This is a genomic window from Marinimicrobium alkaliphilum (genome assembly GCF_003259155.1).
Taxonomy (GTDB): Bacteria; Pseudomonadota; Gammaproteobacteria; order Pseudomonadales; family Cellvibrionaceae; genus Marinimicrobium_A; species Marinimicrobium_A alkaliphilum.
This window is the reverse complement of record NZ_QGMQ01000005.1, coordinates 57,672-173,014: the sequence shown is the minus strand read 5'-3', so window position 1 is coordinate 173,014 and position 115,343 is coordinate 57,672. Positions and strand designations below refer to the sequence as shown.

Sequence of the window (115,343 nt, the reverse complement as noted above, 5' to 3'; positions counted from 1 at the left end):
GCAACTGGGAAGTCATTCCAGGCCTGCTCGCGCGCTACGGTACGTTTACGGCCATGTACCAACCCCCCAAAATTCCCGGTATGGACAAGCTCATTCTAAAAGGGCGGAGCAAGGCGGGTATTCAAATGGCGCCCACCAACAGGCGCGGTGTATCACAATTGTTAAAAGCCCTGAAAAAGGGTGAACTGGTCGGCATTTTGCCGGACCAAATACCAGAGTCAGATTCCGGTGCCGAAGTTGCGCCCTTCTTCGGCCAGCCAGCTTTGACCATGACCCTGGTACACAATCTGGTCGCCCGCGCGGGCGCGGTACCTCTGATGGTGTTCGCCGAGCGTATACCCAAGGGCTTCAAACTGGTCATTCGTCCCTGTCAGCCCGGGGTGGGTGGCGACGACGTTCAGGCTTCGGTGGCGGCGCTTAACGCCAGCGTTGAGGCCTGCGTGCGCACGATTCCGGCGCAATATCAGTGGGAATACAAGCGTTTCCATCGGCTGCCGGAAGGTTACCCGCGGTTTTATGACCGTTGATGCGTTCTTACGTCGAAAAATGCCTACGCGATGAATCAATAACAGGACAACCTGATGAAGTATCTTCCCAGATCCCTCGTGCTGCTCGCCGCCGCCGCTACGCTGGCGGCCTGCTCCAGTACCGACCGGGTGTTGGTCAAAAAAGCCGATTTTGAGGCCGCCGAGCAGTGCTTGATGGCGCAGGCTCAATACCAACCGATACTCGAGGCTCAACAACAGCAACTGGGCGAGAGCCTCAAGCTGCTGCGGGACAGTTTTGAACTGCACAAGGAATACACCAGCCTGCGAGAGTTTCTCACGCTGGCGGAGGAGCGACGGGAACAGATTGAGTGCCCGCAGCCGGCAGAGCCTCACTATCAGCAGCAGCTGACTGATCGTCAGCTGGATATGCAGATCGTGGGGGAAATTGAGAATGTTCTGTTCACCAACGAAGACATCATCATGAGGGCGCGCATCGATACCGGTGCCACCACCTCGTCACTCGATGCCCGGGACATTCAGACTTTTGAGCGCAACGGCGACAACTGGGTCCGGTTCACCGTCAGAAATCCGGAAACGGGTGAGGATCAGCAATTTGAGCGTCAGCGGGCCAGGGGCGTGCGCATTATTCAGGCCAGCGCCGAAGAGGCCGAGCGCCGCCCGGTGGTGGAGATGCGGATTACCCTGGGACGCATTACCCAAGTGGCGGAGTTCACCTTGTCGGATCGTTCCAATCTGGAGTTTCCGGTGCTGATTGGCCGCAATATCCTACGCGACGTGATGATGGTGGATGTGAGCAAGCAGAACTTTGCACCCCTTGTCCCGCCGGAGACTTCTGACAGGAACGGGCGGGGCAGTGAATGAACCAGATGCGCCTGCCGTTCTACCTGATTATTGCCGCACTGGTTCTCGGGGGACTGGGCACCGCCTGGGCGCGACACCAGGCCATGCAGATTCCCTTTTTCCCCAACGAGACCCAGTCAGTCTGGCTGGTTGAAGCGCGCATCGACTTTTTTGCCCTGGGTGATTCGGTACAGGTCAGTTTCGATTTGCCAGCCGGTCCGCCGGGATTTGATATTTTTACCGAGCAGGCGGCGTCTCCCGGCTATGGTTTCTCCATCGTTGAACACAACGGTGAGCGCCGCGGAGAGTGGACCCGGCGCGAAGCCAGTGGTCCACAAACCCTCTACTACAAAGCCCAGTTTGTGGCCGAACCAGATACCCGGGATGCGCGTGCGCGCGATGACCAAGCACCTCGTGCGCGCGATGTGTACTGGGAGGAGCCGGAAGCGACCGCGGCTAACCAGCTCCTTGAGCAAGCCCTGCAAACCTCCAGTACGCCCGAGAGCCTGGCGCGTGAACTGAGCAAGCGTTTGACCAGCAGCGATCTGGATCAGAACGCTGAACTGCTGCTATCCAGTCGCAGTGTTGCGAGTAGCCTCGAGCGCTTAATGAATCAGGCTGGCGTGCCTGCGCGCCTGTCCATGGGCCTCTATGTCGAGGATGCCCGGCGGCGTCAGGCGCTGACACCCTTGGTGGAAATCTACAGCGACGATCGTTGGCAAGCGTTCAACCCGGTGACTGGTCAGCAGGGCATCCCCGAGAACCTGGTGCTCTGGCACCAGGGCAGCCAGGCCTATCTCGACGTTATCGGTGGGCGTCAGTCGACCGTGAGCTTTTCCATGATTCGGCAGACCGTGCCGGCCTTGGAATTGGCCAAGGCCCAGCACAGCGACAGTCCCTTTGCTCTGCTCGGGGTTTACCGCCTGTCGATCGAAGAGCAAAGCATGTTCAAGCTGTTATTCCTGTTGCCTCTCGGCGCTCTGGTGGTCGTGTTTATGCGGGTGCTGGTGGGGATCAAGACCTCGGGCACCTTTATGCCGATCCTGATTGCCCTCGCGTTTCTTCAGACCTCCCTGGCTCCGGGCCTGATCAGCTTTGTGTCGATTGTCGGCCTGGGCCTCCTGCTGCGCAGCTATCTGTCTCATCTGAACCTGTTGCTGGTGCCCCGTATCGCGACACTGGTCGTGCTGGTGATCTTTCTGATTTCGATCCTCAGCCTGGTGGGCTATCAGTTGGGTTTCAACACCGGGATGACCATCACCTTTTTCCCGATGATCATCATCGCCTGGACGATCGAGCGGATGTCGATCCTGTGGGAAGAAGAAGGGCCCCAGGAGGTCGTGACCCAGGGCGGTGGCAGCTTGATTGTTGCCGTGTTGGCCTATCTTTTGATGCAGTTGCCCCTGTCCAATCATCTGACGTTCAACTTCCCGGAACTGAATCTGGTGATCCTCGCGTTGATCATGGTGATGGGCCAGTACACCGGCTATAAGCTGACTGAGCTGCGCCGCTTTCACGATATGGTGGACGATGCACCTGATGTACCCGAGGAGAAGCGCCCGTGAAGTGGGTAAGCCCCTGGCGCCTCAAGCGTATGGGCATTCTGGGGATGAACTGCCGCAACCGGGAGTTTATCGGGCGCTACAACGAGCGTGAACGCTACCCCCTGGTGGACGACAAGCTCAAAACCAAGCTATTGGCCGAGGACTACGGCCTGGCCATGCCCGCGCTGCGTTTTGTGGTCAGCCAACAGCACGAAATCGGTCATATTGAGCGCAAGCTTTACGATTTCGATGGTTTTGTCCTCAAGCCCGCCAAGGGCTCGGGCGGCAAGGGTATTCTGGTGATTACCGGGCGTCATGGCGACAAATTCGTCAAGGCCTCCGGTGCCGAGATTGGCATCGAGGATATCCGCCGGCATATGACCAACACCCTTGCGGGTTTGTACTCCCTGAGTGGCCAGCCGGATGTGGTGATTGTCGAGGATCTGATTGAGTTCGATGACAGCTTTGAAGGCTATTCCCACGAAGGGGTGCCCGATATCCGCATCGTCGTGTTTCAAGGGTATCCGGTAATGGCGATGTTGCGCTTGGCCACCCACGCTTCGGATGGCAAGGCCAATTTGCACCAGGGGGCGGTGGGCGTGGGTCTGGATATCGGCTCTGGCCGCTGCCTGCATGCGGTACAGTTCGCCCAGAAGATCAAACGCCACCCGGATACCGATAAACCCCTCAATGAAATCCGTATTGGTGACTGGCGCCAACTGATGATTCTGGCGGCGCGCTGCTATGACATGACCGGCCTTGGCTATATCGGTACCGATATCGTGCTCGACAAAAGTCGCGGGCCGCAGCTGTTGGAGCTCAATGCACGCCCGGGCCTGTCTATCCAGGTGGCCAACGGCGAGGGCCTGTTACCGCGTCTGCGCCATATCGAAGCCATGATTCGCACCCATTGGAAGATACTGCCGGGTTATCACAAGCCGTTGAGCAATCGGCCGCCGCATGCTGACGCCGAGGATCGGGTGGACTATGTCATAAGGACGTTTGGGCGCCACCAATAACAGTGGCAATAATTGCGATCAATATTATTTCTGTATTTAAAGGGTTATAGGTGGTGCGCACGCACCAGTTGCTGATACCCGCGATAGCCCGCCCAGGTGCATCCCAGAATGTAGGGCACCGCAGCCGCCACCCACATGATCAACCCCGCCAATTGCTGGTCTTGCAGACTGCGTGCTTCGCCGTACAGGGGACTGTTGGCAAAGGTCAGTATCGCCCCTAAAAAGCCGGTATGCATCAACGTAAAAAGCAGCGCCACCAACACCCAGGGCGTGCGCGCACTACTCGCCCGCAAGACTGCCCACCAAAAGATACCGGCTGTGATCAGAAAGCAGGCGTGTTCAAAGGCGTGCCACCAGACATTCTCCACCGCCAGCATATAAAAATAGGGCAGGTGCCAGAACCAGATCATAAAACCGTGCACATACGCGGCAAGCATCGGTTTGCCCGCCAGCTGCAAGCCCGGTCGCCAAAGCCGGGTCAGGAAGCGCCCACTCACCGCCGTTAATTGGGGCAGAGGGCGGCACAGCACCCAGAGCGGCGCAATCACCACCATCAACAGCATATGTTGGGTCATATGGGCGGCGGTACTGGTTTTGGCCCAGTCGTCGAGGGGGCCGAGGAGCGCGGCAAACGCGAGCACGGCGGTAACATGAAAGGTGACTTGGCGCGCGGGCGACGGCCGTGTGCGCCAACTGCCCCAGGTGTAGAGCCCCCAATAGCCCAGCAGCAGAATGCCCGTGAGGGCTGCCGCCAGTTGATCTTCGCCGGTACTGGTGAAGGGGTTGTGGGCCAGAACAGCAGGGCTCCAGAGCAGAAGTGCTGGCGCAACTAGACGCATGGCGGTAAGACCACCACGGGCAGACCGATCCACAGGGTGGCCAGGGCGGAGACGCCGTGAGCTCCCGCGCCGAGCCGTGCCATAAAGCGCTCACTGCTGCCTGGGGCTTGGGCCTTGCCCGCCCGCCAGCAGCGCCAGGTCATGATCGCGAGCAGGGCGAGAACGGTGGCGGTGAGCAGCAAGAGCCCGCCGTTAAGCCCGGTCAAGGCACCCGACGCTGCGGCGGGAGGCGCCACGGCACACACAATCGACAGGCCCCCGTAGAGGACGACAAACCACAGCGCCCAGAGCAACAGCCCGAGGGTTGTGTGAACGGGGTGGGTAGGCTGCCAGAGCCGCCGAATCACGGTGAGCCTCCCCACGCCAGCGGCAGAAGCAGAAAGGCGGTGTAGCTTATCCAGAAAATGGCCAACGTATAGATCCAGAAAGGCTTGAGCACGATGGCTTCATAGGGTAAGTGAGCACTTACGTAGCCCAGTTTGATGCGCGCACTTTGCAGCAGGCTGGCCAGCGTCGCTACCAGGCTGTGGAACAGCAAGTAATAGAGCATGACCGAGAGTACGGCGTCGTGGGCTAACGCGCCAGGTTCGAGCCCGGCGCTGGCGATCACCCAGATCAGGCTGCCCAGGTGCAGGAGTGCAAGCACGCTGGTTTGCACACTCGCGGGCCACAAGCCGCTGTCCTGACCCGCACGAAGACGTTCGGTCAGTCGGCGGTAGCGGAACACTGTCAGGGTCAAGAGTACACCTGTTGCCATCAGTCCGCTGGTACTCAGGCGTGTCTCCTCCGGCAGGCGCCAGTCGGGGGATACTGTCCACAGATAAAACCAGCCGAAAAGCAGTGACAGGTATAAGGTCGCGTCTGCCATCAGGGTCACGATCATGCCCCAGCGCCCCGGGCCATCGGTGGTGCGCGAGTGCAGCGGTGGGTCTGTGCGTTCATTGACTCCCAGCGGCGCAGCTTTGGGGTGGGCGCCATTCTCCCAGCTCCACCGGAACAGGAAGATACCGGCAATGACCAGACCGAACAGTGCGAGCGGATAGACCCGCACCAGCAGGCTGATGCACACCAGTGCCAGCCCCAGCGCGGCGCACAGAGGCCACCAGGAATTTGTGGGTATGTGCATGACCTCCCGCACGCGCGCACCGATGGCATCGGTCCCCAGCAGCTCGCGCCGTCCGTGGTCGATTTCCGGGATGTGGTGATCTCCGGCGGCGATACTGTCAGGCAGGCCCGGATCGTCCCAGAGCGGGTGGCGGGAATCGATGTCGGGGATGCTGCCAAAGTTGTAGGCGCTGGGTGGCGTATTGGTGGCCCACTCCAGGGTATCCGCGTTCCACGGGTTGCGCGACGCGGGTTTGCCGAAGCGGAAATGCAGCAACAGATCCATCAGAATTAACGCGATACCGGCGGACATGATAAAACCACCTACCGAGGACAGCAGGTTGAGCCAATCCCAACCCAGTCCGGCCTCATAGGTATACACGCGCCGGGGCATGCCCAACAAGCCGGTCAGGTGCATCAGCAGGAAGGTGGCGTTAAAGCCGATAAAGGTCAGCCAGAAACCCCAGTACCCGAGGCGTTCCGAGGGCATGCGCCCGGAAATGTGGGGCAGCCAATAGTAGAGCCCGGCCATGAGCGGGAAAAACATTCCGCCCACCAGCACGTAGTGCAGATGCGCCACCACAAAGTGGGTGTCGTGGACCTGCCAATTGAAGGGCACCAGTGCCAGCATCACCCCGGTCAGGCCGCCGCAGACAAAGATGATCAGAAAGCCGAAGATCCAGAGCATGGGCAAGCTGAACGCCACCCGTCCGGTCCACAGGGTCGCCAGCCAGGCGAATACCTGAATCGCCGTGGGCACCGCCACCAGCATGCTCGCCACGGAGAAAAAGGCCTGGGCCAGCTGCGGAATTCCGACGGTAAACATGTGGTGCACCCAGAGCCCGAAGCTGATAAAACCGATCAGCAGAATCGAGAGCACAATCCAGCGATAGCCCACCAGGGGACGGCGGGCAAATACCGGAATCAGGGTTGAGACAATACCGGCGGCGGGCAAAAACAGGATGTAGACCTCCGGGTGCCCAAAGAGCCAGAACAGGTGTTGCCAGAGCAGGGGGTCGCCGCCACCGGCGACCTCAAAAAAGGGCCAGCCCGCCGCCCGCTCCAGTTCCAGCAGAATGCTGCCGAGGATCAGGGGTGGAAAGCCGAAGATGATCATCAACGCCATGGCCAGTATGTACCAGCAGAAAATCGGCATCCTGGTCAGGGTCATGCCCGGTGCCCGGCTGCGCAGAATCGAGACGGTCAGTTCAATCCCCGCCGCCATCGCGGAAATCTCCACGAAGGTGATCCCCAGCAGCCAGAAATCCGAGCCGGGCCCGGGGGCGTATTCCGCGCTGCTCAGGGGGGTGTACATAAACCAGCCGGAATCGGGCGCAATGCCGAGAAACAGGCTGGATAGGATGATCAGTCCGCCGAACAGATAGCAGTAGTAACCCAGGGAGCTGATCCGGGGGAATACCAGGTCCCGGGCGCCGATCATCTTGGGGATCATGTACAGCGCCAGGCCTTCCAGTACCGGAATGGCGAACAGAAACATCATCACCGTGCCGTGCATGGTGAAGAACTGGTTATAGGCCTCGGGCCCGATAATCTCCTGTTCCGGCAGCGCCAACTGGGTGCGCACCAGCATCGCCAGAAGCCCACCCACCAGGAAGAACAGCATCCCGGTGACCATAAAGCGCAGCCCGATGGAGGTGTGGTTTACTGCCGCGAGGGTACCGAAACCAGGCAGATTGCCCCAGACCTTTTCGAACGCCTGATGGCGCGCACGGGGATCAGTCATCGCGGTCTCCCTGCGTACGTGCGTCCGGGTTGTTCAGCCACTGTTGGTAGTCTTCAGCACTTTTTGCGGTGACCACAAAGGGCATATGAGCATGGCCCGCACCACAAAACTCAGCGCACTGGCCGTGAAAGTCGCCGGTGCGATCCGCCTCCAGGCGCAACACATTGGTGCGCCCGGGAATGGTGTCCAATTTGCCACCCAGGCGCGGCACCCAAAACGAGTGGATCACATCGGCGGTGGTCAGGTGGATGTCGACAGGCGTATTGGCGGGGATCACGAGCGCGTTAATCAGCTCGATATCACGTTCCGGATAGCGCACTTGCCAGAACCACTGGTGCGCCTTCACCTCAATCACCAGCGCTTCACCTTCTGCAGGCGGGAGCGGCAACATTCGGTGCCCGGCGGGAATACCGAAGGCGAGCAGCAGGGTAATGCTCCCAATGGGCAGGGCCAGCCCGCCCCAGATCACCCACCGGTTTTGATGGCGTTGAGCCTGTTGGTCGGAGATCTCGCCCGGGTCGCGGCGCATGGCGTACCACCAAAGACCGTAGAGCGCGGCCATGACCACGACCGAAAAGCCGAACATGCCCCACCAAAGCCAGGCTGCCGAGCGCGCCGAGGGCCCCGCAGGATCCAGGGAGGAGAGCGGCCCGTCGCACCCCGAGAGCAGCAAGAGTGTGCCAAACAGTAGCGGGCCTGCTAGGCTTCTAAGCGACCATCTATTTTCATTACTCTGACGAGGCGTCCCATGCCCGCACAACCTATTGGCAGCCGCATGGCGGTGTTCGGCCACCCGATTCATCCGGTGTTGATTCACTTTCCGGTCGCCGCCCTGATCGGGCTGGTGGGCAGCGATATCGGTTACTGGCTGACCGGTGATTTCTTCTGGGCGCGGTTGGGCTTGTGGCTTGCGGGCGTGGGCGCCGTAGGCGGCTGGATCTCCGGGACTGTCGGCCTGATTGATCTGGTGACGGTTGGGCGGATTCGCCGCCTGGTGACCGCGTGGTGTCATGGGATGCTCGCGATAATGGTGCTGTCGCTCGCCTCGCTCAACTGGTTGCTGCGCTATGGCGACCCCGCCGCGCATATCTTCCCTTGGGGCTTGTACCTGTCGTTGCTGACGGCCGCACTGATCGGCGCAGCTGGTTACCTTGGCGGTCAGCTGGTGTACGAGCATGGCGTGGGTGTCGACATCGAAGAAGCCATGGGGCGGGATGTGAAGCCCTGACGTTCTCACAGGGTCACCTCCCAGTCGGGCTTGGCCAGCACCAACGTAAAAATACTGACGATCAGTGTGATGATCACCACCAGCGCGATGGTGCACCAAGGTTGTACCGGGCCGCGGGGCTCGAAGGAGGCGTTTTGGAGAACCTCCAGGCGCATCACCAGGAACGCCAGCAAGGCATGTATGATCACCAACAACACCACCAGCGTAAGCTTCGCGATCAGCCAGGGGCTGGTGGTGCCGTTGAGCAGAAATACAGCGGTGCCGGCAATGATCGATGTGATAGCGGCGGGCCCGGCAATATGGGTAAAGACGAAGCGGGCCAACGATGCATGATGGCGAGGGGATTCCGTCAGCGCCAGGGTTTTACGTTGCGCGCCGGCGATCAGCACAGGTAGGTACACCAATGCCGCAACCCAAAACAACATGGCGGCAATATGCAACGCCAAAAACCACAGCATTGGGTGTTTGGCCTCCTTAATTGGCTCGTGGGGAATTTGCTCAGCAATCTAAAGCGTAGGTCAAGTCCGGCAAAATACCAACCGCAAGCCAAAAATCCCTGTGCTAACCTGAAAGCACTTGGTGATGAGAGAGATTGTTATGGTACGCCCGGACAGCTATCGCGACCCACAGGCCTGTGTAGACCAAGTGATCGAGCAGGTCGGAAAGACCATCGTCCTGGGGTTGCCACTCGGTTTAGGTAAGCCTCGTCACTTCGTCAATGCCCTTTATGCGCGCGCCCAGGCGGATCCCTCCTTGCAATTGCATATTGTCACGGCGCTCTCGCTTTTAGCGCCGGAACCGGGGGAATCCCTTGAGCGGCGTTTTCTGGCGCCGTTTGTCGAGCGTCTTTACGGGCAGATACCGGAGCTCGCCTACGCGCGGGATGCGATGGACGACCAGCTTCCCAGCAATGTCACGCTGTCGGAGTTTTTTTTTCAGGCGGGCAACTTAAAGAACAACCGCAATCAACAGCGCCACTACATCTGCACCAATTACACCCATGCGTTGCGGGATATTCTCGATCAGGGTGTCAATGTCATCGCGCAATTGGTGGCACCGGATGAACAGGGCGAGCAGGTCAGCCTCAGTTGCAATCCCGATTTGACCCTGGACCTCCTGCCACGTCTGCGGGCCCAGCCCTATCCGACAATCGCCATTGCCGAGTTCAGCCGATACTTGCCGTACATGGGCAACAGTGCCGCGCGCCCGCGCACGGACTTTGACCTTTTTCTGGACGATCCGGACAGTGAGTATCCGCTTTTTCCGGTTCCGCAAACACCGATTACGCCGCAGGATCATTTGATCGGTTTCTATGCCAGCACCCTACTCCAGGATGCGGGCACCTTGCAGATCGGTATCGGCTCGCTCGGTGCCGCACTGGTCCACAGTACCCTCATGCGCCACCGGGACAACCCCCGCTGGCAGGCCGTATATCGAGATCTCGCGGTGGCCCAGCGCTTCCCTGTGGTTGAACACTGTGGCGGCACCGGCAGCTTCGATGCCGGGCTTTACGGCTGCAGTGAAATGATGGTGGACGGGTTTATTCACTTGCTCAACGCCGGAATCCTCAAGCGTCGTGTCTACCCCGATGTCGCGCTGCAGGAGGCGATCAACCGGGGCGAGTCGGTCGCACAGGATGATCGCCAGGGCGGTGTGGTGATGCACGGAGGCTTCTTTGTAGGGCCGGAGGATTTCTACCGCCAACTGCATCGACTGAGTGATGAGCAGCACCGCTTGATCGATATGACCAGCATCAATTACATCAATGATCTGTTTGATCACCCATTGGGCACCCAGCGACTGAAGGTTGCGCAGCGTCAACAATCACGGTTTATCAACTCGGCCATGCTCTGCACGCTTGACGGCGCAGCGGTATCCGATGGTCTCGAGGATGGTCGTGTCATCAGCGGTGTCGGTGGCCAGTACAATTTTGTCGCCATGGCTCACGAGTTGCCCGGCGCGCGTTCGATACTGACATTGCGCAGTACCCGCAACGCGGGAGGACGGACGGTCTCGACGATCCTGTTCAGCTATGGCCACTGCACCATTCCCCGGCATCTGCGGGATATCGTGGTGACCGAGTACGGTATCGCTGATCTGCGTGGTCGCTCCGATGAGGCCGTCTATCTGGCCCTGATCCAGGTTGCCGACGCGCGCTTTCAGCAGGCGCTGCTCGAACAGGCCCAGGCCGCGGGCAAAGTGGCGAAAGATTTTCGAATTCCCGACGCCTGGCGTCGCAATACCCCGGAGACGATTGCGGCCCAGTTCAAACAGGCCGGGGGTGAGCACCAGTTCCCACGTTTTCCCTTTGGCACCGAGCTGACTGACGCCGAGCAACAACTGGGTAAAACCCTGAAGGCACTGAAGGGTAAAAGTGCCACAAAAGCCGGTAAACTCGCGTTACTCTGGGGCGGCTTGACCGCCGGTGGCCCCGCGCCGGAGCATGAACCCCTGCTAGAGCGTATGGCGCTGACCCGCCCTCGGGGGCTGGCTGAACAGATTGAACGACGACTGCTGATTTATGGACTGAAACATTTATGATGCGAACCGCCCTTTCCCTGTCCTCCCTGTTTGCCAGCCTGATTCTTCTGGTGAGTGGCAACGCCTTCCTGATGACCCTGCTCGGTTTGCGCTTGAGTATGGAGGCTTTCGCGCCCTCGGTGATCGGCTGGATTCTGGTGTGCTACTCCTTTGGCTTTGTATTCGGCACCCTCTATGCGGGCAATGTGATTCAGCGGGTCGGTCACATTCGTTCCTTTGCGGTCTTTGCCGCTTTGCTGTCTGTGGCTATTCTTGTCCACGCCCTGGCGGTCGACCCTTGGTTGTGGGGCTTCCTGCGCGCCATTGCCGGCTTTATGATGGCGGGCCTGATGATCGTCGTGGAGAGTTGGTTCAGCAGTCGGGCCGATAACAAAAATCGGGCCAGCCTGTTTGCGTTCTATCAGGTCGTGTTCTATCTCTCTACCGCTGGCGGCCAGGTGCTGATTCGCGCGAGCGAGCCTACGCTGTTTGTGCCTTTCAGTCTGGCCGCGATGCTCGTGATTCTGGCACTGGTGCCCCTGTCCATGACCCGGCGTCAGTCACCGGACATTGAACAGAGTGAGCGTCTGTCGCTCTGGCGCCTGTATCGGGAGTCGCCGGTGGGCGCATTGGGTGCCATGGTTGCGGGCTTTTTGATTAGCAGTTTCTACGCCATGGGACCGGTGTTCGCCGATCGTATCGGGTTTGCCCTGAATGAAATTTCCAATTTCATGGCCATTGCCATTCTTGCCGCCATGCTTCTGGCCTGGCCGGTGGGGCGTCTGTGCGACCGCTTTGATCGTTACCGGGTGATGCTTGTTGCCAGCGTCATCGCGGCGGTCGCAAGCGCGATTACGGCCGTATTGGCTGGCTTCAGTCCGATACTTTCGATGGTGTTTGTGGGCCTCTATATGGGCATTGCCGCGACCCTCTATCCGATCGGCGTAGCCATGACCAACGACGTTATGGACAGCCACCGGATCACCGCCGCAAGCACGGCACTCCTGCTCAGCTACGGCGTCGGTAGCTGCATTGGCCCGCTCGCGAGCGCACTGTTTATGGAGTGGCTGGGCGCCCGCGGTCTGTTTGTCGCGAGCCTCTTGGTCCTGGGGCTTTTCTCAGCCTTTATTGCCCTGCAACCGCGCCACAGACACCCCAGCGTCGAGGAGCAGGAAGACTTTTTCCTGGCCACGCCGGAAGCGGGCCTGGGTCTTCAGGATATCGACCCGAGGAACCCGGACTTCGAACCGGGGATGGCTGTCGAACCGCCCTCTGATTCAGCGCTTGTGAGTGACGCCAACGCGGCCAAGTGATCCGGAAAGTTGAGTACCGAGCCCCGGAGTACGTTGGCCACATTGGTGTCCCTGTATCTGTCTCCGCGGGGAGGAGGGCCTTTGGTGACGGCGGGAAAAGTGCCGTAACCCGCCAACAGACAGTGCCAACTCTGGGCGTCAAACTGAGAGACACCCCTGCGCTCACGCAGTACGCTGGTAATGCTTTTGTAGTTGAACCAGCCTTCGATCACCTCAAGAAAGGCATCGGACAGCTTGTCGTTATTGCGGTTGGCCCGCCAGTAGTCGCTATCCTCCCGGGTGTTAAGTTTGTAGTGACCCACGATGTAGTCACGTACCCGCTCAAAGTGCTCGTTGATAGAGCGGTTGAATTCATCCCGGTATTGCGCGCTGAACTGGCCCTGCTCAAAACGCCGGATAAAGCCTTCGATGGCTACTTGCACCAGATGCAGCGCTGTGGCCTCCAGGGGTTCGATAAATCCCTGGGATAATCCCAGACTCAAACAGTTGTGGACCCAGTGCTGTTCGAGTTGCCCGACCCGCATTTTCAGGTGGCGACAGTTGTCGGCGCTATCGGGCAGCCCCAGGTGCGCACGGAATTCCCGTTCGGCCTCGTCTTCGCTGATGAAATCCGAGCTGTACACATAGCCGTTGCCGAAGCGATTGGTGAGCGGGATCTTCCAGCACCAGCCGGCGCTCAGGGCCGTTGCCCGGGTTTCGACTGGAACCGCGCCCGCCATCGGGGTCCGCATCACCACCGCGCGATCGTTAAACAGATTCTCCTTGAAGGATTTGAACGGCACCTGGAGTGTCTGCTGCATCAGCAAGGACGCAAAACCGGTGCAGTCGACAAACAGATCGCCGCTGATCACCTGGCCGCTTTCAAGATGCAAGGCGCCAATATCGCCCGAATCGTTGCGCTGAACCTGAACAATCCTGTCACTCACATGAACCACGCCGCGACTGACAGCTACGTCCGCCAGATACTGACCGAGCAGATGGGAATCAAAGTGATAGCCGTAGGACATGTCGAACGGAAAGTGCTCGGGTGCGATGGGAGCCTTGCCCGCCTGTGCGAGAGCAGTGCCGAGAAAAAAGTCATCCGGGTGCGTGTGGACGGAGTGACCCAGACGACGGCTCATGCAGTTGTTGAAGAAGGCGGCCTGATTGAGGGCGTCGACCTGGTTGAAAAAAGGGTGGCTGTAGTGATCATGGCCGGAAGCGGGGCTCCAGTCGATAAACCGGATGTTGCACTTGTAGGTCGCATTGCAGCGGGGCATCCACTCTTTTTCGGTCAGATCGATGGCTTCGAAAAAGCGTCGCAGGTGGGGCGTTGATCCCTCGCCGACACCGATAATGCCGATGTCGGGTGATTCAACCAGCGAAATCTGCGCCGCGCCCCATTGTTTGATGAACAGATTGGCGGCCATCCAGCCGGCCGTGCCGCCTCCGGCGATAACAATATGCAAAGGCTTACTCATAAAAACTCCAAAAACGGTGCGCACGTTTTGAACGTCAGTGCCAAATGCCACTGAATATTCATTCGCCTTTGCCAGGAGTTTTCTGGAGTCTACGCTCCGCTTTTGATGTGAAATATCTTCGATATTGTTGTTTTGGTCAAGGAAAATCCGCCTATAAAGGGTGACCGACAGTTGCTATACTGCTGAGCCTTTTTTCATTCCCCTTGTCCTGGTCAAGCTCATGAAAACCGAAGTCGGTGCCCTACGCGTCTCCGTGGTCATGTCCCTGGTGGTGGGTGGCGTTGCGGTTACTGCCGCGACTTTCACCAACTCCCAGGCCATTCTGCTCGACGGCTTGTTCAACCTGGTGTACTTCGCCATCGCGCTGGCAACACTCAGGGTCAGTCAGCTTGCCAGCGGGCCGGACAGTGACCAGTTTCCTTTCGGTTACAGCTACTTTGAATCCCTCGTCAATGTGGGCAAAGGGCTGTTGATTTTGGGGGTGTCCGGATTTGCGCTCTTTGATGCGGTCAATGCGCTGCTGACGGGCGGTCGGGAAATTGTTGCCGGGTTGGCCATTGCCTACGCGGCCTTCGCGGCTCTGGTGTGCAGTGTCTGTGCCTGGCTGATGCAGCGCACCCTCAGGCATGTAGACAGCCCTCTGGTGCGCATCGATCGTGACAACTGGGTGATCAACGCAGTCTTTACCGGCGTCGTGCTGCTGACCTTCTGTCTGATTCCCGTGTTGCAGGCCTTTGGCTTTGATACCGCCACCCGCTACATCGATTCGGTACTGGTTATTGTGGTGGTGCTTTTTTTTCTGGGCGTGCCGGTACGTATGGCCAATCAGGCGCTGCAGGAACTTCTCAACCGCACGCCGCCTGAACCGGTTGCCGCTCCGGTGCGCGCCGCCATCGAAGCGGCACTCGTCGACCTGCCCGAGCACACGCTTTATGTGCGGATGGTCAAGCCCGGGCGGTTACTCTATGTGATTGTGCACGTGGTCTTGCCTGCCGACTACCGGCCCGACTCGCTGGCGTCGCTGGACCGCGTGCGTGAGCAGATCGACAAACAGGTGCGCGCCTTCTACGCGCCCCTGGTCACCGATGTGATTTTTACCACGGAAGAGCGCTGGGCGGCGCCGTCGAGCGGGTTGCTGAGCACGAATTCCAGCGTTTAGCGGCAAGCACTGACAACGACGGTCAATGATTTCTTTCGGCTTCCCGTTTGATGATGGTTTCCAGTAGGTAGGGCTTGTCCTTCTCGTAGAAGGAGGGATCAATATTGGTATTGGGCAGATAAAAAATCTTGCGCTGTTCGACATTGAGCAATGCCAGGGCCTCACTGAAATATTGCTCGAACAGGCTATCGATGGCGCCGCTGGCATGTGCCTTTTTTAACCCGTACTCCAAACGCTCGGCAAGGCCTTCGTGCTTCTCGGACACGAAGAAGTACATCGGCAGGTAGGTGTAGATGGCCAGGCCGTCGACAATGGCAAGTTCCGGCATAATGTCTTTGTAAAATGCATACTCGGGGCCTATTTCATAGGCGCCCCGCATTAACAACTGAAAGCGATCGGCACCTAACATTGGAAACAGGGCTTTGTAGTTCCCGCCATAAACAACGCGAAAACCATTGTCCTCAAGCAGTTTGGCGGTTGACCAGCCTCGCCCTTGACCAATTTTCAAGGCTTTCAGACTCTCCACGCGCTCAATCATATTGAACAGTGTCAGATTTTCTTCGTGCGCAAAAAACAAGCGGTAGCTCGCCAGACCTTTCATGATGGGGAACTGTACCATCCGGGTACCTTCCAGCCACTCAGGCATGGGCATGGAAACAGCAACCGATAGATTTGTACCGTCGATAAGCTGCTGCAGCTGTCGTCGAATGACGGTTTGCTCACCTTGCTGAACGATTTCGTAAGGGCCGTATGTATCCCTGGATGATTCCAGTGCAAGTTCCAGGAGGGCGTCGGCATAATCGCGATGAAGCCCGGCTCTTTCCATATAGGGAATATTGACCAGGGTCACGCCCTGCGCCGAATCCAGAGCCTGCGCCGAAAAACTGATGATCACGCAGATCAGCATTAGGAGATGTTTCACCATAATCTCCGCCCACCGTATTTCAGGTTTTCCCATGTCCAGATATATCATACTCGCATTTAATCATCAGTGGCGGGATTAGCGCGCAGTAAAGTTTCGGATTTTCAAAAACCAAGTATCAAAGCAATGCCCGGTGTCCGCCCCTGTTCTCCTGAAATAGGGCGATAACCGGTTCCAGGACCGAGATTGTGCTGATGAACACTCGTTCTGTTTTTACGGCGAGTGCTTTGGGGGATTATCAACTGCGCAAAATACTGATGACGATTGTCGCCACCAGGGCGAATGAAAATGTCAGGCTATAGAGCGCGCCGATAGCGCTGAATTTTACCAGCGTTATCCCCCAGCTTTGGCGGTAGAACGCTTTTTGGCTCAGCAGTAAGTAGATCGGGGCACTCCACAGGTACAGGTTGAACAGCCATCCTAGTGCGACGGCGATCGCAGGCCAGGGCTGGACCAGAGCAATGAGTTTGGCAAACCCTATGGCCAGCATTGCCCATTGGAGCAAAAAACTGTGACTGTGGAGCGCGAGGATAAGATGCTCGATGTAATAGTGTCGGCGCGACAGGTAGATGACTTTGAGTAGCAGTGCGAGCATAGGCAAGAGTAAAAACATCACCTGTGGGGCCAATGAAAAAAAGCGGCTGATGCCCAGTTCAGGATTCTCGATAAGGCGCGCAAGTTTGGTATTCACCGAGGCATTCAGGTCTTCGCTCAGTATGGGCAGGTGCACGCTGGGCGCGCCAAACGCCGGCGCGGCACCGGTCTCAATGCCGGTGGGTGGCTCGTAGGGAATGGCCAGCGCGAACACCAGAAAGGCAACAATTGACGTGAAAATATACAGTCTTAGCGGCGGCACATAGGGTGCGCGGTGACCGTCGACGTAGCGCCGGCTCAGGTATCCAGGGCGTATCCACAGCGGTGCAAGGGTGCGCCAGAGTCGATTGTCCCAGTTGCTCAGCTCTCCGAAAAACTCGGGAATCAGCCTGAGCAGACTGCGGGTGTACTGCTTGTCGTCCTGTCCGCACTGATGGCAGAAGGGCCCTTGCAGGTCTTCACCGCAGTTGCTGCACGACGACGCCGAAGTGGACGAAACCATCAGAAACCTCTCATGGGCTAGACGGTGAAAAAGCGGTTACCCCCGCCAGAACATCGGGCTGAACAATACCAGGAGGGTAAACACCTCCAGGCGCCCGAGCAGCATGGAGAAGGTCAGGACCCACTTGGCGCCGTTGCTGATGTCGCCGTAGTGGCCGGCGACGTCGCCCATGCCGGGGCCGAGGTTGGTGATGGTGGCGCCCACCGCGGAGAAGGCCGTTATCAGGTCCAGACCGGTCAGCAGCATAATCAGAAACATGGCGATGTACATCACCACGTACATGGCGAAGAAGCCCCACACGGCTTCGACCACCCGGTCGGGCACGTTGATCTTGCCAACCTTGACCGGGATTACCGCATTCGGATGAATCAGACGGTGAATCTCGCGCACGCCCTGTTTGTAGAGCAGCAGTACGCGGATCATTTTCATGCCGCCGCCGGTGGAGCTGGCGCAGCCGCCCAGGAAGGCGAGCAGAAATAGGGCATAGGGCAGAAATGACGGAAAGCCGTTGAAGTCGGAGGAGAACCCGGCGGTGGTGAGGGTGGAGGCGAGGGTGAAGAAGCCCATGACCAGGCTGTCCCCGGTGCTGTAGGTGTTGTGCATCATCAACACCCCGATGGTGACCACGGTACCCACCAATAACCAGCCGAAGTAGAACCGGAATTCGGCGTCGGCGAAGTAATGAAGCAGACTTTTTTCCCGCCAGGCGAAAAAGTGTAGGGCAAAGTTGGCCCCGGCGATGATCATAAAGACCGAGCAGATCAGCAGAATGGCGTTGCTTTCAAAGTAGTGCATGCTCTGGTCGTGGGTGGAAAAGCCACCGTTGGCGACGGTGGAAAAGCCGTGGCCGACGGCGTCGAACCAACCCATACCGGCGAGTTTGTAGGCGATGATGCAGGCCAGGGTAAACATCAGGTAGATGGTGAACAGTACCTTGGCGGTGCCGGTAATGCGCGGCGTGAGCTTGTTGTCCTTGACCGGGCCGGGCGCTTCGGCCCGGTACAGCTGCATGCCCCCGACGCCGAGCATGGGCAGGATCGCCACCGCGATCACAATGATCCCGATGCCGCCCAGCCACTGCAGCTGCTGGCGGTAGAAGAGGATCGAGCGCGGCAGTTCGTCCAGCCCGGTAATGACGGTGGCCCCGGTGGTGGTCAGGCCCGACATGGCCTCAAACAGGGCGTCGGTGACCGACAGGTTCAGGCCCAAAGAAAAGTACAGGGGCAGGGCGCCGAAGGAACCCAGAACAAACCAGAACAGTGCCGTGATCAGGAAGCCGTCCCGGGTGCGCAGTTCACCCCGCGAGGCGTGCACCGGAAACCAGATGGCCATCCCCACAATAAAAGCGATGCCAAAGCTCAGCAGAAAGGTCATGTAATTGTCGTCGCCGTAGATCAGCGACACGACGATAGGGGTCAGCTGGGTCAGGCTGAAGAGCATCAGCAGAACGCCAAGCACCCGGGCAATAATGGCAAATTGCATGGCGGTGGCAGCCCCCTAGAAAAAGGTAAATCCGACCTGGAAAAGCTTTTCCACGTCGCGAATGTGTTTTTTGTGCAGCAGGAAGATAATCACGTGGTCGCCGGACTCGACCACCACATCGTCGTGCGCAATCAGTACGTCGCTATTGCCATCGCCTTTTTCCCGCACAATGGCACCGATGTTGGCGCCTTCGGGCAGATCGATATCTTCCAGTGCCCGGCCCACCACTTTTGAGGAGTTGCTGTCGCCGTGGGCGATGATTTCGATGGCCTCGGCGGCGCCCCGGCGGAGCGAGTGCACGGCCACCATATCGCCCCGGCGGACATGGGTGAGCAGGCTGCCGATAGTGGCGCTCTGGGGCGAAATGGCGATATCGATTTCGCCGCCCTGGACCAGATCCACGTAGGCCGGATTATTGATCAGGGTCATCACCTTGCGTGCGCCCAGGCGCTTGGCCAGAAGCGATGACATGATATTGGCCTCGTCGTCGTTGGTCAGCGCCAGGAAGACATCGGTATCCTCGATATTTTCGTCCAGCAACAGGTCCTGATCCGAGGCGCTGCCCTCGAGCACGATGGTGCGCTCCAGGTGCTCGGCCAGATGCGCACAGCGCTCGGCGTTGTGTTCGATCACCCGCACCCGAAACCGGCCTTCGAGTTTTTTCGCCAGACGATAGCCGATATTGCCGCCCCCGGCGATGACGATGCGCTTGTAGGCGGTTTCCAGTCGGCGCAGCTCGCTCATCACCGCGCGAATATCGTTCTTGTCGGCGATAAAGAAGACTTCGTCATCCGCTTCGATCACCGTCGAACCGGTGGGCATGATCGCCCGGTTGCGCCGGTAGATGGCGGCTACCCGGGTGTCGACATTGGGCATGTGCTCGCGCAAGAAGCGCAGCTCGTGACCCACCAGGGGGCCGCCGTGGTAGGCCTTGACCGCCACCAGCTGTGCCTGGCCATTGGCGAAGTCCAGTACCTGGAGCGCGCCCGGCTGCTCGAGCAGTTTGAAGATATAGTCAGACACCAGCTGTTCCGGGCTGATCAGGACGTCGATGGGCACGGCACTGTCGTCAAACAGGCGGCTGTGGGTCAGGTAGGCAGTGGCTCTGACTCGGGCGATCTTTGAGGGGGTGCGATACAGGCTGAAGGCGATCTGGCAGGCGATCATGTTGGTTTCGTCGTTGCTGGTCACGGCCACCAGCATATCGGCGTCCTCGATGCCGGCCTGAACCAGGACATCGGGGTAGGAACCGACGCCGTGGATTACGCTGATATCCAGGCGGTCGCGCAGTTCCCGCAGCCGGGTGTTATCGGTGTCGATCACCGTGATGTCGTTGGCCTCGTTGGCCAGATGCTCTGCAAGGCTGCCGCCGACCTGTCCGGCGCCGAGGATGATAATTTTCATTGCGTGTCAATGGACCCCAAGTTAGCCGGCTTCGGCATCGCCAAAGCCTAGCTTATTTTGTCTGTTTTTGCAGTCGGGCATAGTAAAAACCGTCGTGGCCGTCGGTGTGTGCCAAAAGTTGCCGCCCGCAGGGCTGGGCCAGCCCCCAGTGCGCGTCAATGGGCAACTCCCGGGCGTCCTGGCGGCGGGCCAGGAAGGCCTCGACGACGCGGGTGTTCTCCGCCGGCAGGGCCGAGCAGGTGGCGTACACCAGCAGGCCGCCGGGGGCCAGCGTGTCCCACAGGGCATCCAGCAGTTGGCCCTGCAGTTGGCTCAGGCGCTCGATATCCTCGGGTTGGCGCAGCAGCTTGATGTCCGGTTGACGGCGAATAATGCCGGTGGCCGAGCAGGGCGCATCGAGCAACAGTCTATCGAAAGCGCGCCCGTCCCACCAATCCTGGGGGCGGGTGCCGTCGCCGCAAGCCACCTCGGCGCTCAGGCCCAGGCGCGCCAGATTGTCTTCGACCCGGGTGAGGCGCCGGGCTTCACTGTCCAGGGCGACAACCTCGAGGTCGTCGGTATGCTCAAGGATATGGCCGGTTTTTCCGCCGGGCGCGGCGCAGGCATCCAGCACCCGCTGGCCGGGGGCGAGGTCAAGCAGATCCGCCGCCAACTGCGCGGCTTCGTCCTGCACGCTCACCCAGCCCTGATCGAAACCGGGTAGACCGGTCGGATCCTGGGCTCGGTCCAGGGTGACGCCCCAAGGGCTGTATTCGGTGCCCCGGGCGGCAATGCCGAGGGCGTGTAGTTGGCTCAGGTAGTCATCGCGGCGGGCGTGGCGGCGATTGACCCTCAGGGTCAGGGGCGGGTGGCTGTTGTTGGCGGCAACAAGGCTGTCGATCTGGGTCGGCCAGGCTTTGCGCAGTTTGCCGTACAGCCATTGAGGGTGAGCACTTACATACTCCGCAGAGTCTGACATCTGGGCGTCCATCTGGTCAGCATCGCGCTGATACTGACGCAGAACACCATTCACCAGATTGCTCGCCCAGGGTTTTTTCAGTGCCTTGCAGGCGGCCACGGTCTCGCCGATGGCGGCGTGATCGGGGATGCGGGTGTAACCCAACTGGTACAGCCCGAGTAGCAGCAGGGCCTGAATATCGCTGTCCTTGGCGCGCAGGGGCTTGTCCATCAACTGGGCGACGACGGTCTGCAGGCGCGGTTGCCAGCGCAGACAGCCGTAGCAGAGTTCCTGAAACAGCGCCTGGTCCTTGGGGGCAACTTTGGCCTGAGCCGCCGGGAGCAAGCTCGCGAGGGACCCCTGGTGGCGCAGCAGTTGGCCGATGGTGCGCGCGGCCTGGGCGCGCAGGTTCACGCCGGTAGCTCCAGCACAGTGCCCGGAGACAGCAACTGCGGATGGCCGCGCAGTAAGTCGGCCACAGGCAGGGCTTTTTTCCCGGGCAGTTGGATCCGGGTCAGACGCAGGCAACCCTCGCCGCAGGCGACGTCGATACCCTCGGCGCCGGTGGCGACCACGGTGCCGGGCGCGGCGTCCGCGGTTTGGGGCAGCGCATGGGCCTGCCAGAGACGGATGCGGTCCGCGCTGCCCGACTCCCGGGTGGTGGCCACCGGGAAGGGGTTGAACGCGCGCACTTTCAAGGCCAGGCGCTCGGCACTCTGGTGCCAGTCGAGCGCCGCTTCATTCTTGCTGAACTTGGCCGCGTAGTTGGCTTCGCTATCGTCCTGAGACTCGGGCCGGGCGCGGCCTTCAGCCAGTTGCGCCAGGGCGTCGAGCAGTGCCGGGCCGCCGACTTCGAGCAGCTTGTCGTGCAGGCTGCCGCCGGTGTCCTCGGGGTCGATGGTGCACTCGGCTTTGACCAGCATGGCGCCGGTGTCCAGGCCCGCATCCATCTGCATGATGGTGACGCCCGATACCTGGTCGCCGGCTTCGATGGCGCGCTGGATGGGGGCCGCACCGCGCCAGCGGGGCAAGAGCGAGGCGTGCACGTTGATGCAGCCCAGGCGGGGGGTGTCGAGGATACTCTGGGGCAACAGCAGGCCGTAGGCCACCACCACCATCAGGTCAGCCTCGAGTGCCGCCAACTCGGCCCGCGCGGCGTCGCCTTTGAGGCGCTCGGGTTGGTAAACGGGCAGGTCGTGGCTTTCGGCCAATACTTTGACCGGGCTGGGGCGCAGTTTCTTTCCGCGCCCGGCCGGGCGATCCGGTTGGGTGTAGACGCCCACCACGCGGTGGTGACTGTCGAGCAGGGCTTGCAAGTGGTGGGCGGCAAAATCCGGTGTACCGGCAAAGACAATGCGCAGGCCGGCGTCACGTTCGGCTGAGGTCATGGATAGCGGGTCCTGGGCCCGGTGGGCCTGAGCGGGCGGGCTCAGGCCTGCAGGCGGTGTTGTTTTTCCAGTTTTTTGCGAATGCGCTGGCGTTTGACGGGCGAAATATAGTCGACGAAGAGCTTGCCGTTGAGGTGATCCAGTTCGTGCTGGATGCACACCGCAAGCAGGCCCTGGGGCTCGAGCACAAAGGGTTCACCGTTGCGATCCAGCGCCTTGACGCGCACGTGGCGGGGGCGCTCGACGGTTTCATAGAAGCCGGGCACCGACAGGCAGCCCTCGTCGTAACCGCCCAGCTCCTGGTCCAGTACCTCGACCTCCGGGTTGATGAACACCTGGGGCTCGCTCTGGGTATCGGACACGTCGATCACCACAATCTGCTTGTGGACATTGACCTGGGTTGCCGCCAGGCCGATGCCCGGGGCGGCGTACATGGTCTCGAACATGTCGTCGATCAGTTGCCGGATACGATCATCCACCTGCTCGACTGGCTTGGCCACATTTCGCAGCCTGGGGTCAGGAAATTCCAGAATTTCGAGTTTGGCCATAGTCTTTGTGACGAACTTCTAGTAAAAAGATAATAACCACTGCTAACATTATGACCGAGCAAGGTTTTGGTCGGCGATAACGCAGGCAGTGGACCTCTATTGCGTATTATAACGCCTATAAGCCCCAAGACCGAATAAAACGGGATCGGATTCTATGAAAAAGCTAATTTTTGCGGTTTTGGCGGCATCCATGCTTTCAGTGCTGGCGTGGGCCGACCGGGACACGGCGTTCCGGTCGGATCATCCGGAGGAATACGTGGTCGAGCGGGGTGATACCCTCTGGGACATCTCCAATAAATTCCTCAACACGCCCTGGCTGTGGCCGGAGATCTGGCACGTCAATCCCCAGATTGAAAACCCGCACCTGATTTTCCCCGGCGATCTGATCCGCCTGGTCTACATTGACGGCCAGCCGCGCCTGACGGTTGAGCGCACCGTACGCATGGCGCCCGGCGATACCCGCCTGCAACCGAGCATTCGGGTACTGTCCGAGGAAGACGCGATCCCGGCCATCCCCCTGGATCGGATTGACAGCTACCTGTCCCGCAGCCGGATTCTCACCGAGGGCGAGCTGGACAACGCTCCTTATATGCTCGCCGGTCCCGAGCGCCGCCTGATTGTGGGTATGGGCGATCGGGCCTATGCCCGGGGCGATCTGTCCGAAGACGTGGACACCTACGGCGTGTTCCGCAAAGGTGAGGTTTACCACGACCCGCAAACACGCGAGCGCCTGGGTGAGCATGCTCAGGCCATCGGCACGGTGCGGGTACGTACCCGCACTGACGACGTGGCCACCGTCACCGTGAGTCGGTCCTACGAAGAGATTCGCATGGGCGATCGCCTGCTCCCGAGCGAGCAGCGGCCGGTGGAGTCCGTGTTTTACCCCAGCGCGCCGGATGACGACATCGTTGGCCAGATCCTGGCGGTCGAGGGTGGGGTCTCCCAAATCGGCAAGTTCGATGTGGTCATGATCAACCGCGGCGAGCGCGAGGGTCTGCAAGTCGGTAATGTGCTGGCCACCTACAAGCGCGGTGAACAGGTGCGCGACCGGGTCACCAACGAGCGGGTCAATCTGCCCGACGAGCGCGCAGGTCTGGTGATGATCTTCCGCACCTTTGAGAAAATGAGCTTCGGCCTGGTGCTCGAAGCTGACCGCCCGCTGGCGGTGGAAGACCGGGTGCGCAACCCCTGATGAGGGCGTGACCCTCCCCGGCGGCCTCCGGGTCGCCGGGCTTGCAACTCCCAACCCCAATGATTCAAGGATGAACCATGTACGCATCACTGCAAGCCGTTCTGCTCCTTCAACGCCTGCCCGGTCTGGGCGCGTCGGCGTTTGCCAAGTTTCTGGAACAATTCCCGCACCCCGAGCACTGCCTGGAGCGTCCGTTGGCGGAGCTCAGTGGGCATTTGAGTCCGGAAGCCCTGTCGGCCTTGGGTGCCTACCGGGATAACCCCAAAACGAGCCCGCTGGGGCAACGATTGGAAGAGGACCTCGCCTGGCTCGACCGTCACCCTCGGGTTTCCGTGGTGGTCAAAGGCGATCCGGACTATCCGCCGCTGTTGGCGGAGATTCGCCGGGCGCCGCCGGTGCTTTTCGTGCTTGGTAATATCAATGCGCTGAGTTTGCCCCAACTGGCGCTGGTGGGGAGCCGGAATCCCACGGCTGGGGGGCGTGAGAACGCCTGGCAGTTTGCGCACTATCTCGCCGGTTGCGGGTTCGCCATCACCAGCGGCCTGGCGTTGGGGGTAGACGGCGTGGCCCATCAGGGTGCCCTCGATGCGGGCGGCAAAACCCTGGCTATTATGGGCACCGGGATCGATCAGGTATATCCCAGTCGGCACAAGTCCCTGGCGGCCGATATCGTTGAGCAGGGCGGGGCGCTGGTGTCAGAATTTCCCATCGGCACGCGCTCGCAGCCTGCCAACTTCCCCCAGCGCAACCGCCTGATCAGTGGCTTGAGTCTCGGCACCTTGGTGGTTGAGGCGGCGGTCAAAAGCGGCTCACTGATCACCGCGCGCTATGCGCTGCAGCAAAACCGGGAAGTCTTCGCCATCCCCGGCTCGATTCACAATCCGCTTGCCAGGGGCTGCCACCAGTTGCTGCGCGATGGCGCCACCCTGATAGAGACCGGACAGGACGTCGTCGATCAGCTCGCCGGCTTACTCGCGTACCAGACCGAACTCTTCGCCGCGACGCCCGAGCCCGCGCCCGGCAACGCGCCGGTGTTGGACCAGGAAGAACAGCAACTCCTCACCCACCTGGGCTATGACCCGGTGGATATCGACACCCTGGTGGTGCGCACAGCCCTGGATCCAGGGACGTTGCTGGCCCAGCTGATGGGCCTTGAGCTCAAAGGGGCCATCAGTGAGCGTGGCGGTTGTTACGTGCGTGTCGCTTGAGCTAACCCCTGTGCTAGGGTAGATTGCTGCGCAGTCTCTGATTAGCACAGGATTTTCCACCATGACCCTTTGGGATCGACACCCCCGCATTCATTGCGCGGCGCGCCTGCTGCACCGCGGTGCCGTGGTCGGCTATCCGACCGAAGCCGTCTGGGGCCTGGGTTGCAACCCCTGGAACCGCTTGGCGGTTGAGCAGGTCCTACGCCTCAAGGCGCGGCCCGAGCACAAGGGCCTGATACTGCTGGCCAGCGATATACACCAATTGACCCCACTGTTGCAGAGTCTCAATGGAGAACAGCGCGAGCGCCTGGCGGGGAGCTGGCCCGGGCCCGTGACCTGGCTGATTCCCAACCACGGTTGGGCGCCGCCCTGGGTGACCGGGCGGTTCAGCGCGGTCGCGGTGCGCGTGACCGATCACCCGGTTGCGGCAGCACTCAGTCGCGCCTTTGGCGGTCCGATTGTCTCTACTTCTGCGAATCCGCAAGCCTTGCCTCCGGCGCGTACCGCCGTGGGTGTGCGCCGCTATTTTGGTCGCGGCCTGGACGCGGTGCTCCCGGGGACGGTGGGTACGCGCACCAAGCCCTCGGAAATTCGCGACTTGATCACCGGTGAGCGGGTGCGCGCCGGTTAAACCCTACGATGAGGATGCCATGACCACCGAAATACCGGATAAAGACGCGGTAAAAGCCTACCTGTTAGACCTGCAAGCGCGTATCAGCGCCGAGCTGGCAGAAGAGGATGGGTCGGGGGCGTTCGTCGAAGACGCCTGGGTGCGTGAGGAGGGCGGGGGCGGTCGCTCCCGGGTCCTCGCCGATGGCGAGGTGATCGAAAAGGGCGGGGTCAATTTCTCTCACGTCTTTGGCGAGCAGATGCCCGCTTCGGCCACGGCCCATCGCCCGGAGCTGGCGGGGCGCTCGTTCGAGGCCATGGGGGTGTCTCTGGTGATTCATCCGCGCAACCCTTATGCGCCCACCAGCCATGCCAATGTGCGCTTCTTTATTGCTGAAAAGCCCGGGGCCGACCCGGTTTGGTGGTTCGGCGGCGGTTACGACCTGACACCCTATTACGGTTTTGAAGAGGATTGCCGCCACTGGCACCGCACGGCCAGCGAAGCCTGTGCGCCCTTTGGCGATAACTTTTACCCCTTTTTCAAAAAGTGGTGTGACGACTACTTCTATCTCAAACATCGCCAGGAGCCCCGGGGCGTCGGTGGCTTGTTCTTCGACGACTTTAACGAGTTGGGTTTTGAGCGCAGCTTTGCCTTTATGCGTGCGGTGGGTGACAGCTACCTGCCCGCTTACCGGCCGATTCTGGCCCGGCGCAAGGCACTGCCTTACGGTGAACACCAGCGTCAGTTTCAGCTTTACCGGCGCGGGCGTTATGTCGAATTCAATTTAGTGTATGATCGCGGCACTTTGTTCGGGCTGCAAACCGGTGGGCGCACCGAGTCGATTTTAATGTCTCTGCCGCCGCTGGTGCGCTGGGAGTACGACTGGCAGCCAGCACCGGGCAGCCCGGAGGCGGATTTAACCGATAACTATTTGACGCCTCGCGACTGGGTGTAATACCCGGTTGCTACATTTCGCATACAGTCACAACCGGAAGTTGCATGAATGCCATGACCGATACCTACGCCGTTTTCGGCAACCCCATTGCCCAGAGCAAATCGCCCCAGATCCACAAGCAGTTTGCTGAGCAGACCAGCCAGGACATGGTTTATACCCGGCAGCAGCCTGAGACAGAGGCCTTTGAGCAGGCCGCAGATGCCTTCTTTGGCGATGGCGGCAAAGGTTTGAATATCACCGCACCGTTCAAACTCGATGCCTACAGTTACGCGGCTCGCCTGACTCCACGCGCTCGCCGGGCTGGCGCGGTGAACACGCTGGTGCTGCAAAATGATGGCACCTTGCTGGGTGATACCACCGACGGGATTGGCATGGTCAACGACATGCACAACCTGGGTTGGGAGTTGAAGGGCAAGCGGGTTCTGATTCTGGGGGCGGGAGGTGCCGTACGCGGTGTTTTGCAGCCGTTGCTGGAACAAAATCCCAAATCGGTGACCATCGCCAACCGCACCCTGCACAAGGCTGAGCAACTGGCGTTGGGCTTTCAGGATCTGGGAAAGGTGCAGGCTTTGGGGTTTGATGGCCTGCCCGGGAAACAGTTTGATCTGGTCATTAATGGCACCTCGGCGGGTTTTTCCGGAGAGCTGCCGCCTTTGCCGGACGACCTGTTGGCTGAAGGCGCTTGCTGTTACGACATGATGTACGCCGCCGAGCCCACCCTGTTTGTGGCCTGGGCCCAAGCGCACGGGGCGGCTCAGGTGGCGGACGGTTTGGGGATGCTGGTTGGCCAGGCGGCTGAGTCCTTTTATCTGTGGCGTCAGATCCGGCCGGAAGTCATGCCGGTGATCGTGGCTCTGCGCCGCCAAATGCAGGAAAAAGCCGAAAAATAATCCCGCCAGCGGACATTGTTGGGAGGTTTAGGCTATGATAAGGCTATTATCGTAACTATCATATATATAGGCAGCACATGGATACTTTCGACACCAGCCGCAATCTGACCCACCAGGTGGTTCACCGCTTGGGTGGTGCTATCGTGCAGGGTAGCTACGGTGTCGGCGAGGCGTTTCCGACCGAAGCGGAACTCTGTAACAGCTACAATATGAGCCGCAGTGTGATTCGCGAGGCGGTAAAGATGCTCGCGGCCAAGGGTCTTATCTCGTCCCGCCCGCGTCAGGGTATCCGTGTTCAGCCCAATAACCAGTGGAATATGTTCGACGCCGACGTGCTCCAGTGGACGCTGTCGGCGCGCCCTTCTTTACAACTGCTGCGTGAGTTTACCGAGTTGCGTATCGGTATCGAGCCGGAAGCGGCCATTCTTGCATCGCGCAAACAGAACCCTGACAACATTCGCGCTATCGAAGCGGGTCTCAAGCGGATGCGCGAAGCCGAGCGCGGCAACGACGACCCCCTTGAAGCCGATATCGCCTTTCACACCGCGATTCTGGTGGCGAGTGAAAATCGCTTTTTCATCCAGTTGCGCAACTTTATTCAGACCGCCCTGCGGGTCAGTATCGCGAGTACCAACCAGATCAAGGGTGTGACCATGGCGAGCTACCGCGACCACGAAAAGGTCTATGACGCCATTGCGGCCGGCCAGCCGGAAGCCGCCCACGACGCCATGTCCGGTCTGCTGATCGAAGCGCTGGAGCTGATCGACCAGTCAATGGCCGAGCGCGCCGCCGCCCACTGACACCACCGTCTGTCGGTCATCCTCTTGACGGCCGTGGTGTGCTTGGGCATTATAAATATGATAAATATGTCTTATAACGTCACCTTGTCTATTTCTGCGTAAGAGGAGCTCCGCCATGCCGGAGGCCTGTGCCAAGTATCCCAGCCTCAATGGCAAGACGGTTTTTGTGACCGGTGGTGCCACCGGTATCGGTGCTGCGCTTGTGCGGGCGTTCGTTGCCCAAGGCTGCGCGGTCGGCTTTCTCGATTGTGATCAGGCGGCGGGCGAGGCACTGGTCAGTGAGTTGGTGGCCCAAGGCGCCCTGGTGCGCTTCGAGCACGTGGACGTTACCCAGGTCGCCTCCCTGCGCGCGGCCATTCGGCAATGCGCCGATACCCTGGGCGACATCACGGTGCTGGTCAATAACGTGGGCAACGATCAACGCTTTGATCCGCGCCAGATAACGCCGGATCAGTGGCGCGCCAGCATGGCTGTCAATCTGGACCCCGCGTTCTTTGCGGCCCAGACGGTATACCCCATGATGGCCAAGCGCGGCGGCGGGTCAATCGTCAACCTCAGTTCCATCAATGCCCTGTTTGGCCCACCTCAAATGCCCAGCTACAACACGGCCAAAGCCGCCCTTCTGGGGCTGACCAAGTCGTTGGCTCAGGATTTCGGTCGGGACCGTATTCGGGTCAACGCGGTGCTGCCCGGCTGGGTCATTACCGAGCGCCAATTGGACCAATGGCTGACCCCTGAGATTGAGGCCCAGTGGATGCGGCAGGTGATGCTGCCGGAGCGGTTACTGCCCGACGATGTTGCCCGTATGGTGCTGTTTCTGGCCGCCGAAGACTCGCGTCTGATCACCTCCCAGAACTTCATTATTGATGGGGGCAGGCTCTGATGTCTGCGATGATTGCGGTGGACTGGGGCTCGAGCAGCTTTCGTGCGGCGCTGCTGGATGCGTCGGGTCAGGTGCAGAGCCAGGTGATTACCGACCGCGGGGGCAATGTCCTCCAGGCGACGGACTTCGAGCCTTACTTGCATGCGCAGCTTGAACCCTGGCGGCGGGCGGAGGGCGAGCTGCCTGTGGTGCTGTGTGGCATGGTCGGGTCGAGCATCGGCTGGCAGGAAGTCCCCTATCTCCGCGCTCCGCTGGCGATTTCCCGGTTGCCTGAGCACCTGGTGCCGGTCACCAGCGGCGCGCTCAAAGCGTGGATTGTCCCCGGTGTCATGGGCCGGTCGTTGTTGGGTGAACCCGATGTCATGCGCGGTGAAGAAACCCAGCTGTTGGGGTGGCTGTCCCGGCACCAGAGCCCAAACCGGGCTGAAACAATTGTCTGCCTTCCGGGCACGCATACCAAATGGGCGCACCTGAACGGTGGCGAGTTACAGCATTTTTCGACCGCTTATACGGGCGAACTCTATGCATTGCTGACGTCGCAGGGGGTTCTGGTGCGCGGCCCACAGCGTTATGACGAGCATGCGTTCTACCAGGGGCTGGGGCGCAGCGCCCAGGGTGAGGCGCTCAACCACACCCTGTTTGCGGCGCGCAGCCGGGTTCTGGCCGGGGTACTGGCGCCGGAGCTGGCGAGCGCCTACCTGTCGGGACTTATCGTGGGCGCTGATGTGGTGGGCTACCGGTCGCACCTGCCGCCCGGCGCCCGGGTGCAGATTATTGGTGGCCCGCAGGTCGGTGCGGCCTACAAGGCTGCGATGGACTATCACCAAGTACCTTGCGACCTGCACGATGGCACCGCCCTGGCGTTTGCTGGCCTGTTCCGCGCGGCACAAAAACTCAACCCCCGGCTTTGCCATGCAAACGGTTGAATGGCAAAACCACTGGCAGCGACTGCCGCTGGTGGCGATCTTGCGGGGAATCGCCCCGGATGAGGTGCCCGCGGTCGCTCAGGTCCTCCATGAAGCGGGTATCTCTCTGATCGAAGTGCCGATCACCTCGCCCCGGGCGCTGGAGAGTGTGGCGCAGCTGCACCGGCTGTTGGGCGAGCGCATAGTCGCCGGTGCCGGCACCGTGACCGAGCCTGAGCAGCTGGCGGGCATCGCCCGTGCGGGGGGGCGGTTGACGGTCTCCCCCCATTGCGACCCGGCGCTCATCGGCGCCGGCCTGAGGGCGGGACTGCAGGTGGTGCCCGGCGTGGCGACACCGACCGAGGCCTTTGCTGCCTATCGGGCAGGGGCCCGATTTCTGAAACTCTTCCCGGCGTCCAGCTATGGCATTGATCATGTTCGGCAGTTGCGGACGGTGTTACCTGACGACGTAAAACTGCTCGCGGTGGGCGGTGTTTCTGTGGACAATATGCCGGCGTATTGGCACGCAGGGTGCGCCGGGTTTGGCATGGGGAGTGAGCTTTACCGCCCGGGTGATACCGCACAGCAGGTGGCGGATAAGGCGCAGGCGATGGTGACGGCGTTGCGCGCATTGATGGCCTGATCACCCTGACCCCTGTTCGACGCGCCGGATAACAATAAATTGCAGGAGCATCAACAATGGCTTTATCGACTCTGGATATTGTGACTTTCAGCCTCTATTGCGTCGGCTTGGTGGCGCTCGCACTCTGGGTGTCACGTGAAAAGAAAGGGCACCAGAAAAATACCCAGGATTATTTTCTCGCCGGCAAATCCCTTCCCTGGTGGGCCATTGGGGCATCATTAATTGCAGCCAATATATCTGCAGAGCAAATAATTGGCATGTCAGGATCGGGCTTTGCCATCGGTTTGGCGATCGCTTCGTACGAGTGGATGGCGGCCGTGACCCTACTGATCATCGGCAAGTACTTTCTGCCGATTTTTCTGCAAAAGGGCATCACCACCATGCCCCAATTTTTGGAGCAGCGTTACGATCACCGGGTGCGGATCGTGATGGCGGTGTTCTGGCTGGCGCTTTACACCCTGGTCAATTTGACCTCGATTCTCTGGTTGGGCGCCCTGGCGATCAACGCCATTACCGGTATTGAGCTGGTGTACGGTCTGGTGTTTCTGGCGGTATTTTCGGTGGGCTATTCCATCTACGGTGGCCTCAAGGCGGTGGCGCTGACCGATATCATCCAGGTGGTGCTGCTGATCTTCGGGGGCCTGCTGGTGTCCTACCTGGCGCTGAATCAAATTGCCGATGGCGCGGGGGCCTTTCAGGGCTTCTCGATCATGCTCGCGGAGGTACCGGAAAAATTCAATATGATCCTCGAGCCCGATCACCCGCACTATATCGATTTGCCCGGTTTGACGGTGTTGGTGGGGGGCTTATGGATCATGAACCTCTCTTATTGGGGGTTCAATCAGTACATCACCCAGCGCGCACTCGCCGCCAAAAGCCTGAAGGAAGCGCAAAAGGGTATCGCCTTTGCGGCTTACCTGAAGTTGCTGATGCCCATTATCGTGGTGCTGCCGGGGATGGCGGCGGCCATGCTGACGCCGGAGCTGGCGCGCCCGGATCAGGCCTACCCGGAGATGATGAAGCTGGTTCCGCAGGGGCTGTTAGGGATCACCTTCGCGGCACTGGTGGCGGCCATCGCCTCCTCCCTGGGGTCGATGGTCAACAGCATCGCAACCATCTTCACCATCGACATCTATGGTCGCCTGATAGCTCCCGATGCCAGTGAGCGGCGCAAGGTTATGATCGGGCGTCTGGTCGCTTGCGGTGCAATGGTGATCGCGGTGATCATTGCCCGCCCACTGCTGGGCAATTTCCCCCAGGCATTTCAGTTTATTCAGGAGTTTACCGGTTTCTTCACCCCGGGCATCGTGTGCATCTTTCTTCTGGGTTTTTTCTGGAAAAAAGCCTCAGCCACATCGGCGCTGGTCGCCGCCATCGCCTCGGTGGTTTTGTCGGCACTGCTGTGGAAGTTCTGGCCCGGCCTGCCGTTCCTCGATCGGGTGGGGCTGGTATTTGCCAGTTGCGTGCTTTTGTCTGTGGTCGTCACCCTGGCCGGCGGCGCGCGGCGCCAGCCCAACGCCATTGATCTGAATGGGATCAGCTTCCAGACTTCGGGCAGCTTTAACCTGCTCAGTGCCGGTGTGGTATTGATACTGGTGGCACTTTACGCGACCTGGTGGTAGCCAAAAAATAACACCGGACACAGCATTGAGGACGATTTGATGCTAGGATTAACGCACGAAATCAGACAATAACAAGCGCTGCTGGCCGGTTGGGGTGTGCTGCCCCGGCACCGACGACACCGGTGGCGCCGAGAGAGATCGCGCGCGCCATGATGCAGTCGACCCGCTATCCGAGTCTGGATGGCAAAGTGGTATTTATCACAGGCGGAGCCACCGGCATCGGTGAGGCACTGGTGGAAGCCTTTGTCGAGCAGGGTTGCTGTGTTTCCTTTATTGACCTGCAAGCCGAGGTTGGTAAGCGCTTATGTGCGCGCCTGACGGAGCGCTTCGGGGAGGCCAGGGTTCACTTTTACCCCGGCGATGTGACCAAAAGTGACGATCTGCGCGAGGTCCTGGCGCTGACCAAGGCCCGTTGTGGCGATGTTCAGATTTTGATCAATAACGTCGCCAATGACCAGCGCTTTGACACCCGAACCCTGTCCGCAGAAAGCTGGTATCGCAGCCTGGCGGTCAACCTCGATCCCGCCTTTTTCGCCTCGCAGGCGGTGTATCCCATGATGGCTCGCAGCGGTGGGGGAGCGGTCATTAACTTCAGCTCCATCAATGCGATTTGCGGCTCCTCCAATATGGCCAGCTATAATGCGGCCAAGGCAGGCCTGATCGGATTGACCAAGTCGTTGGCGCGAGACTTTGGCGGCGATAACATTCGGGTCAACACCATTCTGCCCGGCTGGGTGGTGACTGAACGCCAGCTCAACAAATGGCTGACGCCCGAGGCGGAGCAGGAGTGGATGAACAGAGTGTGCCTGAAAGAGCGTATTTTGCCCTCAGATGTCGCCAATATGGCACTTTTTCTGGCCTCCGATGACGCCCGTATGATTACCGGACAAAAGTTTGTCATCGACGGTGGGCGCCTCTAAGTAACCCACGCAGGAGTTTGTTCGTGAAAACCCCCGAGTTGATCGCCGTTGTTCCCGTGGCCAATGCGTTAGGGGAGGGCGTGCTCTGGCACCCGCACCAGCAGGCCATCTGGTGGACGGACATCGAGGGTCAGACACTCTATCGCTACCACCCCGAGTCGCAAGCCTTGTCACACTGGTCGACCCCGGATCGGCTTACGGCTTTTGGCTTTGTCGAGGCCAGTGACTGGCTGATCGCCAGTTTCGATCGCGGTTTTGCCCATTACCGACCCGAGACCGGTGAGTGCCGATGGTTGCCAGCGTCCCCTGGGGTGGGACCTGGCATGCGCTTCAATGACGGCCGGGTAGATCCCCGAGGGCGTTTTTTGTCCGCAACCATGGTTGAGACCCCCGCGCTAGCCGCCACCGAAGGGACTTTATACGGGGTGCAGCAGGACCAGGTGCAACCGCTGTTCGGCGGGTTACAGATTCCCAATGCACTCTGCTGGAGCCCGGATGGCGAGACCCTGTACCACGCCGATGGGCGCCGTCGGACGATTTATCGCTACGATTACGATCTGGCCACCGGCGTCCCCAGTGGCCGACAGGTTTTTGCGTGTACACCGGAACCCATTGAGCCGGATGGCGCGGTCACCGACCGTCACGGCAATCTGTGGAATGCGGAGTGGGAGGGCGCCAGTGTCGGGTGCTATTCCCCCGCAGGCAACCGATTGCTGACGCTGCCGCTTCCCGTGTCCCAGCCTACCTGCGTCGCTTTTGGTGGCCCGGATCTGCGCTGGCTATTGGTCACCAGTGCTCGGGTCGGACTGGATGAGACCGACCTTGAGGCGCAACCCGAAGCGGGACACCTGTTTATTTTCGCGTCGGATACCCAGGGTTTGCCCTGTGATTTCTACCGTCCCTAGCCCATTCCCGCCCTGATGCCCGGCGTCCCACTATGGAAAAGAGAAAGTGGGACATTGCCTCCAGGCCCTTTGGCCCCAATGCCCTGAATACCGCAAAGCCCTTTTGCGGCGCGCCTTGGCGCATTTCCCGTTTTCTTCGCCTGAAGTGAGACTGACCACCTTTTCCCCAGGGGTAAAGGTGGGACGACGCTCGCCATTCTTTATGGAATTGTGGCAGGGCGTGTTGAAAGGGCATCTCACTGCAACGAAGCGCGAGGCGTTTCCCGGCGGTCTCTGCCCGGCTCTAACGATCAGACGCTCGGTGAGGACTGCCCTGAGGGCAGTGTTGCATCGCAAGCATAATAATTCTCAGATGATAGAAGGCGAGAACTTCATGAATAAGAACTCTAGCTTCAAGAAAAAGTTGATCGCGACGGCGATCAGTTCGTACGCATTGGCCGGTTTCAGCGGCGCCGCCATGGCGCAGGATGAGGGTGCCATTCTGGAGGAAGTTGTCGTTACCGGTATTCTCGGCAGCTTGAACCGCGCCATGGATATCAAGCGCGACTCCCAGGGCGTGGTCGATGCCATTGCGGCGGAAGACATCGGTAAATTCCCGGATACCAACCTCGCAGAGTCTCTGCAGCGGATCACTGGGGTATCGATCGATCGCGCCAACGGCGAAGGTAGCCGGGTGACGGTGCGCGGTTTTGGTGCCGATTACAACCTGGTCACCCTTAACGGTCGGCAGATGCCCACATCGGCGCTGGAGGAGACCTCCGCCGCGGCGACCCGCTCTTTTGACTTTGCCAACCTGGCCGCCGAGGGCGTGAGCGGCGTCGAGGTATACAAGACCAGCCGGGCATCCATTCCCACGGGGGGTATTGGTGCAACCATCAATATTCTGACCAACCGCCCTCTGGACAACCCCGGTCTGAGTGCATCTTTCGGGCTCAAGGGTGTCATTGACGAATCCACCAGCCGGGGGGCCGATATCACCCCGGAGGTTTCCGGCATCTACAGCAATACCTTTGCCGACGATACCTTTGGTATCTCAATCTCGGGCAGCTACCAGGAGCGCGAGAGCGGTAGTCGTGTGGCCACCACAGCGGCGGGCTGGCACACATTCACCGGCGATCAGGACGATACCAACAGTTGGGGCGGGATATCCCAAGACCCGAACTTGCATGTCAACCGCCCCGGGGTGGATGACCTCTACTCGGTGCCGCAGCAGCTGGCTTATGCGTTTCATGAAGTCCAGCGCACCCGTACCAACGGGCAACTGGCCCTGCAATATCGTCCGGTGAACAATGTGACCGCGACGGTCGACTACACCTACTCCAAACTCGACGTAAAACAACAGTTCCAGGATGTGTCAGCCTGGTTCAACTTTGGCCCGTCCACGGGGGTCTGGACCGATGGTCCGATTTCGTCACCGCTGATCTATGCTGAACAAACTGAAAACCCGGCCGATCTGGCCATGGGGGCGGGTAATTTTGCGCGTATAAATGAGAACCACTCGATGGGTATCAATGTCGAGTGGCTTGTCAACGACCGTCTGACCCTCGAACTGGATGCGCACTCCTCCGACGCCGAATCTCGTCCCAATAGCCCCTACGGCAGCCATAATGCGTTTGGTGTCGCCACCTGGGTGCGCAACGAAACGATTGCGGACTTTACCGCGGACTTCCCGATTCTCCAGGTCGTCTACCCTGAAGGCCAGGATGGGATAGAACCGAATGATATTCTCGTCGCGGGCAGCTCCTTCCGCAACAGCATGATGCGTTCGGAAATCGACCAGATTCACCTGTCGGGCAAGCTGGAGTTTGACGGCGGGCACAGCATTGACTTCGGCGTTATGCACACCGATGTTCACAACCGCTCTGCCTATGCCAATGTCCAGCGTGAGGAGTGGGGCGGCGTGGGAACGCCTGATGATATTGATGCTGACTTCTGGACCCGTGAGACGATTGCGGACCGCTTCAATATCCCGGGCAGTGACAGCCCGCTCTTGCACAACGAGTATTACAGTTTTGATTTTGATGAACTGGTCCGCCGGGCCACTGACATGTACCCGGAACCTGGTATCACCCCAGCGGGTGATTGCGGTACCTGGTATTGCGCGTCCAGTGATTACGCCAACCAGACCGACCGGTACGTACGTGAGGACACCTTCAGCGCCTACTTCCAGTTCAATATGGATTTCGACGTGTACAACATGCCGGTCAATGTTGCGACAGGTATGCGCTACGAGTCGACAAACGTCACGTCCACCGCCGCCGTTCCCGTTTTTGATCGGGTGGTGTGGGCTTCAGCCAACGAGTTTGGTTTGATTGGCACCGGGGAGCAGGACTACACCGAACTGACCGGGGGCTACAACAAGTTGATGCCCAGTATCGACGTCAGTGTTGAAGTGATCGAAGACGTTCTGGTCAGGGCCTCCTTGAGTGAGAGTCTGGCGCGCCCGAGTTACTCCGCTATTCAGGGGGGCACATCGGTCGCTCAGAACGCGCGCATCAATGGCGGCACCGCCAGCCGCGGCAACCCGGACTTGCTGCCCTATGAGTCAATGAATCTCGACCTGTCTGCGGAGTGGTACTATGACTTTGCCAGCTATGTCTCGGCAGGCTGGTTCCGCAAAGACGTGAAGAACTTTATCGGCAGTACCATCCTCGAAGAACAGCTCTTTGACCTGGCCCATCCGGCTCAGGGGCCGCGCTATGAGGAAGCCGTTGCAGCGGTAGGCAATGACGCCAACGACATCCGTGACTACATCTTCGAAAACTACGGCGATACCGAGTTTGTCGATGGCAACCGGATCATTGGCATTCCCGGTGAAGATGACCCGATCATTTTCGACGTTACGGTGCCCATCAATGAGCGCGACGCTGTGGTCTACGGTTGGGAGTTCGCGGTACAGCACATGTTTGGCGACACCGGCTTTGGGGTGATTGCCAACCTGACGCTGGTTGAAAGTGGTACCGACTTTGACGATCTGTCGCTCGATGAGCAATACCCGCTATTTGGTCTGAGTGATTCTGCCAACCTGATCGGTTTCTACGATCGCGATGGCCTGCAGGCGCGCTTGGCTTACAACTGGCGCGACAAATTCATCGCGGCGGGTGCCCATGGTACCGGCTACCCCAATCCGGTGTATGTCGAAGCCTACGGCCAGTTCGATCTTAGTCTGAGCTACGACGTGACGCCCCAGCTGACTGTCTTCGCTGAAGGTATCAACATCAGTGATGAGTACATGCGTCAGCACAGCCGGTCGAAGGAGCAAGTCATGAATGTGACCCAACTGGGGCCGCGCTACAACCTCGGTGTGCGCTACACTTTCTAAGCCCTCGGGCTTGACGGTGTAACGTCCGGGTTCCCGGCGGGCCTCTGGCCCGCCGGGATTTGCTCTTCCGAACACGATAATGACAAGAGCGGCCAACAGCCGTTCACAGCGGTACAGAGACATGATTGATCAGGTAAAGCGTGTAGTGATTGTCGGTGGCGGTTCAGCCGGCTGGCTCACGGCAGGCATTATTGCCGCCGAGCATGCGGCTGCGTCTGACCAGGGGCTCGAAGTGATACTGGTGGAAGCACCGGATATCAAGCCGATTGGTGTGGGCGAAGGTACCTGGCCCTCCATGCGCGCAACGCTTGAGCGTATGGGGATCTCTGAAACTGAATTTATTGGCCAGTGTGATGTGAGCTTCAAGCAAGGTTCACGTTTCAATGGCTGGATCCGTGGTGGAGATGCCCCTGCGGACCATTACTATCATCCCTTTACCCTCCCGACCGGATACCCCGAGGTCAATCTGGCCGTGCCCTGGCAGCAGGTGCGTGATCAGGTGAGCTACGCTGAGGCCGTCTGCCCACAGGTGGCGGTATGCAACGGTAACCTGGCGCCCAAGACCATCAGTACCCCCGAGTATGCCTTTGCGCTCAACTACGGCTATCACCTCAATGCCGGCAAGTTTGCGGATTTTCTTCGTCGCCACTGCACGCAAACCCTGGGGGTTACCCACATAAAGGCACATGTCTCAGGGGTTCGCAGTGCGGACAATGGCGATATCAGCGCGCTTTTGATTGATCAGGGCGAGCCGATTGTAGGTGATCTGTTTGTGGACTGCACCGGCCTTGCCGCCCGTTTGCTGGGCGAGCACTACGGTATTGGCTACGTCAGTAAGCGTGGTGTTCTGTTCAACGATACCGCACTCGCAGTCCAGGTGGACTATCCCCAGCCGGACGCGCCCATCGTGTCCCACACGCTCTCTACGGCTCAGCGCGCCGGATGGGTCTGGGACATTGGCCTGCCCACCCGGCGGGGCGTTGGCTACGTTTATTCCAGTGCCCACAGCACCGATGAATCGGCTGAAGCTGCTGTGCGCGCCTATCTGGCACCGACCATCGGCAAGGACGCCGAACGGGTCGAGCTGCGCAAGCTGTCGTTCAATCCCGGGCACAGGCGCGAGTTTTGGCACCGCAATTGTGTCGCGGTTGGGCTCTCAGCAGGGTTCCTCGAGCCGCTCGAAGCGACCGCATTGGTGCTGGTTGAATTATCCGCGACCATGATCGCCGAACAGCTGCCATCCAACCGGCAGGTTATGGACGTGGTTGCCGGGCGATTCAATCGCAGGTTTCTCTACCACTGGGAGCGTATCATCGACTTTCTGAAGCTGCACTATGTGCTCAGTGAGCGCCGGGACAGCGACTACTGGCGGGACAACCTCGATGCCAGTAGTGTGCCGGATACACTTGCGGAGCAGCTGTTGCTGTGGCGTCACGACTACCCTTGGCGTCAGGATACTGTGCATGCCGAGGAGATGTTTCCCAGTGCGAGTTTTGCCTATGTGCTTTACGGCATGGGGTTCAGCACCGCGCCGTTTCCGCATCGGCGGCGGCGCGACCAGAAAGCCTGCGCCCGGGCAGGTGAGCTGTTCAGACAAACCCGGGCAGACGCCCAGAAACTCAGCGGCTGCTTACCGAGCAATCGGGCGTTACTGAAAAAAATCAACGCCTACGGCTTACAGACCATTTGACCGAATAACGCCCTGGAGACCGATCATGACCAGCCATCAATTGCTGAACAATATTGACCACAAGGAATTGCGGGTAATCACCAAACGCGCCGCCGAGTACGGCGATCAGGTGATGTTCTCGCCCACCTTTCCGGATGAGTTTCGCAGTGTCCAGGCGCACTATCCGATCTTTTTCTATAAGGACAACGCGACCGGTCAGTTTCAGGCGGCGGCGATGTTCGGTTTTTCAACCGGTGAGAATCTGTTCTTGAGCGATCGCGGCTGGGACGCGACTTACATCCCCCTCGGGATCGTTCGCCAGCCGTTTTTGATCGGTTTTCAGGAATTTCAGGAAGACGGGGTGAGCAAAACGCAACGCGTGATTCATCTGGATATGGACAGTCCGCGGATCAGTAAAACCGAAGGCGAGTCCCTGTTCCTGGAATACGGCGGCAACAGCCCCTACCTGGAACAAGTGGCCTCCGCTCTGGAGCTGATGCACCAGGGTTTCGAGCGAGCGCCCACATTTATTGCGGCGTTGCTTGAGCACGAGCTGTTGGAGTCCTTTTCCCTCGATATTGAACTGAATGACGGCAGCAACCATCAGCTTCAGGGCTTTTACACCATCAACGAGGACACGCTTGCCAAGCTCGGTGGAGATCAACTCGCGGCGCTCAATGAGGCCGGTTGGTTGCAGCCCATCTACATGGCGATTGCGTCCCAGTCCCATATTCGCGACCTGATTGAGCGCAAAAACCTGCAGATGGCGCGGGAGACCTAGACGGTGACGGCGGCCCTGCGCGAAGTGGAAGCACTGGCGGACGTCGGCGCAGAACTTCGGACCTGTCTGCGCGACGCGCACCAGCCTCTGGTGTTCCGGGGACTGGTGAAGCATTGGCCGCTGGTGCAGGCGGCTGAGGCATCCGCCGCGCAGGTCGACGCCTACCTCCGTCGTTTTTACCGGGGCGAGCCGGTTACTGTGTACCAGCTGCCGTCCGAGGCTGAGGGCAGAATCTTTTACAACGACCGCTTCGACGGATTCAATTTCCAGACGATCAGCGCACGTCTGGAGCAGCTCCTCGATCGATTGCTGCACTATCAGGACGACCCGCAGGCGCCGACACTCTATCTGGGCTCGACCTTGATTGACCGCTGGCTGCCGGGGCTGCGCGCCGACAACGATATTGGCGTTCCGGCCGAGAACCCGCTGGCGAGTATCTGGATCGGTAACCGCAGCCGGGTCGCAGCGCACTTCGATTTTCCGGACAACCTGGCGCTGTGTTGCGCCGGGCGTCGTCGGTTTACCCTGTTTCCACCGGAACAAGTGGAGAACCTCTACGTCGGTCCACTGGATTTAACGCCTTCGGGCCAGCCTGTCAGCCTGGTGGACATGCGTTATCCGGATTACCAGCGCTTTCCGAAATTCCGCGAAGCGGCGCGCGCGGCGTTGACGGTCGAATTGGCGCCCGGTGATGCGCTCTTTATTCCGAGTCTCTGGTGGCACCAGGTGGAAAGTCTCGACAGTTACAACATTCTGATCAACTACTGGTGGCGCTCCACGCCGGGCTACACGGGCACGCCCATGAATGCCCTCGAGCATGCCCTGCTGAGCATCCGCGCCCTGCCCAGGGCTCAGCGTCGAGCCTGGCGCGCGCTGTTTGACCATTATGTGTTCGGCGACGAGGATCCGGCTGAGCATATCCCCGAGGAGGCCCGGGGCATACTGGGCGCGCTCGATGAAACCACGGCGCGTCGGTTGCGCGCCGGCTTGCTGAACAAACTCAATCGCTGATTACGACATAACGAGGTGAGTCATGGCGTCTCAAGGTATCAAGAACATTGTCATCGCTGGCGGTGGCACAGCGGGCTGGATGGCCGCGGCCTCCCTGGCCAAACTGTTGGGTAAACATCTCAATATCACCCTCATCGAATCCGATGCCATCGGCACCGTCGGTGTCGGCGAGGCGACCATTCCGACTTTGCTCACCCTGCATCGGTTGCTGGACATCAACGAACAGGAATTTGTCGCGGCAGTTCAGGGCACGTTCAAATTGGGCATTCAGTTTGAAAACTGGCGCGGTATCGGCAAAGACTATATTCACTCTTTTGGCTTTACCGGAAAAGACTGCTGGGCCGCGAGTTTCCAGCACTTCTGGCTCAAAGGTGCGGAGCGCGGCATTGTTTCGGACTATGGTGACTACTGCACCGAGCACCTCGCGGCACGGGAGGAAAAGTTTGCGGTATTGCCCAGCAACGGCCTTAACTACGCCTACCACATGGACGCGGGCCTCTATGCACAATTCCTGCGGAAAATGGCGGAGAAACACGGGGCGACGCGGATTGAAGGCAAGATTGACAAGGTGAACCTGGACCACAGCAGCGGCGATATCCGTTCGCTGACACTGGCAGACGGGCAGACCATTGAGGGCGACCTGTTTATCGACTGCTCCGGCTTTCGGGGGCTGCTGATTGAGCAGGCGCTGCACGTGGGCTATGAGGACTGGCGCCATTGGTTGCCCTGCGACAGCGCTGTGGCCATGCAGACCCGCTCGGTGCGGGATCCGCTGCCGTACACCCGCGCCATCGCGCGCGAATCCGGGTGGCAGTGGCGCATCCCCTTGCAGCACCGGGTTGGCAACGGCCTGGTGTACTGCAGTCGCTATGGGTCCGATGAGCAGGCCGCACAAGTGCTGCGCGATAATGTTGAGGGCGAGGCGATCACGGAGCCCCGGGTGATCAAATTCCAGCCCGGTATCCGTCGCAAAGCCTGGCACAAAAACTGTGTTGCCCTGGGTCTGGCGAGTGGTTTTATTGAGCCCCTGGAGTCCACCAGCATTCATCTGATCCAGCGCGGCATCATCCGCCTGTTGCAGATGTTTCCCCAGGACGCGGTGTGCGAAGAGGACATCAATGAATACAACCGGCAGACCCGGTTTGAATCCGAGAATATCCGCGACTTCATCATTCTTCACTACTGCGTCACCGAGCGGGACGACAGCCCCTTCTGGCGTTACTGCCGGAACATGGAAATACCCGAATCGCTCGCTCACCGGATTGAGCTGTTCCGCAAAACCGCCCGGGTTTTCAAGGTGCCCACCGAGTTGTTCGGTGAAAACTCCTGGACTCAGGTCATGTTGGGCCAGGGAATTACCCCGCAGGCTTACCACCCGATCGTCGATATGATGACCGACCAGGAGCTGACCAATTTCCTCGACAGCATCCGGGATTCGGTGCGCCGTATTGTTCGCCAACTGCCCTCCCACCAGCCGTTTATCGACCGCTATTGCGGGTCCCTGCGCAAGGCTTCCTGACGACGACCGCGCCGGCTTCCCGGCGCGGCCTCTCCTGATGAAAAAATCTCCTGCTCGCGGGGTTACCGGTTACATCCGGTGTGCCATCGGCGTCCCAAAGAAAGTGGGCTGACTGGCGGGAGGGCCCGCCATTACTGGGCTGCGTGAGTCCCACTTTGGTCGATAGAAAGTGACCCGCCCCGATTTTCCTCGTGCTCCAAAGTGGGACGACAAGCCCCAGTCGGCAGGCCAGACTGGCTCCACATTCACCAGTGACCGCTTGGCCGGATCGCTGACGACGAACACATCGGCACCAAAAGTAGAGAAACGGGATGATAAAACCAACAAAGCCATTAATGATCTTTTCGCTGGCCGCTGCCCTGATCACGGGCTGTAGCGGCGTCGAACAATCTTCGTCAAGTGCCGACACCGAGGTGAGCGGCGCTGTTGCCACCAGCGTCAACCTTTGGCCACAAGTCGCCAGCGGAGTCGCCAAAGACCCGCAACTGGAGGCGGAGGTTGACGCGCTCCTGGCCCGGATGACCCTTGAGCAGAAAGTCGGCCAGGTGATCCAGCCAGAATTGCGGACCACGACGCCAGAGGATGTACGTGATTACCATATCGGCTCATTTCTCAATGGCGGCGGTTCTTTCCCGAACGATGACAAGTACGCCGAGCCCGCCGACTGGCTCGCAATAGCTGATGCCTTCTTTGAGGCATCGATGGATACCCGCGACGGCGGCCTCGCCATTCCGATCATGTGGGGCACCGACGCTGTCCACGGTCACAACAACGTCTATCGCGCTACGATTTTCCCCCACAATATCGGCTTGGGGGCCACCAATAACCCCGACCTTATCCGCGAGATCATGGCCGCCACCGCTCGGGAAATGGCTGTGACCGGCAAAGACTGGAATTTTTCGCCCTCCGTCGCGGTGGCCCGCGACGACCGTTGGGGCCGCACCTATGAGGCTTATGCCGAAGGCCCGGATCTGGTTAACGCCTATGCGGGCGAAGCCGTGATCGGCCTGCAGGGCGAACCCGGCAGCGATCAGTTCCTGGCCGGTGGCCGCGCCATTGCCACGGCCAAGCACTTTATCGGTGACGGCGCCACAATAGCGGGGATCGACCGCGGCGATGCGGTGGACGCCGAGGCCGACCTGCGCGACCTTCACGGCGCCGGCTATTTCTCCGCGATTGAGGCCGGTGTGCAGACCATCATGGCGTCCTTCAACAGCTGGCACGGGGAAAAGCTCCACGGCCATCACTACCTGCTCACCGAGGTTCTCAAGGAGCGTATGGGTTTTGATGGCGTGATTGTGGGTGACTGGAACGGTCATGAGTTTGTGGATGGTTGCACTCGCAACAGCTGTGCTCAGGCCTTCAATGCCGGTGTCGATATCTTTATGGCGCCGGATGATTGGAAGGTGCTGTACGCCAACACCCTGGCCCAGGTCAAAAGTGGTGAGATCACCCTCGAGCGTCTGGACGATGCGGTGCGCCGCATTCTGCGGGTCAAGAAGCGTGCGGGTCTGTTTGAGAAAGGCACACCGTCCGAGCGTCAATACGCGGGTCAGGCCGAGGTGCTTGGTCACCCTGAGCACCGCGCAATCGCGCGCCAGGCCGTGCGCGAATCCCTGGTCCTGCTCAAGAACGACAACGGCATCCTGCCCCTGGCGCGAGACAGCCGCGTGTTGGTTGCTGGCGACGGCGGACACAATATTGGCAAGCAGTCTGGCGGTTGGACGTTGACCTGGCAGGGTACCGGCAACAGCAACGATGACTTCCCCAATGGCGACTCCATTTTTGACGGCATTGCCGAGGCAGTTAACGCCGCTGGTGGCACGGCTGTGCTGAACGAAACCGGCGAGTTTGATGAAAAACCCGACGTGGCCATCGTGGTCTTCGGCGAAGATCCCTACGCTGAAATGCAGGGCGACCTGAGTCATCTGGCATACAGCGACGAGCGGCATTTGGCGATGATTCGCGACCTCCAGGCGCAAGACATTCCGGTGGTCTCATTGTTCATCACCGGCCGCCCCCTGTGGATCAACCCTTTCCTGAATGCGTCTGATGCGTTTGCGGTTGTCTGGCTTCCGGGTACGGAAGGTGCCGGTATCGCCGACGTCATCCTGCGTGATGCCAACGGTGAGGTAAACCACGATTTCACGGGTCGCCTGACGTTCTCCTGGCCCAAAACCGCCGTTCAGTCCCCGTTGAATCAGGGTGCCGATGGTTATGATCCGCTGTTTCCCTACGGCTATGGTCTGCGCTACAGCGATGCGCCGACGATGACCGAATCACTGTCAGAAGAGAGCGGAATTAGCGATACCGACGGCACCCAGGTGCTGGATATTTTCCGCGATCGCGCGATGGACCCCTGGCACATGGAAATCGCTGACGGCACCCGTGCCGCCCTGCCGGTTACCGGTAGCAGCGCCACCCTGCCGGGTATTCGTCTGCAGTCGATCGACCGACTGGTGCAGGAAGACAGCCGTCGTGTGCAGTGGTTGGGCCAGAGCCTGGCGACTGTGCGTCTCACCTCCAGTCAGCGCACCAACCTGACGCCCTATCTGCAGGAAGGAGCGGTTTTACATCTGGATTACCGGGTTTACAAGGCACCGACCGCAAGCGTGATGATGGCCATGAACTGCGGCGAAAGCTGTGGCGGTGCGCTGGATATCACCGAGCATTTGAGTGCTGAGGACGACTGGCAGACGCTGTCGATCGAGCTGGCCTGCTTTGAGCAGGCAGGGGTCGAACCGGCGCTTGTGCTGACACCTTTTTCGCTTCAAACCCAAGGTGAATTGGACTTGACCTTCCATCGCGTGAGTATCGATGTGGACGGTGAAGCGCACGTTACCTGTGTACAGTAAACGGCAATAATAAAGAGGCAATAACGATGAAAAGCATGATGAAGAATGCGGTAGGACTCACCGCCCTCGCGCTGATTCTCGGCGGTTGCGGCGCCAGCTCGGAAGTGCGTCCACCAGCGCGCGACGGCAACAATAACGGCGGCGATGCGAGCAGTAGCAGCAGTAGCGTCGCACCGCCGGAAACCTACGAGTGGGAGTTGGTGTGGAGCGATGACTTCGAAGGTGACAGTATCGACCTTGACAAGTGGTCCCACGAAGTCAACTGTTGGGGTGGCGGCAACAACGAGTTGCAGTGTTACACCGATCGCGAAGAGAACAGCTACGTCGAAGACGGTACCTTGTACCTCGTTGCGCGCGAGGAGAGTTTCAGCGGACCGGGTGTGACCGACGACGACCCCAACTACAACCCGGATGATCAGTCGGTGACCCGTCAGTACACCTCTGCACGTCTGCGCACCAAGGATAAAGGTGATTGGAAATACGGGCGCATCGAAGTCAGCGCCAAGATGCCGCAGGGGCAGGGCTTGTGGCCCGCCATATGGATGTTGCCGACCGAAAATGTCCATGGCACCTGGCCGCTCAGCGGCGAGATTGATATCTTCGAGGCGGTCAACACCAATGCGTCCGGCGGCAACGAAATTCATGGCACCTTGCACTATGGGCGCATGTGGCCCGACAACGTCTACACCGGTGCCGCGTATGAGCCGGACATGCCTATCTGGGAGGAGTTTCACACCTACGCCATCGAGTGGGAGGAAGGTGAAATCCGTTGGTATGTGGACGATATTCACTACGCTACCCAGACCGACGATGGCTGGTTTACCTTCTATTGGGGCGGCCAGGAACAGGGCTTCCAGCTGGGTGAAGGTGCCGCGCCTTTTGATGAAGTCTTTCACTTGATTCTGAATGTGGCTGTGGGTGGTAACTGGCCCGGCAATCCGGACGCCGAGACCACCTTCCCGCAGATGATGGCGGTGGACTATGTACGTGTTTATCAGTGTCCTGCTGAAGATGGTACCGGTCGCGGCTGTGCCACCAATGTCGACGACGGCGTAATGGTGTCTGGCGACGGCGGCACCCTGCGCAGCTACTCGCTCTATGACGATGGCGATGCCAGCGTCAGAGTACGTGCCTACGATATGAATTTCGACATCGATCTGGTGCCCAGCGCCTGGGAAGAATCACCCGGTAACCTGGTGATGGATCCGGCGCTGGAGACCGATCACGGCACTGTCTGGGATATTCAGTACAACGGTCCGTCCAACGCCTTCCTGCTCACCGAGGATCTCAGTGAACGCGAGTACCTGGAGGATGGCCTCAGCTTTAACGGTGTGGAAGCGGGCGGTCAAATCAAATTTGATCTGCGGGTCGTCGATATTGAAGACGAGACCGAGCTGCTGGTAAAAGTCGATAGTGGCTGGCCCAACGTCAGCTATCACAGTATCGACATTCCGGGAAACGATGAGTGGGTCACGGTAGCGGTGCGTTTCTCGGAAATGGTCGGCACAGATACCGGCGATCAGTCAGGTGCGGTCATCTACAATGATATTGTCGCACCCTTTGTAGTCGAAGCGGTTGGTGGCACGGCACACATTCAGATCAACAATGTCTCGATCGATTGCCTCGATCCCTGTGCCGTCGATCCACAATTGGATGGCACCGTGCCGGAAGGTATAGAAGGCATGGATATTTTCGTCGATGGCGCCTTGGTAGCGCCCTGGGATAACCCCGGGGTAGGGCGCTATGAAGAAGCCGGCCAGGTTATCGACTGGGGTATCGTCAGCGACAGCGAGCTGGGTGATGTCCTTCAATTCAGCTTTGGTAGTGGCTTCGGCACCATTTATTTGCAGTCCGAAACCGCTCAGAACCTGAGCAGCTATCAGGGCGGTAGCCTACAGTTTGACCTCAAGGTTGTTGATCTGGGAAATAACACCGAGGGCTTCCTGGTGAAAGCCGATTGCATTTACCCTTGCGGTTCGGTGGAAATTCCCGTGGACGCGCCGCCCGTGGGTGAATGGGAAACCATTTCGATCCCCATATCGGCGCTTTCAGGTCTGCAGCTGCAACGGGTCGATGTGCCCATCAGTATTTTCCCCCGCATCAACCATCAAAACGGTGTGGTGTTCCGTCTGGCCAATGTTCGCTGGGTCGTCGGTAACGATTGATAGGTACAAGTCCGCCGCCTTCGGGCGGCGGCTCTGCTCGAAAGGTATCGAAAGATACACAGGCAGTCTAGGTGGCACAGACTCAACGTCTGTGCCTTTTCCGTTCAGGGCATCCGGCCCTCGATCCGGAAGGGGCCCTTTCCAGGCCCGAGTTGACGTTGCCGGCGGGAAGTGATTAAGTAACACCCCTATAGCGATGAGAATAACTCAGGTAGTATCCCCGCCATGACGATAAAAGCTCCGCCGCGCAAACACCTGTGGGTCTGGTTCCTGTGGGTAGCCGTTTTTTATGCAGTTTGGTTGCTGTTACTGCAGGCCGAGGGTGCCTGGGCGGCGACCGTGGCCAACTGGCCCATGGCGCTGGCTATGGCCATCGGGGGTTATGCCGCCGGATCTACCCCTATGGGTGGGGGCACTGTTGGTTTTCCGGTTTTGGTGCTGTTTTTTGACCAGCCCGCCACCTTGGGCCGGGACTTCAGTTTTGCCGTGCAGTCTATCGGCATGGTGAGTGCGTCAATTTTTATTTTTGCCCGCCGCCAACCGCTGGCTTGGGCGATGCTTAAGGGTGCGATGCTCGGCGCGCTGATCGGTGCGCCCATCGGTCTGATTTTTCTCTCGCCCCTGGTGCCGGATCTGCTTATCAAGATTACTTTCGCGGTGATCTGGGGCAGCTTTGGTGTCCTTCACCTCTACCGTATCAACGAAATTTCCAGCCTCCAGGGCATGATCGAATTTGACGAACGCTGGGACCAGCGTGTCGGCTTTACTCTCGGCCTGATCGCCAGTGTGTTTGCGGTGAGTGTGACCGGCGTCGGTATCGATATGATGCTCTACGCTGCCCTGGTGCTGCTGTGCCGAGCGGACCTCAAAATCGCCATCCCCACGTCCGTGGTGATTATGGCTTTCACTTCTCTCTACGGCGTGGTGATCAAAACGCTCACCAACAGTTGGCAGCCCGGCGTCTATGAAAACTGGCTGGCGGCTGCGCCGGTGGTGCTCCTGGTGGCGCCGCTGGGCGTCTTTATCGTCGAGCGAATTGGGCGCAAGCCGATTCTGTTGATCGTATCGTTTTTGTGTGTCGGCCAGTTCATATGGACCTGTTTCGCGGAACAGCAGGCGCTTGGGCTCGGGGGGATCGCTCTGGCATTGGCTGCGCTGGGTTTGTGTCTGTTGGTATTTGAGAAACTGCACAGCTGGGGAATACGGCTGTGCGAAGCGGCGCGCGTCAGAACGGATGGCGAACCCAGCCCCTGTCGGTACACCGGTGCTGAACAGCCGAACAATGAAACAGTGAGCCCTGAATCGCGGCGGTGCTAGTATGAAAGAACACATCTTCAATATTCACGATGTCATTCTGCTCACCACCGTTGCCGAGTGCATTCTACTGGCGCTGTTCCAGGCCGTGCTGCCCACTCAGAATCGTCGCTACAGCGCGTTGCTGGCGGCCTTTCTGTTTACCATTGCGGTCGGCAGTTCCGCGACTCTGGTGCTCTGGAACGAGTATCTGAATGTGGCCGTTCCCGCCGTGATCGACAACTATGCCACGCCGCCCCTGCTGCTGGTGGCATTGATGCTGAAAGGGCCGATCCTGATGCTGTCGGTGGCAGCCATCACCCAGCAGCATTTCCGCCTGCACCGACGCCTTCTGGTGCACCTGTTGCCAGCCGTCATTGCGGCGCTGGTGATTCTGGTGTTCGGTGTCAACGGTTCAGACTTGCGCATGATGTCGCCCGAGACCTCGGATACGCCCGACTATCTTGTGACTTTTATTTGGGATGCCGCCAAGATTGTGCCCCTGGTGTATGCCTTTGGCGCTGTGGTTCTGGTGCAGCGCTACCGGGCCCAACTCAAAGACGAGTACTCGCACTTTTCAACGTCCGAGCCCAACTGGCTCAATATTCTGACCCTGGGTTTCTTCGCCAACTGGGCCTGGTCAGGAGTGGTTCACATCGTCGCCAAATACTCCTCGCCGGAAACGGCGGATTCACTCGGGATTGTCGACAATTATCTGACATTTATTCTGATCAATGCGCTGTTCACATACAGCCTCGTATATGCCCATAAACTGCTGGTTACCCAACCCGAGCCGTTGATTGAAAGCGAGGGCGCGCGCCCGACCAATGAAGCGGTGGATCGGGTGCGCGCAGCGATGGAGGACGAGAAGCTCTACCTGAAACACAATATCAATATTGAGCAATTTTCCGAGCGCTTGAATCTACCTCCCAAAGAAGTGTCCTCGGTCATCAATAAGCACTTTGGAACCAATTTCTTCGAGTTTGTGAACACCTATCGGGTTGAAGAGGCCAAGCGCCTGTTGACCAGCCCCGACTACAAGGACAAGACTATTCTCGATGTCCTGATGGACGCAGGCTTTAACAGCAAGTCGGCGTTTCACCGTTTCTTTAAACGCCTGGTGGGGGTATCGCCGTCGGAGTACCGCAAACAGCTGGACAAGGATGGTGCCTAAGCCTCGCTTTTTCGCCAAACGGGGCTATGGTTATCAACACGAGTCTTTAGCGCCGGAGGTTGATATGCCCTTGTCCCGCCCATGGGTTCATTTGCCCGTGGCTTTCTTGATGGCCCTCGCGCTCGGTGCGGTCCTCGGAAGCCTCATTCAAACCCAGTTCAATCTGATCGGCTTGGGCGCAATGGGTGCTGATATTGGCCTGGGTCTGCGCCTGGAGGTCAGTGCCCGCGATTTGGTCAACTTTGCGCCTTTGTACGCGGCCATTCTAGGTGCCAGCCTTCTCGTTTCCCTGGCGCTCGCCGCCTTGATTTCCCGCTGGCTGCCATCGCGAAGCTTCGCGCCGCTGTGCGCGCTGGCGGCGGCCTGCGGCTTGTGGCTGACGTTCAAGCTGGTCGACGCCTTGGCCCCCATGCCCACTCTGATCGCCGCTACCCGCAGCGTTGGTGGCACCCTGGCCCTGGTCGCCAGCGCAGCGCTGGCGGGCTGGGTGTTTGCCCGTATTCTGGACTCTGGCTGGTTTCGCCCTCGAGAAACCTCAGCTGCACCGATTCTTGCGCTACTCTTTGCCGGTGCCCTGTTTGCGGCGCCCGAGCCGCTTCACGCCGATGACCGGTTTGATATCCAGACCCTCGCCGAGGGGCTGAATCATCCTTGGTCGGTGGCTTTCCTGCCTGACGGACGGGCCCTCATTACCGAACGCGTCGGGCGTCTGCGTCTGCTGGATGCCGACGGCGCGCTGGCGCCGGAGCCCGTGGCAGGGCTTCCCGATGACCTGTTTATCTCCGGACAGGCTGGACTGAAAGCCATTTTGCTGGCCCGGGATTTCGAGCGGAGTCGACGGCTGTATCTGAGCTACGCTTGTGGCAACCGCCGGGCCAATCATCTGTGCATCCTGCAGGCGCGCTTGGGGGAGGAGGGCTTGGAGAGCGTTCGGGAGATACTGCGCACCCAGCCGGCCAAGACCGGTGACGCCCATTACGGTGGGCGTATGGTATGGCTACCGGATGATACGCTGGTGGTGACCTACGGCGATGGCTTTGACTACCGAGAGCAGGCTCAGAACCCGGCAAGCCACATCGGCAGTATTCTGCGCATCAACAACGATGGCACCGTGCCGGGCAACAACCCCTTTGTCGGACGCCCGGGGATCGCGCCGGAAACCTACAGCTACGGCCATCGCAATCCACAGGGACTGGTTTATGATCCCGAGCAGGCGCTGTTGGTCAGTCACGAGCACGGGCCCAAAGGCGGCGATGAGATCAATGTCATTCGTCCGGGTCTGAATTACGGTTGGCCGCTGGTCAGTCACGGGCTCGACTACACCGGGGCGGTGATCACCCCTTTCACCGAGCGCCAGGGTGTACAGCCGCCACTGCTGGAGTGGACGCCTTCGATTGCACCCTCCGGTATGACCCGCTACGAGGGCGAGCTGTTTCCCGAGTGGCAGGGGCAGTTTCTATTGGGGGCGCTGGCCCACAAGCGTGTCTATCGGGTCAGCGTCACGGCTGACGAAGCGCGGGAAGAGGAGATGCTGTTTGAACATCTCAATGAACGGATTCGGGACGTGGCCACCGGCCCGGATGGCGCACTCTACTTGCTGACCGATAGCGCCAATGGCCGGTTGTTACGGGTGACGCCCGCCGAGTAGAGGACGCTACCCGGCGGTGGCGTGCGGACTCAGTCCGTGTGTTCAATCGTACCGGTGAGCATCAGATAATCGACAAAATCGAACGCCCAGCGGTCCATGGTGCGCCCAAAGTAGCGCAAATTGGTGCCTCGGGTGGCGCGCTCGCCCCGAAAGATGATGCCTGCGCGCACCTCCCGGTGGTCGACAAACTGGGCCAGCACGTTGCCGTTGCGCGGGTGCACCAGATACAGGTCCAGTGTGGCATTACCCATTTGGTCGGAGTAATAGTAGCGTGTTGCCGGCTGCATGAGATCGGGCGCATAGATATTCAGCTTGCGTAGGTGCGGCCGTAACACCACATCGGCTTCGTCTGCGCTGTCCACCACTTCAACCTCGGTTTGGTCAGTCAGTCCGTTGCGCAAAGCGGTGCGCAAGCGCTCGCCGTAATCCCGCTCGATGCGCTCCACATCCGAACGGCTGTAGTTGCTGCGATGGCTGCTCAACCACTGGCGGCTGAGCTCCACCGGAACCTCCTCGACGTATACACGGGTAAAGGTGGGCAGCGGCTCGCCATGGCGCAGCAGTACCGCACCAAAATTACCGGTCTCATTGGTCGCCTGCAGGCTGGCGTCGGCTTTATCGTAGCTGGGCGTGGTGCTGCAGGCCGACAGGGCCAGCAAAACCAAAAGGGTCAGAGTCAATGGGGCAAACCGGCGCATGGTTGGACTCCTTATGAGCATGAGTGAGAGGCGGTCGTGTTGTTAACAGCATAGCTGTTATCTGAGACGATAATTGTAAAAAATAGTTGCTCTGCGCCCGTCCAGGCTCACACAGGGTCGCTGAATGCGATCTGGTTAAGTCCCAGAGTTTTGGCCCGGCACATGGCCAGGTCGGCCTTCCGGAACAGACCCTGAGGGGTGTCCTGGCGACTGTTGAACAGAGTGACACCGACGCTGGCAGTGGCGGTGATTGCACGACCGTGGAGCGAAAAAGGCGCTTTGAATTGCTCGGTCACGGCTTGTGCCAGCTGCTCGGCCTGAATCCAGGCTTCGCTGCTTTGAGACCCGAGCGGTCGGCTGATAATCACAAACTCATCGCCGCCAAAGCGTGCAAGGGTGTCCAGGCTGACGTGGCTGTCGAGCCGCTCGGCGATCTGGCGCAACAGCAGGTCGCCCATGTCGTGACCCTGCTGATCGTTAATAAACTTGAAGTTGTCCAGGTCCAGGAACAGCAGTGCAGCATATTCCTGGTGATAGGCGCAGTCAGCAATCACCTGATTCAGGCGCTGACTGGCCTGCTGACGGGTAGGCAGTTGGGTGATCGGGTCGCTGGTGACCAGCTTACGTAAGGCTTGTTCGGTCTCGTGACGGGCGGAAACGTCCCGCGACACACCCTGGGCGCCGGTCATATTTCCGACAGCGTCGAAAAAGACCTGAATGGCTACCTCGGTGTGCACTTTGCGGCCATTTTTGTGGATCTGGGTAAATTGTTCGAGCAGGTCGGCCCGTGTACCCAGCTCCCCCCGGCGAGCGGCGGCAATGGTACTCTGTTGCAGGGCGACGGCCTTTTCCGACGATTCCGTGTCCAACGCGACGGTCATTACCTGACCGACCATTTCCTCGGGGTGGAAGCCCAGCACGCGGTGCACTGAGGGGCTGACGTAGCTGAGCAGGCCGTCGCTGTCCATGCGCCAGGCAAAGTCGCTCATGCTCTGGCTGAACAGATGCAGGTGCTGCTCCTGTTCCCGAAGGCGTGCGGCCTGTTCCTCGAGCCGCTGGCGCAGCAGGCGGCCGTGGATCAGCAAGCCGGTGACCACCAGTGCCAACAGGCTGGTGGCCAGTGCCGGGAGCAGCCAGGCGGGCAGTACTTCCCGGGTATCGCGCTGGATCCAGCGTTGGCTGATGGACTCCAGCCGCTCTGGGGGCAACGCCGTCAAAGCCTGGTTGATCTCTGCGAGCAGGGGGTCATTGCCCTTGGCCACTGCCGCCGCGAGTGGGCGCTGGTAGAGCAGGGATGTGGCCCGGTAGTGTTCGGGCGTCGTGTGCCGGCTCAGGTAATAGGCGCCGACCGGGTAGTCGGCGACGAAGGCACTGACCTGACCGCGCACCGCCGCGCGCACCAGCGCCTCGTTGTTCTCAAAGGTTTGCAGGCGCGTCTGAGGGAATTGGCTGCGCATGTAAGTGACTTCGAAGCCGCCGCGGGTAATACCGACAGTGGTGCCCCCCAGGTCGGTAGGGCTCTGGATATCGCCCAGGTGCTCCCGGTTGTTGACGAACAGCATGGTCCGCAGGGGCATCAGGGACGCGGAAAAATCGAGGAATTCGCGCCGCTCATCGGAGATAAACAATCCCCCGTGAATGCGATTGTCGGCGTTCCGGGTGCGCTCCAGGGTTTGCGGCCAATCGTAGAGTTCGAACACCACCGGACGTCCCAGTTGCTCGCCCAGCGCCCGCCACAGGTCGATCAACAGGCCTTGGGGCTCGCCGTCACCGTCAGCAAAGGCGAAGGGCGCCCAAGCGTGATCCTGGACCACGATCAGCGGTTCGACCTCGGATTCGGCCGTTGCCGGGAGGCCAAACCCCAGTAGCAGGGAAAATATCAGGGCTTGCAGCGTCCGTGTCGCGGCCTTGTCGCAGTCATTATTCTTATCTTGGGCCAGCATGATTAAGCCTTGTTCGGTGTCAGGGTTTCAGCTCTTGCAGATAGCGGTTCTTGAGCGTGACGTAATTATTCGCTGAATAGCGGAAAAAGGCGCGTTCGCTGTCCTTCAGCGGTCGAGCCTGCTTGCAGGGCGAGCCGACATAGAGGTACCCGCTTTCCAGGCGTTTGCCGGGGGGTACCAGGGTGCCGGCGCCAATGACCACTTCGTCCTCCACCACGACCCCGTCGAGCAAGGTCGAGCCAATGCCCACCAACACCCGGTTGCCGATGGTGCAGCCGTGCAGGTTCACCGAGTGACCCACGGTCACATCATCGCCAATAGTCAGGGGGAAACCGCCGGGGTTGAAGTCGCTGGCATGGGTAATATGCAATACGGAGCCGTCTTGAATGCTGGTGCGCGCGCCCACAACTATACTGTGCATATCCCCGCGAATCACCGCGCCGGGCCACACCGAGGCATCGTCGCCCAGGGTGACATCGCCGATAACCACGGCGGCGATGTCCACATAGACACGCGCGCCGAGCGCAGGGGTACAGCCCTGAAAGGGGCGGATGGCCGGGTTGTCATCTTTTGGTTGCGTCATACGTACCTCATTCCATAGGGTGTATCATACGCCAAAACCGCGACCGCTGTAGACCCGCGGAGACAGAATCACGACTGGAGACGCTGTATGTCCAATCCACTGCTCGAGCAAAAAACGTTGCCGCCTTTTAGCGCTATTGAGCCTGCCCATATCGAACCGGCCATCCGTCAATTGATTGAGGAGGACCGCGAGCACCGCCGCCAGCGGCTGGCAGAGCTGAGCGAACCCACCTGGGATACCCTGGTACTGCCGTTGGAGGAGCAGGGCGATCGTCTGGAGCAAGCCTGGGCGCCGGTCAGTCATCTCAACGGCGTGTTGAATTCCGAGGCATTGCGTGAGGCCTACACCACCTGCGTGGGTCTTCTGACCGAGTACGGCACTGAGGTGAGTCAGGATCGGGCGGTATACGAGGCCTTTCGGGCGCTGGCCGAGAGCGAGGCCTACCACACGCTGGATCAGGCCCAGAAACAGACGGTCGACAACGCCCTGCGTGACTTCCGTCTGGGCGGCGTGGCGCTGGAAGGCGAAGCCAAACAGCGCTACGGCGAGATCAAAAAGCGCCTGTCTGAACTTTCGACCCGGTTTGCCAACAATGTTCTCGATGCCACCCAGGCCTGGTACAAGCACCTGGACGATGTCGCGCTACTGGCGGGGCTGCCGGAATCGGCCCTTGAGCAGGCCAAGCAGGCCGCGGCCCAGCGGCAACTCGAAGGCTATGTTGTGACCCTCGACATTCCTTCCTACATCGCCGTGATGACCTATGCCGACGATCGGACGCTGCGCCAGGAGATGTACACGGCCTTTGTGACCCGGGCCAGCGCCGAGGGCAAAAAAGCCGACGGTAGCAGCGCCGCTGAATGGGATAACACCGCAATCATCTCCGAGACTCTGGCCCTGCGTCACGAGTTGGCGCAGCTGCTGGGCTTCGACAGCTATGCCGAGCGCAGTCTGGCTACCAAAATGGCGGAATCGCCCGAGCAGGTCATTCAGTTCCTCGAGGATCTGGCGCAAAAATCCCGCGCTTATGGCGAGCGCGACCTGGCGGAGCTCAAAGCCTACGCTGCCGAGCAGGGGTGTAAAGATTTCCAGGCTTGGGATGCGGCCTACTACAGCGAACAACTGCGCGTGGCCAAGTATGCGGTCTCCCAGGAGGATTTGCGCCCGTATTTCCCCGCAGAGCGGGTTATCCAGGGGATGTTCGAGGTGGTTGGCCGCCTGTACGGCATCGAGATTCTGCCCGTGGTCAGCTTTGACAGCTGGCACCCGGACGTGCGCTTTTATCAGATTTACAAAGGCGGTGAACAGATCGCGAGTTTCTATCTCGATCTGTTTGCCCGGGCCAACAAGCGTGGCGGTGCCTGGATGGCAGACTGCCGTGTACGGCGCAAAACCGCCGCCGGCGAAGTCCAACTGCCGGTGGCCTTTCTGACCTGCAACTTCACCCCGCCGGTGGGCGACAAGCCGTCGCTACTGACCCACGACGAAGTCACCACCCTGTTTCACGAGTTTGGTCACGGCCTGCACCATATGCTCACCCGCATCGACGTTGGCGCGGTGAGTGGCATCAACGGGGTAGCCTGGGACGCCGTGGAGCTGCCGAGTCAGTTTCTGGAAAACTGGTGCTGGGAGCCCGAGGCTATTCCGCTGATCTCCGGCCACTTTGAAACCGGTGAGCCCCTGCCTCAGGCCGTGCTCGACAAGATGCTCGCGGCGCGCAACTTCCAGTCCGGTATGCAGATGCTGAGGCAGTTGGAGTTCTCCCTGTTCGACTTCCGCCTGCACGCCGACTACGACCCGGCCCAGCCGCTAGACCCTCAAGCGGTGCTTGATCAGGTGCGCGCGCAGGTGGCGGTGATGAAACCGCCGGCATTCAACAAGTTCCAGAACAGCTTCAGTCACATCTTTGCCGGCGGCTACGCGGCCGGGTACTACAGTTACAAGTGGGCCGAAGTGCTGTCCGCCGATGCCTTTTCGCGCTTTGAAGAGGAGGGGATATTCAACCCGACAACCGGCGAAAGCTTTCTGCGGGAAATCCTCGAGCAGGGCGGCAGCCGCCCGCCGGCGGAGCTGTTCAAAAACTTCCGCGGGCGCGCGCCCAGCATCGAGCCGCTGCTGCGCCACAGCGGCATCGCCGAGGAGCGCAGCGCATGACCATGTACAGCGAAAAGCGCCGGTTTGTGGCCGGCGCCATCTGCCCCCGGTGCAGCGAGATGGATACTGTGGTGGTTTATGCCGAGGACGGCAAAGACTATCGCGAGTGCGTCAGCTGTGGTTACAAGGACGAAATGTACTTCAAGCCCCAGACGCGCGAGCTGGAGACCCGGGTGAACACCCCGGAAGAGGAAAAACAGGCCCAAGAGCAAGTCGTCAAAATCTTACCCTTCGACAACTCCTGATTCTGGCCCAGCAATCGTTGGCTATCTGGCTGACGCGGAAGCCGGGGTGGGGATACCCTTCCGGGACCGTCTGCCGCCTGGACGGCGGCAGTCGAGCCCCCATGGATGGGTTCACGGCGTGTCCCGGAAGGGTATCCCCACCCCGGCGACCAGCCCAAGTCAGGTAGGGCGCTTGCTCCCCACAATGCGCATCGCTTTGAGCCGGTGTCCCGAAGCGGACTCATTGACGTTGAGTACGTGATCGCCGATACGCTCCAGACGGTTGAGCACATCGATAAAGATCACCCCCGCCCGCGGTGAGTAGTCGCCCCGTTCCAAACGCGTGTAGTGGGTATCGCGGAACTTGTCGCGCAGCTTGTCGACGCTGTCTTCCAGCTCCACCGCCTTGGCCATATCCACCTGCCCCGGCGCTCGTGAGACGCTGGCATGCATAAACTCGATGGCCTTTTGCAGGGCGGCCATCATCTCCGCCAGATCGCTCTTGGCGTCATCAGGCCAACTGGACTTGGATTCTTTCATGCGCTCGGCGAGCTTGGAGACCTGGTAATAGATATCCGCGATCCGCTCCATATCGTTGATCATGGTCTGCATAAAGCGGATGCGTTCCGTGGTGGAGTGCTCCAGGTTGGTCCGCTCACTCACCCGTACCAGGAAGTCCGAGATTTCAATCTCCAACTGATCGGTGGCTTCCTCGTATTTGTGGATGCGTTTGAGCTGTTTCTCGAACTTGATGTCCGGGTCAAACAGCAGCTCGCTGACGGCTTGATGCATCTTCAGCGTCACTCCGGCGAACTGTTGCACTTCTTTCTGGGCCTGGGCCAAGGCCAGTCCCGGCGAGGTCATCACCCCGGCGCTGATATAGCGCAGGTGGAATTCCTCGTCCTCACCCCCGCGATCGGGCTGAATGTACTCCACAAAGCGCACCAGGTGGGGCACAAACGCGAACAGCAAGACCACGTTCAGCACATTGAAGGTGGTGTGGAACAGCGACAGCGCCAGGGTTGCATTCGAGCGCGACTCGACCTCGCCGGCCATCACCGAGACATTGGTATCTGTGGCCAGTTGCAGCGCCAGATCCATCAGGTGGAGCATTGGGTACATAATCAACATCATCCAGATGACGCCGATGATATTGAAGAAGAAGTGGAACCTCGCCGCCCGTTTGGCGTGCACATTCCCCACCAGGGCCGCGATATTGGCGGTCACCGTGGTACCGATATTTTCCCCGAGAATCATGGCCGCGGCGATGGGGAAGGACACCCAGCCCTCAAACAGCATTACCAGGGTAATGGCGGTGGCGGCCGAGGACGACTGGGTCAGCAGGGTCAGCAGCGTGCCCACAAACACAAACAGGATCAGGGAAAGGTAGCCGTACTCGGTAAAGCCATCCAGCACCGCAAACATTTCCGGGTTGTTGTTGATATCCGGCACTGCGCCCTTGATGAAGTCCAGGCCGATAAACAGGATACCGAAGCCCACCATGGCCTCCGCGATATTGCGCAGGCGGTTATTGCTGGAGAACAGGAAGGCGAAGAACAGGCCGATGACGGCGACGGCGATGGGGGTGATCTGGAATTTGAAGCCAAACAGCGACACCATCCAAGCGGTAATGGTGGTGCCGATATTGGCCCCCATAATGACCCCGGTGGACTGCACAAAGGTCAGTAGGCCCGCATTGACGAAGCTTACCGTCATCACCGTGGTGGTGGTCGACGACTGGGTGATGGCGGTGGTGCCAAAGCCGGTGAGTACGCCGGTGGCCCGGTTGCGGGTCATCCCGCTGAGAATACTCTTGAGCCGGTGACCGGCGATTTTCTGTAAGCCCTCACTGAAAATCTTCATCCCGAAGATGAAGATACCGAGTGAGCCGATCAGCTGGAGGAAGTCGAATAACGAATAATTCATAACACAGGCCTTTGGAAACTCGGGTTTGTTGCCGGCTCTGGCTGCAAAGAGACGGCAACAGCGTGTTTTATGCGTCGAGGCCGCGCATTATAGCCCTCTGAAAAGGGCCGGGGATACAGTTTCAGCCGATTTTTGTCATCGAATCGTCATCTCAATGCCATGTGCCCGTCGTATTTCCTGGCGTTGAATCATGCGTCAAACGTGTGTTGAGGGGGAAGGGCGGGGATGTGAATTTTCTGAGCGCTGCCAGCCGATCTATACTCAGAGTAAAACAGGAGGAGTCTGAATGCTTGACCATCTTATCGTTCTGTCCGGGGCCGGTATCAGCGCCGAAAGTGGTCTGGCAACCTTTCGCGATGCGGATGGCCTGTGGGAGCGCCACTCAATTGATGATGTTGCCACGCCCCAGGCCTTCGCCCGCAACCCCGAACGGGTGCTGAACTTCTACAACGCCCGGCGCGAGCAGCTGCACAGGGCCGAGCCCAATGCGGGGCATCGGGCCCTGGCCGATCTTGAACGCCACTTTCGGGTCACGATCATCACCCAGAATATCGATGACCTGCACGAGCGGGCCGGCTCCAGTCGGGTGCTGCACCTGCATGGAGAACTGACCAAAGCCCGCAGCGTGGCCGATCCCGAGCGACTCTACCCCATCGGCTACGAGGCCATTGCGCTGGGTGACCTGGGCGATGATGGTACCCAGTTGCGGCCCCATGTGGTCTGGTTTGGTGAGCTTGTGCCCCTGATTGACGAGGCCGCTGCCCTGATGCCCACAGCGGATCGGGTGCTCGTCGTGGGCACCTCCTTGCAGGTCTACCCCGCCGCGGGGTTGGTGGATCTGGTGACGCCTGGCGTGCCGGTAACCGTGATCGACCCCAGTGCCCCGACCCATATTGGCGGGGCGGAAATCCTGCGGGAGCCCGCCAGTATTGGCGTGCCGCTGTGGGTCAAGCGCCTGGTCTGCTAGCGGCGCCCGGCTGGGGTACAATGCCGTTTTCGGATCGACGCCAGGAGCTCGTCATGCAACTCTACGGAAGTTATACCTCTCCTTTCGTGCGTCACTGCCGCACGGTATTGCTGGAAACGGGCCTGAAGTGCGAGTTCGTGCTGGCAGATGGCAGTGTCAGCGAAGCCCGCTCGCCCACCCAGAAGTTGCCGTTTCTGATCGATGGCGAGCTGACATTGACAGACTCCACAGCTATTGTGCGCCATCTGCGCGAACGGGCTGGACAATCGTTTTTGCCGATGATCGAGGATTTTGACCGCTATTTGATGGCTGATACCCTGATGGACGCCTGGGTGGTGCTGTTCAATCTCAGGAAAGATGGCCTGGCGTGGGACGACATCCGCTACCTGAAGCGCCAGCGCGCCCGTATCGATACCTGCCTTCAGACCCTCGAAGCGCTTTCCTGGCCTGAGCAGTCGCCCTACAACGATCTGCACCTGCGGGTGGGCTGCGTCCTAGACTGGATGTGCTTTCGAGAACTGGTGGATTTGGCCGCCTACCCTCAACTGCACCAATTTCTGAGCACTATAAGGACTTACACACCCTTCGCGGAGACGGCGCCGCATGCCTAGCCACGGCGTCTGTATCGCCAATCTCAAATCCGGGGCTCCCAGCCTTCAGCGTAGGCCCGCTTCCATAGCGCAGCGGCGCGCTCATTCGCGCGGATCTCCCCGCTTCCGGGATCAGTATCGAGGGCACCGCTGGTTTGCTGAGCTATATTGCCCAGATGCGCCAGCAGGGCGCTCTTGTGGGTATCAGCGATAGGGGAGTTGAGCGCCTCACCGGTGCGGATGGCGGCGATAAAGTTGCGAACGTGGCGCCCCGTGTTGTCGTTCAGTGGCGCCTCTGGAGTCGCCGGGATATTACTTTCTACGCGTCGGTTGTCCAGATCATAGACCTCGTAGCCAGCCCGATCCATTAACAGAGTGCCATCGGTGCCGTGCACACTGACCCCCCGAGTCCGGTCGCCCAGCGGAAAGCCGTTGCAGCTGCGACCCTGCCACACCAACGATTTTTCGTCGCCAAAGGTAAAACCGGCATCCTGGGTATCGGTAAATTCCCAGTCATCATCGAAGTGATAGCGGCCTCCCGTGGAGGTGACTCTGCTTGGAAAGTCCACGCCCAGCGCCCAGCGGGCAACATCGATTTCGTGCACACCGTTATTGCCGATTTCACCGTTGCCCCATTGGCGAAACCAGTGCCAGTTGTAATGGATAATATTGTCTTGATACGGCATGTGAGGCGCCGGCCCCTGCCAGAGGGCGTAGTCCAGATTGGCGGGGACGGGCGCACGCGTGCCCTGACCGATGGTGCCCCGGGTATTGGCGTACCAGGCACGGGCTTGATAGACCCGGCCGATCAGCCCCTCGCGTAGACGCCCGATGGCTTCAATAGTGGGCGGATGAGAGCGCTGCTGGTTGCCCATTTGCACCAGTCGGCGGTACTTTTTCTGAGCCTGGGCCAGCAGTATGGCTTCGTAAGCGCTGTGGCTGGCGGGTTTTTCAACATATATATGTTTGCCAGCCTGCAGACCCATAAGCGATGCGGGGACGTGCCAGTGGTTGGGGGTGGCGATGACCAGTGCATCAAGAGAGGGTTCTTCCAGCAGTCGTCGGAAATCGGTTTCGGTTTGTGGCGACCGTCCCTGGATCTCCTGAACCTGGTCGACGACACCGCCGAGGACGTCCTGGTCGACATCGCAGATCCAGCCCACCTGGGCATGGGGAGCCGCGGCAAATACCCGCGCCAGACGGGCGCCAAAACCGTTGACGCCCAAAATTGCAACGCGCACGGTGTCGTTGGGCGAGCGCGTGTTAGAAGCGGCGGCGCTCAGGAGGGGACAATGAGATGCCAGGCTCAGGCTCAACCCGGTGGCGGAGGCCGTCTTCAGAAAATGGCGCCGGTGTTGATTGATCGTGTCGTTCGTCATTGCTGCCGCTCCTGAGTCTGGATATTGTGGTCAGGGCATTGTTCTTATCATAGAACGGCTTATGATCGACAACAAACCGCCTTGCCCTGTTATGACCGGCTGCTGGAGTGCATTGAGTACCTGGGCGGGGGTTAGGGCTCTGGCAAAGGGTTCAGGCTGTTCTAAACTGGGCAATAGCGATCACTGACCAACCAGGAGCTTGCCATGCCCTTTGCGCCCTCGACCATGACCCTGACCAGCGCCGCTTTTGACAATGGCGGTGCCATTCCCAAGCGCCACACCCAGGAGGCAGACGATATCTCGCCTGCGCTGAGCTGGCGCAACCCGCCCGACGGCACCAAAGCTTTCGCGATCGTCTGCCACGACCCGGACGCCCCGCTGGTGTCGGCCAATGGCACCTACGGTTATGTGCACTGGGTGCTCTACAATATCCCCGCGTCGGTCAGTGAGTTAGCCGAAGGCAGCGACAAGCACACGGCGGGCACAAACGATACCGGGACTCAGGCTTACAGCGGTCCCATGCCCCCCGAAGGCCACGGGGTGCACCACTACTATTTCTGGGTGCTGGCCCTGGATTCGGACAAAACCTTTGACGCGGGCCTGACGTTGTGGGACTTTCTGGCACAGGCAGAGCCTCATATCCTGGGTATGAACCGCTTGCTCGGGACTTACGAGCGTCGCTAATATAGCGAAAGGTGGCGGCGGGAACGCTGCCTCCCAGAGTCGCCATAACAAAAAAGGATCTTGTATGAATCGCCTTGTTCTGGGCTTTATGCTGTCGGTGCTGACAGCCTGCGCCACCACCCCGGCGCCGCTCTCAGAGGATATTACCCTGAGCCTACGTTTGGTTGACGACGACGGCAACTATGTTCTGCGCCCGGATCTGCCAAACGCAGCCTGGGTCGAGTTACCCTTGATTCCCGGCGCAATCTACGGGGCCGTCACCACGGAGCCTCAATACCGGAATGTGATCAAGCTCAATCGGCGCATTACCATCGATGGCGACTTTTTTACCCGCCGGATCGCCGATTACGCAACGCCTCTTCTGCGTTCACCCTACACTGAAAACCTGGTGGTCACACCAGCCAACACAAGGCTCGTGCGCGTTGCAACCATGGCCTATGCGCCTCGCTCAGGTGACTTTCTGGGGCCGACAGGCCTCTCGGGACCCGATGCCTCGAGTTTGATACTGGTTTATTTTGATCGGCCCACGGAGCTCAGGGGCTATACCGAGTCCGGAGGCGAGCGGACTGACTATGCGGTCAGCATCCGGCGGCCCGGTCTGGCCTGGCTGGTGTCACGGGATGTCGCGCAGGGGCATTATCGCCTGGAGAATTACACGCCTACCGGTGACGAATACATTTCGGTAACACCGCCGGCTAGGCGCAGTATCTGAGGGTACGGGTCGGGTGTGCACCTGCTATGGTTATAGCGACACGGGTTAATCGATGGATGGAGCTGCGTTATGAGTACACTGGTCATTATTCTGGGCGTTATCATTCTTCTGCTGGGGATCGCGCTGCTGATCAAGCCTGGACCCACTTTCGCGTTTATCGATGAGTACTCCGATACGGCGGCCTTGTTTTATGCCGCTGTTGGTTCCCGGGTGTTTCTGGGGTTGGTATTGCTGCTGGCCGCTTCCGAGTCGCGCATTCCGGGCCTGTTTCAACTTTTGGGGGTTCTCGCCATCGTGGCAGGCACCGGTGTGGCCCTGATGGGGCAGGAGCGTTTCGCCAGATTGATGGATCAGGTGCTGGGCTGGCCGCTTCTGGCGAAAAAAGCCATCGGCGTTCTCTGGATCGTGCTTGGCGCGCTACTGATTTACGTGGGGCTGTGATCAGGCCTGTTTACGAACGCATCGCAAGCCCTATAATAGGCCCGATCTTTATACCTTTTCTCCGATTTTATAAGTAATAAGGCAGATAGTAATGGATAAAACGGAAGCGAACGTAACGGGCCTGCTGTTGATTGTCAGTGGTGTAATTGTCGGTTTTGGTGGCGGGTACCTGGGCTTTTTTATCGGTATCGGGCTGATGGTGTACGGCATGCTGTGCATTATGCGGCCGAACACCGTTATACCCGCGGGGCTGCGGGTGGCCAAAGTGCGCCGCAAACTCAAAAATCAGGGCCGTGCGGCCCAAAACGCGCTGCGTTGGTATCACTCCCGAGCGATCACGGCCGCGTTGGCCGTCCTGGTTGTTGCTCTCCTTTTCCGGCTTTTGTTCTAAGCCCCCGCACCTCCAATGACCCGGTGGGCAGCGATACTGCCTCCCCGGGTCGCCCTCAACACCCGACTGACCGGGATACCGCTGCAGGTCTGGCGAATGCGCGAATGTGCCTCTCCCGGGTTGCGATATCGGCGCTTTGCGCCTAGGTTTATAAGACCTCAGTAGCGGTTCCCACTTACCGCTTTTCGCAGTAACAATAAGGATTTACCTCATGACTCAAGCCAAAAGTCGTTGGCAGTCCACGATTCTGTTGCCGGTCTTTTTACCGGCGGTCATCGTCATCTTCCTGTTGGTGGTGGGCACCATCAGTAACCCGGAGCTGGCCGGTCAGGCCTTCGCCCGGGTCCTGGCGTATATCACCCAGACCTTCGGCTGGTTCTATATGCTCGCGGTTGCCTTCTTTCTGGTGTTTATCGTGTCAGTGGCGCTTACCAAGTGGGGCCATATCAAGCTCGGCCCGGATCACGCCGACGCCCAGTACAGCTTTCCCACCTGGTTCGCGATGCTGTTCTCGGCGGGTTACGGTATTGCGCTGCTGTTTTTCGGTGTCGCCGAGCCGGTGCTGCACTATGCGGCGCCGCCCGATGGCGCGGCGCAGACGGTCGATTCCGCCAAGCAGGCGATGCAGATTGCCTTCTTCCACTGGGGTTTCCACATCTGGGCCATTTACGGTCTGGTCGGCCTGGTGTTGGCCTATTTCGCCTTTCGTCACGGTTTGCCCTTGTCGATCCGCTCGGCACTCTATCCGCTGATTGGCGATCGTATCTATGGTCCTATTGGCCATACGGTGGATGTCTTTGCGATTTTGGGGACCATGTTTGGTATCGCGACGACCCTCGGGCTATCGGTGGCACAAATCAATGCGGGCATGCACTACCTGTGGCCGAGCATACCGGTGAACGTCACCGTTCAGATCATTTCCATCGCCGCGATTACCGGGCTGGCAATCATCTCGGTGGTGGCCGGCCTGGACAAGGGGGTCAAGCGCCTGTCGATCGTCAACATGGTGCTCGCTGTGTTGCTGATGAGCTTTGTATTCATTGTCGGCCCGACCATTCATATCCTCGAAAGCTTTCTGCAGAACACCGGCAGTTACCTGAACAATATCGTTGAGCGCACCTTTGATCTGCAAGCCTATTCACGCTCCGACTGGATTGGTAACTGGACCCTGTTCATCTTTGGTTGGACCATTGCCTGGGCGCCCTTTGTCGGCTTGTTTATTGCAAAAATCAGCCGCGGGCGCACCATTCGGGAGTTTGTGGTTGGGGTCATGTTGGTACCCTCTCTGTTCACTTTCCTGTGGTTCTCCATTTTTGGGGATACCGCCCTGCACCTCATCATGAACGAGGGTTACACCGCCTTGATCGGTGAGGTCCAAGCCGATCATGCGATTGCGCTATTCCGCTTGTACGAAGTGTTGCCACTCTCGGCCATTGTGTCGTTTATCACCGTGATTCTGATCATTACCTTTTTCGTCACCTCGTCGGATTCGGGCTCATTGGTGATTGACTCTCTGGCCTCGGGTGGCTCCATGAATACCCCGGCCTGGCAGCGGGTGTTCTGGGCTTCAGCGGAAGGGCTGGTGGCTTCGGTACTGCTTCTGGCCGGGGGCCTGAGCGCGCTCCAGACCATGACCATCGCCAGCGCCCTGCCGTTCTCTATCATCATGATGATTGCTGCACTGGGGCTGTGGCGGGCGTTGGTGATCGAGGGTCATCATGACCGCAGTCTGAGACAGGATCTGCAATCCAGTCGCTCGTCGATCACCGGGGGTGCCAGCGTCTGGCGTCGACGCCTGGCGGGGTTGATGCGCTTCCCTGAACGGGAAGAAATAGAAAACTTTATGGCGACGACGGTGCACTCCGCGATGCAGCGGGTGCAGGAAGAGCTGGAGCGTCAGAATTGGGACGCCAGTGTCATGGTCGATGAGGGGCATTCGAGGGTCTACCTCGAGGTCAAACGCAACGATCAGATCGACTTCGTATACGAAATCCGTTTGGTCGAGCGCAAACTGCCGGAGTTTGCGTTTCCGGAAATCGATCACAAGTCCGACAGCGATCGGCTCTACTACAAAGCCGAAGTGTTCTTGCGCCTGGGTGGCCAGTCCTACGACATCTATGGTTTTGAAGAGCAGGATATCATCAGCGACATTCTCGATTCGTTTGAGAAGTATCTGAACTTCCTGAGTGTATCGCCCGGCAGCCTGCCCTGGAACATGGAGGAGCACGACGAAATGTTGCAGGACGATCCGACTGAGGATGTGCTGGAGAATAATCCGGACGCAGACGCGAAACAGTAGGGGGCAGCATGAAGCATAACGGCAATCGGGTAGCGCTGGCGTTGGCGGCACTTGCCGTGGTGCCGGGGTTGTCGGCTCAAGAGGTTGCGCAGTCCACCGAGCTGGAGCAGTTGCGCGAACGGGTGATCGAGTTGGAGGCCCAGACCGACGACATGTTACAGGCCGCCGTGGCGGGCAGTGAGCGGGTCGCGGATCAGGCCGTTGCCGCTCATGAGCCGGACGTCCGTATCGGTGGTGCATTGCGGTATAACTTCATCCACCGGGATTTTGTCAACGCGTCCGAGTCGAAATACGGCGAGAGCGGCTTTGACGTGTTTCGACTCAATGTGGATGGTGAGGTTGACGGTATCATCATCTCCGCCGAATACCGGTTCTACTCCTACATGCACACCCTTAAACACGGCTGGTTGGGGTATGAATTTGAGGACGGTAGTCTGGTGCAGTTTGGTGTCAACCAGGTGCCTTTTGGGCTCCTGCCCTATGCCGCGCACAATGCCTGGTTTGGTGTGCCTTACTATCTGGGCTTTGCCGACGATTACGATATGGGCATCAAGTACCAGCGCGAGGACGGCCCCTGGTCCCTGCATCTGGCATTTTACAAAAACGAAGAGCTGAACGATCCGGGCAACCTCAACCGCTACTCGTTTGACCCTGCGGTTGTGCCCGATGATGACCAGTACAACGAGCAGGTCAATCAGTTCAATGCGCGGGTGGCCTACAACTTTGGGCGGGGCAGCGGCTGTGAGACCGAGCTGGGCGGGTCCGCCCAGGTGGCGCAACTGTACAACAGCGCCACCGATCGCAGCGGCGATCACTGGGCGGCGGCGGCTCATGTCGATACGCGCTGTGGACGCTGGAGTTTTCAGCTACAGGGCCTGACCTATGACTATACGCCCCGCAACCCCGAGGGCGTGTCCGAGGACACTATTACCCTGGGTGCTTTTGCCGGCGCCTACGCCATCGACAGCCAGGCGGATGTGATTGTCGCCAACGTCGCGTACAATTTTGATTCACCTTGGGAGCGAATCGATCAAATTACCTGTTACAACGACTATTCGCACATGACCAAAAGCACCGAGGGTGCGCTTGACTCGCGTATCAATACCACGGGTTGTGCCATAGGCAGTGGGGCAATCTTTACCTATGTGGATCATATCTATGCCAACAACATGGCCTATTTTGGCAATGGCTCCCTGGCTGGCGGCGGCGAAGATCGCTGGCACAGCCGTTTGAATGTCAATATCGGTTTTTATTGGTGACACTATGCAGAACCTGATGAAAAAACTGTTGCTGACGGCGTTGGCCTGTACGGCTGCCGGCGGCGCCTGGGCGCAGGAGCAGCTCAATGTAGTGTCCTGGGATGGCGCTTATGTGCGCAGTCAGATTCTCGGGTTTATCCGCCCCTATGAGGATCAAACCGGGGTTCGTGTCAACGTCATTCAGTACAGCGGCGGTATTGATGAGATCCGCCGCCAGGTGCGTGCCTGGAATGTCCAGTGGGACGTGGTTGATCTGGAGTTGTTCGATGCCATTCGCGCCTGCAACGAAGGACTGCTCGAAGAGATTGATGCCGAGCAGTTGCCGCCCGCCCCCGATGGCACACCGGCGACCGAAGACTTTCTCAGCGCCGGTTTGATGCGCTGTGGTGTGGGCAACGTGGTGGGTTCGACGGTGGTGACCTACAACACCGAGATGCTCGAGCGCACGCCCGAATCGATAAAGGATTTTTTTGACGTGTCAAAATTTCCCGGCCGGCGCGGCCTGCGTCGCTCACCCCAGGGCAACCTGGAGTGGGCTCTGGTCGCCGACGGGGTCCCCCGGGAGCGGGTCTATGAGGTGTTGGACACTGACGAGGGACTCGATCGCGCCTTTGCGGTCCTGACCCGGCTCAAGCCTTACGTCGAGTGGTGGCGCACCGGCGAAGACGCCATCCGCCTGCTCGAAACCGGTGAGGTGAGTATGTCCGCTGTCTACTCCGGGCGCGTGCCCGATGCCGTCGAGCGGGGTGAGCCACTGGAAATCTTGTGGGATCACCAGGTCTGGTTTTTCGATGTCTGGGCGTTGCCCAAAAATGGCCGCAATACCGAGCGGGCGCTGGACTTCCTGCACCATGCGACCTCCACGGAAAGCCTCGCCCGCCAGGCCAACCTGATTCCCTACGGGCCCTCTCGGCGCTCATCTCTGCCCCTCGTCAACGAGAGTATGCGCGCCCAGTTGCCCACCGCCGAAGCCAATATGCGCAGCGCCATAGAGCTCGATGCCCATTGGTGGTCAGAGAACCTGGACCGGATTGAACGCCGCTTTGAGCGTTGGCTGGAGCGCCCGGTACAGGTGCCTCGGCGGATGCCGCGATGAGTCCGGTCGCGCGCGCCTGGGCGGGGTTCTTCGGCTGGCTGGCACTGGTTTTTTTTGCCGCGGCCGTGGGCGGTGGTGCCTCGGTGGACGCCGGCAGTTTCTACCTCGACCTGAACCGCCCCGGTTGGGCACCACCGCCCTGGCTGTTCGGGCCGGTTTGGACCCTGCTCTATATCATGATGGCGTTTGCCGCCTGGATGGTGTGGCGCGAAAAAGGCTTTTCCGGTGCGCCCCTGGCGCTGGGCCTGTTTGTGCTTCAGCTGGGCTTCAATGCCCTCTGGACCTGGCTGTTCTTCGTCTGGCAATGGGGTTTCGGCGCCTTTATTGAAATCCTGCTGTTGTGGTTGTTGCTGGTTGCAACGACGAGCGCGTTTGCGCGGATCAAGCCGGTTGCCGGACTCTTGTTGTTGCCCTACCTGGCCTGGGTGAGTTTTGCCTGCGCGCTCACCTGGGCCATCTGGCAGCGGAACCCCGGGGTGTTGGGCTAAACCGGGGGCGCGCTGCCGCTATTCGTTGAGCGTGACGATGCTGATGATCGCGTCGGTCTCGCTGAGCGTCAGTCTCGTCGCGCGAGCGGGGTTGAGGTGGGTTTTCTCTTGCGCCAGAATGCCGAGCGCCGTTTCGCCACAGGCGGCAGCGGCCAACTGCAATTGCTCAAAGTTGAACGTGCCTGGCGAGAGCCCATACTCGTCCAGGCGACGATAAGTCAATTCCGGACCGCCGGCCGTAAACAGCTCATCGACCACCGGGCGCAATTCCCGGCGCAGCGCCACCTGCGCCAGTATGTGGCTCAGCAGCAAAGGGCCGATGATCACTTCACCCAGGCGTTGTCCCATAAGCCGCTCGTTGTTCGGATCGGAAAGTTCGATCAGCAACTGTTTCTGCGCCGGGTCATTGCGCAGGCGCTGCTCAAGCAACAGATAAGCGACCATTGAACGCGCATCGGCCTCTTCACCCGAGCCCAGTCGTTCGCTGCTCATCAGCATGATGCTGTCGAAGGGGGCGAGATCAATCTGTTCCAACTGGTGCGCGTTGGTAACATCCGCTTGCAGGTGTTCGCAGGTTACGCCCGGCCAGCTACAGGACGAATCCTCGAGGTATTGGACGCGCTCGGCAATCGACCGTGTCGAAACGACAGTCACCTCATAGCGATCGACCGCGTAGGTGGACAGCTCGGCGAGCAGCGTGGGTATCTTGCGGCTCCAGCCCAATACCAGCAAGCGTTTGTGTTGCGAAGCGCCGGGGCTGATCCTGCGCCCCGGCGCGGTGGGTGCCGCCGGTTTGCCGGTCGGGCTGCGCTGGGCGGCTTGATCGTAGCTGGCGGCGAGCATGACCAGTGCATCATCGTTCTCCATGCGAAAGCCGGGTTCGGGGTTGAGTATGGCTTGCGGATCATTGCCGCGACCGCGCACCACGCCACAAAAAATGCCCTCTTGCAGTTCAGCGCGCAGTTGTTCGGCGGTCATACCGTCAAACGCGACATCCCGAAAGATGTAGAAACTCTGGCCGATGTCGTGACTGAGCAGCTCCGCATACACGCCCGACAGCCCGGGATGGCGAAGGGTCTGCACCATCAGCCGACTGATAAAAGCATCGCCGGGTACCACTTCAACGGGCCCCTGATAAGCGCGTTGCGCGATGGCAACGTGTTGGGGTTCCTGCAATTCGGCCACCACAAACGGATGACGTTTGCCCAGGCGTTTGGCTTCGGCGTCGAGCGACAGCAGTGTTTTGATGGTTTCAATGTCGGATGAAACGTGATTGGTTTGGGAAAAGCTGTGGCCCGGAACAATCACGGCGGCCGCGTCCAGACAGGCGGCACGGTGCAGGTGGTCATGGTTGAGGGCCGATCCGGATCGTAAAATGGTGTGCCGACGGTGTTGGCGTAAACCGGTGTCTGTGCGCAGCAGCTCGTGGTGAGTGCTGTCGAGTTCTTCGGCAAGAATCACCAGGTTGAGTTGTTCGCGTGCCCCCAGTCGGCGCAGCAGGCGTTTGACCCGGCCTTCCGCGAGCCACAGCTCACGGGCAATGGTCTGGGTCCGGTTGGTCCAACCCAATATGACGATATGATGTTTGAGACTGACGGGGGTGAGACCGCGCTCGAGCAGGCGCATCTGGGAGAACAGCCACTGGGTCATGATCGCGATCAGTGAGCCCATAAACAGCACATAGCCACTGACGGTGAGGAAGGTGGAGATCACGCGTGGGCCAAAACCCTCATCGTCACCCAGGTAGCCGGGGTCGGTCAGGCGCAGAAACGCCCACCAGATACTGTCCAGCAACGTCTGTTCGGCGTCGAAAACGCGCAACAGAAGACCGCCAGTGGCCGAGATCAAGCCGATGAATGCGACCATCAACAGCAACTGATAATGAGGCCCCCGGGTGAAAAAACGTTCCAGCAGATAGCGCAAGCGGTTAAAGAGGTTTCCTGGCATGTGATTCCTGAAGATTCCGGACCGAGCGTTTACGTCGCCGGTGGCTGAGTGTTTAAATGGTCCTTACCGCGGGTCGATGTTCGCCCGGCGGCCAGGTAGAGGCTTGCTCCTATTATGATTCATATTTCAGCACGTGCCAGTATTCCTGAACAGGAGTTGGAATGGCAGTTTATTCGTTCCGGCGGCGCCGGGGGGCAGAATGTCAACAAAGTCTCCACGGCGGCGCAGCTGATTTTTGATATTCGGGCCTCCAGTCTGCCGGAGGCCTATAAACAGCGGTTGCTCAAACGCAGCGACCACCGGATCACCCCCGGTGGCAAAATCGTCATCAAATGCCAGGAAACCCGCAGCCAGCTCACCAACCGTGAGCGCGCCCTGGAGCAGTTCATCGCGCTGGTACGCAGCGCCGGCATCACACCCAAAAAACGTATCCCCACCCGCCCGACCCTGGGCGCCAAGCGCCGCCGCCTGGAAGGCAAGAAAAAGCGTGGCTCCATCAAGTCCGCGCGCGGCAAAGTGGACCTCGACTGACCCGAATCAATAGGGCCAGTCGCGGTTCCTGGCATCGGCCCTCGATATGTCATACAATTAAACCGATCCCCTGTTGGCGCCCTTGCGGTGCCTGCCCATTTTAATAACGCCAGGGCTCGCGAGCTGGATGCTCGAGTGTTGTCAGCGATCGAGCCCGAAAAGGGACCTGTTTATGGCTTTCTCCACGATCCAGGGCGCGGCCTGCGTGTTGCTGGCTGTCTTGTTAGTACTTCCCCTCGCCGCCAGCGCAGACGATCTTGACGCTTTGGTGCGCCAATACGCCGACACCCCAGCGACCTCTCTGATGCAAATCTCCCCCAGCGGCGAGCTGATCGCATTTCGGCGGGTGGATGAAGATCAGGACCTGATACTGGTGTACTCACTGACCCGCCAGGCGGTGGTGTCCGGCGCCGATGTCAGTGCGATTGAGGTGTCGCGCCTGCGTTTTACGGGAGATGACCAACTGTTATTTTCTGCCTATGAATATAAACGGCTGCGCCGATTTCGAGGCGAGCTACCCTTCAGCAGCGTCTACTCGTTGTCGGTTGCCTCGGGTGAGGTTGAGCAGCTTTTGGTGTCGGGGGAGCGCACCTCCGGATCGAATCGAATATTGCCCTTGCCGACGATGCAAAACAGTATTGCGGGGGTCTCTTCCGATGGCGAGCAGGTGTTTCTAGAAGCCAGGATTGGTCAGATCAACAACTGGCGTAGAAACCAGATGGCGCTACTGGCGTTTGATATCGGCGAGGATCGCGGGAGTCGTGGATCGCGGATCGCGGCTCAGGGGCGCTTAGTGACTCGTCAGTATTTCCTCGATTCCGAGGCACAGGTGCTGGCTCGTGAGGATGTGGGTTACCGGCGTTCATCACACCGCATTTCAGTGCCCGAAGGCGACCGTTGGCGAACGGTATACGAGAGTGAGGACTTGGGGTCTTTTCGGGGCACTCAGGGCGTCATGCCCGGCCACGAACAGCTCCTCGCGTTGGTGGTCGATGCTGAAAGCGGGCAACGCCAACCCATGGCCCTGTCGCTGGCTAATGGAGAGTGGTCGGCACTAAACCATGCCCAGCCGGATCGGAGTATCAGCCGGACAATTACGGATATCAATCGGGTTGTTCAGGGGCTTATCTACGCGGGGTTTGCGCCGTCTTACGCGATTTTTGAGGCCGACATCAATCGCCGGGTTGCCGCAATTGTTGAGGCCTTCGATGGCCACCATGTGAATGTCAGAGGATGGTCTGACAGCGGTGACCAGGTGTTGGTTGAGGTGTCCGGCCCGGAAACGGCGGGCGACTTTTACCTGTCTGAACCGGGCGAGCCCCTACAGCGTCTGGCCCAGGCGCGCCCGGCATTGGGGGGCGACGACATCCACCCGGTGGTTGCCATCGAATACCCGGGAGAGGAAGGACTCATGATTCCCGCGCTGCTGACGGTCCCGAGAGCTCACGCCGCTAACCCGGAGAGCTTGCCGTTGGTTGTGTTGCCGCATGGGTCGCTCGATCGCCACAATGCTTTGGCCTACGATCCCTACCGGCAAACGCTGGCGGCACGGGGCTATATGGTGTTGCAGCCCCAGTATCGCGGGACCGCCGGTTTCGGCGCGGCGCTCTACGACGCGGGAAAGGGCCAGTGGGGGCAAAAAGTTCAAACCGATCTGGCGCAGGGCGTTGCGTATTTGTCTGAGGCGGGCATGATTGATCGCGAGCGGGTCTGCATTATGGGGCTGGACCTGGGCGGGTACCTCGCCTTGGCGGGAGCCGCCTTTACGTCCGGCGTCTATCAATGTGTGGTCTCGGTCAACGGGTTTGGGGACCTGCAGGCTTACCTTGAACGTCAGGCGGACTTGTATGGGGAGGACAGCGCCCGGGTACAACGGTTGATGGCTCTGACCGGTGCTGCCGACGCGGGCGACGAGCATTTGCTTCAACAGTCTCCGGTCACCTTGGGAGGCGCGGTAGACGCCGATGTGCTGTTGCTTTACTACAAAACGTTTGACGAAGCGGCAAAGGCCACCGAAGCGCTGAGAACGCAATGGTCAGAGCACGAGGTGAAGGTCAGCGTAGACGGGGTGGGTGAATCGGAACATCAACTGTCGAGTAGATCCAGGCGTATGGGTGTTTTGCGGAGTACGCTGGCATTTTTGGATGTCCAAATTGGACCCGAGCGGCAGATCGACGCGGAAGATCCTTAAGAGCGCTGCCTATCTACGCCTATCGGCCCCCCAGCCTGTTGGAGTGTTTTGATGACGCCCTTTGTTATTCGACGTTATCTGGTGTTGTTTCTGTGTGTACTGCCGTTTCCGGCTCAGGCCGAAGAAACCCCCTGGCAAGACGCCTTCTCGGCTGATGCCGAACAGCTGACGCGCCTGCGCTCGGTGATTATCGCCCATCAGGGGGAGCCGGTGTTCGAGCGCGTATTCAGGGGGCCGGGGTTAAGCGATCCCGTCAATATCAAATCGTTGTCTAAAACGGTGTTGGCGGCCCTGGTGGGGGCGGCCATTGATCGGGGGCTGATCGACAGTGTCGATCAACCCGTGGTGGACCTGTTGGGTGACCGGGTGCCGGACAATGCCACCGAGGGCGTCGAACAGATCACCGTCGGACACCTGTTGTCGCTCCAGGCCGGATTGGAGCGTACCTCCGGCCGCAACTACGGGCGCTGGGTGGTCAGTGACAACTGGGTGGAGCACATTTTGACCCGGCCCTTTGTGGATGAGCCGGGCGGACGCATGCTCTATTCCTCCGGCAGCACCCACCTGTTGTCGGCGGTCCTGACCGAGGCCAGCGGCAAAAGCACCCTGGCGCTGGCGCGGGAGTGGCTGGGCGAGCCACTGAATATCGCGATCCCCGCCTGGCCCCAAGACCCGCAAGGCATCTACTTTGGCGGCAACGACATGCGGCTCTCGCCCCGGGCATTGCTGGTTTTTGGGGAAATGGTCCGCCGGCAAGGCCGTCACGGCGAGCGTCAGGTGTTGTCCGCCGACTGGGTGGCAGAATCCTGGCAGGGCAGGGGCCGTTCGGCCTTTACCGGCGACCCCTATGGTTATGGGTGGTTTGCGCTGGAGTTGGCAGGAGAGCGGGCCTACTACGGCCGTGGCTTTGGCGGCCAGGTGTTGTATGTGTTGCCGGATCTGGGGGTGACCGCCGTATTCACCGCCGATCCCGAGCCGCCGTCACCGGGTTCGCGCTATCTGCGCCAGATCCATGGCCTGCTAGCCAGCCATGTGATTCCGGCGCTGCGCGCCGATTAGTTCTCCAGCAATTCGATCAGGCGCCGACCGATCTCGGCATTATCCACAAAGCCCGCGAAGCGCTCCCGGTGTGCGCCGTAGGCCAGAATGGGCACATCCACGGCGGTGTGCCCGCCGCTGGTCCAGCCGGTGTGGGAGCGGCGGTTGATCAGGTCCTTGATGGCATCGGCCAGGGGGTCCTGGCCCGCGGCGCGGGCGCGATACAGGGCGGCCTTCTCCTCGTCTTCCAGGGTCAGGCCGGTATTGTCCAGCCAGGTCTGCTCCCAGGTCTCGCTCTCGCGCAGCAGCCGGCTGAGTACGCCTGCCGAATGCTTCACGTTCCGGATCACGTCCGGCAGCCATTGGTACTCGTTGTTGGCGCCCACTGACAGACCGCCGGTTTCATGGTCGCCGGTAATCACCAGCAGCGTATTGGGGTTGTTGCGGATGAAGGCCTTGGCCACCCGCGCCGCCTCGGCAAAGTCGTGCATTTCCGCCAGGGTGCAGGCGATGTCGTTGGCGTGGCTGCACCAGTCGATCTGACTGCCTTCGATCATCATCACAAAGCCCTGTTCATGACCGTCGACGAGCGCCAGGGCCCTTTCGGTCATACGTGCCAGTACGCGTGCTTCCGGGTTGTCCAGGGCGTGGGGCAGGCCGGAGTCAGCCAGCAAGGCCAGGGCCGGGGCCCGGGACAAGGCCTCCAGCGCTACCAGGTTGTCGGCATAGGTGTATCCCTCGGCTTGCAGCGCTTCCACCAGATTGCGATCCTCGCGGACCATGTTGCGCTTGCCGCCGCCGAAAATCACATCGACGGGCAGGGCATCGCTCATGGTGTTGTCCATCAGGTGGTCGGCGATTGCACCGTAGGCATGGCGTGAGCGGTGGTGGGCAAAGAACGAGGCTGGCGTGGCGTGGTACACCTGCGAGGTTGCCACGACGCCGGTCAGCATGCCCCGGGCCTTGGCGGCGTGGAACAGGGTTCGTAAGGGTTCACCGTCGCAGTCCACGGCGATAGCCTGGTTGCAGGTCTTGTGACCGGTGGCCAGTGCTGTGGCACTGGCGCCCGAATCGGTGACCACCGTATCGTCGTGGGGTTGTGTGCTCGACATGCCTACCACCAGGCGATCCAGAATGGTGGGCGGTGCCTCGTAGGCGGGTCCCTGATGCTGATAGTGGCGGTAGGCGGTCAGGTGGGCCGGACCCATACCGTCGCCGATCATCACGATGATGTTGGGCGCTTCGGCAAAACTGGGGCCGGCAACCAGCGCAAGTGCGGCAAGGGTCAATCGAAGACGACGCATTTGTTATTCTCCCTGAGGCCAATTGGCACGAGATTGCTCTTGTTTGTGGAACAGGGTACCTTTAAAAGCATCATGAATACAGCCATCCCCAAAGGGCGTGTCCCGTACACGTCCTTACACGCTATGGACGCTCTGCAGTGGCCAGAATGGACCCGGCGCGCCTCTTACACCGCGATTGCGGTGATGGCGGGGCTGCTCTACGGCCTTTCGGTGGCCGTCAGCCTGGCGCTCGCCAACGTTTCGCTCAGTGTCAGCACCATCTGGCTGGCGAGCGGCGTAGGCCTGGCGGCGGTGTTGATCTGGGGTTACTGGTTACTGCCGGTGCTGCTGCCGGTACACATCATGGTTGCCGTGGCCATGGGCAGTGTCGGCCTGCTCAATCAGGCCGTGATGGCACTGGTGGCGGTCACCGAAATGGCCGTTGCGGCGCGTCTGCTGCAGGGCGCGGCGATGCGCCGACCACTGGTGTTTGATTTGCGCGGTACCGCCTGTTTTGCCCTGATCTGTCTGTTGCTGGTCCCCCTGTGTGGCGCCCTGGTGGCTACCGGCTGGCTGTGGTTGCGCGGCGTCATCGAGGCGCCCGACGTGCCGGTGATTGTGCACAACTGGTGGTTGAGTGTGGTACTGGGCATTTTGGTGGTGGTGCCGCTGATTAATCACTGGCTGGTTCACGGAGCCCCGCGTTTCCATAGCCGGCGGCGGGATGCCTTTTGGGTACTGCTGGCGCTGATGGTACCCAGTGGCCTGATTGTCGCGTATCAGTTGAGCGCTGGCAGCCCGGTGCAGGCGCTTTTCTACGGCGCCTTGCCCGCTCTGCTGTGGGCGGCCGTGTTCCTGCGTGAAACCGGGGCGGCAACGGCGCTGGCATTGTTGGCTGCTGCTGCGCTGGGGGTCAACCACGGCTTCCCGGAGCTGGCGATGCCTATCTGGGGTGTGGGTGCTCACCTCGCCGCTTTTGGCTTGATGGCTCACGTCATTGCCAGTAGCCAGCACCCGAGTCCAATCCCGCTGGCTGACCGATAACAACGCACGCCCTCTTGAATTGCGATGAAAAGTCCCTCAAACTTGGCCTGATTGAATTATCAGATAAATAAGTTTAATTTACATTTGTTGATAGTCTAAAGGACTATTTTGCCTCGGGGTTGTGGCACAATCGTCCGATAATGCGAGCGGCGCGCGACGCGCGCGACTTCCAATAAGCGATAACCGGAATTATCCACCATGCCTGCACGCCATGATTTGGGACGCCAGTGGCGGTCCTCGATGTTGTCACCACTTTTACCCTTGTTGGCCGCTCTGCTCTTGACGGCCTGCAGCGACAAGCCTCGAGAGGCGTCCGAGACGCCAGACGCTCAGCCGCGCACCGAGCTCGATTTTGACGCCGAGGTCAAAACACTGAGCGCCGAAGAGGCCCGGCGCACCGCCGACCGTATTCGCCAACAAGCCAACCTGGCTCCGGCCGAGGGTCTGGAAATTTCCCTGTGGGCCTCTGAACAGCTGTTGAAAGACCCGGTCGCCATCAATATCGATTACCAGGGGCGGCTGTGGGCGGCCATTACCCACCGCAGCAACAATTCCGAGTTCGATATCCGTGGGCGTTCCGAATGGATGGATGCTTCCCAGGGCTTTGAGTCCGTCGAAGATCGGCGCGACTTCCTGCGTGCGGCGTTGGCGCCGGAGCGCAGTGATGACAACCCCTGGCTGCCCGATCGCAATGAGGACGGCGTGCGTGACTGGCGTGATCTTGCCGTGGTGCAGGAAGAAGTTCTGCTGATAGAAGACACCCATGGTGATGGTCTGGCGGACCGGTCCAGCGTGTTTATCCGGGCTTTCGACAATGAAATCACCGATGTTCTCGGCGGCATTTTCTACCATAACCAGCGCGATGAGCTGCATCTGTCCGTGGCCCCGGATCACTGGCGGGTCAAGGACACCACCGGCGATGGCAAGGCCGATACCAAGGAATCCCTGAGTCACGGCTTCGGTGTCCATATCGGCTTCAGTGGCCACGGCATGTCCGGCACCACCTTGGGCCCTGATGGCCGCATCTATTACGGGATCGGCGACATCGGCGCCAATATCGTCGACGATCAGGGGAATAATCACTACTACCCCAATGAAGGGGTGATTGCCCGGAGCGAGCCTGACGGCAGCAACTTCGAAATCTTTGCGGCTGGTCTGCGCAACACGCACGAATTCACCTTCGATCAGTACGGCAACCTGATCAGTGTCGACAATGACGGCGATCATGAAGAAGAGCACGAGCGCGTGGTGTACCTGGTGGATGGTTCCGATACCGGCTGGCGCATCAACTGGCAGTTCGGCAAATACACCGATCCCAAAAACAACACCTACAAGGTATTGATGGAAGAGGGCTACTACAAGACCGCCTTCGATGGTCAAGCGGCGCATTTGTTGCCGCCGATAGCCGCCTACCACAGCGGCCCGGCAGGCATGACCTTCAACCCGGGCACGGCGCTGGGGGAGGAATGGCGCAACCACTTTTTCGTCGCCGAGTTTGTCGGCACGCCGACCCGCTCGGGCATTAACGCCTTTACTCTGGAGCCCAGAGGGGCGTCCTTCGCGCTGGCCTCGGACCGCAATGTCATGCGCGGTATTCAGGTGACCGGTATGGACTTTGGTCCAGACGGGGCGCTCTACTTCGCCGATTGGATCGACGGCTGGCACCGCAACCAGCGCGGTCGGGTCTGGAAGCTCGACATCGAGCTGGATGCCGATGCCCTGCGCCGGGAAACCCAGCAACTATTGGCCGCAGACTTTGATCCCAACACTGTCGGTGAGCTGGCCGAGCTATTAGCCCACCCGGACATGCGCGTGCGCAGCAAGGCCCAGTTTGAACTGGTGGAGCGCCGTGCGGGCGATACCCTGCTGCAGGTCGCCCAGACCCACGCCGACCAGTTGGCGCGCATCCACGGCCTTTGGGGTCTCGGGCAACTGGCGCGGGCGGACCAGTCGCAGGCCGCTGTTTTTGAGGCTTTTCTGACCGACGAAGACCCTGAAATCCGCGCCCAGGCCGCCCGCCTGTTGGGCGACGTGCGCTATGCCCCGGCGCTGCCCGCCCTGAGCGAGCGTGCGCTCGACGACAACGCCCGAGTGCGCTTTTTTGCCGTTGAGGCTCTGGGCCGGATCGGTGATGAAGCCGGCCTGGAGGCGGTGCTGGCGATGCTTGAACACAATGATGATGAAGACGTCTATTTGCGTCACGGTGGCGCCATTGCACTCGAGCGCATCGGTGCCGTAGAGCGCATCGCAGCGCTGGCCGAGCACGACTCGCGCGCCCTGCGCATTGCGGCGGTGGTGGCGCTCAGGCGCCTGGGTGACCCCGCCATTGCCCGTTTCCTGGACGATGACGACGAGTTTGTCGTGACCAACGCCGCCCGGGGCATTAACGACGATCTGTTGATCGAAGCCGCCGTGCCGGCGCTGGCGGCCATGCTGGATCAGGACCGTTTCACTAACGAGGCGCTGCTACGCAGGGCCATCAACGCCGCCGTTTACAGCGGCACCCGCGAGGATGCCGAGCGGCTGGTGCGCACCGCCCGCAACGCCCGCATTGATGCGGCGCTGCGCGGTGAGGCGCTCAACGCGCTGGCGACCTGGCCCGAAACATCTATTTACGACCGGGTCAGCGGCTGGCAGCGGGGCGCGGTCAGCAATGACCTTGCCGATGCTCAGGACAGTCTGGGGGCTCACTACCAAACCCTGCTGCAGGACCCCGATCACCCGGTGCGCACCGCCGTGGTCAACGCCCTGAGTGGACTGGGATTTGAGGGCGCTCTGCCCGCGATTGACCAGTTGCTCGACCACGACCCGGCGGAGGCCGTGCGTGTGGCGGCTCTGGATGCCCTGGTCAGTCTCGGTCACGGGGACATGCGCGACGCGGTGTTTCGCGCGCTCAACGATCAAAGCCAGGCCGTGCGCTCCCGGGCCTTGGCCATGGTGCCCAACCTGGACGTGCCGGTAGAGGATGTGGTCGCGATGCACGCGCTGGTGATCGAGAATGCCAGCGTGGCTGAACAGCAGACCGCGCTGGCATCCCTGGCCACGATCGATGCCGAGCCGGCCCACGCCTTGTTGCGCGAGCGCTTGAGATTGTTGATCGCGGGCGAAATCATTCCCGACGTACAGCTGGATCTGGTGTTGGCGGCCGAGGCAGTGGACGATGACAATGTCAACGAGCTGTTGGTTCGTTATCAAGCGAGCAAGGACGAGAACGATAAGCTCGACCTGTTTCGTGAGTCTCTTTACGGCGGCAATTGGGGAGCGGGGCGTTACACCTATCGCTTCAACCCTGCGGCTCAGTGCGTGCGCTGTCATGTGGTCGGAGAGCGGGGCAGTCACGTGGGCCCGGAGCTGACCTACGTCGCCGACCGCCTGAGCCGCGAGCAGTTGCTTGAAGCCATGGTCGACCCTCACGCGCGCATAGCCGCGGGGTACGGCAACATCGCGCTGACTACGACCGACGGTGAACGCGTGGAAGGATTTTTTGAAGCCGAAACGGGCTCTACCGTCACCGTGCTAGTGCAGGGCGAGAGCCGCACGGTGGCGCGCGCCGACATCGCCGAGGCGAGCTATTCGCCGTCGGGTATGCCGGCCATGGATCGGGTGCTATCCCGTGAAGATCTGCGCAATCTGGTGGAGTACCTCTCGAGCCTGAGCGAAGAAAACTGGGACTCGGGAATGCACTGATGGGCACACCCCAATGATCGATAACTAATAACAGGAGTCACACGATGAACTACCGCAAACAATTGGGCTTTGCCGCCATCGGCGCATTCGCCGCCGCGGCCCTGAATGCCTCCGCTGATCACCACAGTGACTGGGTGGATCTGTTCAACGGCAAGGATATCGACGCTTGGACCGTAAAGTTCACGGGTTACGACGTGGGCGTCAACGCACGCAATACCTTTCGTGTGGAGGACGGCATACTGAAAGTCCGCTACGACGAGTATGAAACCTTCGACAATCACTTTGGGCATATTTTCTATAAAGAGCCTTTCTCTTATTACAAGCTCGAAGTGGAATACCGCTTTGTAGGGGAGCAGGTGGCCGAGGGCCATGATTGGGCCTATCGCAACAACGGCATCCTGTTTCACGCTCAGGCCCCAGAGACCATGACCCGGGATCAGGCGTTTCCGGACAGTATCGAATACCAGATCCTCGGGGGCGACGGGGACAACGAACGCTCCACCGGCAACCTGTGTACGCCCGGTTCCAGCGTGATTATGGATGGTGTATTTCGCCCGGAGCATTGCATTGAATCCGGTGGTCCCACCCTGCACGGTGATCAGTGGGCGACGGCCAAAATCATCGTCCATGGCAGTGAGCGTATTCAGCACTTCGTCAACGGTGAGAAAGTCATGGAGTATACCCACCCCATGCTTACCGAGGACGGCAGCTTGATGGGCGGTGGCTATATTTCGCTACAGGCGGAAAGTCATCCCACCGATATTCGCGCGGTGCGGATACTCAACCTCGAGGGTTGCATGAATCCGGAATCGGACAACTACAAAGACCACTTCGTCCGTCATAACGCCGAGAGCTGTTAATCGCGTTTCTCTTCAAAAGCCCGCCGCTCTGGCGGGCTTGTCCTACATTTGTACGATAGTGACCCTCGCTCCACACGCCTACCATGGGTGGTTAAACGCGCCGAATCTTGGATCGGCCTAGTGCGAGGGCTTGCAAAATGACTTCTACTCAGACTTCTTTTCTCTGGCTGTTCCTGTGCAGCTTATTCCTGTTCGGCTGCTCTGGTTCCAGCGACGATACGCCCAGTGGCGATACCCATACGCCGCCGACGGATCAACCCTCCGACGATGACCCCAGCGACCCGGATGACCCCAGCGAACCGGACGAGCCGAGTGACCCGGACGAGCCAACGGATCCCGGCGATCCGGGTTCGCCCACTGATCCCGCGCCACCTACTGACCCGGTAACCCTGAGCGGGCAGGTGGTGAATGGCCCACTCGCCAATGCGGCGGTGCTGATCAAATCCTCCGCAGGTGATCTCTTGGCGGAAGCCGAAACCGACGGTGAGGGCCACTACCAGGTGACCCTGGAGCACGCGGGCCCATTCTGGGTTGAAGCGCAGGGCGGTCTGTTGAATGGCACTCCTTACGAGGGCGAGCTGCGCGCCCATTGCTCCAACCCGGAAGGCTGCCACGTGACACCGTTCAGTACCGTCGTCGCCGAGTTGGTCGACAATGCGCAGCTCGACGAAGTGGACGCCCGTACCGAACTGGGCAACCGCCTCGGCTGGCATGGCGATCCCTTTGTGGCTGAAGTACCCGAGGGTACGGCCTTTGATATTGAAGCCGTGCGCGCGACGCTCGCCGGGGGCACGGGTGTCGCCAATTGGGTTGAGAACTTTGTGCACTGGTTTAACGATGAAAACCTGATTGAGCCGATCGGGGTCATCATCGATACCACCGTACTCGATCCGGTGTTTGTCCCGGACAGCGACTGTACCGAGCTGAGTGTCGACAGTGAAACACCCCATTACCTGGCGGCCACGCGCGCCCAGTTGGTCGATGCCTTGACGGACCCGGACGACAAAGCCGAGGACGGTCGACTGGTCATTGGCATTACCGCCGATATCACCGTTATCGTGGACTCCCCTGACGAGGAGCTGGTCTACGAAGGCGACGACGATCTGGTGCTGATTGGCTGGACCGATGACGATACTCGCCCGACTCTCAGCGGCGGCGACCGTGGACGGATACTGATTTTTCTGACACGTGAGGCGCAGCTCACCCTGGCTGGGTTGGAGTTTCGGGACGGGTATTCCTTGAACTCGCCCCGGCGCAGCTTTCCAGACTCCTTTTATGGCGGCGCTGTGCGCAGCCGCAGCCTGGAGCCACTGATCGTTTACGACAGTGTTTTCTTCAACAACCGGACCAATAACCGCTCTGGGGTTGGCTCGGTGGCGACCGGACGCGGGGGCGCCATCTTTGCAGAAGGCCCTTTACTGGTGGCTCACTCACACTTTGAGCATGGCAACGCCCAGAACTACGGCGGCGCGCTTCACTCCGCTGAGTCCGCCAGCGTCTGCCACTCGGCGTTTCTCGACAATGAACAGAGCGCACCCGGGCACGGGCACAACACGGCCAAAAGCGGCGGCTCGGCGATCAGTGTCTGGGGGCAGGGTGGGCTCCAGGTTTACGATACGCTGTTTGAAAACAATACCGCCAGGGGTGAATACGGTGGCGCCCTGTTCAGCCGCGCGGCCCGGGTGGGTGGCCCTCACCGACCGGCAGGCGAAATTCGGGTCGGTCACTCGATATTTCGCGACAACCACTCCCTCGACGGCGCCGCGACCCTGATGAGTTCCGGGATCGTACCCGATGTTTTCGGTGGGGAAACCATTGACGGTGGCCATATCCGCATCTATGACAGCGAATTTGAAAACAATACCACCGAGAGCGGTACCATCATGCGTGCCGTGGAAGCCAATATCTACCTGTTCAACTCCCGGCTTGAAGGCAACGATGGCGATACCCCCGTGGCCATGATTGAAGCCAGCGGTGGCCAGTACCGGGGCAACAGCTTTATCGACAACGCGCAGCCGGTGATCGAAGGGCCGTTGCGCAACCTGGGGGCCAACAGTTTCGAGGGCAATCGCAATCCCTCCCTCGGGCCCGAGGGCCGTATCGCCTTCTATCACGACGGCGCTCTGCGCCTGGTTGACCCAAACGGCAGTAACCTCGAGACCGTCAAAAACGTAACCTACTTTGACGCCTCGCCGACCTGGTCGCCGGATGGTGACCAGCTCGCCTATGTGGATGGCGTTTACGGCATTGCGGATTTGTGGCGTATCGAACTGGGATCTGGCCAGGTTCATCGACTCACCAACAACCCTAATGTCATGGCCGAGTCGCCCACATGGTCGGTTCAGGATGAGATTGCCTATGTACGCAAAGTCACTAATGTGGCGCACACGCCCTTCCTGATTTACGTCACCACGCCCAGCGGCGGTGACGGCAACCAGATCAGTGGCGGTGTGGCTGCATCGGATCACGAACGTTGGCCGACCTGGTCGCCCGACGGTGAAACCCTGATGCTATCGGTGCGTGAAAATGTCGTTGATGGCCTCGAAGATGGTCCTCCGAGACTCTATACCATGAGCCGGAGCGGCGCCAACCGGGATCGCAAGGGCACGGGTTTGAACAACGCTATTGAGTCAGTGTACGCCCCCGACGCCAACGCCATTGTGTATGTGAGAGACGGCGAGCTGGTGCACCGCGCTCTGGCCACCGGCGATGAGCAGACCCTGGGCGCGGGGCGCTCGCCCAGCTGGTCACCGGACGGACGCTGGCTGGTGTTTGAGCAGGACGATAGTCTGTACCGACTCGACCTGGATGCCGACGATCCGGAACCGATTCTGATCACTGAAGGGCGCACACCGGCCTGGTCACCGTAAGGTAAGGTTTTTGCTGAAGACGGCGCCAAACAACCGGGTTTGGCGCCTGTATCATTATTCCGGGCAGGCTCGTGGCGCTCGACTATACTAAAAGTGTTTTTGTTAAAAAGTGTTAGCCGCCATGGAAACGGATATCAGTGAAAACATCAGCGAGTTTCTGCTCGCCATTCACGACGCCAGCGCCCGCCTGTCCGCCGAGGATTTTCAGCACTGGACGCTCAAGCAAGTGCGCCGTTATATCGATTTCGACTTCGCCATTTGGGGTGCCGGCGATCGCGACGACCGTGACCTGCACACGGTCACGGTACTCGATCAGACCAGTAACCTCTTCGCCACCTGGGAGCCGGTCAAGCAGGAGGATCCGTTCGCCGACCTGGTGCTTGGCAATGCGGGTCGGACCTGGACACTGAACGACGTACCCGATATCGAGAGCTCCCGTGCCTACAATGAGCACTGGCGCCTATACCGGGCTCAGCAAATGATGTCCACCATGCAAGCCGACCCCGCCACGGGGCTGCATGTGTTTGTCACCTTGGTCAGAGATAGGCCGGAGGGGGCATTTACCGAGGCCGAGATTCGCTTTAAAAACCTGATCACTAAACACCTGCTTCTTGCCGCTCACCACAACGACCGTTTCAATCTCGAGCGCGCTGCCGCCAGTGCCGCGCTGGTAGATCGGCGAGGCGTGGTCCACGCCGCATCAGGTGATTTCAAAACGCTTGCGCAGCAGACCTGGGGGCGCCCCTACTGTCAGCGCCTACCTGCTCGGGTCACCGCCGCGCTCTGGAGTAATGGCTGTTTTCAGGCGCCCTCCCTGGAGCTGCAGGCAGAGGCGGCCGGTTCCCGTCTGTTGGTGCGCGCTCGGGAGCGAGTCGCCATGCCACTGAGCGAGCGTGAACTTGAGGTCGCGTGGGCTTATGCCCGAGGCCAAAGCCACAAAGAAGTGGCCAAAGACCTGGGGGTTTCGCCCACCACGATTCGCTGCCATCTGAGTCGGGCTTACCGCAAATTGGGGGTCGGGGATAAAGGCGCGCTGGCGGTCTGGTTGAGCCAGCAGAATTAAGTAAAAGTTTGTTACCCGGGCATCCAGGTTACTGTTCGCTTCGCTATACTGAACCGACAGTCAACAAGGAGTGCCCATGACCCCGTTTCGTCCCTATTTGCTGGCGTTTGCCAGTGTCGTCTGTGTTCCATTTGCCTCGGCGGATCAGCACCGACCGCTCAGCGTGACCGTGGAGGGTGGCGCCGCGTCTTTCACCCGCAACGACGTGCGTATTCCCAACGACGGCGGCACCCGCTACGACATGCTCAATTTGACCGGCGAGGGGCCGGACCCTTACGCGCGATTGTATGTGCACTACGCTTTTAACGATCGCCATTCCCTGCGTCTTAACCTCGCGCCCTTGCAGTCCAGCGGCACTGGGGAGTTTGCAGAATCCGTGGACTTTGTCGATAGCACCTTTGCCGCTGATACCCCGACCCGGGGCAGCTACCGCTTCAATACCTACCGACTGACCTACCGGTGGCTGTTTCATCAGAGCGAACGCTGGGACTGGGGCGTGGGCGGCGCGCTCCTGGTGCGTGACGCCAAAGTTGAACTGACACAGGGTGACCTGAACGCGCTGGATGACGACGTGGGCGTAGTGCCTCTGTTGCACCTCTACGGTGCCTACGACTTGGGCGACGGCTGGTCATTGGTACTGGATGTGGAGGGGGCGGGCGCCCCGCAAGGCCGGGCTATTGACGCTGCCTTGCAGGCCCACTATCAACTCGATCGCCACTGGTCCCTCGCCGGCGGTTACCGGATTCTCGATGGGGGAGCGGACAATGACAGTCTGTACACCTTTGCCCGCGTGCACTATGCGCACCTGGCTGTTGGGTACCGCTTCTGATGGCCGTCGTGCGGTGGTTGGCACCCCTCGCACTCGGACTCACAAGTTTTGCCGTCCAAGCCGATGAATTGCACTTGGGGGTGGGAATCTGGAAAGAGGATGTCGATGGCGTCCGCTTGGCCTACCGCAGCAGCGCCTATGACGCGGTGACGCTGCCCAATTGGTTGGGCTCTCCACGCCTGTACGCGGAGTACTCCGTCAGCCGGCCGCGCATCAGACCTGTGGACGACGAGCGCGATGCCCTCTGGGTGTACGGTATCAGCCCGGTACTCCAGTGGCATATCGCGGGCGAACAGCGCCCGCTCTACATCGAAGGCGGCATTGGCGCTGCCTTTGTCAGCGACACCCGTATCGGCCATCGACTGCTCTCCACCCACTTTCAGTTCGAGGACATTCTCCGTTTCAGTTGGCAGTTCAGTCCCGATTCAAGTGCGCGTTTCAGTCTTATGTATGTACACTACTCCAACGGCCGCATTTCTTCGCCCAATATGGGTATCAACCTCGGCCTGCTTTCACTCAGCGTTCCGCTTTAATTCAATGGGGTCAGAGTCAATTGACAGCCCCGAGCGCCAATGCTCACGTAGGTCGGATTAGGCGCAGCCGTAATCCGACAAAGCACCTCCCAGTCCCCGGCGAGACTCCCAATGTTTGAGTAGGTCGGATTAGGCGAAGCCGTAATCCGACAAAGTGCTCCCAGACGTGACGAGCCAGCGTCCCGGGTCTATAGTGCAAACCAAACACACCCAACTCAGGAGCAAACTATGACCACCCTGATCATTGGTGCCCACGGGCAGATCGGCCAGCTACTGGTAAAGGAACTGGCCGACCACCACCAAAAACCGAAGGCGATGGTGCGCAACAAACAACAGGCCGAAGCTGTCCGATCACTGGGCGCGGATCCGGTTATCGCCGACCTTGAAGCAGACTTTGCCCACGCGTTCGAGGGTTGCGACAAAGTCGTCTTCACCGCTGGTTCCGGTGCCAAAACCGGTCCGGATAAAACCATCCTGGTAGACCTGTGGGGCGCGATCAAAGCGGTGGATATCGCCAAAGCCAAGGGGATCAAACAGTTTGTGATGGTCAGCTCGCGCGGCGCCGAAGACCCGGAGGCCGGTCCGACAAAGATCAAGCACTACACCGTGTGTAAAAAACTTGCCGATGACCACCTGTTGGCCAGCGGTGTTCCTTACACCATTCTGCGTCCCGGACGACTGACCGATGACGACGCCACCGGGCGGGTACGCAGCCAGTGGCCGGACAATGCCGATGACCAGTGGATCTCCCGGGCCGACGTCGCTCTGGCCATAGAGCATTGCCTGGACTCTCCTGGCACCCTCGGTAAGGTTTACCCGTTGTTTCATGGGGAACAACCGATCAGTGCGTGTTTGGGTTGAGGGTGCGCAATAAACACACACCGGTTATCGTGAAAAGCGCCAAACGCAGGAAGGGGAGTCGTCTACTAACGCCATTTTTTTGGGCGAAGAAATTTTCGCCATCGGTGCTTTTTTACACTCTCCGGTCGGGACCAGCTGGCGTCTTTACTCTTGTAGTGAGCAATGCCGTTTCGCTCCAGCCGCAATCGCCAGAGTTGTGCGCTGGCGTCCTCTTCTTCGGGTTCGCGGGTCACCAGGAGTAGGTTGTAGTCCTGTTGTCGCTCGATCGAATGGGTCTGAATTACATCATCCGTGCCCTCATCATTCGAGTAAGCAAACATTCGATCTCGACTGACCTTGATCATCTCGCATATCGCTTCAAAGTCCAGGGTTATTGTCTCCCTGATTTCGTCGTGCTCCAGCGCCGCTTTGTCAGGGTTGAGGAGCGAACGGTAGCAGATTACTTGAGCATCGTCGCTCTTGGCAGATTGCATCGCGTTATCAGCGACGCGGCGCGACAAGCCTGAGAGATTGCGATAATCCACCCAGATCAACTGCTGAGCCACTTGTTTCCAGATATAGGGTATCTGCAAGCGAACACGCCATTGGGGCTTTCCCTTGCGCAGCCGACGCGTAATGACATTGATCATGTCTTCTCGCACCATATCACGCACCGCATACATCAGCGCGATGCCGAACAACAAGGTGATGGATAGGGTCTGACTGCCGTGGCGGGCATTGAACAGGACATAGGTGAGCAGCAGCATGATCACCAAGGTGCTTCCGGCCTTGACCAGGTTGCGCGTGTGAGCCCCCAATTCGGTGATTTTTGACCGCAGGGACGCCGGGTACTCCAGCAACCGGTTATAGAGGCTCATTCGGTTCCAGAGTGCCGTCGGTGTCCCCTGAAAATCCCGGACATAGTCGTGAGCCTTGCGGTGGGACTTTTCCTGCTGAAGAAAGTCTGTCAGGCTCTGTTTGATCTCGTCGTCGAGCGTGACGTAAGACTCCAAGGTCATGCATTCCAGAAAGAACTGCTCTGCAAACCAGGAGAAATAGATATCCATCTGGCGAAAATAGCGCTTCTGTCTTCCCTGTTGGGGTACCGTGTCGCGCAAGCGTTGTGCGAATGCCTGGCTCAGCCGCAGGGCGCGCGTAATCGACTCGGTGGGGTTGTCGGCGCTCTGCATCTGCTGCCGCAACCGACCCATGGACGCCTTGTAGCGGAACAGCCATGAGCCGTTAGTGAGCTCGAAATACGGGGACAAGAGTGCGTAGGATTCGTCGCTCTTGCTCGCCCGATCGTTGGACTGCAGCCCCATCAAACCAAAACGGTGAGAAACGGAGCCAAAGAAAAACTGATCCTCAGGCAGGGTCTTAGCGGAGAATTCCGTATCGGGTGGAATAAACAAATACAACTCAACGTTGTGCTGTCCAGGTGTCTTTACGGTACGGGTCAGCTGTAACTGATAATCACCTTTGCGCTTTAAAGAAAACACCTCTGCCTCCAGACACCAATGACTTTATTTCGGTACGTCTTTCTATGGTAGTGTAACCTATTGTCTTTATTATATTTTATGGTACATCCTAGTGCGCTGAAAGCTTTATTAGGGTTCCTGCGTGTTGTGCGCCGCATAACGTGCCATCTAGACCTATTGATTCACAACGGAATTGGCGACTTATACGATCATAAATCTTCGGATTTCTGTGTAAATAAGGTCTCTATGCCGGCCGCGTAAAGTCCTCTATACTCAGAGCCGCAGCGTAGGCTTGGCCCAGACAGCGTGTGCCCTGGGGCAGGGCAGCTGGCAATAATCACAAAAAGGAGTTCCCAATGAAATTACTCATACGCGTGTTGCCGGTCTTGCTGGCGACTGCCAGTATTGTCGGTTGTGCCACGCAAACCCCACAGATGGCCGAAGTCGAAAGCGGCATGTCCCCTGAAGAGCAGCGTGTCGCCCAACAGGCCGCGAGGGATGCCGAGCAGGAGCAGATCTCCCTGGCGCTGAAAAGGAAAATCGCCGTGGGTCGAATCTCCAATGAAACCCACTATGGCCGCAGTTTGCTGCGCACCGGTACTACCGATGAGTTGGGTAACAAAGTCACGGACATGTTTTTGCAGTCGCTCACCAACAGCGGCAATTACCTGATTTTCGAACGCCCCGATCTCGCTCTGTTGACCCGCGAGGCGGAGCTGTCGGGTCAGGAGATGAATTTGACCGGTGTCGATACCCTGGTCATCGGATCCTTGACCCAATTTGGCCGTGCCACCACGGGTGAGACCGGTTTTTGGTCTTCCACCAAACGTCAGGAAGCCACAGCAACCGTCGACTTGCGTCTGGTCGACGTCAACACCGGACGCGTCTTTGCCTCCGTCACCGGGGCGGGCTCCTCTGCAACGGAAACCGGACGCACCATGGGCTTTGGTTCTGTTGCGGGCTATGACGGCAGCTTGAACGATCAAGCCATCGCCGCGGCTGTGGTCGCGGCAGTCGACAAGATGACCGGGTTGTTCCTCGATCGACCCTGGACCGCGGATGTCCTGGCTCAGGAAGAAGATCAGATCTTCATCAGCGGCGGAGCCAGTCAGGGCGTTCGGCCGGGGATGGTGTTTGAAGTCCAGACCAAAGGGCGATCTGTCCGGTCGCCGACCACAGGCTCGACTATCACCTTGCCCGGTAACAAAGTCGCCGAGCTGGAGATCGTCGGCTTGTTTGGTGATGATCCACTGGATCAGGGTGCCTACGGACGTCTTGTGTCGGGCTCGATCGCGGATAAGAACCTTGACGAGTTGCAGGTGAGGGAGATGGGCCAATGAGAGTTTTCATTCTGGTAATCAGTTTCTTACTGCTCGCAGGCTGCGTGCAATCGCCTACGCGTACCACACAAACCGTTGATGATCGCCCGGGCCTCACCTTCAATGTTCATGACCGCGCCGCCGAGCGCTATGAATTGAGAGTGGATGGTGTCTCCTACGGTGAGGTGGGGCAGTACCTTGAAGGCGAGAACCTGCTCAAGCTGGTCGACGGAACCCATGTCATTGAGTTGGTTTCGAACGGCTCGGTCGTGTACCAACAGAGAATCTACCTGGGCGCAGGCGTCAATCGGGTCATTACAGTAGGTCCCCATGAATAAGCTGCTTCTCGTCGCGATCGCGGCGCTGTTGGCGGCCTGTTCAGCTACGCAAACCTTGTACAGTTGGGGCCCGTACGAAGAGACGCTCTTCATTCATTACCATGAACCCGGACTTCGGGAAGACGCACTGACAAAATACATTGCGTTCATTGATTCGGGGAGCGTCATCGAGCCAAAGTTGGCCCCTGGGCTTTACGCCGAGGCGGGCACCTTTATGCTGGAGCGGGGAGATATTGAAAGCGCCCTGAAGTTCTACCGGTTGGAGTATGAAGCCTGGCCGGAAAGTCGCCCGATGCTCAGTGCCCTTATCGAGAACCTGGAGAGCTCACTATGATCCGCAAAGGAATGGCCACGCTCAGTGTTATGGCCCTGCTCTGGTTGTCGGGTTGTGCGGTAAACCCCGTCGATGAAAATCGGTTGGATAACTTCCACGCGGCAAAACCGCGCTCAATCCTGATCGTTCCCGTGGTCAATGATTCGACGGACGTTCATGCCTCAACGTCCGTACTGGCGACCCTGCCATTCCGTTTGGCGGAACTTGGCTACTACGTCTATCCCGTCAACACGGTGAAAACCCTTCTGGAGTACGAGGGCTATTACGAACCGGCGGAAATTCACAACCAGCCATCCGAGCAGTTGGCTCAGCTGTTCAGGGCTGACGCCATACTCTATGTCACCATCAGGGAGTGGACATCGCGCTATGTGTTGGTGTCCACGACCACCGAAGTGGATTTTGAGTACCGCATCGTCAATGCCGATGGCGCCGAGCTCTGGTCCGCACGCAAAAAACTGCAGTACACGCCCCAAAATAACAACAATGCTGGCCATCCGCTGGCGAATCTCATTGCCGCCGCGGTGAGTGCCGCGATTGAGCGGGCATCACCCAACTACCTGCCGTTGACCCGGCAAGCGCACAATGAGGTATTTAATGGGCAGGGGATTGGGCTTCCGCCAGGGCCTTACAGCCCACGCTATGGTGAGTATTACCTGGAGAATTAGAGCGCCATCCCGTTCCTCGGGATGGCTCGCCCTTACCCATTTGAAATTTACTGCGCCGCCGCATCCCAGACACGGCCCGATGCGGTACCGTCGTCGGCGGGGTTAAAGACTTCAACCGCCATGACCAGATAGGTGGGGTCATCGCTGGCATTGAGGTTGTTCATGTCCGGAATAATCCAGCCGGTTTCGGCCCACGCCTTCACGTGATCCGCGAAGATGATCTCGTGATCTTCCCCCAGTGGCCGCTGCTCAGCGGGTTTGCTCCAGTATTGGTAAAAGGTGGATGGCCCGTTAATTGACGGCTTGTCATCCCGTACTGAGCGGTAGGTGGAATACTCGATGCCATTGCTGACAAAGGTGGTTCCGTATTCAGCATTCTGACTGGGATCGTAAGTCCATCGCTGTAGGACGTAATATTCCACCAAGTGAGCCGGATCGGAGGTAGGCATGGTCTCATCGTATCCCCAGCCGTACAGGGTAATGTAGCTGGCGCCACTGTCTTCATCGAAGCGATAGCCGATCATCCGGTCCTCATCACCGTAATGCCAGCCAGGGCCGCCGACATAATTGTAGCCACCGCCCTCCCAGCTGACGCTGAATTCACCCTCTGGGCTCAGCGTCAGCGATGCTGAACCGCCGTCTTTCCAGTGCGTAAAGAAAAAATCGCCCACATGGCCGGTGGCGTGGCTTTGGGTGATGACCGTCGTCTCCGGGAACCTTTGGGTGTAGGCTTCAAACTTGTCCAGAGCGCCGGGTGCTGCTGCCTGCGCCTCATATCCAGTCGCTTCCGGGGTCTGCGGGCCCTCTGTGCAGCCTGCGAGGCTGAAGATGGCCAGCACGGCCATAGTCTTTATTGGGGAGTAATTGCTCAAACGGTTATCCTCCATCGGTGTAAGTCAGCCGGCCCTTCTCAATCAGGGAGTGGGCAATAAAATTACAGTAGTCAATGTGACTATAACAGATTGAGGCAGTTATACAAACCAAATCCAGTAATCAAGGGCCAAAGCCTGCACCCGCCGGGGCGCAAACGCCCCGGTTTTTGCTGTTGATATTCTAGAACCTGAAGCCTAGAGAAAGCGCAAGATTCTTGACCTCATGGTCAACCGCTATGCCTTCCGCCGAGACTCCCATCTCCGTCATGGTATATTCAGCGCCAATACTCACCTGAGGGCTAACGTCATACTGCAAACCTATGCCATAGTAAATATCGTTGCCGCTATCATCTGCTGTAAACACTTCGCCAGGAAACGCTGAGTCGGTTCCCCAGAATTCCACATCCCAGATCCCGACGCCGATGCGGCCATGCAGAGTGATGCCACTATCCAGCGGAAGCATCCCTTTTACCCCAAGATTAAATGCTGTAGAGCTGACCTTGTTGTTAATGGTGTCTCCAAAGCTGTCAATATAGGTATCATCCGTTTCGCCATAATTGTGATAAGCGATTTCCAAGGCTAGGTTTTGGTTAACTCGGTACGAGCCCCGAATGCCTAGTGAGAGATCGTCACCTGACGTTGACTCTGATTCTCCCATAAACGTAGTCGTCGACTTTTGATCGGCAGTACCCAGTAGAAGTTCGGCTGAAAGTTGGCCGTCGGCAGTAGCCGGCGCTGAACATACCGCAATGATCAAACCTAACGCTCTTTTTCTCATGGTTTTTCCTTTTGTTTTATATGCTTCGTAAAAAGCAACAATGATAAACAGCACTAAACGCATTCATTTGCTGAAACATAGGGAGTGTCGGCACGTGCTTTCGCAGGCTTATCGTAACGACTGATTGTTCGATTTCATTCTTTAAAATGTGATGTTAGTAAACGTGGATTTAGCAAATAGAAAGCTGCATAGAAATAAAAGCACGACATGATTCCCAGGATGATTGCTTGCGCTATATTGCCAGGTGTTGAAAGAAGAGAAAATATTCCCAATGTTGCCGCCAGGACTGATAGCGAACCAATAACCCAGCGCGACCACGAGTGCCCCAGATAGAGAAATGTGCTCAAAACTATCAGAAGAGTGGTTCTTACTATATCTTTAACTTCCGGACCAGGAATCCAGCTAAAAACTGAAAAACAAAAAAAACCAAAAATGATACCAATGATTATTCTTTTATCTCTTGTCATTTTCTATCGCCATCACATAAAAATAATAAATCCTATCCATGACGCTTCTTCGGCTCGAATGACCTGGGCGGGCTGTGTTCAGCGTTTTCGCAACCGGTCGTCACTATAAACCAAAACGTCTTGGTCGCTAAAGCAGTTGGAAGTCTACAATATTCTGCCGCGATATGCGGCGGAAAATTACCGACACCTCCGATTAGGCGAACTCATAAAGTACGACAAGTTGCGATGCGCTATCTCAATCGCTCCAGTCGTCCTTTGCGCTTGACTAAATTCTTATAATCCCACTGAATATCCTGCGCCTTTCTCAGCCATTGCCGAAGGTCACTTCTGTTTATGTCTGAACAATTATTAAAAAATACCGAGGCATCCTTGAACTTCTTCCCCAGAACGTTCAAGCCGGGCTCCTCAAAATCCGCGCCGCTCCAGAACATCAGACGGATACCAGGTTTCTGCTTACTGTATCCGACAGTGGGGTTTCCATCGAGGAACCAAACGGGGTGTGAGTGCCATATCTTACTTTCAGCGCCTGGCAGGTTGCTATCAATTTCTTTAGCCAGTATGTCACAAACGTCTTTGTGATCTGCTTCCTGTTTCTCGTTGTACTTCAGTATCTCAAGGTTCATGTCGCCCTCCTTCTGCAAAGCGGATTAAGCCCCCTCGACCGATCTATCATGCCCCGTCATTCTCGTCATAGGTGTCTTATAGCGTTTTTGAATGAGAAACGTGGGTGAGCATTACAGAAATTTCACATTTTTCAGGTCTACTCCGGGATTCCTGAAGGCTCCAGTATGTAAGCGCTTACACTGTCTCGGCTTGAACTGTGGCCATGTAAATTTTGATGGCACTTGTAAGGATTTTGATGATAATGCTGTTCTGACTCAATCTTCATTAAGCTTAATAAAAATAGACGAAATGGGAGTACGTATGACTATCGGTAAAAGGATTTTGTGGGTCGTTGGCGCATCACTCGCGTTTTTGGGTGCCTGTGGTGGCAATGACGGCGGTAATGGCGGTAATGGCGGAAGCAGTGGCCCCGGCATTGATGCCACGGCGGCGGTGCTCGACGCAACGGCCGCGCATGGCGGGGTCACGCTCAACTGGAATGATGCCAGCGCCTCGAGCTACAACCTGTTCTATACCACGGCGCCGGGTTGTGATGTCGCAAATTACACGAGCTGTCCCGACGGGACCATGGTGTCCGATGTCACCTCGCCCCATACGGTCAGCGGCCTGACCAACGGTCAAAGCTACTGGTTCTATCTTGAATCTGTAGGCAGTGGTGCCAATGCCCTCTCCAACGAGGCAGGTGCGCGGCCGGATCTCATGCTTCCCAATCGGCCAGTCATGGCCATTGCGCATGATGCCGGGGGCACGGCCTACCTGGGCGGGGAGTTCACCCGTTTCGGTGTGCGTAGTGGTAGGGGCGTGGCGCTGAGTGCGCGTACCGGGCAAGCCGGAGCCTTTCCGTTTGTGGAGGGTAGTGTTTCCGCTGTCGCGCCCGACGGCGAAGGAGGCTTTTACATTGGCGGCTGGTTTACCGCGGTCGGTGGCGAACCGCGTCGCAACCTGGCGCATATCCGCGCGGACGGCTCATTGGGCGATTGGAGTCCTGAGGCCTCCGATCAGGTCAGTACCCTTGCCGTGGACGGTGATACCGTCTATGTGGGCGGGAGGTTCATGAGCATCAACGGGGCAATCCGCCCTCGGCTGGCCGCTATCCGCTCAGACGGTACGCTGACCCTGTGGGTTCCTTATGTGATGCGGGGCTCTATCTCCGCCATGACCGTGGCCGAAGGTACGGTGTACATAGGTGGAGACTTCACTCAAGTCAGCGACGAGGAGCGCTACCGCCTGGCGGCCATAGATGCTGATGGGGAGCTGACGGACTGGAATCCCAGCGTAAACGGCTCGGTCAATACGCTCGTCGTTGCGGATGGCATCGTTTACGTTGGTGGGGCTTTTAGGCATATCGATCCCACGGGTGGAACCTCCTGGGCGACTGACGGAGAGGTGCGCAATAACCTGGCGGCCATTGGTGCCGACGGCACATTGACGGGCTGGAATCCCATGCCCGACCACGCGGTCCACACACTCGTCGTAGATGACGACGTCGTCTACGTCGGCGGGGCGTTCTTTCATATTGGAGAGGAGGCAAGGCATTATCTGGCGGCTATCGGCACTGATGGAGTGCTGGCAGCCTGGAATCCCGGTCCGGATCATAGGGTCAACGCGCTCGCGGTGACGGACGATAGGGTGTATGTCGGCGGAATATTCGACACTATCGCCGGGGAGGCCCGCCATCATCTCGCAGCCTTCGACGCCGAAGGTACCCTGACTGCCTGGAGTCCCGATACAGACAAACTTGTTACCGCCCTCGCGGCCGCGAACGGTAAGGTTTACGCGGCGGGGCACTTCGGGAGCGTGGGCGGGCAGGCGCGGCGGCATCTGGCGGCTATCGGTCCCGATGGGGCACTGACGGCCTGGGACCCCGGTGCCAGCAGCGTGGTCAATACCCTCGCAGTGGTCGAAGACACCGTGTATGCCGGGGGACAGTTCACCGACCTTGGTGGTGAGGCGCGCAGTCGCCTGGCCGCGATTGGCGTCGACGGCGTGCTGACATCCTGGAATCCCGGTGCCAACGGTACCGTCAAAACGCTCGCCGTCGCCGATGATACCGTGTACGCGGGTGGAGAGTTCACCCGCATTGGTGACGTGACACGCAATCGTCTGGCCGCTATCGGCATCGACGGCTCCCTGGGCGCTTGGGACCCCGCGGCCAGTGGTACCGTCAACGCCCTTGCGGTGGCGGACGGTGCCGTTTATGTGGGCGGCGACTTCGTCGACATTGGTGGGGTGACGCGCAACCGTCTGGCCGCCGTGGCTACTGATGGCGGGTTAATGGACTGGAGTTCAAGGGTCAATGCTAGCGTCTTTAGCCTGGCCGTGGCGGACGACACCGTGTATGCGGGTGGCAGTTTTGACCGTATCAATGGCTTCCTGCACGGGAATCTGGCCGCTTTTGGCACCGATGGCGCACTAAAAGAGTGGAATCCTCGTCCCGGGGGAAGGGTCTTCGCTCTCGCCGTGGCGGAGGGCATCGTCTATGCGGGTGGGACCTTCAGTCGCTTGGATGGGGAGGTGCGCTACTATCTGGGGGCTATCGATACGTCGGGCTCGTTGGTGGATTGGAATGCCGAATCCGAGACCATCCTTGGACAAGGATCTGTTTACGCCCTTTCTATAGCGAACGATAAGGTGTACGCGGGCGGGGAGTTTACCCATATGGACGGTAAGCGCGTCGACAACTTCGTGATGATCGAACAGCCCTGATAACTTGGTAGCGGCGACAACGTCGTCACCTTCGACGCGTACTGGTTACGGGAGTAACCGAGAAGCGGCTCAAGCGAGCCGCTTCGTTGCGTCGGGTGACGAAAACTTAACCAGAAAGATGACTTTTGTGTCAGGCTCAGGCTAGTAACACCGGGTAATCTACTCTAATATGACGATTTTCAGCGCCGGAACCGCCCAGCCCTCCCATGTTCAATCGTAAACGCCTGTTTGTTGTCGGCCTCAGCGCGCTGCTGTTGACCGGATTCCTCGCTACGAGCCTGATCAGCTACTACGTCGCCAAAAACTCAGCCGTGCAGCGTCTCGAGGAAGAGATGTTGCCGCTCACCAGCGACAATATCTACTCTGAAATTCAGCGGGACCTGCTTGAGCCACTGCTGATCTCTTCGGTGATGGCCAACGATACCTTCGTGGTGGATTGGATGCGAGATGGCGAGCAGGATCCCCAGCGGATGTCGGACTACCTGACCCAAATTCAGCAGAAGTACGGCACCATCACGGCGTTTTTTGTGTCAGACGAGACTCACCGCTATTACCACCCCAGCGGTATCCTGAAAGAAGTGGACCCTGACGACCCGGCCGACGCCTGGTATTTTCGGGCGCGAGAGCTCCGGGCCGACTACGAGATCAATATCGACAGAGATACCGCCGATCGCAGCAGAATGAGTATTTTTGTCAACTACCGGGTGCTGGATCATAACGGCCAGTTGGTGGGCATTACCGGCGTGGGCCTCGCCATGGAGTCAGTGGCCAAGACCATCGAAAGTTATCAGCGTCGCTATGGCCGAGAGATTTACTTTGTGGATCGCCAGGGCGATATTACCCTGCGCAGCAGTGGTTTCAGCGAAGACTTGCACCTGCGCAACAAAGAGGGCCTGGACCGGCTATTTACTCGCATTCTGACCAGCCCCAGTGCCTCTGTGACCTACAATGCCGAGGGTGGCGACACCATCTATCTGAACAGCCGCCTGGTGCCGGAATTTGATTGGTTTCTGATCGTGGAGCAAGTCAACGACCCGGTATCCGCACGCATCGAATCTGCCCTGTGGGTCAACCTTTTACTGTCGCTGGCGATCAGTGTACTCGTATTGGTCATCGCCCACTTCACCTTGCGCGGGTATCAGCGCCGCCTTGAGCACATGGCCACCCGGGACAAACTCACCGGCGCGACCAGCCGCCAGGTGTTTGACCTTGTCTTTGCTGACGCGGTAAAAGTAGCCGAGCGGAAGAACCAGCCCCTCAGCCTGGTGAGCATGGATATCGACCACTTTAAGCCCATCAATGACACCTTCGGTCATCAATACGGTGATACCGTGATCCGGACTTTCGCCGAGATCGCCGGGCGCCACGTGCGCGACACCGATACCCTGTGTCGCTGGGGCGGTGAAGAATACCTGCTGTTACTGGAAAACTGCGACGCCAAGCGCGCTGTGGCCATCGCTGAAAACATCCGCGTGGCCGTCAAAGCGCACGAATTCCATTTTGGTCGTGAGCGGGTGAGCTTAACCGTGAGCCTGGGGGTCACAGAGTACCGCGTAGGCGATCATCTGGAACAGTTGCTGGACCGCTGTGACCGCGCTCTGTATCGATCCAAAAATGAGGGTAGGGACAGGGTCACTTGCCATGGTTCGTGATGATCGCCTATGGCAAGAATCTAAATTTTCAGTCTGGCTTTTCCAGCAGTATAGTATAGGAGAATAAACCCCAGAAGCCGGACGTATTGGGTGCCAGAGACACCACCCGCCAGCTTCGGCGGAATGCCGGTGAAGCCGGTCGGGTCCAAGCTACTGCTAGCTCAATCAAACACGGTTTCCCTGCGAGAAACCAAGCAGATGTTTCCAGAACCTTGGGACGTAAGGTATAGATTCGCGGCACCGGACTCGTTCTCCAGAACGATTGTATCGTTCAGTTCTCCAGTAAATTTCCAGTCTCCATATATGCTCTCTCTTGCCGACATACACGTGCGCTCCAGGGCGAACGTCTCGACGTACGTTGTATCACACTTTCCACCGCTCATCGGTGCCGCAACAATGGTGACATGACCATCCCCGTCAGAGTAGTGCTTGGAGGTCATGCTCGTGAACATGCGTCCATCTGGGTTGTTACTGTTCCAGGTCGAGTGTGATGCGTGGCTCCTATCGCCAATTATAAAATTGGCGACATCCTCTAAGGCACCGCGGCAAGCAACTACGCCGTTGCCTTTCGCCTGATCAGCAACAACCGTGCTATCAGCAGATGCTGAGTTTACAAAATACATGCTGGCGCAAATAGTAATCGCCATACTCAAACACTTCCTCACTAGCTCACTCCTAAATGTTGATAATTACTTAACTTTAAAGGCTCTATGTAGCTAACACTCCGCTCACCGGAGAGCCAAAACTTCATTTGGTGCAAAAACTCGCTTATCAACGTCCCGAAGAAAGATTCTGCAAGCGCATTGTAGATTGGCGTCTCTGCTTGACTCACGCTGATTACTCTAACGGCTTCCTTGAGCGTTCTTTAATAGATGCTCGATCGGTGCTCGGAGTCCTGATTACTGTGGAATAGGCAGCCCGGCTCATTCTCCCGCAGTGCCAAAAACATTTCAAGTGAACCGGAAATCTGTTCGACGTCATGGTGTCCGTGAAGGTGATGTGAATTCAGTTTCTAGCGCAGCGAAAAAATATGTCTTCTGCTTTGGCTTGGTGAATGCTGGCTACCGGCTCGAGCTTCGACAATTTCCGAAATGCAACGGATCCCGCATGATTTGCAGTCGTCACTAATGTACTTCCGGCGGTCTTGCACTTAGAGTTTGGGGTTGACGATACCTGCGTCTGGTTTTTGACACTTTGGGAGCCAGGAGTCTGCCAGTCCGCTTCAGAGGCCTGAGCTGAGATTTCAGCTAGTATCGATATTGATTTTCGCCTCTTCGCCATGACCTGGGCGCGACGCCTCAAGCGGGTTTTCAGTATCGATATCGAGACCTGCCAAGAGTGCGGAGAACAATCGGTGCAATGTGATCTGGACAGAATCAGGAAAAAGGGCTCTTATACTTCCTCTCCTCAATCATTGTTACGATCGCAATCGTCGGCTACGACTCACAGTCAAGGCTAAATCACTCTTTTGGGTGATGTTTCCTCAATAATCGCTGATATAAACTTTGAATGCGTTACCGCTCCGGAAGCTCCTGGGTGGCCCCGGCGCCGGCCGAGTTGCTGCTTCTTCGCTGCTGGTTTGTCGAAGAGAGCTTTCGGAAATAGCGAACGGAAGATGGGCAACGATGGCGCGCTCGCAAGTAGCTCCCGTTCGCAAAAGGACAAAAAGTCACAAATTTGACTGCCTAAAGCAGGCATAAAATCACAAGAGGTTCATATGTACCGTTGGATACTGACCAGCCGGATGATCGCCGTCCTAATTATTGTGATTCTTTCTCTCGCGATTGCCGCTTGTGGCGGTGGAAACGGTGAGCAAACAGGCCCGTCACATAACGGCGACGTAATTGACTCACCAATCGATGAGGAGCCTATATTACCGACAGAAGATGAAGACCCTGTAACGCCCCCGGAGGAAGAGCCCGCCCCAGCACCCATCACGTCGATTGAACTCAACGTCGACCGGGTTGACCTGAAGGTGGACGACACTCAGTCACTGACAGCTGTTTTGCACGATGCGGACGGCGACCTTCGTACAGATCAGTCGGTGACTTGGGCGAGTGAGGATGTGTGGGTCGCTACTGTCGATGAGACAGGACTGGTAACGGCTGAGGGGGCCGGGCAGACGGTAGTAACCGCTACACTCGGTAACATCTCGGCTTCTGCGCAGGTATCCGTTGAAAAAGAGGGGATGACGCTAAAGTCGATTAGCGCAGGTTATTACCATACATGCGGGGTAACGCCGGACGGCAAGGCGTACTGCTGGGGAAGTAGTACCGCTGGTGCTCTCGGCAATGGCGATGACAGTGGTTGGCATGTGACGTCGCCGCAACTGGTTTCTGGCGAGCATGAGTGGGCGAGTGTTTCGGCGGGACGCCAGATGACATGTGGCGTTACCACCTCCGGGGACGCCTACTGCTGGGGCGCGGGAAGCACTGGCCAGCTGGGCAACGGCGGTGAGTCTTCATCGGCAACGCCTGTGCCTGTTGCTGGTGGTATCAAATGGTCGGAGGTTTCCGCTGGCTATCTCAATACGTGCGGTGTTTCTATGGATGGCGACGCCTACTGCTGGGGCGAAGGGGGGTCAATTGTAAGCAGCGACGCTCGACAGCTCACCCCGAAGCTGGTTTCCGGGGGCTATGCCTGGATCAGCACCAGTGTCGCCCAACGCATCGGAGCTTCCGCCTGTGGTCTCAGTAATAGTGAGAAAATTTACTGCTGGGGACGCGGCGCCGGTTACGAACTTTTTAATGGGAAAAGCACTGCGGAATACGAGCCGATTGCCGTTGGTGCTGGACGTCAATGGGCAAGCATAATAGTAGGCCCAGGCAACACATGTGCCATTACCACGGAGGGCGAGGGGTACTGTGTGGGACGGACTTCTCGAGGTGAAACCGGCACTGGCAGCACTGAAAGCGTTCAGATTGAGCCCGCTCTAGTTGCCGGAGGGCACCAGTGGCGGTCGTTTGCAATAGCCAACAAACACGCTTGCGGCGTGACCGTGGAGGGCAACGGCTACTGTTGGGGTGAACACTCCGGCGCTGTCGGCGACGGCAACGAAGAAGCCTTCTTTACGGTTGAAAGCGTACCCGTGCCGGTCGCGGGTGGACTTGAGTGGGCAGAGATATCGGTAGGTTCTGGGCACAGCTGTGGAATTACCATGGCAGGCGCGGCTTATTGTTGGGGAAACAACGGGTACGGCCAACTAGGTATGAGCGGAAGGGGAATTCGCTATCAGCCTGAAGCAGTACCGGCTCCCTAGGGATAAAATCATTAAAGGGACAGGTTTATTTTTCAGAAGCGAAGTACTGGAACAGAGAGGTGTTCTTCCCACGAATCTTCAAGGAAGCTCATTCTCTCCTTCGCATAAAGCCGCTTTCACCGGCTTGTCCGGTGCGGCGCATTCTTGGGGCACGGTCTAATCAGCCACAATGCAGCGCCACATGATAAAACTAAAGTGAAGCCGACGGACAAAGCAATAAAGTGTATGAATTGCTCAGGCAGCCCGAACACAAAAGGGAGCATAAAGACTCCGGGAACTAAGAGCACTGGGCCAAAACGGCGAATTTCCGGTTGTGGGAGTTATACGGAAAGGTCCCGCCGAGCCGGTGTGTAAGTGCTTACCTTGCGGTTTTTACACGTACTGCCCTGCACACCAGCCGCTTGCCCAGGCCCACTGGAAGTTGTAGCCGCCGAGCCAGCCGGTGACGTCGAGCACTTCGCCGATCAGGTAGAGGCCGGGGGTGTGTTTGGCTTCGAAGGTTTTGGAGGAAACGTCATCGGTGTTGACGCCGCCTTTGGTGACTTCGGCGGTGCGGTAGCCCTCGGTGCCTGCGGGCGTGCAGGGCCAGCGGTTGAAGGCTTGGGCCAGGGCGTCGATGTCGGCATTGCTCAGTTGGGCGAGGGCTTTGTTGTCGAGGTTGATGCGTTCCAGCCAGGCGCTGACGAAACGTTTGGGCAGGGTCTGGCTGAGCAGGGTGCGCAGTTCGCTTTTCTGGCCCTGCTGTTGCCAGTGGCGTACCTGCTGGCCCAGGTCGGTGCCGGGCATAAAGTCGATCTTCAGGGTGTCGCCGGGTTGCCAGTAGTTGGAGATTTGCAGGGTGGCGGGGCCGCTCAGGCCCTTGTGGGTAAACAGCAGGGCTTCACTGAAGGCCTGGCCGTTGCAGGTGGCGCGCACGGGCAGGGCGACGCCCGCCAGGGACTGGGCCAGCTCAAGCGGTTCACCTTTGAGGGTAAAGGGCACCAGGGCCGCGTGGCGGGGGGTGATTCGCAGGCCGAATTGTTTGGCCAGGTCGTAGCCAAAGCCGGTGGCGCCCATCGTGGGGATGGACAGGCCGCCGGTGGCGATCACCAGGGACTGGCAGGCGATGTCTCCTTGGGTGGTGGCCAGCACAAAGCCGTCGCCATCGTCGGCCTTGGCAACGGACTCGATGCTGCAGTGGGTCCGTATGTCGACCTGACCCGCTTCGCATTCAGCCAAGAGGATGTTGAGAATGTCTTTGGCTTTGTTGTCGCAGAAGAGTTGCCCCAGGGTTTTCTCGTGCCAGGCCAGGTTGTAGCGGCTGACCAGGGCGATAAAGTCCCAGGGGGTATAGCGGCTCAGGGCGGATTTGCAGAAGTGCGGGTTGGCGGACAGGAAGTTTTCTGGCTCAACGTCGTAGTTGGTAAAATTGCAGCGCCCACCCCCGGACATGAGGATTTTTTTGCCCACTTTGTTGGCGTGGTCGAGCACGGCCACCGAGCGGCCGCGCTGCCCGGCGGTGGCGGCGCACATCAGGCCGGCGGCGCCGCCGCCAATCACAATCACTTCATAACGCTTCACTGCACGCCTCTGGCCAGGGTGGGTTCCGGTGCTGAGCGCGGCAGTATACCAGTTTGACGACCGCTACTGGCGCAGGACGTGGCCGTTCAGGTTGATGATGAAGACCTGCGCTCCCACCCGCGCCAGGCTGTTGATGTAGTGGGGCATGCGCTCGGCACTCCAGCTGGCACCGTCGCTGCTGCGCCACAGAGTGCTGCGGCTGTTGTCGTAGAGGAAGAAGCCTTCGCCGTCGCTGGTCAGGCTGGCGCCAGTGATCTGAACATTGCTTGGGAAGCTCGCGTGCTGCCAGGTGACACCGCCGTCCGTGGTGTAACGGGTGTTGTTTTGGGTGTCGGTATTGGCGGCCACGATGACGATCTCATCGGTGGCGGCAAGCAGACGGGCATTCCCGGTCAGTGGTTGACCCGCGGGTTGCCACTGGTTGCCGTCATCGCTGTTATGCACAAAGCCGTCGCCATTGAGCACCCAGTAGCGTTCGCCGTCGTGAATCAGTTGGCGCAGGTTATCGAGCCCGGCATCCAGGGTAGCGCAGCTGGCGGGGGTACAGCTGACCAGTGGGTCCTGGCTGTTGGGGTTACTTTTCAGTGCCAGCCAGTGATTGCCGCCGCCTGCGACAGCTGAAAATGTGTAGGCGATATCACCGGTGCTGCGCGTCCACTCGATGCCGTCAGTGCTGAAGGCGATTGCAAAAACGCCTGCTGCGACGTAGTAGGAGCCGGTCCAGGCGGCGGTGTTGAAAAACCCTGCGCTGTCGATCGTACCCGCGCTCCAGCTATCGCCATCGTCCGAGTAGAAGAGCCGTTCGTCGCCTACGGCAACCAGGCGGCCGCCATTGTTTGCCGCCAGGGCGCGCAGATCGTTGCCGGCATCCATGCTTTCCGTTTTCTGGTCGTCCCAGTCGCTGCCGTTGTCGCTGCGCCAAAGTGCCCCGGCGGTGCCAACGGTGAGGAAGGTGCCATTGAGATGTGCGATGCCGTTAAGGTCAGAGGCGAGCTTGCTTGACTGGAGAGACCAGTTGGGTAGTTCGCCTTCTCGTCGGTGCACGCGGCCATCGCGGTCGGTCAGCCAGTAGTCGTCGCCGGTGCGGATCACAGCGGTAAAGCGACCGTCGGCGCTGTTGGTGGTATAGGCGGTGTCGTTCTCTTCGGTGCTCCAGTCGCCGCCATCGGGGCTGGTACTGAATCCGCCCACACTGGCGGAGCCGACCGCGACAAATTGGTCGTTGTCCGCCTGGAGCGCATAGAAGCTGCCGGAGGTCTCTTCGAGGGTCAATACCGCGCTCCAGGTGTCGCCACCATCCAGACTGCGGTACAGGGCTCCTGGGCCGCCGGCCACTAGCGTGCCGCCGTAGGCCGCGAGCGTTTCGGCCGGGATACTGGGGCCGCTGGTGATTTTGTCCCAGGTCTCACCATCGCTGCTGCGCAGGTGCGTATCGGGTTCCAGACCCGCCGCGATAAAATCGAGCCCGGTCCAGGTGACGGCATTGAGTGAGCCGGTCTGAAGGTCGCGGGCTGCGCGTTCCCAGGTCTCGCCGTCATCGCTGTAGTAGATGATGCCGCCCGAGGTCGTGCTGGCGTCGCCGCCCACGACCACATAGCGCGCGCCGTTATAGCTGATGGCCCGCAAGGCGGCGCCGCCCAGGTGCTGTACGTCCCACAATTCGCCATCGGGAGAGCTCAGCAGGGAGCCGCGGCTGCCAATAGCGATAAAGCGGTTGGCATCCGCCATCACCGCATTCAGGTTGTAGCCTACCGGCTGTGGGTAGACCCAGGTCCAGTTTGACAGCGGCAGGCCGGGATCGCCGCCCCGGTCGGGAATGCCGCCCGGGTCCTTGGTGCCCGGCTCTTCGTCGTCCCCTGGCTCGTCGTCACCGGGCTCGTCATCACCGGGCTCGTCATCACCGGGTTCATCGTCCCCGGGTTCGTCGTCACCGGGTTCATCGTCACCCGGCACATCATCGCCCGGCTCGTCACCACCCGGCGCATCATTGCCTGGCTCGTCGTCACCGGGCTCGTCATCACCGGGCTCGTCGTCACCGGGTTCATCATCGCCCGGCTCTTCGTCCCCCGGCTCATCGTCTCCAGGCTCGTTATCGCCCGGCTCGTCGTTATCGCCAGGCTCACTGTTGCCATTGCTTCCGGCCGGAGGAGGGGTCGGGTCACTGCCGGAGCCGCCGCTGCTGCACGCAGTGGTGAACACGCCGATGGAGCACAGGAGTGCGAGGGTCAGGGGGAGCTTCTTTCCTGAATGCATGGCTAATCCTTCCGGTAACGTGGTGCCCGCCTGGGACTGTACGGCCGAACAGCTAAAAACGGCGAATGACTGAGCGAGGCGGCGCGAGGGCTCGTGTCATTTGACGACAAAAGTATAGTTTTAATAATGGCAGCTGCCAATGACCTGTCGGGAAGCTTTACAGTTTGCTCTGTCAGGTGGCGTGGCAGAAAATCAGCATCAGGGCCGACCCCAAAAGCATTCCGAGGATCAGTGACCCGACATTCCATGACGACGAGCGCAGGGCGGTGTTGGCACCGGGCTCGCTCTCCGGTTGCTGGGCGTTCCAGTCTTCCACCACCCGTTGGGCGGCGCCATAGTCCCGCTCGTTGACCAGCACGCGCACGATCCCCATGGCCTGCAGCTCGCCAACACCGCCCTGAAGGTATTCGCCGTCCATTTCGGCGGCAATGTCATGTTGATCCAGTAGGTTGATGATCATTTGTGCTTCGAGGGTACTGGAGGCTTCGAACACGGGGATGGGCATAACACTCTCTCTTATGAATCGTGAACGGGGGCACTGGATCTGTGCCCCATTACCACGCACGGTCGCGCCGAGGCGGGGCATGCGTTGTGGACTTATTCTCAACGAGCATAGCACGGGTATTGCTAAGCTGCTGAAAGCTGGTCAGTTTTAAAGTCTGGTTCGGACTTTGCAGAATCATTCATACACTACCGGGACGGCCCGGGGCGCACGCCGCGCTAACTTCTCTGGACGGCCAGATAACGCTTTGCATTTATTGGGAGGTTATCGTGGCACAAGTACAACCCCTTCAATCCCCGGCAGACAACGCCAGCGGCCATCGGGCATTTACCGAGCTGCCTCTGGTTGATATTCGGGATCTGCGCGCTGACGACCCCGCTGCCCGACAGGCGGTGGCGGAACAACTCGGCCGCGCCGCGCGCGAAGTCGGCTTTCTCTACGTGACCGGTCACGGCGTCGATGCTGCGGTGATCGCGTCCTTGCTTGACACCACCCGCGCCTACTTCGACCAACCCCTGACTGAAAAGATGCGCCACTACATTGGCCAGTCGGTCAATCACAGCGGCTATGTGCCCGAGGGTGAAGAGCAGTTTGGCAGTGACAGCGCCTATGCGGTGGTGGATCACAAAGAAACCTACGATGTGAATTTTGATTACCGTCCGGACGTGGGTCGCCGCCCCATGCTGGGACCAACCCAGTGGCCTGATTCTCCCGGCTTCAAGCGGGATATCAAGGCCTATTACGATCAGGTGTTTGCACTCAGTCAGGATCTGTTCAGGGGCTTTGCGTTGGCCCTTGGCCTGGACGAAAACCGTCTGGTCGAGTGCGCAAAAAACCCACCGAGCCAGTTGCGCCTGATTCATTACCCCCACAACCCGGACGCCCAGGACGATCGTCCCGGCATCGGTGCCCACACTGATTACGAATGCTTCACGGTGTTGTTGCCCACCGCGCCGGGACTTGAAGTGCTTAACGGTGCCGGCGATTGGATTGATGTTCCACTGGTGGAGGGGGCCTTCGTTATCAATATCGGTGACATGTTGGAAGTGCTCAGTAACGGCCGCTTCCTCGCCACCTCTCACCGGGTCCGCAAAGTGGCTGAGGAGCGCTACTCGTTTCCGTTTTTCTGTGCCTGTGATTACGACACTGTGATCGAACCGCTCAGTGAATTTTCTGATGATGGCGATAGCCGTTATCAGCCCGTGGTGTGTGGCGATCACCTGTACGCGCAGACTGCGCAAACCTTCCGCTACTTGAAAGAGCGTTTAGCCAGGGGTGATATCACACTGCCGGAGAAGGCCCTCGGGTTGTCATCCTTTGGGCCGGAGGCGCGTTGAGTATGCACATTCGGCAACTGTTGACACACTATCCGCACGCCGCGGCCACTGGCGTACCCGACTGGATGTTGGGCTACTACAAACGTTACGCGATCAGTTTCTACAACGGCCAGACCGACACGGATACCCATGTGTGCTGGTTTCAGAGTCGTAACTTCACCATCGATCTGCGCCTACCCAAGGTGTGCGAGCAATTGCCCGCGAAACCCTGGGCGGCGTACTCCCGGGAGGAGTTGCAGGTACTGGCCGATTACGAAGGCTGGGAAGCCCCTTGCGAGTGGCGCGATGAGTTGTTGAGTTGGCAAAACGATACCTCGCACCAGTTGCACAACCGCTGGCAGGAACCGGCGCAGTTGCGCCGCATTGGCAATTGCATGATCGAGTTCTCGCCCAGCGGTGCCTACGTTGAAGACTGGCGCTTGCAGGTGTCGGCGCCGGGGCCCCTCGTGGGTTTGCGTTTGATCCATGAGCGCGAGTGTGAAACCGGACATGTGCGTCATCGCGGTGGCGGTCTGATTTTGTGCGGCGACTACGCCGCCCTGGTGCTGGGGCGCGCCAACCCGATCGCCGCGCCCTCACCGAATTATCTGCGGGAACTCGCCGACCAGTATGTGGGCAATGCCGAGCAGCTGTCGGCCCTGTTCGGTGCCGAAACCTCCGTGGCGCGCGGGGATCTGAATGAGGGCTATGAGATTTTTCTGAGCACCCGTCCTGGGCGGGCGGGCGAATCCCTGTTGCCGCTCGATGGCTTTGCGTGGCGGGCGGAAACGGGCCAACTGGTACAGCGCTTGTCCGTCGACGGCGTTCTATGCGAGCGAGTGTTCGATGTCGACACCGTGGAGCCACTGTGTGATTTCAACCAGTCGACGCCGACCTCGCCGGAGTCTGAGCGCTGGTATCAACAAGAAACTCAAACACTGACGCGTTACACCCGCGTCGTGCAGTAACATTTCCTTCACCGAAAGGGGTTAATCATGAAATCTGTCACGTTGTTTTTTCGTAGCCTTGTTCTGGCGCTGTCAGCGCTGATGCTTACCAGTGGCGCGGCGCTTGCCGACGACCGTCCCAGCTTCAAGATGGCCTGGACCATCTACGCGGGCTGGATGCCCTGGGCCTATGCCGATGAGTTCGGCATTGTCGACAAGTGGGCCGACAAGTATGGCATCAAGATCGAAGTCATTCAGTTCAATGATTATATCGAGTCCATCAACCAGTTTACCGCCGGGGATATCGACGCCTGCGGCATGACCAATATGGACGCGCTCACCATTCCGGCGGCGAGCGGAGTAGACACCACCGGGTTGATTCTGGGTGATTACTCCAACGGTAACGACGGTATTCTGTTGAAGAGCGCCGAGCGCTTTGAAGACATTCGCGGGCGTGAGGTTCACTTGGTAGAGTTGTCGGTGTCCCACTACCTGTTGGCGCGGGGGCTCGATCGTCACGGTATGTCCGAGCGCGATGTGCGCGTGGTGAACACCTCCGATGCGGATGCCGTGAGTGCCTTCATGACCCCCGGCGTTACCGCCGCGGCGATCTGGAATCCGCAGTTGAGTATCGTGAAAGATCAGTACCCGAATGCACTGGAAGTGTTTGACTCTTCCCAGATACCGGGTGAAATCATTGACATGATGGCGGTAAAAACCGAGGTCCTGGAAGCGCATCCGGAATTGGGCAAGGCGCTGGTAGGCGCCTGGCTGGAAACCCTGGCCATCATGCGGGGTGGTGATGAGCGCGCGATTGAGGCGTTGACGTTTATGGCGGAAGCCGCAGGCACCAGTCTCGAGAACTATCAGTTCCAGCTGACTCAGACCGAGCTGTTCTACACCGCTGACACGCTGCTGGAATTTTCCACCAGCGACCAACTGAGTACCACTATGGATCTGGTGCGCCAGTTTTCTTTTGAGCACGGCTTGCTCGGCGATTCGGCGCCCAGCCCGGATGTGGTGGGTATTCAATTCCCGGACGACTCAGTGCTTGGCAATGCCAACAATATCAAGCTGCGTTTCGATCCCACCTATGTCCAGATGGCGGCAGACGGCGAGCTGTAACCGTCCGCTTTTCGTGAATGCCCCGACCGACGTCGGGGCATCATTCAAAGTCCTGCTTTTCAAACCACGGAATTATACGCTCAAAGGCCTCTTCGATTTTGTCGAGCGAGGTGGAGTAACTGAGCCTGATCGCGTTGGTACAACTGTGACCAAAGGTTTCGCCCGGAATGGTACATACGCCGGTTTCTTTCAGTAGTCGCAGAGCAACGTTGGTACCGTTGACGCCCTCGGGTAGTGACGGGAACAGGTAGAAGGCACCTTCGGGTTTATAGCCGGTGAGGTGTGGGGTCTTTTCAACCAGTTCCACCAGGCGGTCGCGCCGACGGGTGTACTCGGCACTCATATGCTCGATAAAATGACTGCCGCCGTGGAGCGCTGCAACGCCGGCCCACTGGCACGGAGTATTGGCCACGGTGGTGGTGAACATATGGTAGCGGCGCAATTTTTTAATCGCCCCCTGGCTGCCGATCATCCAGCCGATGCGCATACCCGCCATGCTGTAGGTTTTGGAAAAACTGCTGACCACCATCACGTGGTCCAGGTCACTGCAGGCGGATAACACCGACGGGTATTTTTTGCCGTCATAAATCAAGTGGTCGTACACTTCGTCACTGATCACCTGAATGCCCCGGTAGGCCGCTTCCTCGACAATGGCCTCCAGAGTCTCGGCCGGATAGATAGTCCCGGTGGGATTGCTCGGCGAGTTGAGAATGATCCCGTAGGTGTGTGGTTCGATCGCATCGATCACTTCCTGGGGATCCAGCTGGTGACCATTTTCGGCGTGGGTGGCGATCTCGGTGACTTCGCCGCCGTTCATCCGAATCAGCGGTGCGTACAACATGAAAGCGGGGTCGGGGATAATAAAGTGCCGCCCCGGTGCGGCTACGGCGGTGATCGCCAGATAAAGTGCTTCTGTAGCACCGGTGGTGATCATGATGTTTTCCGGGCTCAGCTCCCGCCCGTAGCGCTCGGTGTAATAGATCGCCAGGGATTCGAGCAATTCCGGCAGACCGGCGTCCATGGTGTAGCCGGTCTGTCCGGCTTGCAGGGCTTCCACCGTAGCGTTCACGACATTCTGGGGGGCGGGCAGATCCGGTTGGCCGATCGACAGATGAATCACATCGTCCATATGCGCAGCCAGGTTCACCATCTTGCGAATACCGGGGATGGGAATCGCCATCAACGCCGGATTCCAGATCGGGTCCTCGGATTCGTACAGCTCGAAATCCATATTGCTCAGGGGCATCGCAAGTTCCTCAGTCAAACAGCGCCGGACGGCGGTCGGTGAGTGGTTCGGCCTGTTGATAGGCGTGACCGGCACGCATCACCAGGGCATCGTTGTAGCGCGCACCCACGAGGTGTAAGCCGATAGGCAGGCCCTCACTGTCGAACCCGCAGGGCACCGACAGTGCCGGTTGCCCGGTCATGTTGAACGGGTAGGTAAACGGCGTCCAGGTGGGCCAGCGGGTATGCGGCCAGTCTTCGGGCACCTCGCGTCCGGTTTTAAACGCGGTGATGGGAAGGGTGGGCGTTAACAGCAGGTCGTACTTTCTGTAAAAATTGGCCATACGTTCTTTCAGGGCATTGGCTTCATTGACGGCGCTCATGTATTCGAGCATCGACAGCTTTTCAGCCTTCTGAGCGACGGCGATCAGGCTCGGATCCATCAGCTCGCGTTTTTTCTTGCCCAGGTGACGAATAGCGTTGGCGGCGCCGCCGTAAAACAGATGGCCAAAGGCCGCGATCGGATCGCTGAAGCCGGGATCAACCCGCACCACCTCGGCGCCCAGGTCGGCAAACACATCCACCGCCCGCTCGACAGCGGCCTCCACTTCCGGATCCACATCGATATAGCCGAGGTTGGGGCTGTAGGCAATCTTCAAACCTTTGACGCCGCCCTCAAGCGCCTTGACGTAGTCGATATTGCGGCGCGGAATCGCATTGACGTCCCGGTGATCCGCTTTGGTCAACACGTTCATCATCAGCGCACAGTCCTCCACTGTCCAGGACATGGGGCCAGCGTGGGCAAGGTTGCCAAAAGGGCTTGCCGGCCAATGGGGCACCTCCCCAAACGATGGCTTCAGTCCGACAATGCCGCAGAAGGCTGCGGGAATGCGGACTGAGCCGCCGGCATCGGTTCCGAGTGCCAGGGGCGCCATGCCCAGGGCGACGGCGACGCCGCTGCCGCCACTGGAGCCACCCGCGGTTTTTTCCGGATTCCAGGGGTTATTGGTGGGCCCGTCGATGGGGTTGTCCGTCACGCCTTTCCAACCCAACTCCGGGGTCGTGGTTTTACCGATAGGCACATAGCCATTGCGCGCAAGCGCGCTCACACTGGGTGCCGACTTGTTCAGCGTCGACTCCGGGTCCACCGTTTTGGAGCCGCGCCGAGTTGGCCACATGGGAGTCAAAAAGACATCCTTTACTGCCACCGGCACCCCATCGAGCAATCCGTGCGGCTCTGAACGTTGATAGCGTTGCTCCGACTCGCGCGCGTAGCGCAGCGACGTTTCCTGATCCACGAGACAAAACCCGTTAGTGTGCTGATCAACCCGCTCAATCTGGTCCAGCATAGCCTGCGTCACGTCCACCGGCGACAAACTTCGATCTTCATACCGCTTGCGCAACTCAACGGCCGTCATACGCAGAATTTCTCGGGTCATACTCACTTCCTTAGCTGTTTAGCGGTACTTGATTAAATAACTCATCGTCCTTGAGATAGCGTTCAAAGTTGGCGACAAACTGCTCCCCGAGCGCCCGGCGCCAACCGATGAAGTCCCCCGCCATATGCGCCGAAATCATTACATTGGGCATATCCCACAGCGGGTGACGTGCGGGCAAAGGCTCCTTCTCAAACACATCCAGCGCCGCGCCGGCAATGTCGCCCTTGCGCAGTGCCGTGACCAGATCATCGGTATTCACAATCGGGCCGCGTCCGACATTGATCAGGCGTGCGGATTTTTTCATGGCGGCAAAGGCACGCTCATCGAACAGGCCCTCGGTGGCCTCCGTCAGGGGTGCGGTAATCACCACAAAATCCGCGTTCGCGAGCGCATCGAACAAGTCGTCGTTGGCGATCACCTGGTCAAAGCGCTCATCGTCGCGCGCCGAGCGCGCCACGCCCGTGACCTTCATGCCGGTGGCCCGCAGCAGTTGCGACACTTCGCCACCAATGGACCCCGCGCCCACCACCAAGACCTGACGCTCATCGATAAGCTCGGTATCCCGGTGGCACCATTGGTGCTGGCGTTGGTAGTGCAGATTGCCCAGGGTGTCCTTGGCAAACATCAGCGTCGCACCGAGCACATACTCGGCGATGCCCCGGTCGAACACACCCTTGGCGTTGGTGAGGGTGACGCCACTCTCGATCAGATCCGGAAACATCAGGGCATCCACGCCGGCGCTGGTAGCGTGCACCCAGCGCAGGGAATGCTCTTTGGGCCAGCAGCGTTCGAGTAAACCGGTGCGAAAATCCGTAACCACCAACACCTCGGCATCGGGGAGTGCCGCACGCAAGTCATTTTCTTCGCGCACGGTGGTGACCTTGGCCGCGTCGGGGAGGCCGTCGAGTCCGGGCAGGTCGGATTCGTCCTGGGCTACCAGTACAACAATCTCAGTCATCAGAGCTCCTTAGGGTTATTCGGTCACATCGGCCAGCGCGCGGGTAAAGCGCGTCACGGCCTCGTCGATTTCTTCCTCGGTGACTACCAGCGGCGGCAGCCAACGCACAATCTGGCCGTCGATACCGCAGCGCAGCAGTAAAAGTCCGTGCGCTTCGGCGGCCTGCACCAGACTCGCGGCGAGGTCCGGGCGTGGGCTCAGATAATCATCAGCAATTTCCATACCCAACATCAGCCCCTTACCGCGAATAGCGTCGATAAAGTGGTGGCGCTTCTGCAGCTTGGTGAGTGCCTTGAGCAGGTAGTCACCCTGGCGGGCGGCGTTGCTCACCAGGTCCTCCTGTTCGATCACCTTGAGGGTGGCCAGCGCGGCGGCGCAGGCGACCGCGTTGGCGCCGTAAGTGCCACCCTGGGACCCGGGCTGGCCGCGCTCCATGAGCGCCTTCGAGGCGGCGATGGCCGATAGCGGAAAGCCGCTCGCGAGCCCCTTGGCGGTGATCACAATGTCCGGCTGCACCTCGAAGTGGCTGTGACTCCAGAAGGCACCGGTGCGCCCGTAACCGGCTTGAATCTCATCGCAGATCAACAGGATGCCATGTTCTTCGCAACGCGCTTTCAGGCCTTGCATAAAGGTGCGGTTGGCGGGGTAGTAGCCGTACTCTCCCTGCACTGGCTCAATCATGATGGCGGCGGTGTCGCTCGGCGCGCTTTGGGTTTTAAAGATATGGTCCAGCTCGCGCAGGCAAAATTCGGTGGTGTCCTGCTCTTCCCAGCCGTAGCGGTAGGCGTGGGGGAAGGGCGCCACCACCACCCCGGCCATCATCGGGTGAAAGCCGGTACGCACTTTGGTGCCGGAGGTGGTCAGGGAGGCGGCGGCCATGGTGCGGCCGTGAAAGCCGCCGTTAAAGACGATGATGTTGGCCCGCCCGGTGGCATGGCGCGCCAGGCGCAGGGA

The 115,343-nt window shown here is 59.2% G+C and carries 95 protein-coding genes and 1 pseudogene (2 of these 96 cut by a window edge); 63 read left to right on the top strand and 33 right to left on the bottom strand.

From position 1 onward, the window contains the following. The 4 genes in view from DKW72_RS09955 to DKW72_RS09940 are tightly spaced (at most 54 nt apart) and all read left to right on the top strand, a layout consistent with a single transcriptional unit that may run on beyond the window. On the top strand, positions 1 to 527 hold the 3' portion of the coding sequence (locus DKW72_RS09955) for a lysophospholipid acyltransferase family protein (RefSeq protein WP_111642207.1). It extends 355 nt beyond the left edge of the window; only the last 527 of its 882 coding nucleotides appear in the window; its start codon lies off the left edge, out of view; the stop codon is at positions 525 to 527. Positions 528 to 581: 54 nt separating this feature from the next. Next, positions 582 to 1,370 carry an ATP-dependent zinc protease family protein gene (locus DKW72_RS09950; protein WP_111642206.1) on the top strand — a complete coding sequence of 263 codons (789 nt, stop codon included), beginning with the start codon at positions 582 to 584 and terminating at the stop codon, positions 1,368 to 1,370. After that, complete coding sequence (locus DKW72_RS09945; RefSeq protein ID WP_111642205.1) at positions 1,367 to 2,914, top strand: inactive transglutaminase family protein; 1,548 nt, start codon at positions 1,367 to 1,369, stop codon at positions 2,912 to 2,914. Before DKW72_RS09950 ends, DKW72_RS09945 begins: the two co-directional genes overlap by 4 nt. A 29-nt stretch (positions 2,915 to 2,943) precedes the next feature. Next, complete coding sequence (locus DKW72_RS09940; protein WP_198411312.1) at positions 2,944 to 3,912, top strand: alpha-L-glutamate ligase-like protein; 969 nt, start codon at positions 2,944 to 2,946, stop codon at positions 3,910 to 3,912. A gap of 44 nt (positions 3,913 to 3,956) precedes the next feature. Here DKW72_RS09940 and DKW72_RS09935 read toward each other — a convergent pair whose 3' ends face one another. Genes DKW72_RS09935 through coxB form a run of 4 tightly spaced genes read right to left on the bottom strand, consistent with a single transcriptional unit; the run spans position 3,957 to position 8,401 of the window. Next, positions 3,957 to 4,751, bottom strand: a complete 795-nt coding sequence (locus DKW72_RS09935) for a cytochrome c oxidase assembly protein (protein WP_111642203.1) — start codon at positions 4,749 to 4,751, stop codon at positions 3,957 to 3,959. Beyond that, positions 4,742 to 5,098 carry a hypothetical protein gene (locus DKW72_RS09930; protein WP_198411302.1) on the bottom strand — a complete coding sequence of 119 codons (357 nt, stop codon included), beginning with the start codon at positions 5,096 to 5,098 and terminating at the stop codon, positions 4,742 to 4,744. Before DKW72_RS09930 ends, DKW72_RS09935 begins: the two co-directional genes overlap by 10 nt. Then, complete coding sequence (ctaD, locus tag DKW72_RS09925; RefSeq protein ID WP_111642202.1) at positions 5,095 to 7,599, bottom strand: cytochrome c oxidase subunit I; 2,505 nt, start codon at positions 7,597 to 7,599, stop codon at positions 5,095 to 5,097. The genes DKW72_RS09930 and ctaD overlap by 4 nt, the downstream gene beginning before the upstream one ends. Then, positions 7,592 to 8,401: a cytochrome c oxidase subunit II gene (gene coxB / locus DKW72_RS09920; protein ID WP_111642201.1), complete on the bottom strand. Its 810-nt coding sequence runs from the start codon at positions 8,399 to 8,401 to the stop codon at positions 7,592 to 7,594. The genes ctaD and coxB overlap by 8 nt, the downstream gene beginning before the upstream one ends. Between coxB and DKW72_RS09915 the strand changes: the two genes are divergently transcribed. Next, positions 8,348 to 8,827, top strand: a complete 480-nt coding sequence (locus DKW72_RS09915) for a DUF2231 domain-containing protein (protein ID WP_111642200.1) — start codon at positions 8,348 to 8,350, stop codon at positions 8,825 to 8,827. The genes coxB and DKW72_RS09915 overlap by 54 nt on opposite strands. A 5-nt stretch (positions 8,828 to 8,832) precedes the next feature. Here DKW72_RS09915 and DKW72_RS09910 read toward each other — a convergent pair whose 3' ends face one another. Beyond that, positions 8,833 to 9,285: a CopD family protein gene (locus tag DKW72_RS09910; RefSeq protein ID WP_111642199.1), complete on the bottom strand. Its 453-nt coding sequence runs from the start codon at positions 9,283 to 9,285 to the stop codon at positions 8,833 to 8,835. A gap of 139 nt (positions 9,286 to 9,424) precedes the next feature. Between DKW72_RS09910 and DKW72_RS09905 the strand changes: the two genes are divergently transcribed. Together DKW72_RS09905 and DKW72_RS09900 are read left to right on the top strand one after the other, a co-directional pair. Beyond that, entirely contained in the window at positions 9,425 to 11,368 is a 1,944-nt protein-coding gene (locus DKW72_RS09905) for an acetyl-CoA hydrolase/transferase C-terminal domain-containing protein (protein WP_111642198.1), read from the top strand. Further along, positions 11,365 to 12,660 (top strand): MFS transporter, encoded by a 1,296-nt coding sequence (locus DKW72_RS09900; RefSeq protein WP_111642197.1) that lies wholly within the window; start codon positions 11,365 to 11,367, stop codon positions 12,658 to 12,660. The genes DKW72_RS09905 and DKW72_RS09900 overlap by 4 nt, the downstream gene beginning before the upstream one ends. Here DKW72_RS09900 and DKW72_RS09895 read toward each other — a convergent pair. Beyond that, positions 12,561 to 14,120, bottom strand: coding sequence for a tryptophan halogenase family protein (locus tag DKW72_RS09895; RefSeq protein ID WP_111642196.1), 1,560 nt, complete (start codon positions 14,118 to 14,120; stop codon positions 12,561 to 12,563). The genes DKW72_RS09900 and DKW72_RS09895 overlap by 100 nt on opposite strands. Positions 14,121 to 14,340: 220 nt before the next feature. Here DKW72_RS09895 and DKW72_RS09890 point away from each other — a divergent pair, with 220 nt between their 5' ends. Continuing rightward, positions 14,341 to 15,279 carry a cation transporter gene (locus DKW72_RS09890; protein ID WP_111642352.1) on the top strand — a complete coding sequence of 313 codons (939 nt, stop codon included), beginning with the start codon at positions 14,341 to 14,343 and terminating at the stop codon, positions 15,277 to 15,279. 22 nt (positions 15,280 to 15,301) lie between these two features. Here the strand turns inward: DKW72_RS09890 and DKW72_RS09885 are convergent, their stop codons facing one another. The 7 genes from DKW72_RS09885 to def form a co-directional block, all read right to left on the bottom strand. Next, on the bottom strand, positions 15,302 to 16,204 hold the full coding sequence (locus tag DKW72_RS09885; RefSeq protein ID WP_157960455.1) for a type 2 periplasmic-binding domain-containing protein: 903 nt from the start codon (positions 16,202 to 16,204) through the stop codon (positions 15,302 to 15,304). Positions 16,205 to 16,439: 235 nt separating this feature from the next. Then, positions 16,440 to 17,297 (bottom strand): DUF3667 domain-containing protein, encoded by an 858-nt coding sequence (locus DKW72_RS09880; protein ID WP_111642194.1) that lies wholly within the window; start codon positions 17,295 to 17,297, stop codon positions 16,440 to 16,442. 36 nt (positions 17,298 to 17,333) lie between these two features. Then, complete coding sequence (locus DKW72_RS09875) at positions 17,334 to 18,779, bottom strand: TrkH family potassium uptake protein (protein WP_111642193.1); 1,446 nt, start codon at positions 18,777 to 18,779, stop codon at positions 17,334 to 17,336. A 15-nt stretch (positions 18,780 to 18,794) separates the two neighbouring features. After that, positions 18,795 to 20,183, bottom strand: a complete 1,389-nt coding sequence (gene trkA, locus DKW72_RS09870) for a Trk system potassium transporter TrkA (protein WP_111642192.1) — start codon at positions 20,181 to 20,183, stop codon at positions 18,795 to 18,797. A 52-nt stretch (positions 20,184 to 20,235) separates the two neighbouring features. Next, on the bottom strand, positions 20,236 to 21,534 hold the full coding sequence (gene rsmB / locus DKW72_RS09865; protein ID WP_111642191.1) for a 16S rRNA (cytosine(967)-C(5))-methyltransferase RsmB: 1,299 nt from the start codon (positions 21,532 to 21,534) through the stop codon (positions 20,236 to 20,238). Further along, complete coding sequence (gene fmt, locus DKW72_RS09860) at positions 21,531 to 22,508, bottom strand: methionyl-tRNA formyltransferase (RefSeq protein WP_111642190.1); 978 nt, start codon at positions 22,506 to 22,508, stop codon at positions 21,531 to 21,533. The genes rsmB and fmt overlap by 4 nt, the downstream gene beginning before the upstream one ends. A 41-nt stretch (positions 22,509 to 22,549) precedes the next feature. Then, a complete protein-coding gene (gene def / locus DKW72_RS09855) occupies positions 22,550 to 23,056 on the bottom strand; it encodes a peptide deformylase (protein WP_111642189.1) in 507 nt (168 codons plus the stop codon). Positions 23,057 to 23,210: 154 nt separating this feature from the next. Between def and DKW72_RS09850 the strand changes: the two genes are divergently transcribed. The 22 genes from DKW72_RS09850 (at position 23,211) to DKW72_RS09745 (ending at position 52,026) form a co-directional block, all read left to right on the top strand. Beyond that, the gene (locus DKW72_RS09850) at positions 23,211 to 24,248 is read left to right on the top strand and encodes a LysM peptidoglycan-binding domain-containing protein (RefSeq protein ID WP_111642188.1); all 1,038 of its coding nucleotides are present in this window, start codon (positions 23,211 to 23,213) and stop codon (positions 24,246 to 24,248) included. A gap of 77 nt (positions 24,249 to 24,325) precedes the next feature. After that, positions 24,326 to 25,456: a DNA-processing protein DprA gene (dprA, locus tag DKW72_RS09845; protein ID WP_111642187.1), complete on the top strand. Its 1,131-nt coding sequence runs from the start codon at positions 24,326 to 24,328 to the stop codon at positions 25,454 to 25,456. A gap of 61 nt (positions 25,457 to 25,517) precedes the next feature. Next, positions 25,518 to 26,087 (top strand): Sua5/YciO/YrdC/YwlC family protein, encoded by a 570-nt coding sequence (locus DKW72_RS09840; RefSeq protein ID WP_111642186.1) that lies wholly within the window; start codon positions 25,518 to 25,520, stop codon positions 26,085 to 26,087. A gap of 19 nt (positions 26,088 to 26,106) precedes the next feature. After that, the gene (hemF, locus tag DKW72_RS09835) at positions 26,107 to 27,021 is read left to right on the top strand and encodes an oxygen-dependent coproporphyrinogen oxidase (protein WP_111642185.1); all 915 of its coding nucleotides are present in this window, start codon (positions 26,107 to 26,109) and stop codon (positions 27,019 to 27,021) included. Positions 27,022 to 27,074: 53 nt separating this feature from the next. Beyond that, a complete protein-coding gene (gene aroE, locus DKW72_RS09830) occupies positions 27,075 to 27,911 on the top strand; it encodes a shikimate dehydrogenase (RefSeq protein ID WP_111642351.1) in 837 nt (278 codons plus the stop codon). A gap of 77 nt (positions 27,912 to 27,988) precedes the next feature. Next, a complete protein-coding gene (locus DKW72_RS09825) occupies positions 27,989 to 28,711 on the top strand; it encodes a FadR/GntR family transcriptional regulator (RefSeq protein ID WP_111642184.1) in 723 nt (240 codons plus the stop codon). 115 nt (positions 28,712 to 28,826) lie between these two features. Further along, positions 28,827 to 29,594 carry an SDR family NAD(P)-dependent oxidoreductase gene (locus tag DKW72_RS09820; RefSeq protein WP_111642183.1) on the top strand — a complete coding sequence of 256 codons (768 nt, stop codon included), beginning with the start codon at positions 28,827 to 28,829 and terminating at the stop codon, positions 29,592 to 29,594. After that, the gene (locus tag DKW72_RS09815; RefSeq protein ID WP_111642182.1) at positions 29,594 to 30,520 is read left to right on the top strand and encodes a 2-dehydro-3-deoxygalactonokinase; all 927 of its coding nucleotides are present in this window, start codon (positions 29,594 to 29,596) and stop codon (positions 30,518 to 30,520) included. The genes DKW72_RS09820 and DKW72_RS09815 overlap by 1 nt, the downstream gene beginning before the upstream one ends. Beyond that, positions 30,507 to 31,142: a 2-dehydro-3-deoxy-6-phosphogalactonate aldolase gene (locus tag DKW72_RS09810; RefSeq protein ID WP_111642181.1), complete on the top strand. Its 636-nt coding sequence runs from the start codon at positions 30,507 to 30,509 to the stop codon at positions 31,140 to 31,142. The genes DKW72_RS09815 and DKW72_RS09810 overlap by 14 nt, the downstream gene beginning before the upstream one ends. A 56-nt stretch (positions 31,143 to 31,198) precedes the next feature. Beyond that, on the top strand, positions 31,199 to 32,764 hold the full coding sequence (locus DKW72_RS09805) for a sodium/sugar symporter (RefSeq protein ID WP_111642180.1): 1,566 nt from the start codon (positions 31,199 to 31,201) through the stop codon (positions 32,762 to 32,764). A gap of 149 nt (positions 32,765 to 32,913) precedes the next feature. Continuing rightward, the gene (locus DKW72_RS09800; RefSeq protein ID WP_111642179.1) at positions 32,914 to 33,684 is read left to right on the top strand and encodes an SDR family NAD(P)-dependent oxidoreductase; all 771 of its coding nucleotides are present in this window, start codon (positions 32,914 to 32,916) and stop codon (positions 33,682 to 33,684) included. Positions 33,685 to 33,707: 23 nt separating this feature from the next. Then, positions 33,708 to 34,589, top strand: coding sequence for an SMP-30/gluconolactonase/LRE family protein (locus DKW72_RS09795; RefSeq protein ID WP_157960454.1), 882 nt, complete (start codon positions 33,708 to 33,710; stop codon positions 34,587 to 34,589). Between the two features lie 373 nt (positions 34,590 to 34,962). Next, a complete protein-coding gene (locus DKW72_RS09790; RefSeq protein WP_111642177.1) occupies positions 34,963 to 37,911 on the top strand; it encodes a TonB-dependent receptor in 2,949 nt (982 codons plus the stop codon). Positions 37,912 to 38,032: 121 nt separating this feature from the next. Then, complete coding sequence (locus tag DKW72_RS09785; protein ID WP_111642176.1) at positions 38,033 to 39,601, top strand: tryptophan halogenase family protein; 1,569 nt, start codon at positions 38,033 to 38,035, stop codon at positions 39,599 to 39,601. 25 nt (positions 39,602 to 39,626) lie between these two features. Further along, positions 39,627 to 40,361, top strand: a complete 735-nt coding sequence (locus DKW72_RS09780; protein WP_111642175.1) for a SapC family protein — start codon at positions 39,627 to 39,629, stop codon at positions 40,359 to 40,361. A 3-nt stretch (positions 40,362 to 40,364) separates the two neighbouring features. Beyond that, complete coding sequence (locus DKW72_RS09775; RefSeq protein ID WP_111642174.1) at positions 40,365 to 41,372, top strand: cupin-like domain-containing protein; 1,008 nt, start codon at positions 40,365 to 40,367, stop codon at positions 41,370 to 41,372. Between the two features lie 22 nt (positions 41,373 to 41,394). After that, on the top strand, positions 41,395 to 42,891 hold the full coding sequence (locus DKW72_RS09770; protein WP_111642173.1) for a tryptophan halogenase family protein: 1,497 nt from the start codon (positions 41,395 to 41,397) through the stop codon (positions 42,889 to 42,891). Between the two features lie 311 nt (positions 42,892 to 43,202). Next, positions 43,203 to 45,746, top strand: coding sequence for a glycoside hydrolase family 3 protein (locus DKW72_RS09765; protein ID WP_111642172.1), 2,544 nt, complete (start codon positions 43,203 to 43,205; stop codon positions 45,744 to 45,746). A gap of 26 nt (positions 45,747 to 45,772) precedes the next feature. Next, complete coding sequence (locus DKW72_RS09760) at positions 45,773 to 47,911, top strand: glycoside hydrolase family 16 protein (protein ID WP_157960453.1); 2,139 nt, start codon at positions 45,773 to 45,775, stop codon at positions 47,909 to 47,911. 225 nt (positions 47,912 to 48,136) lie between these two features. Continuing rightward, a complete protein-coding gene (locus DKW72_RS09755; protein WP_111642171.1) occupies positions 48,137 to 49,228 on the top strand; it encodes a sulfite exporter TauE/SafE family protein in 1,092 nt (363 codons plus the stop codon). Between the two features lies 1 nt (position 49,229). Then, positions 49,230 to 50,378, top strand: coding sequence for a helix-turn-helix domain-containing protein (locus DKW72_RS09750; RefSeq protein WP_111642170.1), 1,149 nt, complete (start codon positions 49,230 to 49,232; stop codon positions 50,376 to 50,378). A 64-nt stretch (positions 50,379 to 50,442) separates the two neighbouring features. After that, positions 50,443 to 52,026, top strand: a complete 1,584-nt coding sequence (locus DKW72_RS09745) for a PQQ-dependent sugar dehydrogenase (RefSeq protein WP_198411299.1) — start codon at positions 50,443 to 50,445, stop codon at positions 52,024 to 52,026. A gap of 29 nt (positions 52,027 to 52,055) precedes the next feature. Here DKW72_RS09745 and DKW72_RS09740 read toward each other — a convergent pair whose 3' ends face one another. The 3 genes from DKW72_RS09740 to DKW72_RS09730 form a co-directional block, all read right to left on the bottom strand. Continuing rightward, on the bottom strand, positions 52,056 to 52,724 hold the full coding sequence (locus DKW72_RS09740; RefSeq protein WP_111642169.1) for a hypothetical protein: 669 nt from the start codon (positions 52,722 to 52,724) through the stop codon (positions 52,056 to 52,058). A 107-nt stretch (positions 52,725 to 52,831) separates the two neighbouring features. Beyond that, positions 52,832 to 54,667 (bottom strand): diguanylate cyclase domain-containing protein, encoded by a 1,836-nt coding sequence (locus DKW72_RS09735; protein WP_111642168.1) that lies wholly within the window; start codon positions 54,665 to 54,667, stop codon positions 52,832 to 52,834. A 19-nt stretch (positions 54,668 to 54,686) separates the two neighbouring features. Continuing rightward, positions 54,687 to 55,250, bottom strand: coding sequence for a gamma carbonic anhydrase family protein (locus DKW72_RS09730; RefSeq protein WP_111642167.1), 564 nt, complete (start codon positions 55,248 to 55,250; stop codon positions 54,687 to 54,689). An 87-nt stretch (positions 55,251 to 55,337) separates the two neighbouring features. On the opposite strand from DKW72_RS09730, the gene prlC reads away from it, so the two are divergent. Both prlC and DKW72_RS09720 read left to right on the top strand, forming a co-directional pair. After that, a complete protein-coding gene (prlC, locus tag DKW72_RS09725; protein WP_111642166.1) occupies positions 55,338 to 57,401 on the top strand; it encodes an oligopeptidase A in 2,064 nt (687 codons plus the stop codon). Further along, positions 57,398 to 57,646 (top strand): YheV family putative zinc ribbon protein, encoded by a 249-nt coding sequence (locus DKW72_RS09720; protein WP_232522369.1) that lies wholly within the window; start codon positions 57,398 to 57,400, stop codon positions 57,644 to 57,646. Before prlC ends, DKW72_RS09720 begins: the two co-directional genes overlap by 4 nt. A 159-nt stretch (positions 57,647 to 57,805) precedes the next feature. Here DKW72_RS09720 and DKW72_RS09715 read toward each other — a convergent pair whose 3' ends face one another. Next, a complete protein-coding gene (locus tag DKW72_RS09715) occupies positions 57,806 to 59,551 on the bottom strand; it encodes a Na/Pi cotransporter family protein (RefSeq protein WP_111642165.1) in 1,746 nt (581 codons plus the stop codon). A 286-nt stretch (positions 59,552 to 59,837) separates the two neighbouring features. On the opposite strand from DKW72_RS09715, the gene DKW72_RS09710 reads away from it, so the two are divergent. Both DKW72_RS09710 and DKW72_RS09705 read left to right on the top strand, forming a co-directional pair. Continuing rightward, entirely contained in the window at positions 59,838 to 60,518 is a 681-nt protein-coding gene (locus DKW72_RS09710; RefSeq protein WP_111642164.1) for an SIR2 family NAD-dependent protein deacylase, read from the top strand. A 53-nt stretch (positions 60,519 to 60,571) separates the two neighbouring features. Continuing rightward, positions 60,572 to 61,129, top strand: coding sequence for a glutathione S-transferase family protein (locus DKW72_RS09705; RefSeq protein WP_111642163.1), 558 nt, complete (start codon positions 60,572 to 60,574; stop codon positions 61,127 to 61,129). A gap of 23 nt (positions 61,130 to 61,152) precedes the next feature. Here DKW72_RS09705 and DKW72_RS09700 read toward each other — a convergent pair whose 3' ends face one another. Next, positions 61,153 to 62,487, bottom strand: a complete 1,335-nt coding sequence (locus tag DKW72_RS09700) for a Gfo/Idh/MocA family protein (RefSeq protein WP_111642162.1) — start codon at positions 62,485 to 62,487, stop codon at positions 61,153 to 61,155. A gap of 204 nt (positions 62,488 to 62,691) precedes the next feature. Here DKW72_RS09700 and DKW72_RS09695 point away from each other — a divergent pair, with 204 nt between their 5' ends. The 8 genes from DKW72_RS09695 to DKW72_RS09660 all read left to right on the top strand — a co-directional run bounded on the left by DKW72_RS09695 (position 62,692) and on the right by DKW72_RS09660 (position 69,857). Beyond that, positions 62,692 to 63,171: a YbhB/YbcL family Raf kinase inhibitor-like protein gene (locus DKW72_RS09695; protein WP_111642161.1), complete on the top strand. Its 480-nt coding sequence runs from the start codon at positions 62,692 to 62,694 to the stop codon at positions 63,169 to 63,171. Positions 63,172 to 63,235: 64 nt separating this feature from the next. Next, the gene (locus DKW72_RS09690) at positions 63,236 to 63,883 is read left to right on the top strand and encodes a hypothetical protein (protein WP_111642160.1); all 648 of its coding nucleotides are present in this window, start codon (positions 63,236 to 63,238) and stop codon (positions 63,881 to 63,883) included. 69 nt (positions 63,884 to 63,952) lie between these two features. Further along, complete coding sequence (locus tag DKW72_RS09685) at positions 63,953 to 64,324, top strand: hypothetical protein (protein ID WP_111642159.1); 372 nt, start codon at positions 63,953 to 63,955, stop codon at positions 64,322 to 64,324. 91 nt (positions 64,325 to 64,415) lie between these two features. Next, positions 64,416 to 64,715 (top strand): hypothetical protein, encoded by a 300-nt coding sequence (locus DKW72_RS09680; RefSeq protein WP_111642158.1) that lies wholly within the window; start codon positions 64,416 to 64,418, stop codon positions 64,713 to 64,715. Positions 64,716 to 64,926: 211 nt separating this feature from the next. Beyond that, on the top strand, positions 64,927 to 67,014 hold the full coding sequence (locus DKW72_RS09675; protein ID WP_111642157.1) for a BCCT family transporter: 2,088 nt from the start codon (positions 64,927 to 64,929) through the stop codon (positions 67,012 to 67,014). An 8-nt stretch (positions 67,015 to 67,022) separates the two neighbouring features. Further along, a complete protein-coding gene (locus tag DKW72_RS09670; protein WP_111642156.1) occupies positions 67,023 to 68,273 on the top strand; it encodes a porin family protein in 1,251 nt (416 codons plus the stop codon). Positions 68,274 to 68,277: 4 nt separating this feature from the next. Beyond that, on the top strand, positions 68,278 to 69,369 hold the full coding sequence (locus tag DKW72_RS09665; RefSeq protein WP_157960452.1) for an ABC transporter substrate-binding protein: 1,092 nt from the start codon (positions 68,278 to 68,280) through the stop codon (positions 69,367 to 69,369). Beyond that, on the top strand, positions 69,366 to 69,857 hold the full coding sequence (locus tag DKW72_RS09660; protein WP_111642154.1) for a TspO/MBR family protein: 492 nt from the start codon (positions 69,366 to 69,368) through the stop codon (positions 69,855 to 69,857). The genes DKW72_RS09665 and DKW72_RS09660 overlap by 4 nt, the downstream gene beginning before the upstream one ends. 18 nt (positions 69,858 to 69,875) lie before the next feature. Here DKW72_RS09660 and DKW72_RS09655 read toward each other — a convergent pair whose 3' ends face one another. After that, the gene (locus tag DKW72_RS09655; protein ID WP_111642153.1) at positions 69,876 to 71,804 is read right to left on the bottom strand and encodes a CASTOR/POLLUX-related putative ion channel; all 1,929 of its coding nucleotides are present in this window, start codon (positions 71,802 to 71,804) and stop codon (positions 69,876 to 69,878) included. Positions 71,805 to 71,918: 114 nt separating this feature from the next. On the opposite strand from DKW72_RS09655, the gene arfB reads away from it, so the two are divergent. The 3 genes from arfB to DKW72_RS09640 all read left to right on the top strand — a co-directional run bounded on the left by arfB (position 71,919) and on the right by DKW72_RS09640 (position 75,585). Next, on the top strand, positions 71,919 to 72,335 hold the full coding sequence (gene arfB, locus DKW72_RS09650) for an alternative ribosome rescue aminoacyl-tRNA hydrolase ArfB (protein ID WP_111642152.1): 417 nt from the start codon (positions 71,919 to 71,921) through the stop codon (positions 72,333 to 72,335). 172 nt (positions 72,336 to 72,507) lie between these two features. Next, positions 72,508 to 74,526 carry an alpha/beta hydrolase family protein gene (locus tag DKW72_RS09645; protein WP_157960451.1) on the top strand — a complete coding sequence of 673 codons (2,019 nt, stop codon included), beginning with the start codon at positions 72,508 to 72,510 and terminating at the stop codon, positions 74,524 to 74,526. Positions 74,527 to 74,577: 51 nt separating this feature from the next. Then, the gene (locus DKW72_RS09640) at positions 74,578 to 75,585 is read left to right on the top strand and encodes a serine hydrolase domain-containing protein (protein ID WP_111642150.1); all 1,008 of its coding nucleotides are present in this window, start codon (positions 74,578 to 74,580) and stop codon (positions 75,583 to 75,585) included. On the opposite strand, the gene DKW72_RS09635 is transcribed toward DKW72_RS09640, so the two are convergent. Continuing rightward, entirely contained in the window at positions 75,582 to 76,868 is a 1,287-nt protein-coding gene (locus DKW72_RS09635; RefSeq protein ID WP_111642149.1) for an alkaline phosphatase, read from the bottom strand. The two genes, DKW72_RS09640 and DKW72_RS09635, sit on opposite strands and share 4 nt — an antisense overlap. 45 nt (positions 76,869 to 76,913) lie before the next feature. On the opposite strand from DKW72_RS09635, the gene DKW72_RS09630 reads away from it, so the two are divergent. The 8 genes from DKW72_RS09630 (at position 76,914) to DKW72_RS09595 (ending at position 88,594) form a co-directional block, all read left to right on the top strand. Next, a complete protein-coding gene (locus DKW72_RS09630) occupies positions 76,914 to 77,891 on the top strand; it encodes an MASE1 domain-containing protein (protein ID WP_232522376.1) in 978 nt (325 codons plus the stop codon). 240 nt (positions 77,892 to 78,131) lie between these two features. Continuing rightward, a complete protein-coding gene (locus DKW72_RS09625) occupies positions 78,132 to 81,578 on the top strand; it encodes a HEAT repeat domain-containing protein (protein ID WP_198411298.1) in 3,447 nt (1,148 codons plus the stop codon). A 44-nt stretch (positions 81,579 to 81,622) separates the two neighbouring features. Continuing rightward, a complete protein-coding gene (locus DKW72_RS09620; RefSeq protein ID WP_111642146.1) occupies positions 81,623 to 82,438 on the top strand; it encodes a 3-keto-disaccharide hydrolase in 816 nt (271 codons plus the stop codon). Positions 82,439 to 82,575: 137 nt separating this feature from the next. Then, entirely contained in the window at positions 82,576 to 85,308 is a 2,733-nt protein-coding gene (locus DKW72_RS09615) for a PD40 domain-containing protein (protein WP_111642145.1), read from the top strand. A gap of 121 nt (positions 85,309 to 85,429) precedes the next feature. Further along, a complete protein-coding gene (locus DKW72_RS09610) occupies positions 85,430 to 86,371 on the top strand; it encodes a response regulator transcription factor (RefSeq protein ID WP_111642144.1) in 942 nt (313 codons plus the stop codon). A gap of 76 nt (positions 86,372 to 86,447) precedes the next feature. Then, positions 86,448 to 87,200: a hypothetical protein gene (locus DKW72_RS09605; protein ID WP_111642143.1), complete on the top strand. Its 753-nt coding sequence runs from the start codon at positions 86,448 to 86,450 to the stop codon at positions 87,198 to 87,200. Further along, a complete protein-coding gene (locus DKW72_RS09600) occupies positions 87,200 to 87,733 on the top strand; it encodes an acyloxyacyl hydrolase (RefSeq protein ID WP_111642142.1) in 534 nt (177 codons plus the stop codon). The genes DKW72_RS09605 and DKW72_RS09600 overlap by 1 nt, the downstream gene beginning before the upstream one ends. Before the next feature lie 228 nt (positions 87,734 to 87,961). Next, a complete protein-coding gene (locus tag DKW72_RS09595) occupies positions 87,962 to 88,594 on the top strand; it encodes an SDR family oxidoreductase (protein WP_111642141.1) in 633 nt (210 codons plus the stop codon). Positions 88,595 to 88,659: 65 nt separating this feature from the next. Here DKW72_RS09595 and DKW72_RS09590 read toward each other — a convergent pair whose 3' ends face one another. Then, positions 88,660 to 90,072, bottom strand: a complete 1,413-nt coding sequence (locus DKW72_RS09590; protein ID WP_111642140.1) for a hypothetical protein — start codon at positions 90,070 to 90,072, stop codon at positions 88,660 to 88,662. Between the two features lie 335 nt (positions 90,073 to 90,407). Here DKW72_RS09590 and DKW72_RS09585 point away from each other — a divergent pair, with 335 nt between their 5' ends. The 4 genes from DKW72_RS09585 to DKW72_RS09570 are packed head-to-tail and all read left to right on the top strand — an operon-like array spanning position 90,408 to position 92,707. Beyond that, complete coding sequence (locus tag DKW72_RS09585; protein WP_111642139.1) at positions 90,408 to 91,391, top strand: CsgG/HfaB family protein; 984 nt, start codon at positions 90,408 to 90,410, stop codon at positions 91,389 to 91,391. Next, entirely contained in the window at positions 91,388 to 91,708 is a 321-nt protein-coding gene (locus DKW72_RS09580; RefSeq protein ID WP_111642138.1) for a hypothetical protein, read from the top strand. The genes DKW72_RS09585 and DKW72_RS09580 overlap by 4 nt, the downstream gene beginning before the upstream one ends. Beyond that, positions 91,701 to 92,042: a DUF4810 domain-containing protein gene (locus DKW72_RS09575; RefSeq protein WP_111642137.1), complete on the top strand. Its 342-nt coding sequence runs from the start codon at positions 91,701 to 91,703 to the stop codon at positions 92,040 to 92,042. The genes DKW72_RS09580 and DKW72_RS09575 overlap by 8 nt, the downstream gene beginning before the upstream one ends. Next, a complete protein-coding gene (locus tag DKW72_RS09570) occupies positions 92,039 to 92,707 on the top strand; it encodes a DUF799 domain-containing protein (protein ID WP_198411297.1) in 669 nt (222 codons plus the stop codon). The genes DKW72_RS09575 and DKW72_RS09570 overlap by 4 nt, the downstream gene beginning before the upstream one ends. Before the next feature lie 47 nt (positions 92,708 to 92,754). Here the strand turns inward: DKW72_RS09570 and DKW72_RS09565 are convergent, their stop codons facing one another. The 4 genes from DKW72_RS09565 to DKW72_RS09555 form a co-directional block, all read right to left on the bottom strand. Then, the gene (locus DKW72_RS09565) at positions 92,755 to 93,579 is read right to left on the bottom strand and encodes a glycoside hydrolase family 11 protein (RefSeq protein WP_198411296.1); all 825 of its coding nucleotides are present in this window, start codon (positions 93,577 to 93,579) and stop codon (positions 92,755 to 92,757) included. Positions 93,580 to 93,760: 181 nt separating this feature from the next. Beyond that, positions 93,761 to 94,420, bottom strand: coding sequence for a porin family protein (locus DKW72_RS09560; RefSeq protein WP_111642135.1), 660 nt, complete (start codon positions 94,418 to 94,420; stop codon positions 93,761 to 93,763). A 71-nt stretch (positions 94,421 to 94,491) separates the two neighbouring features. Further along, a complete protein-coding gene (locus tag DKW72_RS16385) occupies positions 94,492 to 94,824 on the bottom strand; it encodes a hypothetical protein (RefSeq protein WP_157960450.1) in 333 nt (110 codons plus the stop codon). 230 nt (positions 94,825 to 95,054) lie between these two features. Further along, the gene (locus DKW72_RS09555) at positions 95,055 to 95,447 is read right to left on the bottom strand and encodes a DUF1801 domain-containing protein (RefSeq protein WP_111642134.1); all 393 of its coding nucleotides are present in this window, start codon (positions 95,445 to 95,447) and stop codon (positions 95,055 to 95,057) included. A 301-nt stretch (positions 95,448 to 95,748) separates the two neighbouring features. Between DKW72_RS09555 and DKW72_RS09550 the strand changes: the two genes are divergently transcribed. Continuing rightward, positions 95,749 to 98,154, top strand: a complete 2,406-nt coding sequence (locus tag DKW72_RS09550; protein ID WP_111642133.1) for a WD40 repeat domain-containing protein — start codon at positions 95,749 to 95,751, stop codon at positions 98,152 to 98,154. Positions 98,155 to 98,360: 206 nt separating this feature from the next. After that, entirely contained in the window at positions 98,361 to 99,806 is a 1,446-nt protein-coding gene (locus DKW72_RS09545; protein WP_111642132.1) for a sensor domain-containing diguanylate cyclase, read from the top strand. 161 nt (positions 99,807 to 99,967) lie between these two features. On the opposite strand, the gene DKW72_RS09540 is transcribed toward DKW72_RS09545, so the two are convergent. After that, positions 99,968 to 100,453 (bottom strand): hypothetical protein, encoded by a 486-nt coding sequence (locus tag DKW72_RS09540; protein ID WP_111642131.1) that lies wholly within the window; start codon positions 100,451 to 100,453, stop codon positions 99,968 to 99,970. 1,070 nt (positions 100,454 to 101,523) lie between these two features. Between DKW72_RS09540 and DKW72_RS09535 the strand changes: the two genes are divergently transcribed. Continuing rightward, positions 101,524 to 103,065: an Ig-like domain-containing protein gene (locus DKW72_RS09535; protein WP_111642130.1), complete on the top strand. Its 1,542-nt coding sequence runs from the start codon at positions 101,524 to 101,526 to the stop codon at positions 103,063 to 103,065. Between the two features lie 372 nt (positions 103,066 to 103,437). Here DKW72_RS09535 and DKW72_RS09530 read toward each other — a convergent pair. The 3 genes and pseudogenes from DKW72_RS09530 to DKW72_RS09520 form a co-directional block, all read right to left on the bottom strand. Further along, a pseudogene (locus DKW72_RS09530) lies at positions 103,438 to 104,643 on the bottom strand (NAD(P)/FAD-dependent oxidoreductase); the annotation flags it as partial. Positions 104,644 to 104,688: 45 nt separating this feature from the next. Beyond that, positions 104,689 to 106,878 (bottom strand): YCF48-related protein, encoded by a 2,190-nt coding sequence (locus DKW72_RS09525; protein WP_111642128.1) that lies wholly within the window; start codon positions 106,876 to 106,878, stop codon positions 104,689 to 104,691. A 172-nt stretch (positions 106,879 to 107,050) separates the two neighbouring features. Continuing rightward, positions 107,051 to 107,383: a putative signal transducing protein gene (locus DKW72_RS09520; protein WP_111642127.1), complete on the bottom strand. Its 333-nt coding sequence runs from the start codon at positions 107,381 to 107,383 to the stop codon at positions 107,051 to 107,053. 266 nt (positions 107,384 to 107,649) lie between these two features. Here DKW72_RS09520 and DKW72_RS09515 point away from each other — a divergent pair, with 266 nt between their 5' ends. Genes DKW72_RS09515 through DKW72_RS09505 form a run of 3 tightly spaced genes read left to right on the top strand, consistent with a single transcriptional unit; the run spans position 107,650 to position 110,768 of the window. Continuing rightward, entirely contained in the window at positions 107,650 to 108,717 is a 1,068-nt protein-coding gene (locus tag DKW72_RS09515; RefSeq protein WP_198411295.1) for an isopenicillin N synthase family dioxygenase, read from the top strand. A gap of 2 nt (positions 108,718 to 108,719) precedes the next feature. Next, positions 108,720 to 109,664, top strand: a complete 945-nt coding sequence (locus DKW72_RS09510; RefSeq protein ID WP_111642126.1) for a hypothetical protein — start codon at positions 108,720 to 108,722, stop codon at positions 109,662 to 109,664. A gap of 27 nt (positions 109,665 to 109,691) precedes the next feature. Next, a complete protein-coding gene (locus DKW72_RS09505; RefSeq protein ID WP_111642125.1) occupies positions 109,692 to 110,768 on the top strand; it encodes a putative urea ABC transporter substrate-binding protein in 1,077 nt (358 codons plus the stop codon). A gap of 40 nt (positions 110,769 to 110,808) precedes the next feature. Here DKW72_RS09505 and DKW72_RS09500 read toward each other — a convergent pair whose 3' ends face one another. The 4 genes in view from DKW72_RS09500 to DKW72_RS09485 are tightly spaced (at most 15 nt apart) and all read right to left on the bottom strand, a layout consistent with a single transcriptional unit that may run on beyond the window. Then, complete coding sequence (locus DKW72_RS09500) at positions 110,809 to 112,014, bottom strand: pyridoxal phosphate-dependent aminotransferase (protein ID WP_111642124.1); 1,206 nt, start codon at positions 112,012 to 112,014, stop codon at positions 110,809 to 110,811. Between the two features lie 10 nt (positions 112,015 to 112,024). Further along, positions 112,025 to 113,431: an amidase gene (locus tag DKW72_RS09495; protein ID WP_111642123.1), complete on the bottom strand. Its 1,407-nt coding sequence runs from the start codon at positions 113,429 to 113,431 to the stop codon at positions 112,025 to 112,027. A 10-nt stretch (positions 113,432 to 113,441) separates the two neighbouring features. Further along, a complete protein-coding gene (locus DKW72_RS09490) occupies positions 113,442 to 114,389 on the bottom strand; it encodes a D-2-hydroxyacid dehydrogenase (RefSeq protein WP_111642122.1) in 948 nt (315 codons plus the stop codon). A gap of 15 nt (positions 114,390 to 114,404) precedes the next feature. After that, positions 114,405 to 115,343: the 3' portion of an aspartate aminotransferase family protein gene (locus tag DKW72_RS09485; RefSeq protein ID WP_111642121.1), read on the bottom strand. It continues 315 nt past the right edge of the window; 939 of the gene's 1,254 nt are visible here — the last part of the coding sequence; its start codon lies beyond the right edge, outside the window — the gene reads right to left on this strand; its stop codon occupies positions 114,405 to 114,407.

Excerpts from the sequence above, each read along its gene's own strand:
- DKW72_RS09660 (WP_111642154.1), top strand. The coding sequence starts at position 69,366 with ATGAGTCCGGTCGCGCGCGCCTGGGCGGGGTTCTTCGGCTGGCTGGCA.
- DKW72_RS09740 (WP_111642169.1), bottom strand. The coding sequence starts at position 52,724 with ATGCGCCGGTTTGCCCCATTGACTCTGACCCTTTTGGTTTTGCTGGCC.
- DKW72_RS09625 (WP_198411298.1), top strand. The coding sequence starts at position 78,132 with ATGTTGTCACCACTTTTACCCTTGTTGGCCGCTCTGCTCTTGACGGCC.
- DKW72_RS09950 (WP_111642206.1), top strand. The coding sequence starts at position 582 with ATGAAGTATCTTCCCAGATCCCTCGTGCTGCTCGCCGCCGCCGCTACG.
- DKW72_RS09615 (WP_111642145.1), top strand. The coding sequence starts at position 82,576 with ATGACTTCTACTCAGACTTCTTTTCTCTGGCTGTTCCTGTGCAGCTTA.
- DKW72_RS09695 (WP_111642161.1), top strand. The coding sequence starts at position 62,692 with ATGCCCTTTGCGCCCTCGACCATGACCCTGACCAGCGCCGCTTTTGAC.
- DKW72_RS09490 (WP_111642122.1), bottom strand. The coding sequence starts at position 114,389 with ATGACTGAGATTGTTGTACTGGTAGCCCAGGACGAATCCGACCTGCCC.
- DKW72_RS09555 (WP_111642134.1), bottom strand. The coding sequence starts at position 95,447 with ATGAACCTTGAGATACTGAAGTACAACGAGAAACAGGAAGCAGATCAC.
- DKW72_RS09895 (WP_111642196.1), bottom strand. The coding sequence starts at position 14,120 with ATGAGTAAGCCTTTGCATATTGTTATCGCCGGAGGCGGCACGGCCGGC.
- trkA (WP_111642192.1), bottom strand. The coding sequence starts at position 20,183 with ATGAAAATTATCATCCTCGGCGCCGGACAGGTCGGCGGCAGCCTTGCA.
- DKW72_RS09850 (WP_111642188.1), top strand. The coding sequence starts at position 23,211 with ATGAAAAAGCTAATTTTTGCGGTTTTGGCGGCATCCATGCTTTCAGTG.
- DKW72_RS09900 (WP_111642197.1), top strand. The coding sequence starts at position 11,365 with ATGATGCGAACCGCCCTTTCCCTGTCCTCCCTGTTTGCCAGCCTGATT.
- def (WP_111642189.1), bottom strand. The coding sequence starts at position 23,056 with ATGGCCAAACTCGAAATTCTGGAATTTCCTGACCCCAGGCTGCGAAAT.
- DKW72_RS09770 (WP_111642173.1), top strand. The coding sequence starts at position 41,395 with ATGGCGTCTCAAGGTATCAAGAACATTGTCATCGCTGGCGGTGGCACA.
- DKW72_RS09550 (WP_111642133.1), top strand. The coding sequence starts at position 95,749 with ATGACTATCGGTAAAAGGATTTTGTGGGTCGTTGGCGCATCACTCGCG.
- DKW72_RS09575 (WP_111642137.1), top strand. The coding sequence starts at position 91,701 with ATGAATAAGCTGCTTCTCGTCGCGATCGCGGCGCTGTTGGCGGCCTGT.
- DKW72_RS09655 (WP_111642153.1), bottom strand. The coding sequence starts at position 71,804 with ATGCCAGGAAACCTCTTTAACCGCTTGCGCTATCTGCTGGAACGTTTT.
- DKW72_RS09880 (WP_111642194.1), bottom strand. The coding sequence starts at position 17,297 with ATGGTTTCGTCCACTTCGGCGTCGTCGTGCAGCAACTGCGGTGAAGAC.
- DKW72_RS09495 (WP_111642123.1), bottom strand. The coding sequence starts at position 113,431 with ATGACCCGAGAAATTCTGCGTATGACGGCCGTTGAGTTGCGCAAGCGG.
- DKW72_RS09790 (WP_111642177.1), top strand. The coding sequence starts at position 34,963 with ATGAATAAGAACTCTAGCTTCAAGAAAAAGTTGATCGCGACGGCGATC.
- DKW72_RS09935 (WP_111642203.1), bottom strand. The coding sequence starts at position 4,751 with ATGCGTCTAGTTGCGCCAGCACTTCTGCTCTGGAGCCCTGCTGTTCTG.
- DKW72_RS09765 (WP_111642172.1), top strand. The coding sequence starts at position 43,203 with ATGATAAAACCAACAAAGCCATTAATGATCTTTTCGCTGGCCGCTGCC.
- DKW72_RS09525 (WP_111642128.1), bottom strand. The coding sequence starts at position 106,878 with ATGCATTCAGGAAAGAAGCTCCCCCTGACCCTCGCACTCCTGTGCTCC.
- DKW72_RS09815 (WP_111642182.1), top strand. The coding sequence starts at position 29,594 with ATGTCTGCGATGATTGCGGTGGACTGGGGCTCGAGCAGCTTTCGTGCG.
- DKW72_RS09820 (WP_111642183.1), top strand. The coding sequence starts at position 28,827 with ATGCCGGAGGCCTGTGCCAAGTATCCCAGCCTCAATGGCAAGACGGTT.
- DKW72_RS09670 (WP_111642156.1), top strand. The coding sequence starts at position 67,023 with ATGAAGCATAACGGCAATCGGGTAGCGCTGGCGTTGGCGGCACTTGCC.
- coxB (WP_111642201.1), bottom strand. The coding sequence starts at position 8,401 with ATGAATCGGGTGGCCGAACACCGCCATGCGGCTGCCAATAGGTTGTGC.
- DKW72_RS09510 (WP_111642126.1), top strand. The coding sequence starts at position 108,720 with ATGCACATTCGGCAACTGTTGACACACTATCCGCACGCCGCGGCCACT.
- aroE (WP_111642351.1), top strand. The coding sequence starts at position 27,075 with ATGACCGATACCTACGCCGTTTTCGGCAACCCCATTGCCCAGAGCAAA.
- DKW72_RS09705 (WP_111642163.1), top strand. The coding sequence starts at position 60,572 with ATGCAACTCTACGGAAGTTATACCTCTCCTTTCGTGCGTCACTGCCGC.
- prlC (WP_111642166.1), top strand. The coding sequence starts at position 55,338 with ATGTCCAATCCACTGCTCGAGCAAAAAACGTTGCCGCCTTTTAGCGCT.
- DKW72_RS09540 (WP_111642131.1), bottom strand. The coding sequence starts at position 100,453 with ATGGCGATTACTATTTGCGCCAGCATGTATTTTGTAAACTCAGCATCT.
- DKW72_RS09600 (WP_111642142.1), top strand. The coding sequence starts at position 87,200 with ATGGCCGTCGTGCGGTGGTTGGCACCCCTCGCACTCGGACTCACAAGT.
- DKW72_RS09905 (WP_111642198.1), top strand. The coding sequence starts at position 9,425 with ATGGTACGCCCGGACAGCTATCGCGACCCACAGGCCTGTGTAGACCAA.
- DKW72_RS09500 (WP_111642124.1), bottom strand. The coding sequence starts at position 112,014 with ATGCCCCTGAGCAATATGGATTTCGAGCTGTACGAATCCGAGGACCCG.
- DKW72_RS09665 (WP_157960452.1), top strand. The coding sequence starts at position 68,278 with ATGCAGAACCTGATGAAAAAACTGTTGCTGACGGCGTTGGCCTGTACG.
- DKW72_RS09645 (WP_157960451.1), top strand. The coding sequence starts at position 72,508 with ATGGCTTTCTCCACGATCCAGGGCGCGGCCTGCGTGTTGCTGGCTGTC.
- DKW72_RS09520 (WP_111642127.1), bottom strand. The coding sequence starts at position 107,383 with ATGCCCATCCCCGTGTTCGAAGCCTCCAGTACCCTCGAAGCACAAATG.
- DKW72_RS09620 (WP_111642146.1), top strand. The coding sequence starts at position 81,623 with ATGAACTACCGCAAACAATTGGGCTTTGCCGCCATCGGCGCATTCGCC.
- DKW72_RS09715 (WP_111642165.1), bottom strand. The coding sequence starts at position 59,551 with ATGAATTATTCGTTATTCGACTTCCTCCAGCTGATCGGCTCACTCGGT.
- DKW72_RS09805 (WP_111642180.1), top strand. The coding sequence starts at position 31,199 with ATGGCTTTATCGACTCTGGATATTGTGACTTTCAGCCTCTATTGCGTC.
- DKW72_RS09710 (WP_111642164.1), top strand. The coding sequence starts at position 59,838 with ATGCTTGACCATCTTATCGTTCTGTCCGGGGCCGGTATCAGCGCCGAA.
- DKW72_RS09915 (WP_111642200.1), top strand. The coding sequence starts at position 8,348 with ATGCCCGCACAACCTATTGGCAGCCGCATGGCGGTGTTCGGCCACCCG.
- DKW72_RS09945 (WP_111642205.1), top strand. The coding sequence starts at position 1,367 with ATGAACCAGATGCGCCTGCCGTTCTACCTGATTATTGCCGCACTGGTT.
- DKW72_RS09800 (WP_111642179.1), top strand. The coding sequence starts at position 32,914 with ATGATGCAGTCGACCCGCTATCCGAGTCTGGATGGCAAAGTGGTATTT.
- DKW72_RS09750 (WP_111642170.1), top strand. The coding sequence starts at position 49,230 with ATGAAAGAACACATCTTCAATATTCACGATGTCATTCTGCTCACCACC.
- DKW72_RS09690 (WP_111642160.1), top strand. The coding sequence starts at position 63,236 with ATGAATCGCCTTGTTCTGGGCTTTATGCTGTCGGTGCTGACAGCCTGC.
- dprA (WP_111642187.1), top strand. The coding sequence starts at position 24,326 with ATGTACGCATCACTGCAAGCCGTTCTGCTCCTTCAACGCCTGCCCGGT.
- DKW72_RS09720 (WP_232522369.1), top strand. The coding sequence starts at position 57,398 with ATGACCATGTACAGCGAAAAGCGCCGGTTTGTGGCCGGCGCCATCTGC.
- DKW72_RS09700 (WP_111642162.1), bottom strand. The coding sequence starts at position 62,487 with ATGACGAACGACACGATCAATCAACACCGGCGCCATTTTCTGAAGACG.
- DKW72_RS09605 (WP_111642143.1), top strand. The coding sequence starts at position 86,448 with ATGACCCCGTTTCGTCCCTATTTGCTGGCGTTTGCCAGTGTCGTCTGT.
- DKW72_RS09760 (WP_157960453.1), top strand. The coding sequence starts at position 45,773 with ATGAAAAGCATGATGAAGAATGCGGTAGGACTCACCGCCCTCGCGCTG.
- DKW72_RS09570 (WP_198411297.1), top strand. The coding sequence starts at position 92,039 with ATGATCCGCAAAGGAATGGCCACGCTCAGTGTTATGGCCCTGCTCTGG.
- DKW72_RS09675 (WP_111642157.1), top strand. The coding sequence starts at position 64,927 with ATGACTCAAGCCAAAAGTCGTTGGCAGTCCACGATTCTGTTGCCGGTC.
- DKW72_RS09505 (WP_111642125.1), top strand. The coding sequence starts at position 109,692 with ATGAAATCTGTCACGTTGTTTTTTCGTAGCCTTGTTCTGGCGCTGTCA.
- arfB (WP_111642152.1), top strand. The coding sequence starts at position 71,919 with ATGATTCATATTTCAGCACGTGCCAGTATTCCTGAACAGGAGTTGGAA.
- DKW72_RS09885 (WP_157960455.1), bottom strand. The coding sequence starts at position 16,204 with ATGGTGAAACATCTCCTAATGCTGATCTGCGTGATCATCAGTTTTTCG.
- DKW72_RS09810 (WP_111642181.1), top strand. The coding sequence starts at position 30,507 with ATGCAAACGGTTGAATGGCAAAACCACTGGCAGCGACTGCCGCTGGTG.
- fmt (WP_111642190.1), bottom strand. The coding sequence starts at position 22,508 with ATGACCTCAGCCGAACGTGACGCCGGCCTGCGCATTGTCTTTGCCGGT.
- DKW72_RS09580 (WP_111642138.1), top strand. The coding sequence starts at position 91,388 with ATGAGAGTTTTCATTCTGGTAATCAGTTTCTTACTGCTCGCAGGCTGC.
- DKW72_RS09535 (WP_111642130.1), top strand. The coding sequence starts at position 101,524 with ATGTACCGTTGGATACTGACCAGCCGGATGATCGCCGTCCTAATTATT.
- DKW72_RS09875 (WP_111642193.1), bottom strand. The coding sequence starts at position 18,779 with ATGCAATTTGCCATTATTGCCCGGGTGCTTGGCGTTCTGCTGATGCTC.
- DKW72_RS09840 (WP_111642186.1), top strand. The coding sequence starts at position 25,518 with ATGACCCTTTGGGATCGACACCCCCGCATTCATTGCGCGGCGCGCCTG.
- DKW72_RS09745 (WP_198411299.1), top strand. The coding sequence starts at position 50,443 with ATGCCCTTGTCCCGCCCATGGGTTCATTTGCCCGTGGCTTTCTTGATG.
- DKW72_RS09780 (WP_111642175.1), top strand. The coding sequence starts at position 39,627 with ATGACCAGCCATCAATTGCTGAACAATATTGACCACAAGGAATTGCGG.
- DKW72_RS09685 (WP_111642159.1), top strand. The coding sequence starts at position 63,953 with ATGAGTACACTGGTCATTATTCTGGGCGTTATCATTCTTCTGCTGGGG.
- hemF (WP_111642185.1), top strand. The coding sequence starts at position 26,107 with ATGACCACCGAAATACCGGATAAAGACGCGGTAAAAGCCTACCTGTTA.
- DKW72_RS09595 (WP_111642141.1), top strand. The coding sequence starts at position 87,962 with ATGACCACCCTGATCATTGGTGCCCACGGGCAGATCGGCCAGCTACTG.
- DKW72_RS09640 (WP_111642150.1), top strand. The coding sequence starts at position 74,578 with ATGACGCCCTTTGTTATTCGACGTTATCTGGTGTTGTTTCTGTGTGTA.
- DKW72_RS09910 (WP_111642199.1), bottom strand. The coding sequence starts at position 9,285 with ATGCTGTGGTTTTTGGCGTTGCATATTGCCGCCATGTTGTTTTGGGTT.
- DKW72_RS09940 (WP_198411312.1), top strand. The coding sequence starts at position 2,944 with ATGGGCATTCTGGGGATGAACTGCCGCAACCGGGAGTTTATCGGGCGC.
- DKW72_RS09735 (WP_111642168.1), bottom strand. The coding sequence starts at position 54,667 with ATGCTGGCCCAAGATAAGAATAATGACTGCGACAAGGCCGCGACACGG.
- DKW72_RS09785 (WP_111642176.1), top strand. The coding sequence starts at position 38,033 with ATGATTGATCAGGTAAAGCGTGTAGTGATTGTCGGTGGCGGTTCAGCC.
- DKW72_RS09560 (WP_111642135.1), bottom strand. The coding sequence starts at position 94,420 with ATGCGTTTAGTGCTGTTTATCATTGTTGCTTTTTACGAAGCATATAAA.
- DKW72_RS09890 (WP_111642352.1), top strand. The coding sequence starts at position 14,341 with ATGAAAACCGAAGTCGGTGCCCTACGCGTCTCCGTGGTCATGTCCCTG.
- DKW72_RS09610 (WP_111642144.1), top strand. The coding sequence starts at position 85,430 with ATGGAAACGGATATCAGTGAAAACATCAGCGAGTTTCTGCTCGCCATT.
- DKW72_RS09755 (WP_111642171.1), top strand. The coding sequence starts at position 48,137 with ATGACGATAAAAGCTCCGCCGCGCAAACACCTGTGGGTCTGGTTCCTG.
- DKW72_RS16385 (WP_157960450.1), bottom strand. The coding sequence starts at position 94,824 with ATGACAAGAGATAAAAGAATAATCATTGGTATCATTTTTGGTTTTTTT.
- DKW72_RS09825 (WP_111642184.1), top strand. The coding sequence starts at position 27,989 with ATGGATACTTTCGACACCAGCCGCAATCTGACCCACCAGGTGGTTCAC.
- DKW72_RS09635 (WP_111642149.1), bottom strand. The coding sequence starts at position 76,868 with ATGCGTCGTCTTCGATTGACCCTTGCCGCACTTGCGCTGGTTGCCGGC.
- DKW72_RS09585 (WP_111642139.1), top strand. The coding sequence starts at position 90,408 with ATGAAATTACTCATACGCGTGTTGCCGGTCTTGCTGGCGACTGCCAGT.
- DKW72_RS09545 (WP_111642132.1), top strand. The coding sequence starts at position 98,361 with ATGTTCAATCGTAAACGCCTGTTTGTTGTCGGCCTCAGCGCGCTGCTG.
- DKW72_RS09680 (WP_111642158.1), top strand. The coding sequence starts at position 64,416 with ATGGATAAAACGGAAGCGAACGTAACGGGCCTGCTGTTGATTGTCAGT.
- DKW72_RS09730 (WP_111642167.1), bottom strand. The coding sequence starts at position 55,250 with ATGACGCAACCAAAAGATGACAACCCGGCCATCCGCCCCTTTCAGGGC.
- ctaD (WP_111642202.1), bottom strand. The coding sequence starts at position 7,599 with ATGACTGATCCCCGTGCGCGCCATCAGGCGTTCGAAAAGGTCTGGGGC.